The sequence below is a fragment of the Thermodesulforhabdaceae bacterium genome (genome assembly GCA_037482015.1).
In the GTDB taxonomy this organism is placed as follows: Bacteria; Desulfobacterota; Syntrophobacteria; order Syntrophobacterales; family Thermodesulforhabdaceae; genus JAOACS01.
In genome coordinates, this window is record JBBFKT010000004.1 from 1 (window position 1) to 115,343 (window position 115,343).

Below are 115,343 nucleotides of genomic sequence, written 5' to 3' on the forward strand. Positions count from 1 at the left end.
AAGGTATTTGCCATCACTGGAAGACACTTCGTGATCATCTGAACGGCCAGGTCAGAGTTACGACCACAATGGTAAATGAGAGGGGACAGGTTATTAACATTCGGCACACATCTGAGCCCGAGCCAATTCATGTGACCATATACCAGGCTCTTGGTCTTTCGCTGAAACCCCTCAAAACTGTGAGAAAAATAGAATAAAAAAATCCGTAGTGTAGAATGAAAATGACTTATCAAGTAATTACGGTAGTTTACACAAATAAATGACAAACTTGGGCTAAAAAACGACTCAGTATATGATTCACCAGATCAGATTAAAAATAGGGGCGACGCATGCGTAGCCCTTACATGCACCCGAAAGGGTAAGGGTGGAGAGCCGGGGCGAGAGGTCGGCAAAGACCGTAGTAGCTGCCTGCAGAGGCAACCACAAGAGGTCGCCTATAAACTTCTCGAACCGCCCAGTGAGGACCCACATGCCGGGTGGTGCGGGAGGGAATCGGTCAAATTACCGCCCCTATCCCAATTATGCCTATCTATACCTGTGAACCTATCGCCAGAGTAACCCTTCAAGGAAAAAATTTTCGAACACTCTCATAGTTTTTTTAGGAAGATGAAATTTCAGGAGTAACCATGGGGATCCGCTTATTTTCACAAAGCATGGTATGCCTTTCTTTTCAGGATTTTCTTAAGATTTAGTTTGCTCTTCCCCACGATAAACGGGAAGAATAATGGTAAAAGTGGTCCCAGCTTTTTCGTTATTTTCGTCTTCTGAAATGCTCTCGCAAGTAATGGATCCACCGAACTGCGTCACAATACCGTAACTTACTGAAAGCCCTAATCCTGTCCCTTCCCCCACTTTTTTTGTAGTAAAGAAAGGATCAAAAATTTTCGGCAGTATATGTTTTGGAATCCCGCAGCCAATATCAGAAACACTTATTTCAGCAAATGCTTCGCCCTTTTTCCTTGTTTTTATGGATATTTTCTTTTCCCGTCTTCCTTTCAAGGCGTGTATGGCGTTGTTTATCAAATTCAAAAGAACTTGTTGGAAACCTCTAGGATCACAGGCTACAAGAGGAAGGTCTTCGTCGAGAAAACATTCCAAAGTAATGTTATTCATCTCCAGAGTATGATCGATTACGGAAACAACCAGTTCTATGTTTTCGTTCACATCGCAGAAATCTTCCTTTTCTTCACTGAATCGAGCAAAGCTCAAAAGCCTTTCCACGATGCTTTTGCAATGAAGTCCATGGCGTTCAATGACTTTCAGGTCGTTATATTCCATACTACCGGGTTCAAATCTTTCCAGAAGAAGTTCGCAAAAACCCAACATGATTCCGAGAGGATTATTCAGTTCGTGAGCCACACCTGCAGCAAGAGTTCCCAGAGATGCAAGTTTTTCCGTGTTTATGAGTTGATCTTCTATTTCCTTCCATTCGGTCATATCCCGCCCTATAACAAGCACAAGCGGCGATCCATAATCCGCTTCCAGAGGAATATAGTTGAGATAAAACCACAGGGTTCGACCGCCAGAAATTATTTTTTCCTCTGTTCGGAAGCTTTTCCTTTCTGCAATGACTTTTTTGATGATCTTTATTTGCTCTGATGAGCTATCTTCAGGAAATATCACATCTATTGGCTTTCCCCCTAACTCGCTTTCGTCAGATACGTTAAAAAGTTGCCTCATAGATTTATTCGCTGTTTTTATAATGCCCTGAGCATCCACACTAAAAATGATATCTTCTGCGCCTTCTACGAGGGAACGATACTTGGCTTCCGACTGTTCCAGTTCAGTGGCGTAGGCTTTTATGTCCTCTGTTTTCTTTGCCACTTCAACTTCCAGAATAGAAACCCATCTAAATTCATAGATGATCACAAAAAGACTTGCTAGAAGTAGAGCTCCCAACACTATTCCCTGAAACAGAATTTGTCTTGCGTAAATGCGACTTACAATGCCTTCTATTTCGTAAACAGGTGCCACAACAGCAACAGACCAGAAAAGTGTCTTCTCTGAAGTTTCAATTTTAACGGGACTATAAGCTATAAGTTTTTCCATTGGAGCCACGATTTCCTTGTGCCAGCCCGACATGTAACTTCCGGTGCCTTTTTTCCCCTGAAGCATGTAGTTTTTCTGGATTTCATTGATCTGCACAAAGGTAATATTCGGGTTTCTGCGACTTCTTGCCTCGAAGGCGTTTTCACCTACAAAATTTTCTTCTGGATGATAGATAAACATACCCGTGTGGTCTATAACCCAGGAGTAGCCTGTTTTCCCCGATCTCACGGTAGCAACGATTTCTCTTGCCATTTCGGTGAGATTAATGCTAGCCCTGAGATAGCCAGATAATCGTCGGCTTGGATAGGGGTGATCAGTATCAGAAGCGTTTTCGTAGATTGGGGTAATCACTGTCATCCAGACGGTGGTATGTTCACCTGAGGAAACTTTTTTAGTTTCCAGAGGCAGAGCCTTTCCTCTAGCCGCGGAGTTTCGAGCAGTAGCCATATATATGGCTGCCTCATCACGATCCGTTGATGAATCTTCAAATAAAAGACCCTGCTCCCTGTTTACTGTAAAAATCCTCTTCCCATCCTTGCTTACTCTAACTATTTCCATTATCGAATCCTTCTGTAGTAGCGGTAGGGTGAGAGCCAGGAGTTGTTCGTAATATTTTCGCTCAGCATATTGAATAGCTGGAAATGTGCTAAGAAAAACAAGATCCGATAGAGCGTTATAAAAGGCTTTTTCAATCCTTTCTGCAGATGTTTCGGCAAGGATAAGCTGTTCCTCGTTGAATTGGTCCTTTACCACATTCTTAACATATCGCATGTTGACAATGCCCAGCACCGTTGCCAGACAGATCAAAACAAGGGTTGCTAGCCCTATGCCGATAAGAATCTTTCTAAGTTCTCGCCTGCCAGAAGACTGTGGCGACAGATCATTTTTTAATTTAAACCAATCTTTCCACATCATGCTTGACTTGTCCTCCCTCAAAAAGCCAAATAAAAAACCGAAACTCAAACTTTGGGGAGAATCGACCTATGAACATTGAAATTCTTGTCGTAGATGACGAACCCGACATGCTAACTCTACTGACCCGCATTTTCGCTTCAGAACCCACTTATCACGTTACAGCAACTTCCGATCCACGGGAAGCCCTGAATCTTATTTCAAAACAAACCTACCATGTTATTATCACAGACCTCAAAATGCCCAATGTTGATGGTATGCAAATCCTGGAAGCTGCGAAAGCCAAAGATGAAACCACCGCCGTGATTATTCTTACTGCCTACGGAACTATTGAATCGGCTGTTGAAGCCACTAAGAAAGGCGCTTTTGATTATGTTACCAAGCCCTTCCGTAAGGATAGAATCCTCCATGTGGTTCAGCAGGCTATTCGCTGGCATCTGATGACTCAAGAAAATCTCTGCCTTAAACAGGAGTTGCTTGAAAAGTCCGGCTATCCAAGCCTGATAGGCAATAGTCAGGCTATAGACCGTGTTCGAGATCAGATAATGAAGGTTGCCAGAACGTCGGCGACAGTGCTTATCACTGGAGAGAGTGGCACAGGAAAAGAGCTCGTAGCTAGAGCAATACATTCTCACAGCTCTCGCCATGACAAGCCATTTGTGGCTATAAACTGTAGCGCTATACCTGAATCACTTCTTGAAAGCGAAATCTTTGGATACGTTAAAGGAGCCTTTACGGGAGCCGTAAAAGACAAGAAAGGTTTGATTGAAGAAGCTCGTGGTGGAACGCTCTTCCTTGACGAAATAGGCGATCTTGCTCCTCCCCTCCAGGTCAAGCTTCTAAGGCTCCTTCAGGAAGGAGAATACAAGCCCGTAGGATCCAACACCATCAAAAAAGCCGACGTGCGTTATATCGCGGCAACTAATCGAAATCTTCAGGAAAAGATTGAAAGGGGGGAATTTCGAGAAGATCTCTTTTACCGATTGAATGTTGTCCATATTCACGTGCCGCCCCTTCGAGAAAGAAAAGAAGACATTCTTCCCCTTGCTCACCATTTCCTGCGAAAATACGCCATACTTCACGGAAAATCCGTTCAGAGATTTTCACCGGAAGCCACCAGCAGACTCATTTATCATCCCTGGCATGGAAACGTGAGAGAACTCGAAAACACAATTGAGCGTGGAGTCATCATGGCTTCAGGGGATATTTTGGGAGTTGATGACCTGTTCCCCGCTCAGGACCAGAAAAAATCATCATCGGGACTTGTAATTGCAAGTGATCCTTCCATTTTCGACATTCCTTTTAAGGAGGCCAAAGAAAGAATTTTGGACGAATTTCAGAGCCGTTACCTTCTCAGGCTTCTGGAAAAGCACGGTGGTAATGTTTCACAGACGGCTCGCGAAAGCGGGCTTAAGCGTCAGCATATTTACAGACTTTTGAAGAAAATAAAGGAAGAGCCTCCAACGTAGGCTAGTGGGAGATGACAAATGTTGAAAAGATTGGAAATCGCACTCAAACCGGGCATTCTCGATGCCGAAGGTGAAAGAATCTGTCGGAAGGTCAGGGACTATTTTAGTTGGGACATTCCCGGAGATGCTATACCGGGGACATCCCCTGTGCGAGTCATTCATGTTATCACCTTTGATGCTCGTCTCAGCGAAGATGAATACGAAGCCATAAGACGTGACATATTCACCAATCCCGTTACACAGATATCAAGCTTCGATCCACTTACAAATCCTGCTGTTATTCCCTTTGAATGGGTAATCTGGGTTGGCTTCAGACCTGGAGTGAGAGACACAGCAGGAAGTGTGGCTCTTGAAGCTATCTCTTCTTATCTTCGCCGAAATCTTCACCCGGAAGATGCGGCTTATACATCAAAGATTTATGAAATCCGTTCCGGCAATTTGTCGAGAGATCAACTCGAAGTTATCGCAAAAGAACTCTTGGCTAATGAACTCATTCAGCAGTGGCGTATATTTTCTCGCGATGAGTGGAACCCTGAAGAAGGCATCGGTTTTATTGTGCCGCGAGTGTTTTTCAAGGATAGTGAATACGGGCGAGTGCATACCCTTTCGGTAACATCCGATGAAGTGCTGGCTCGTCTTAGTCGGGAACGTAACCTTGCTCTTCATCCGCAGGATATTCCCGTCATAAGGAATTACTTCAACCGTCCGGAAATAAGAGCCGAGCGAGCCAGAGTGGGACTTTCTGACCCAACGGATGTCGAACTTGAAGCTATCTCTCAGGCTAGAAGCGATCACTGTAATCACAACACTTTTCGAGGGGTCTTCACCTATCGAGATCTGGAAACAGGCGAGACTGTGGTGGTGGATAATTTATTTAAGACCTGTATCGAAGCGCCCACTCTTGAACTACAGAAAAAGAAAGACTGGGTCATTTCGGTTCTCTGGGATAATGCCGGAGTAGCGGCTTTTGATGATAACCATCACTACGTTATAACCGGTGAAACTCACAACAGCCCGTCCAATATGGAAGCTTACGGGGGAGCTTTAACAGGCATCGTCGGTGTCTATCGCGACATTATGGGAACGGGCAAAGGAGCTCGCCTTGTTGGAGGACTTTACGGCTACTGTGTAGGTCCTAGAAACTATCCTGGGCCTCTTAAGCCTCACCTTCATCCACGCCGCCTCCTAGACGGCGTCGTTGAAGGAGTGCGAGATGGCGGAAACAAACATGGAGTGCCCACTATCTTTGGAAACCTCCTTTATCATCCATCCTATCTGGGTAAATGTCTCGTCTTTGTCGCATCCATTGGCATCATGCCGCAATCAGTTCCCAATGGTCCCTGCCATGACAAACGACCCGAGCCGGGAGATCTTATAGTGATGTGCGGAGGAAGGGTAGGGAAGGATGGTATTCACGGCGTGACGGCTTCCAGCGAAGCCTATTCAGAACACACCCCTGTGGGGCACGTGCAAATAGGCGATCCCTACACTCAGAAGAAAATGCACGACTTTCTCCTTGAAGCCCGCGACGAAGGACTTATCTCCTTCATTACGGACAACGGCGGTGGAGGATTGTCTTCGTCCGTGGGAGAGTCAGCTCGGCTTGCAGGTGGAGCCTTCGTCGAACTCGACAGGGTGCCTCTCAAGTATGAAGGACTTGACCCTTGGGAAATCTGGGTTTCTGAATCTCAGGAACGAATGACGGTTGGGATCAAGCCAGAACATCTCGATCGCTTCATGGAGCTTTCGAAAAAACACGAAGTGGAAAGCACCGTAATCGGACGCTATGAAAATACAGGAAAGCTTCACCTGACCTATAACGGTAAGACCTGCGCATATCTGGATCTGAAGTTCTTCGAAGAAGAATTTCCCAAGTGGCGCTTTGAAGCTGAATGGCTTTCTCCTGCTCGGAGAGGATTGTGCGAGCCCGTCATCAAGGAGCCGAAAAATTACGGGGAACTTCTTCACACCTTGATGGCTCGCCCTAATGTGCGGTCTCGCGAATGGATCCAGCGCCAGTATGATCACGAAGTTCAGGGAACCTCCGTGGTAAAACCTTTAGTTGGTATTCATAGAGACATTCCTTCTGATGCTGCTGTGATTCGTCCAGTTTTTTCTTCAATGAAAGGACTTGCCGTCACTCAGGCTCTTCATCCCTTCTACGGGCAGATTGATACCTATCACATGGTTGCCGTGACCATAGACGAAAGCGTTAGAAGACTTCTCTCCGTCGGTGGACGGCTCGATCGCATAGGAGGGGTTGATAACTTCTGCTGGCCCACAATTCAGTATGATCCGCAGGAAAACCCCGATGGTCACTATAAGGCGGCTCAGCTTGTGAGAGCCAACTGGGCACTTAGAGATTTCTGTCTCGCTTTTGGGATTCCGCTTCTTTCTGGAAAAGACAGCATGTATGTGGATGGTTTCCTCAAGGGAGCCTTTGGGGAACGCCATAAAGTTTCCGGTTTGCCCACCATGCAGTTCACCGCTACGACCATTGTGGACGATGTTTCAAAGTGCGTTACCCTTGATGCAAAAGTTCCGGGTGACGATGTTTATATAATCGGCGTCACTAAAAACGAGCTCGGAGGATCGGAATACTACGATCTGTTTGGCTACGTGGGACTGAATGTTCCAAAGGTTGAAGTTTCCAGCTTTGTGCCCCTTTATAGGGCTCTCGAAGAAGCCATTTCCGAAGGTCTTGTGGCGTCATGCCATGGGATTTACCGTGGAGGGCTTGCCATTCATGCTGCTCTGGTTGTAATGGCAGGCTGGCTTGGGATGGAAATTGATCTTGGAAATGTCCCGACAACCGGTATTGATCGTAACGACTACATCCTTTTTAGCGAATCGGCAGGACGCTTCATAGTTACGGTGGCGCCTGAGAATAGAGAAAAATTTGAAGCGATTTTCCGAAAGCATTGTGGAAGTTATGCCGATGAAGCGGTAAGGCGAATTGGTGTTGTGCTGGATAAACCGGTCTTCCGATGTATAGGGCTTGATGGCTCAATACTTTTCGAAGAATCGATCGCTGATATTAAGAAATCCTGGTCGGGAAAGGAGGAGACTGATCCCCCTGAACTTTATCATCCTGAACGCAGTGCAAGCGACTTGAGGAAGATGTTGTTGCCTGCTTCTGAAGGTGAAGGTGAGTTGCACAGGAATTCAGTGTCTTTTGCTCCCTTCACAGCCACTGGTGATTCAGGTAAGCCTCTGGCTATTGTGCTAACCGGTTTCGGTTTGAACTGCGACTACGAAACGGCTCATGTTTTGGAGATTGCCGGAGCCAGAGCCATCCGCCTGCATCTGAACGATCTCATCGCTAAACCTGCCTGGTTGCGAGAAGCTAAAATTTTCGTCATAGACGGCGGCTTTTCCTGGGGAGACGACCACGGAGCTGGAGTTATCATGGGATGCCGCCTCAGGTATAACCTTGGTGAAGAACTGCTTGAATTTGCCGATAGAGGTGGGTTGATACTTGGTATTTGCAACGGCTTTCAGGTGCTCGTCAACCTAGGACTGCTACCCGGCAGATGGATGAAAAATTCTAATTCTCATGAGAAGGCTTTTACTCGAGAAGTGGCTCTTCTCCCCAATGACTGCGGTCATTTTGTTGACTCCTGGGTGTGGTTGGAAGCAAATCCACTCTCTCCCTGCGTGTGGACTAAAGGATTGAACATCGTCGAATTCCCTGTTCGACACGGCGAAGGCAAGTTTTACACATCTCAGGAGGTTTTGGAGTCTCTCACTGAAAATCAACTGGTAGCTTTGAGATACGTTCGCCCTGACGGGAGTCCTGCTCAGGGAAAATATCCCTTTAATCCAAACGGCTCTATTTTTGATATTGCTGGAATTTGCGATCCCACAGGTCGCATCATGGGACTGATGCCTCATCCTGAAGCTTTCCACCATTTTACCAATCATCCAAACTGGACTCTTTATAAAGAACTTCTGTTCCGATCCGGTAGATCCTCTGGCGATATTCCTGATGTGGGGCTCGGAGTGCTCTTCTTTAGAAACGCCGTAAAGTATTGGGAGTAATCCACATGAGCAACGATAAAAAACTGAAACTTGCAGTTTTCATTTCAGGAAGTGGGACCAATCTGCAGTCTATTCTTGAAAGAAGCGCTGATGGAAGACTTCTTGCTAATGTTGAGGTGGTTATATCCGATCGAAAAGACGCTTATGGGTTAGAGCGAGCCCGTAAGTTTGGTGTTCCGGCTTATGTTGTTGACTACAGTCGATACCTTAAAGAGATTCAACCGCGGCGGGTGGCTTACGAAAAGGCGGAAGAAGAAATCCTGCGGATTCTAGGAAATTACTCAATAGACTATGTTGTTCTCGCCGGCTTTATGAGGCTTCTCACACCGCACTTTCTGGAGCGTTTCAGAAGCGAAGAAGGCGTTTTTCGGGTCATAAACATTCATCCCGCCTTGCTCCCGGCTTTTCCCGGACAGAATGGCTATGAAGACACTTTTAACTACGGCTGTCGCTGGGGAGGCATTACTGTTCACTTTGTAGATGAAGGAGAAGATACAGGACCTGTTATTGCTCAGGCTGTGTATCCGATCTTTCCTGAAGATACTGTGGAAACTGTTCGCAGGAGAGGACTTGCTATCGAATACGAAGTTTACGCTCAGGTGCTGAATTGGCTTGCTGAAGGCATGGTGAAGGTTTTGCCAAGAGAAAAGGGCAGACCCAAGATTCTCATAACAGACCCTCAATACCGAAACATCATCCAGAGATGGATAGATTTTGCCTTTTCTCTGGCTTGAGTCATAAGTCGTATTTACTTTCATCAGGGTTATCATCCGGTTGGGATTGTGATTGGCTCGAGACGATTCCCCATCTTCTGCGTTCTTCGAAGGTTTGGGGATCAAGCCAGAGGTTTCCAATTTTTATGGTATCGAGGCGGTCTGCAGAGCGAAGAGGTGTAAGAAGGGAGACTAACCTTTGTGGTGAGTCTATCAGGAGGACGATACCCAGACCAAGAGTGAATCCTCGCCTGTCTTCCAGCGCTACCAGTCTTCCCTGTTGGAAAGCAGGTGATGGAACCACAGCGAACTTTGTCCACTGGATTTCTAAGGAGGATGCGTTGGCGAAGTATCGACGAAAAGCTTCCCTTCGGTGAGCCCTGCGAGTTGCGAAATCTCTGGGCGTTATTGCCGATGCTGGGGACAGTTCTACAAGATTAGTTCTTGATGATCGCCTGAGTGGTATGAGGATGTGTTCTAGCTCTCGATCTCGACGAATGGCAAAAACAACTTTTGGTTCCAGAAGATCTATTTTGCAGAGCTTAAGTATTGTGCCTCCTTGATCCTGAGCCACCAACCCGGTTGTATCCAGAACGATGGCTGTAGCCCTGAGCTTATGAGCCTGCCTGACCAGCTTGTGCAAGCCGATGACGGTCTGGAGCATGTGCCCTCTTGGCGAAGTCGATCCAACAAAAACTCGAAAAGTTCCCAGTAAGGGTGATGGCGAATTGGTTAAAGGATTTGCTCCAACCAGGGATGATTCTGTTTCTGAAGTAAATACAGTCGGCAAACTGTTACTGCTTTCTTGACGACGGTTCTCGTAAACGGCGAGAGTCATTGTTGTTGGGGGTCCCAGGGTTGTCTGCCCCACATCCCCGTCTATGAAAGCGATTCGTTCGTGGTATGTGGAGAGGCGTGAGAAAAGGTAGCGAGCAAAGGTGGATTTTCCGGAATCGGGCGCTCCTATGATCATAAAAAGCCCGGAGAGCCCATCCAGAGATAACCGTTCCCAGGAGTCAGGAATTTCTATCTGGGTGTTCATTTCAGTTCCTTTCGAGTCTTCCTCCTGGTGTTAGCAAGAGACCGAAGAACAGAAAGGTTTTCCCTGTCTTTTTCAAGAGTTGCATCTTTAGGAGTTTCTATCAGTCCGGGAAGATTGGTAAACCTATGGTCGTTAACAATCAAACGAAAAGCTTCTATTCCCAGTGCACCTTTGCCGATATGTTCATGGCGGTCTATTCGACTTCCCAGTGGAGTTTTGGAATCGTTGAGATGGATGGCGTGGACATGACGGAGTCCGATAACTTTATCCAGTTCATGCATTGTGGCTTCGTAGGACTCAAGGGTTCTTATGTCATAGCCGGCAGCGAAAATGTGGCAGGTGTCTAAGCAGATGCCGATTCGCCCATCGTGACAGGTGTTTTCCATAAGCCATGCCAGATGTTCAAATTGATAGCCCAGGCTTGTGCCCTGACCCGCTGTAGTTTCAAGAAGTATTTTGGTTTTAAATCCTGATGTAGCTATCAGCACGTCTTTAAGAGCCTGGGCGACTCTTCTTAATCCTTCTGTTTCGCCTTTTCCCATGTGGGATCCAGGGTGGATGATCAGGCAGGGTATGCCAAGAACTTCGCAACGTTCCAGTTCGTTTAAAAACATTCGGCAGGACTTGCGCCACAGGACATCGTCCGGTGTGGCTAGATTGATTAGATAAGATGCATGACCCAGAACAGGGGAGATCCCGGTTTCTGCAGCTTTTTTCTTGAAAAGGCGTATTTCTTCTTCTGACAAAATTTTGGTTTGCCATGATCGGCTCGATTCCAGGAAGATTTGCAAAGCTTCACAGCCTGCAGAAACAGCACGATCAAAAGCTTTATGAAGTCCACCGGAGATAGATTCGTGAGCCCCTAGTTTCATTGATTTCTCCAGAAAAAGTTCTCTCCTTGTGTTCGGTAACTTTTTCCTGCCAGAGATGAAGGAATGTGACAAGGTGAAAATCTCGAAACTTTTTTACCAGGTTTCCTTCTTTACAAAGTTCCCGGTTTGCGGTTTGTTTGAGGGGTGGAAATTTTTCTTCGCGGGAGTTGTTAATGGACAAACTCAAAGTTTGTGAGATATTTGCCAGCATTCAGGGAGAATCTAGCTATGCGGGATTTCCCTGTGTTTTTGTCCGTCTTTCGGGATGTAATCTCAATTGTCGTTATTGCGACACGGTTTATGCCAGGGAAGAGGGAAGAGAGATGACCGTTCAGGAGGTGCTTGATGCAGTGGAAAGATACGGATATTGGCTGGTGGAAGTAACAGGTGGAGAGCCTTTACTTCAGGGTGGGACCCCCTTCCTGGTGGAAGAGATGCTGAGACGATGTTACCGAGTGTTAATAGAAACCAACGGAAGTCTTAATGTCGATCTTGTTAGCAAAGAAGCTGTGCGCATAGTTGATTTCAAGTGTCCATCGAGTGGTATGGCTGATTATAACGATTACGGTAACATTCTACGCCTTAAGCCAGATCATGATGAGGTTAAGTTTGTGATTGGCGATCGAGATGATTATAGATTTGCTAAAAACTTGCGGGGAAAAATCCTGGAAACCGGATGGCGAGGAGTTATAAATTTCTCGCCTGTGTTTGGAGAACTCGATCCGGCAGATCTTGCAGGCTGGATTTTGAAAGACAGGCTTGATGTTCGCCTTAATCTTCAGCTCCACAAATACATATGGAAAGATCGCGAAAGAGGTGTGTGAAATATGGCTGAGAAGAAAGCAGTAGTTTTACTTTCCGGCGGGATTGACTCATCAACCGCTCTGGCGATTGCCAGATCCGAAGGCTATGAACTTTACGCTTTAACTTTTCGTTATCATCAACGTCATGCGGTTGAAATCGAGTCAGCAAAAGCTGTTGCAAGGTATATGGGGGTTAAAGAGCATCTCATTCTTGATCTTCCTCTTAATCTTATCGGTGGATCGGCTTTAGTGGATAGATCTATTGCTGTGCCGAAGGATAGATCTGTGGATAAGATTCCCTCTGATATTCCAGTAACCTATGTGCCGGCTAGAAATACGATTTTTCTTGCCTTTGCTGTAGCCTGGGCGGAAGTTCTGGGGACGGGCGATATTTTTATTGGAGTAAATGCTTTAGATTATTCAGGTTATCCCGATTGCCGTCCTGAATACATTGGAGCCTTTGAAAGAATGGCAAACCTTGGAACTAAAGTTGGTGTCGAAGGGAAAATCACTTTTAGGATTCATACACCTCTTATAAGGCTTACAAAGGCAGAAATTATCCGCAGAGGTCTGGAACTCGGGATGGATTATCGGCTTACCGTTTCCTGTTATGATCCTGATGAGGAAGGAAGAGCCTGCGGTAAATGCGATAGTTGTCTTTTGAGGAAAAAGGGTTTTGCCGAAGCAGGGGTTGATGATCCGACAGAGTATAAATAAAAAACGGTCCGAAGAGTCTGGGCTGCTCTTCGGACCCTGGCATAAAAGTAGCGAATTTCAGCTTAAGATTAGAAATCTTCGTCCAGTGGGATGACGGCTTCCGGGCTTACTTCTTTGCCTTTAGTTTCTGCTGGCTTTATAGCCTCCTTTTTTGCAGCGGGAACGGCAGAAGGTTTGGAGATAGGGGATGCCTTCTTGATGCTCGTCAGAGCCGTTTTGACCTTGCTTTGTTGTTGACGAAGTTCTACCGAAGTTTTTGCTCCGATGACTCTAAGCAGTTGAGCTACATAGTCTCGCATTTGAGCAGCCTGAGCGTTTAGTTCTTCTGCGGCAGCGGCTGCTTCCTCTGCAGTGGCGGCATTTTTCTGGACGACTTTATCCAGTTCGGAAACGGCTCTGTTGATTTGATCAATTCCTTCTGCCTGTTCTTTTGATGCGGCTGAAACTTCGCTTATCAACTCTCCAACTTTTGCTGCTGCATTCTTGACTTCGGCAAAAGCCTGACTCGCCTTTTCAACAACCTGAACACCGCCTCGAACACGATTGGATGTTTGTTCTATAAGGTTAGCTGTGTTTTTTGCTGCTTCGGCGGCTCTCATAGCAAGAGATCGCACTTCATCGGCTACAACGGCAAATCCTGCTCCGGCTTCTCCCGCTCTTGCTGCTTCTACAGCGGCGTTAAGTGCAAGGAGGTTAGTCTGGAAGGCTATTTCATCTATAGTTTTGATGATCTTCTGAGTTTCATCGCTTGCTCTGGCGATTTCATTCATTGATTGTGAGATCTGAGTCATAGCAGTATAAGCAGTTTCTACTGCCTGAAGTGTATGTTGCATAAGAGAGGCAGACTGGTCGGCGTTGTCTGAATTCTGGCGAGTCATGGAAGCCAGTTCTTCGAGAGCCGATGATGTTTCTTCGATGGAAGCTGCCTGCTGAGATGCCCCTTCTGCAAGGCTCTGGCTGGATGCTGACACCTCTTCGGCTGCCGTAGTCACCTGATCAGCTCCTTCCATCAAACCTCTTGAGATGCGGAAAATGGGTCTGGTTAAAGATGTTGCAAAGAAGTAAATTGCTACTATGCCAACTATGAGGAAAATTACAGCCACCAACAATGTGGTATTACGAATAGCTATAGCTGTTTTCATGAATTCCGACACGCCTTGAGTTGTACCAATACTCCAGCCGTTGATACCAACAGGGGAAACAGCGGCTATTTTTTCAGAACCTTTGAAAAGGTATTTTACCAGTCCTTCTTGCCCGCTGGTCATTTTATTGCCGAGTTCTTCCAGACCCTGTGTTTGTTTTGCGTTCAGTTTCATGATGAGACTCTTGTCTGGATGAGCTATCACAGTTCCAGCTTGATCTAGCATAAAAGAATAACTAGTTTCTGATGCTTTGAACTTAGTTATAAGATTTATAAGCGAGTCTGTTTTCATCACTCCCGCTAGTACTCCAACAACCTTTCCGTCATTGTTTACTATTGGGACCCCTAGAGGTAGCACCGGTTCCTGAGTCTTTTTTGAGATTATCATGTTTTCTATGGTAGGTGTTCCCTGCATCGCTTTTTTCCAGTATTCTCTATCAGATACGTTAATGTTTTTGTAGCCACCTCCTGTGTTGTCTGCCACTATATTTCCTGAGGCGTCGGCTACGAATAATACCTCATAGGAATCGCCAAGCTTTTTGTTGAGGTCTTTAAGGAGATTAGATACCTTATCGATACTTTCTGAGTCGTTCTGAGCGGCTTTTAGTGCAATGGGGTTAAGGGAAAAGCTCTGGAATGTGTTGAGATAGCTGATCAAAAGTTCTTTAACAGCAAAAGCGGTAAGCCGAGTTGTATTCATAGCATTTGCTTCTGCTGTTTTTGTGGATTCTGATTTAGCTTTGAAATACTCAACCGAACCAAGAACTAAAAGTGGTAGAACAATAAGCAAAATTCCGCTTACTAAGAGCTTCTGCCTTAGAGACATTTGGATTTCCCTCCTTCATGGATCTATAGAAATTTATCCCCTGCAGGGGCTGCTATGGAACAAAGCCCCTTTTAACAATGATGCAGTCGGTTTTGCAAGTTTATTTTTGCCAAAAGTTTTTTATGAGAAATGACCCAAACTTTTGCTTTTATTTTTATTAACTCGCAGGACTGGATATCACTTTATTCCTTCCAGAGTTTTTAGCGGCGTATAATGCTTTATCTGCTCTATCAAAAACATCCGCAAAACTTTCGTCTGTAGCCTCAACCTGAGATACTCCTGCACTTATGGTGATAGAAATTTCCTTACCTCTAAAGACGAATTTGGTTTTTTCAATTATACGGCGTAACTTTTCAGCGGCTTCAACAGCTCCATTAAGCTGGGTTCCTGTAAAAATTACAACGAATTCTTCACCGCCGTATCTAGCTATAATATCGCCTTTTCTTAGGGATGATTTCATAATTCTAGCCACTTCTTTAAGAATCAGATCACCTGCTTTATGTCCATAAGAATCGTTTATATTTTTGAAGTGATCGAGATCGAAAATGGCGAGGGAAAAAATATGTCCGTAACGCTTAAAACGTTCCCATTCCTCGGCTATTCTAAGTTCATAACCTCTTCTATTGGTAATACCAGTAAGTGGATCTTTTAAAGCTTCTTCAGCAAGGCGTTGTTCTCTAGACTGAACGACTTTAATCTGATCGTTTATTGTGTTGAGATCCTGCTGCAGTTTCTGAATGCGCTCTTCGAGTTCCTTATTATATTCTTCTTCTTGCTTTCTTTTTTGTTCCAGAGCTTGCTTTATATAAGAGAGTTTCATTATGACCATTTTTTGGAGATCTTTAAGGTTCGATGAGATTGCTACCGACTGGCGAAGATCGTTTATCTGTCCATCGATGTGGTAGTTAAGTTTATTTGACGATTCCTGAGAAAGGTGAACATGATCGAGAGAAGCTAAAATGTTCTTTTCGATCTCTATCAAGTTTTGTCCCAATTCGGAAATAAATTTGTTCAGTTCTTTTTGTTCTTGATCAATGTGCAGTATGAGGGTTTTCAAGAATTCTGCAAATGTTGCGTTCCATGAAGTAATATCATGGAAATGGTTAATCTTGTAAAAAACGTCCCTAATAGCAGCCCATTTCTCTTGAAGCGTTTCTGGTATTAAGGGATTTATGGAATTGATAATTTCGGAAAGGACGATTTTAAGTTCTTCAATATTGTCGTGATGATCTTTCTGTAAGAACCCAAATAGTTTCTTAATACCCTTTTTTTCTTCTACCGGCTCTATTCCATGCTGTAAAACCGCTTCCTTAAAGGTGTTGAAAGCTTTTTCGAGTTGGTCAAGCGATGCTCCGTTCCGAAGTTTCTCTCTGAAGGAATCAAATTGTTTTGAAACTTTTGAAATATTTGGAAGGTGTAAAAACGGGGAGATTGTTGCAATTGTTGATTGGAAAAGTTCTACCATTTTCTGATATTCTTCCTCGAGTTCCTGGACTATTTTTATATGGCTAGATCTTGCAGACAAAACCTGGTTTTGGTCGTAAAATTCCGATGATAACGATATTAGCGAAGAGTCACTAGCCAGGATGTAAGCCACCTTTTCAGCCGTGATTGGCTCTCCCCGTGATTCCAGGTTTCTAACTATATCAACGATAACTTGAGAAAGCTTTTCCACCCATGGAAGCGGTTTTTTCATCTCTTCCTACCTTCTCTTGGTTTTAGAGAAAAATGGTTTAGTTTTTCTCGCTCCTCCCTGAGATGAATTATTGACAGGCTTCGGTTCAAACTTCTGACAGGTAATTCCCGAAGCACTGAAAACATCTTCGCAGGGGTAGTTCTTGGAGCGAATCGACCAGGCTCGACAGAAATAGGGCGTTGTGGGATTCCAGGTGATTCCCAGGTGCTTACAGGCGAGACAATGAACTTTTTTTTCCTTGATAACGGCCATGCTTTATACCTCCTTGGTGGGCCCCATTTCCCTATCCTCTGCCATCCGGGAAGCTTAGATTGGGAAGACGCCCGATGAAAATTTCAGCAAAAGGTATTCCACCTTTTCGAAATTTATTTTAAAGTTTTTTTCCCCTCCGTCGATAATAAGTTCGAGAGGAGAAGAAAAATGATCATAACTGATAATCGTGTCAAGAGCGTTCTACGGACCTACACAAAGCAACTTCAGAAAGCGAAGTTGCCTTCCGAAAACTTATTGAAGGGAGAAGGGACGGGGGCCACATCTCTTGGCACAGAGAAGGTGGTTATATCTGAAGAGGCCAGGCAAAAGCTTCTCAGAGAACAGTTTGCAAAGCAAGCTTTGAATAGGCTAGAACAAGAAAAAAGATTGAACGGAAAACAAGAGAGTGATAAGGCAGAAGATGAAAATTCACCAACCGATATGAACGGTAAATATAATGGGAATGGGAAAACACAAAACGTAAGTCAAACAAGAGGATAAAGACATGGACGTTAAAAGGGTTCAGCAGGCTCAGGTCTATTATGGGAATGTTTCTAATATTAAATCTTCTGGAGCTGAGCAAAGTGCCAGGGGAGTAACCAGAGTTGACCGAGTTCAGGATATTCAGTCGCAGAAAAAAACTGCACAGGAATCAAAAACCGACAAGGTGGAATTCTCCTCTCAGGCTCTCGCAGCTTATGAGCAGGCTCGAGCGCAAAAGGTTGAGAATTTGAAACAGAGCATTCAGGAGGGGTCATACAAGGTAAATCCCTCTGATATCGCAAACAAAATGCTGGATGAATCTTGGTAATTGCTCTTAACTTCCTGAAGAATAGGATATTTGGCGGGACCGGGCTTTTATTTTTAGAAGCCCAGGACTCCGATGGCAATACATGTGGGGTGTATTCACACCCCGTTTAATGAAAAATTCCTCCAGAATATCAAACAGCACAGGCTGATCAGGCCAGGTAAAGAGTTTTTCCCTCCTTATAAAATCTTGCCATTCCAATTCAGCTTCTGGAAATGTTCCAAATATTTCTTTTTTAGCATCGTCGCAAAAAAACATAGCGCATGATATGGGTCTTACTGTCCAGAGGCATCCACTATCACCAAGATATACGCAATGATCCGATGGTTTGATGTTTCTTAGCTTTTCCAAAATGTGTGGAAAATTCTGCTCTCCTCCAAAAAGGTAATTAATAACTTCATCGGCAAAAAATACGATAATGCTTTCATAGCTGCAGCAGGCGCTTCTTTTCGTATCGAAGCAGATCCTTTTGCAGTAAGAAGAAAAATATCTGTCTGTAAACTGCTGAAGTTCTGTGCGAAATTCCATGTATTGGCTTGCCATTTCTCTAAGAATAGATTTGTCTTTTTCAGCTAGACGCTGGCATGCTTCAAAGGTGGTGTTGATCGATTCATATTGCATCCGGTGATATAGACTCATGTCTTTCATGTGACTTTCACTCTCTGTCAGGATTGTTCTTGCATTCTTTATTTCATTTGTAAAAAATAGCCCTGGTGTTATCGGTATATGTCATAGTAATTAGCCTTCGAGGGGAGATTACCATGAGCGTTATACCTGAGAATTTTATCATTGTGTTGGTAACCGTAGGAAAAGCCGATGAAGCAGTTACAATCGCCAGAACCATCGTGGAAGAAAAATTGGCTGCCTGTGTGAATATCGTCCCAACCATACGGTCCATTTACTTCTGGAAAGGGGAAGTTTGTGACGATCAGGAAAGTCTTTTGATAATCAAAACGAGGGCGGGATTGTTCGACCGGCTTAAAGCAAAAATCGTGGAACTTCACAGCTATGAAGTTCCAGAAATTATCGCCGTAAGACTTCATGCCGGTCATGAACCATACCTTTCCTGGGTTTTAGAAAACACTACTCTCGAGATCTAATCTCTACCGATCTGGCGTGAGCTTCAAGCCCCTCCATGCGGGCAAATTGTGCTATCGCCCCGATTGATGATCGAGTGATATTTTCGGGGTAGTAAATGATGCTCGTTTTTCGTAGGAAAGTATGAACCCCAAGAGCTGACGAAAATCTAGCTGTGCCCGCTGTGGGAAGGACATGGTTGGGACCAGCAAAATAATCTCCCACAGGTTCGGGGGTAAATTGCCCGATAAAGATGGCACCTGCGCATTTAATCTGTCCGATGAATTTCCACGGGTCATCTACGTGAAGTTCAAGATGTTCTGGAGCGATACGATTTGCCAGTGTCGCAGCCATGTCAAAGCTATCAACGAGAAAGCAGGCGCTGTAATTGCCAAGTGATTGAAGAACTACTTCTTTTCGGGGAAGGGGAGTCCCAAAGTAAGCTCCATCAACCTGAGCATAAAGAGATTTTATGGTCTCTTCTGCCACTTTTTTGTCAGTTGTTATAAGAATTGCGCTCGCCATTGTATCGTGTTCCGCCTGGCTCAGGAGATCTGCGGCGATATATTCCGGGCGAGCTGAGTGATCTGCTATGATAAGGATTTCACTGGGACCTGCAAGAATATCGATCCCTACAATGCCCGAAAGAAGCTTCTTTGCGGTCGTGACGTAGATATTTCCGGGTCCCACTATTACGTCAACTTTTTGAATTGATTCTGTCCCCATGGCAAGAGCCGCAATAGCCCAGGCGCTTCCCATGCGATAGACTTTTTGGATGCCGAGTTCCTTAGCCGTGGCAAGAATTGCTTCATGAATACTGCCGTCAGATCGGGGAGGCGTAGTGATGGCAATATCTTTGACACCCGCAATGCGAGCTGGAATTGCTCCCATGAGAAGCGAAGAAATGAGAGGAGTATTACCGCCTCTGCCGCCAGGGACATAAATTCCGGTGGAAGCTACAGGAGAAACCATTTGTCCCAGAATAACACCGCCGCTACCCGTCATAAACCAGGATTTTTCAAGTTGCTTCTCATGGAAAGCGGCAATATTTTGAGCGGCTTCTCTTACGATTTGCATAAAGGCAGGATCTATTTTTTGACAGGCAACATCCATTTCTTCTTCTGAAACCGCTAGCCTGTCTGGAGTAGCTTCCGCCCAGTCGAATTGTTTTGTATAATCGACAACAGCTTTATCGCCCTCTTTTTTGACTCGGTCTATGATCTCTTCCACCTTGCGTTCCACGTCTTTTACAGATTCGTGGAAAGAACGTTGAGACAGTTTTTTCAAAAAGGCTTCTGCTTCCTGAGATGGATAGTTTATTATCGGGATCATTTAATACCTCCGTCCTGTGCAATTACGAATGCATCGGGAAATTCTGCTCGAATTTTTTCGAGCTCTGCTCTTGCCCTATGAAGATCGCCAAAGGTGCCTATTTTTACTCGATACAAGAGCTTCCCACCGAAGTAGTAAGGTTCGACTCCAGCACCTTTATATTTTGCGGCGACGGTCTTACCAAAACGCTCAGCATTTTGCTTATTCTCAAAAGCCGCAAGCTGGATATCGAACCGCCCCTGCCATGGTGACGGGACCGGTTGCGGCACCCATCGATACTGGTTTTGAGCATACTGGATGAGATTTGCAGGCTGGAGAGCTTCGATTCTTACTCGAGCGGTTCCGTGGGGAATCATGCCGATCTCTTCGGCGGCTCTACGGGAGAGATCTATTATTCGGTCTCCAACAAAGGGTCCGCGATCGTTTATACGGACAATAATCCAGCGACCGTTGTCCAGCCTTGTTACTTTGACGTAAGTGCCAAGAGGAAGTGTCTTATGAGCTGCCGTCATGCCGTGCATGTCGAAGACTTCCCCACTTGATGTTCTCTTGCCGTGGAACTGAGGTCCATACCAGCTTGCTATGCCTTCCTCCACATATCCTTCGGCTGATAGTAGAGGGAAGTAGCACTTTCCCATTACGCAATATGGTTTGGCTGATGGAGGATAGTAGGATGGTGGGATGGAGGATGTTCGCGATTTGGACGATGAGAACATGCTACATGAACTGATGAACACCATTCCTCCAATAGCAAGGGCGCAAACAGTTAGCCTGGATAGTCTTCTAATGGACATGGGTCTTTTTATGCTAGGTTGTCTTCCATCTTAGCCAGTTCTTCAAATCTGATGTCAACGCCTAACACACCCACAATTTCATCGTCTTTATTTCGAATGGGAGCAGAAACGGTGATGCAAAGAGCCCCGGTATAGCGTGAAGTATAGAAATCGGTCACGTGCACTTTACCGGTTTTCATCGGTTCTATGAACCAGGGTCGGTCGGAAAGGTCTTCGCCGACCTGAGCTTTTTCGTATTTCGCCTTGTCCTCGATATGAGTGATGTTTCTGGTTATGCGACGCCCTTCCTTATCGGTTACATAGGCATACTGAATGAAGGGGTTGAGTTCAAGAAGAGACTGCAAGACGAGTTCCTGACGAGAAGGCTCCATACTTTTGATAGCTTCGTTTTCTACCACTTCTTCGATAAGGTGTGCTGCGAGAGATCTTGCCTTCTGCTTCAGCATATCAAATTCGCTAACAAAGTATTCGGGCAGGTAACGCCTTGCCCACCGCTCCATTTCTTCATCCGATATGGAGGTATTTCGGCCCTGCTCATATTCTTCCATCACTCGCTTATAGATTTTCACAATACCGGGATGGCGTTTATCGAGTTTTCTTTCTCCTTCTAGCTGTAGCCTGGTGTTTACCCAGTAAGCGATGCCGGCAGTGCCCGATTTGTCGGTGATAATGACACTGATGGGGCGGTTGAGTATCTTGTCGGTGTCGAAGATGTTATAAATTTCGGGATTTTTGATAAGTCCGTCAGCGTGAATACCAGCACTTGTGGCATTGAAGGCTCTTCCGACGAAGGGATAGTTTGGTGGGATGCGGTATCCCAATTCCTTTTGAAAATATTCAGCAACGTCTGTTATGGCTTTTGTGTCAACACCTTCGGTTGTGCCTTTGAGGCTGATATATTCCATAAGGAGCCCCTCTATGGGAGCATTGCCCGTGCGTTCTCCGAAGCCAAGTAAAGTGCCATTTATTCCACTGCAACCATAAAGCCAAGCCGTAACGCCGTTTACCACTACCTTATGAAAATCGTTATGTCCGTGCCATTCGAGTAGATGTCCGGGAACGCCTGCTTCCTCGATGAACGCTCTTACCAACCTTGGAACACTTCGCGGGAGAGCCGCTCCGGGGTAGGGAACTCCAAGCCCAAGAGTGTCGCACAGGCGTATTTTAACGTTTATACCGCTTTCTTCTCTGAGCTTCATTAGTTCTATAGCGAAAGGAATGCAGAAACCATATATATCGGCGCGAGTAATATCTTCGAAGTGGCATCTAGGAACGATCCCCTTTTCAAGAGCGGCTCTTACAATGTCCAAATAGTCCTTCAGGGCTTCTTTTCGAGTTTTGTTGAGCTTAAGGAAGATGTGATAATCGGAAGCCGATGTCAGTATTCCTGTTTCTTTAAGTCCCATATCAACCACAAGTTGCAAGTCTTCCTTTACCGCTCGAATCCAGCCTGTGATCTCTGGATAGCGGTAACCTCGAGCAAGACATCGTTCAAGGGCTTCCTTGTCTTTCTTGGTGTATAGAAAGAATTCGCTCTGCCTTATAACTCCTTTAGGGCCAGAAAGCCTGTGGAGAAAATCAAAAATGGTGACAATCTGTTCTACCGTATAGGGAGGTCTAGCTTGTTGACCGTCGCGGAAAGTCGTATCGGTTATGAACATTTCCTCCGGCGGGTCTAATGGCAAGAGCTTATGGTCAAAGTCTATTCGGGGTACCTCGTCGTAAGGGAAAATGTCCCGCATAAGATTTGGATTTTCCACATCCACAAGTCGGTATTGCCAAAAAGAGGAGTGTTCGTGGTCAAGAAGCCGTCTTTTGGGGTTCCATCGAGCCATGTTTATACGTTGCCCTCCTTTCAAGCGATGTAAAATCGTAAAAACGTTCAAATAAGATCAAGGAAACGGGAATGTTAACAAAAGTAAAGAAAAAAGCCCTTTTGATATATACCAACAAGAAGGCGAAGATATTGTTTTGACCCGTTTCCCATTTTGGTAAGGGCGCGTTATCCAGTGCGCCCTTACGGTTTACTTAATTATAGTGTGTCGCTTCAGTTCTTTTTCGATTCCACGCTGATACAAAGCTCCAACAACTGCTGCACATCGGGTTCTGAAGGCGCTCCAGTCATAAGACAGGTGGCTTTTTGAGTCTTGGGGAAGGCTATTACATCGCGTATGGAAGAAGATTTTGTCATCATCATTAGAAGTCTATCCAGCCCGAATGCGATACCTCCGTGAGGAGGAGCACCGTATTCGAGTGCTTCCAGAAGGAAACCGAATTTTTCTCGAGCCTCTTCTTCTCCAATTCCAAGCACTTTGAAGACTCTTTCTTGCACGTCTTTTCGGTGAATTCGAATACTTCCCCCTCCAATTTCGGTTCCGTTAAGAACCAAATCGTAAGCACGGCTGTGCACTTTTTCAGGGGCTTCCTCAAGTAGATCCAGTTCTTCTTCTTTGGGGGATGTAAAGGGATGGTGGACAGCGACATATCTTTTTTCTTCAGGACTCCACTCAAGAAGCGGGAAATCTGTTACCCAGAGGAATTCATAGCGATCTTTAAGGCTTGGGTTTTCTTTGAAGAGATAATTGTGAGCAAGATGAATGCGAATGTTTCCCAGGACATTCCTAACAATAGAAGGTTGATCGGCGCCGAAGAAGATAATATCTCCTGGAGTAAGATTGAGTTCTCGAGATAGAGCATCTTTTATACCGTCAGAAAGAAACTTTGCTATAGGCGATTGCCATTCCGATGGGTGGATCTTTATCCAGGCAAGCCCTTTAGCGCCAAGACTTTGTGCAAAGGCTACCAGATCATCCAGTTCTTTTCGAGAAAGTTTTGCCCCCCCTTCGAAACGGATGCAGCCAACCATGCCTCTGGAGTTAATTGCTTGCTTGAACACATTAAATTCCGATTCCTTGACTATTTCACTTACATCGTGGATTTCCATACCAAAGCGAAGATCTGGCTTATCGGTTCCATACAAAGCCATGGCATCATCGTAAGGTATTCGTCTAAATGGTATAGGAATATCTAATCCTAGGATGTGAGAAAAGAGCGACTTAATCCAGACTTCGATAAGTTGGTAAATATCTTCTTCCCCGATGAATGAAAGCTCAAGATCCACTTGAGTAAATTCCGGTTGTCGGTCGGCTCTCAGGTCTTCATCCCGGAAGCATTTGACTATCTGCATATAGCGATCGAACCCGGCAACCATTAGGATTTGTTTGAAAAGCTGAGGCGACTGAGGCAAAGAGTAAAACTTTCCTGGATATATACGACTGGGGACAAGGTAATCCCTGGCACCTTCTGGTGTGCTTTTTGTTAGAACTGGCGTTTCTACTTCCATAAAGCCTTTGTCAGCAAAGTATCGTCTCGTAAATTGCATTGCTTCATGGCGGATCCGTAAATTTCTCATCATAGAGGGTCGGCGAAGGTCTATGTAACGATATTTGAGTCTAACATTTTCGCTTACCTGAATACGGTCTTCCAGCATGAAAGGGGGAGTTTTGGATGCATTAAGAAGTTTTAATTCATCAACGATTACCTCTACTTCTCCAGTTTCCAGCTTGGGGTTGACCATACCTTCAGGGCGAGCTCTTACTGTGCCCTTTACGGCAATGACGTATTCGTTTCTTATGCCGTGAGCTCTCTCGTGGGCAAGGGGATTATGAGCCGGGTCGAATACTAACTGGGTTATGCCTTCCCTATCTCTAAGGTCAACAAATATCAACCCACCGTGGTCTCGCCGTCTCTGAACCCAGCCCATAAGGCATACATCTTGACCAATATGTTCTTTACGGATGGCATTGCAATGGTGGGTTCTATGCCAATCGCCGAGAGTATCCAGAGGCACGAAGCGATACTGAAACTCCTCTTTAGTTTCTGTTTCTACAGACAGTGTTGATTCCTTTTTTGCGCTGCTCTCCACCTAAAAACCTCCTTCGCACAATGATTCATTTGCCCATGTTGAACATGCTAGACCTACTCTGATGAGAGCCGTTTTGTCAATAGAACTTGGAGGGTGTTCTAAAAACTCCGTAATACATTGTTCCGTAATACATTGTAGGGGCACGGCATGCCGTGCCCCTACAATCGGTGCGCTTGGCATGGGCGTGCTCCTGGAGGTGAAAGTCCTCCCGTGAGTTGATCACAGCGAGCGAAGGGAAGCGCAACTGCACGAGGGTGACCGAGTGTGGGGAGGAAGCGTGAAACGAAACTGCGAGCCGATGGACAAGAACCGGACCCCTCCCCAGCCCTTCCCGTCAACGGGGAGGGAGTGCGGAGCAGGGCGAGCGGGCCGAAGTCTGCGAAGCTCTCGTGATCAAGGCGAAGTGGCGTAAATTCGACTCAACTTCTCGAACCGCCCGGTGCGGACCCCCATGCCGGGTGGTGTGGGAGGGGATCGGTCAAACTGGCCACCCCTATCCCAATATTGCCAGGGCAATCCTGTACGGGAAAAGTTTTCGAATACCCTCATAGAACTTGCCCGCCTGTTAAAGGATGTTTGAAGAAGTTAGTCTCTTTTATTGATATGATTCACGAAATCTTTTTCATGCGGGTATTCTTGCTCAGATGAATTAGTTTCTCCCAAAACATCATCGGCAATTTCTGGATAATGCTTATTCAAGCAATCAGGGCACAAACCGTGAGAAAACATAGCTTCTGTTTTAGATGAAATATAGTTTTCCAAGTTGTGCCAGTATCCTTCATCGTCTCGAATTTTTTTGCAAAACGAACAAATTGGCAGGAGTCCCTGCAGTGTCCTTACCTCTTTGAGAGCAGATTCCAGGCTTTCTTTTTCTTTTTTGAGCTGGCGGAATAGTACAGAAAAGGGGTCCCTTATACCAGTCCGAATCAGACCCTCGAGAACCAGAGCGAAGGATAGTAGCCTAAATATATGTCCCACCATATTAGAAAGTCCATAAACACTAACATAGAAGGTGAAAGCCAGTTCAGCTATTATTGTTGTGATTATAGCAGCCATAATAAGGCGAAAGACTCTGGGATCCAGAATTTCCTGAATGTGCTTTAACCTCAGAATAGATATAGCCAGAATAGCACAAATTAAATATTCGCTAGAGATTTTGAATGTTGTTAAACCCTTTCCTTCCAAGTAACAATCTGGAAAGACCTTAAATTGAAATATTGCTAAGAATCCTGCAATCGTTAATATCAAATATAGTGTTCCCCAAAATATAGTTGATACTTTTCTATGTGCATAGGTTGGAGCGATCAAAAGCGATATACTTTCCATGTAGCGAGCCATTATCCACAATTGGGTGGGTTCGTTAGCTGTAGCGTTTGGGAATACACCCATACCTTTGTAGGCTAATGCATGCAATAGATCTATTAGTCCAATAAAAAGATAGCTGATTCCCAGAAAGAGCAAATAGTGATTGGTCATATAGTTCTGGGTGACCCATGCTGTCAAAAAAATCATTCCAGTAACCACCACAGCAAATATTTCTACTAGGGAATGAAACAGGAGATAGTTATAAAAGCTCAAAATGCACATTAAGATAATGGGCGGCATGCCGATAACTATCTGCAAAATTGGTATGTCCAAAATGCGGTGAGATAAGTTTTTGGGGAAGTTCATATGAGGGCTCCAAATTTTTGTCTTTTTTACTTAATCAATTTTTATTTAAGCCAAGATTACGAAGGTAAAGTAAACCAAAAAGTGAACGTGCGGCCTATAGTAAGATTGGAAAGCTGGAAAACTAAGGAAAAGGGTAAAGGTAGTTTTTCAGCTTTCTATCCCTTACCCCTTTGTATTATTAGTTTACTTTAATTTTCTACCTCTTCCCACTCCATGCCTTCTGGAAGTTTAACACAAGCTTTAACTTCTTCCTTATCCATGGTCCACTGATAGCCCTTTTTCTCATGAATGTTAAATATAAGAGGACTTCTCAAGTGAAAACGGATAATGTTCTTATCCCGGTCAAAGGAAATGAGAGTTAAGACAATCAAGTCTTCTCTTGCTTTCGCGCCAATTGGTTCCATGCAAGCGGTTGGAACTTCATAAGAAATACCAATAACTTCAGGAAGACAGACAACAAAGGCAAGAGATGGTTCATCTACTGCCTGTAGCCACTGAAAAGGACCCTCTCCATGTTCTAAAAGCACGTATCGTTTTACGGATTCAAAACCTGGTATGCCCCATGGAAACTCAATAATACTATCGTCTTTTACTTCAATTGAGCCGAAACGAGAAGTTTCTATTATCATCCCTATTCCCCCTCTTTTTGTTTATGTTCTGCCTTTATAAAAAGCGGGAATGCGTTTATGATATCTTTGCTGTTTACAAGGGCTGCCTGACGATTTTCATCCTTTATCCTCTGATAAAGTTCTTCTCGATACACAGGGATGGTCTTAGGGCTTTTGATTCCAATCTTTACTCTGTTTTGCGAAATCTCTGTTACGATTATTTCAATATCTTCCCCTATACGAATAGCCTCTCCCACTCTTCGGCTTAAAATCAGCATAAGAAACCTCAGTTTAGGATGAACTCTTTAATGTCCTTGAAGGCATCTCCGAATTTGGCAAGGAGTTCCTCAATCATGCGAGATGTTATGCCCAGATCATTAAAAACTTCATCCTGGTTAGGGTTGAGAAATCCATCAATACCACAGCCGATGCCGATCGAAGAAACCATTCTGTTTGCCACGTATAGAATGTTTGCAATATCACGATACTTATCGGCCGCTTTTTTGGGATTATGGTGGAATCGAATTCCAGCCGTTACAGCATCAGGAAAGTTCCATTTTTTAGCAATAAGCCCACCTAGTTGCTGGTGGTCTATTCCCAGGATTTCTCGTTCAGCGTCAAGGAATGTCTTTTTGTTTTTTTTGACTTCATTAATAATCCGATCGAATTCTTCTCTAACATAAAAATGCAGAACTGTTTTCCCAATGTCGTGGAGCAGTCCCGCTGTGTAGAGAGAAAGCAGGTTTTGACGATTAAGCCGTTCCCCGATTATTTCTGTCATCAAAGCAACACCGACGGCGTGCTCCCAGAGTTCACCCTCCCTTAGATCATATCCTTCCATAGCCCCTCTATAATATTGGGCAGCACAAGCCGCCATCACCACTTGAATGAGTTGCTTTTGTCCCAGCACGACAATAGCATCTCGAAGGGATTCGACGTTACGAAGCCTTGCATAGTATGGTGATCGGGCAATAGATAACACTTTGGCTGCAATCACCGGTTCGTATTTGATTACATCTTCAATCTTTCTAACCGGAGCCAATTCCCGAAGAAGTGGCATCAGCTTATGGACCACATCAGGAAATGGAGGAAGACGTTGAGCCTGGGCAATGATACGATCAATCCATTCCTGACCGCTCTTTTGTTCGTTCATACTTCCATCCTCGCTAAGCTACAAAATCTTTCAGTTTTCCCGAATTTTTATTGTGATATATTATCAAAATGATGTAACAAATACAATGTAAAAAGAAAAACAGGGAATTCTTGACTCTTTAAAGACCTGTTCCTTAGGTCGCGGTTGGTTATGAAGAAGCAAAGACCTTTCGGTAATCTAGAAGAATGTTATCGAATATTGGGAATTTCCCCCAGCGCTTCGCTAGATGAAGTCAAGCAAAGGTATAGAATGCTTGCAAAACTTTACCATCCAGATGTCCGCGGTTCAGGTAGTTCAGGCTCATTGTCGAAGGGGGAAGCCACTGAGCTTTTTAGAAAGGTTAACGAAGCTTACAAGGTCATAGTTAACTGGAAAACTTTTGAGGCGGCTTTCAAAAGGGCTAAAAACTCGTCAAATATATCCCGAGATCCTGAAGATAATAATAAAAATATCTATGATGAAAAATCTTTTTCTCGCAATCCCTTTCACGATGACATTTATCGAAAGAAGAAAACCGTTTCTTACCCCAGGGATTTAACTTTTAGCCTTAAATGGCGAAAAAGAATAGCCACATTGATCATTGGATCTTTTTTGGTTTTGGTACTGGCCGTTATTGTCATACCCTTTCTTGATTCTTCTCCAAAACAAAGGGTTGTAGTTTCTTCACCGAATAATATCATTACAATTTCTTCGGAGCCAAAGTTGCCCGAAAAACCTTCTTCCGGATCTTTACCGTCAAGGCGGACGATCGGCGCAGCTTATCAGAACCATCCTTCTAAATCTTTTTTTACTGTCGGATCCACCGAAGATGAAGTTCTTTCAGTCCAGGGAATGCCGGATAAAAAGTCTGGTCAAATGTGGCATTACGGACTTTCTAAAGTCATGTTTCGGGATGGCAGGGTTGTGGGATATGATAATTTCGACGGTTCCTTAAAGGTCCAGCTTGTCCCGAAGAAGGATGTTCTTTCTGTTAACCTTCCTGAATATTTCACTCTTGGATCTAACCAGGATGAAGTTCTTTTAGTGCAAGGAACACCTCATAAAGTAATTAAGGACACGTGGCATTATGGGCTTGATAGAATTTTTTTCAAAGAAGAAAATGGTGTGAAAGTGGTGAGCGGTTACGACAATTTGGCTGGATCACTCAAAGTTCGTGTTATTCCTCCCGAAGTAACCCAAGAGTCAGCATCTTTGAATCGAGGCTACTTTACAGTCGGTGATAGTCAAAGGGATGTTGTGGCGATTCAGGGAACGCCTCAGAGAGTTGAACAAAACAAGTGGTTTTACGGAGCTTTTTACGTGATATTTGATCGGGGAAAAGTAGTAAACGTGGGTCCCGTGCCTGGAGATGGGGGAGGAGTGCTGAAGTTTGTAGCAAAGCAACAGTCATTGTCGGGTCAAAGTGGGGGTGGAAATGAGCACTAGGTTGATGGAGCAACTGCTTAGGGGAAGTTTTGATTGGAAAGCTTTTGATGCTTACGATGAAAAAATTCGATGGGACATGGTGAAAAATATTCTCGACGAGTATCGTAAGCTAATAAATGAACATTCTGTTGATGAGTTTGAAAAGCGCGGCAAGCTTACCAAAAAAATTCTAAAAGACATGGCAGCTATAGGCTTGTTCGGTCTGAACATTCCGGAATCATACGGCGGCAAAGGATGTAACCTTCAGGAATATCTTGCTATTGTGGCAGAGATGGCAAAAATTGATTTATCTGTTTCTCTTGTTTCTCTTGCTCATCTTTCTATAGGCATAAAGGGTATTTTGTTGTTTGGTTCCCAGGACCAAAAAGAACGTTATCTTCCTCGAGCGGCTTCGGGGGATTTGATCTTTTCCTACGCTCTTACAGAACCAAAACACGGATCAGATGCCCGCCATATTGAAACTCATGCCGAATTGTCCCCAGATGGTAAATATTACATCCTTAACGGACAGAAAACATACATAACTAACGCTAACTACGCCGGGGCGCTCACTGTTTTTGCTCAAATGGATCCAAATCAGCCGGGTTTTATGGGCGCCTTTATTGTAGAAACCGGTTGGGAAGGGGTCCACATAGAAAAAGATATGCCCAAAATGGGGCTTAAGGCGAGTTCTACGGCTACCGTGAGCTTTAAGAACGTCAAGGTGCCCACAGAAAATCTTATCGGCAGTCCAGGAGATGGCTATAAGATAGCTTTAGCAATTCTCAGCTATGGAAGACTCGGACTTGCTGCCGCTTCCTACGGGCTTATGGATCAGTCCTGTAAAGACATGCTCAAGAGAGCCAGATCGCGGAAGCAGTTTGGCCGTCCTATAGCAGAATTTGAACTGGTGCAGGAAATGATTGTAAAAGCCGAAGTTTACAAAACTGTGACCAAAGCGATGACATTTTTTACCGCCTGTATTATGGAGATGGATCCGGGAGCTTCTGTAGCTGTTGAGACATCCCATTGTAAGCTTTTCGGGACCGCTCGAGCCTGGAATGTTCTCTATGATACTATGCAGGTTCATGGCGGAGCAGGTTATTTGAGCACGCTTCCTTTTGAAAAACGTATGCGGGACTTTCGCGTAGCTACCATCTTTGAAGGCACCACAGAAATCCATTCAATTTATCCTCCGCTCTGGATTTTGCGACAGTGGAGGAAAGAACTTTCCGTGGAACGTTTTACTAATAAAGTAAGGCAGTTAGGAGAAATATTTTTTGCTTCAGAAAAATGGATTTCCTGGGGAGAAGAAACCGAACTCCAGCGGGCTCAGAGACTATGCGAAAAAATGATTGTGGCAGTAAGAAGATTGCTTCTTTTTGGTATGGTAAGATACGGGGAGAAAATAACAGATCATGAATTTTTCTTGCGGCGTATAACTTCACTCAGTCTTTATGCTTTTGGGTTGCTGTCGCTCGGGGCTGTCCTCAGGTATAGAAAAAAACGACACATGCTAAGCGAGAGAGATCTTGCCGTATTGGAGTATTTTACCGAAGAGGCGCAGGAAGTTTACCGAAAGGCTAACTCTGTCCTGATTTCACCAATTGAGAAGTCTCATGCAAGAGTGGTTAAATCCATGAACAGTCTTGATTGGTAGTTTATAATAGCTCGTGGGATAACTTTTCCCTGATGTTTATCAATAAACTCACTCCCTGGAAGTGGATTTTTTTTCTTAAAATTAGCTTGTAGTTTCTTGACATCATCCTTGAGAGTGATAAGAAGCCGATTACGTTACAAACCATGTGGATAAATTTTTATTAAAGCAGTTTTGGAGAAAGGAGCGATTTAGGGATGGAAGGATGGGTTTTTCTCTTCCCTGGTCAGGGCTCTCAATATGTTGGCATGGGAAGAGGCTTTTATGAATCCTACTCGGAAGTGGAAAAGATCTTTGATGAGGCTAGTCGTATCTCGGGTATAAATGTCGCTCGGCTGTGTTTTGAAGGTCCTGAAGATGAACTTGTTCTAACCAAAAATGTTCAGTTAGCCATTACTGTGGTTAATGTTGCTTGTCTCAAAGTGCTTGAACTTCATGGCATACATCCAGTTGCCGCAGCGGGTCACAGTCTCGGGGAATACAGTGCTTTGTATGCTGCGGGGGTAGTAGATTTTCCTGATCTGATCAAACTTGTTTACCATAGAGGTCGTTTGATGCATGAAGCGGCTGAAAAGTTTAGAGGCGGTATGCTGGCGCTTATGTATGCTACCGAGGAGCAGATAGGTCATATCTGCCGCGTCTGTGATTTGGAGGTGGCTAATATAAATTCGCCAGAGCAGGTTATAGTGACAGGAAGTCTAGAAGGTATTCAAAAGGCGATTGAAGAAGCTCGAAAGATTGGTATCAAAAGAACTGTTCCCTTAAACGTGAGTGGTCCATGGCATAGCCGCTGGATGAAAGATGCGTCCGACAAATTTGAAATTGTGCTCAAGGGTTGTTCTTTCCACCGCATGATGTTCCCTGTTGTAATGAACACGGACGCCAAAATCCTAGAAGACGGGGAAGATATAGGCGCAAAACTAAAAACCCAGATAGTATCCCCAGTTTTGTGGAAGCAATCTATCGAACGGCTTATTGCTCTTGGCTATACTAAGTTTGTGGAAGTGGGACCGAAGCAGGTTCTTAGTGGGTTGGTCAGGAAAATTGACAAGTCAGTTCACATTGCTCATGTTGAAGATCCTCCATCCCTGGCTACTTTTCTTAAGAATCATAATAACTTAAGTTGATGATAGGGGGATTAAGCGACCATGATCAGGCGAATTTTAGTTTTTGTTACAGTTTTAGCGCTGGGGATAACGGGATTTGCTGTGGAGCCGGTTAAAAGTGCAGAGCCAGATACGCCTACGAAAATAATCTCTTCTATGGTTGACGAAGTTTTCGCTGTTTTGAATAAAGGCTGTGCTCAGGGGCGCTCTGTAAGGTCCTACCGTGAAGAACTCTACCAGGTGGCGTTGAAATACGTTGATCTGGATGAAGTTGCTCCTAGAGTGGTTGGTCCTGTGTGGCGTGACCAGACAAAAGAAGCCCAGGAAGAATTCAAAAAACTGTTTAGAGAAGTGGTTTTTTCAAGCTATGCAGATCGGCTTGAGCGGTATGCCTGTGCTCAGAAAAAAGTGATTTATGAAAATGATGAAATTCAGGGATCTATTGCTAGAGTCAGGTCTCGAGTCCAATCTCCTGATCAGGGGGAAGCACAGATAGAGTATAGGTTAAAAAAGAAACCGACTGGTTGGAAGATTTACGATGTAGTGGTTGAAGGTGTTAGCATGGTACAGAATTATCGAAGCCAATTTGCTGATATATTGAGACGGCAGAGCTTTGCTCAAATGCTAGATATGTTACGGAACAAGGTGGAAACAGGTAAAAATTAGTTTTTAGATTGTAGAAGCGGTGAGATCTATCAAAACCAATGATGATTCTAAAAAGGATCTTGAGGGACATAGAAGGCGGCTGAGAGAACGCTTCGCCACAAGCGGATTAGAAGCGTTTCAAGACCATGAGGTGCTGGAATTGCTTCTTACCTATGCTATTCCTCGAAAGGACGTAAAGTCTATAGCGAAAAAACTCCTGGTGCATTTTAAGTCTCTGTCCTCTGTCTTTGATGCTCCTAGGGAAAGCCTTCAAAGTATCGAAGGAGTCGGTCCTCAAGCCGCTATACTCATTTCTTTAATTCCTCAGCTATCGGAAAGATACGCCTTTGATCGTCAGCGCCACCGTGATACTCTCTCCTGCGCTAAAGATGTTTGGGAATATATTAAACCTCGAGTGGATAAGGCTTTTGAAAGTCTCTGGATGATTGCCCTTGATAGTCAGAATAAGGTTTTAGCCGCTGAAATGATTCAGAAAGGCACAGTTAACAGGACGGTTGTTATTCCGAGGTTGGTTGTAGAAACTGCTATAAAGCATCGGGCAACGGCTGTTATCCTTGTTCACAACCATCCCGGAGGAAGCACTGCTCCATCTCAGGCTGATAGGCATATAACATCTTTGCTTAAAAAGACCTTGGAGGTTCTTGATATACGACTTCTTGATCACCTAATAATAACCAGTTCCTCTTATTACTCCTTTGCGGAAACTGGAGATCTCTAAGGATGGAACGACTAGCAATCAGTATGGAAAATGTCTGGTTTGTTAGGAATGGTAGAGCCATCATCCATAACTTCTCCTGGCAGGTGGAAGAGGGGAGTCACTGGATTTTGTTGGGACCTAACGGATCTGGTAAAACCACCATTCTCAAGCTCATTGCTGGCTATCTGTGGCCTACGGAGGGGGTTATATCCGTTTTAGGGAGTGAGTTTGGAAAGATCGATCTAAGAGTTCTTAGACGACAGATTGGCTGGGTAGGATCTTTTCTTCAGGAACACATCGCTTCTGAACAAACACCTATGGACATCATCCTTAGTGGCGCGATGGGATCTCTTTGGCTTTATGAAAAACCATCGAAGAAATCTATAGCACTGGCCGAGTCAATGGCCGATCTTGTAGGATGTTCCCATCTGCTAAAAACACCCTATGGAGTTCTTTCTCAAGGTGAAAAGCAACGAATTCTTCTGGCTAGAGCTCTGACCGCTCAACCTCGGCTTCTCCTGCTAGATGAACCCTGCGCTGGTTTGGATATGGTTGCCAGAGAGCACTTCCTGCAGGTTCTTTCTCAACTTCCAGTTAAACTTTCGCACCCCATAACCATTGTCCTGGTTACACATCACATTGAGGAAGCAAATCAGCTCTTTTCGAAGGCCCTTCTTCTGAAAAATGGAACGGTTCTGGGGTGTGGGTCTATTTGGGATGTTTTAACAGATAGCATGCTTTCCGAACTTTATGAGGCACCGATTAAAAGTTTTTCCTTCAACGGCCGTTATTATGGATATGTAGTCTGGAACGGGATTGAACCTTTAAGAAGGCGATAATGCAAGGTGGAAAGGATGTTCGGCATGAAATGCTGGCATGCGCCTCTAGAAGGCCTTGTGGTGCTTGAACCGCAGGTGTTTGAGGATGATAGAGGATTTTTTTATGAGAGTTACAACGAAAGAACTCTCCAGAGCCTTGGCATCAACGACAGATTTGTTCAGGACAATCACTCAGGATCGAAACAATGGGTATTGAGAGGGCTTCACTACCAGATTTGCCATCCTCAGGTAAAACTTGTGCGAGTAGTTAAAGGCGAAATTTTTGATGTAGCTGTTGATATTCGGCGAAATTCTCCAACCTTTGGAAAATGGTTTGGCATAATACTTTCGGCAGAAAACAAAAAGCAGCTTTACATACCCGTAGGGTTTGCTCACGGCTTTCTCGTGCTTTCCGAATGGGCAGAGGTGCTCTATAAAACAACGGATTTTTACGCTCCTCAGTGCGATCGAGTAATCGTGTGGAATGATCCATCTATAGGTATTAATTGGCCGCTTAATGGACGAGAACCGATTCTTTCGGCGAAAGACGCTAGGGGTGCTCTTCTTGAGCATGCTGAAGTTTTTTAGAAAAGGAGATTATGCGTGAGTAAGCGAGTAATCATAACCGGAGGATTAGGTCAGCTCGGATGGGAACTTCAGCGAACTAAACCTTCTCACTGGGAGGTGTGGATTACTGACATAGATGAAATGGACATCACTCAGCCAGAATCGGTCGCTAAGGCATTTCAAGACTTCAAACCCCATCTTGTCATAAACGCTGCTGCCTATACTGCTGTAGATAAAGCTGAAGATGATGTGGAGATGGCTTTTCGAGTTAACCGTGACGGAGTAATTAACATCGCCAGGGAGGCAAGGGTAGGGCAGTGCCGTATTATTCATATATCGACTGATTTTGTCTTTGACGGATTTTCGGGAGTTCCCTATAGCCCTGATGATACTCCCAATCCTATTGGTGTTTATGCCAAAAGCAAGCTCGCCGGGGAGAATGCGCTTATGGAAGTTTACCCTGAAGGAAGCCTGATCGTTCGAACCGCATGGCTTTACTCCGCTCACGGAAATAACTTTGTTAAAACAATGCTAAGACTTTTCCAGAGTCAGCAAGTTGTGCGTGTCGTGAGTGATCAGGTAGGCACCCCTACATGGGCTTTTAATCTCGCCAGGTTTCTTTGGTTTCTGGCTGATTGTAACTTCGTTTTGCTTGATCACCGCCGTTATCATTTTACCGATGCGGGAGTTGCAAGTTGGTATGATTTTGCTGTTGCTATCGAAGAGGAGACACGTTCGTGGAGAAATCACACTGTGGAAGTTATGCCGATTTTTTCCAAAGACTATCCAACCAAGGCTACACGTCCCCATTTTAGCGTGTTAAATAAAGAAGTTGCGTGGAAACTCTGGAATGAAAAACCTCAACACTGGCGCAAGGCTCTTAGATGTATGCTGCAAGAGCTTGATAATTCTAAAGATTCTCAGGCTGTCTGACGAGGTTACATCATGTTAATCATAATCCTGGTAATAGCCTTTTTGGTTTCTTGGGGGCTTGTTTTTGTTATCACTCCTTTGGTTGAAAAACTAGCACGGAAAACCAGGCTGTTCGATTTGCCATCTGTTAGAAAGATTCATGCAGAGCCAACACCCAGGATTGGAGGCCTTGCCTTCTTCTTTGCTATTTTTATTCCTTTTGTTGTGTTTTATTTCGGCATGTGCCTTTATCTAGAGCTTCCTTTTACATATCTTCTATCCAAGCCTGATTGGTTGTGGGTATTACTGGGGGCAACTTTTATTTTTATCACAGGCTTGTTTGATGATCTAGTCGGTGTTTCCTCAGGGCTTAAGTTGCTTTGCCAGTGCGTTAGCTCTTTTGCGATAATATCTGGAGGACTTGGTATAGAGAAGGTTCTAATTCATCCCTGGGGTATCATGTCTCTTCATCCTGCTCTTTCTATAATGGTTACGGTTTTGTGGTTTTTAGTGATGATAAACGGTTTTAATTTTATCGACGGTCTTGACGGGTTGGCTGCGGGAACGGCTTTTATTTGCGGGTTATTTCTGCTTATTGTTGCATTTCAGACCGAGCATTACTACATGACCATCCCAATAATTATGCTTGCTGGGGCCACCATTGGATTTCTACATTACAACTTTAATCCTGCTCGTATTTTTATGGGAGATTCTGGAAGTTACTTTCTCGGTTACGCTCTTGCTGCTATCGCCGTCAAAGTTTCGCGAGACGAGACTATAGGTGGTGCGAACGTTATCGTTCCTGTGGCTGTAATTTTGTCTATCCCTGCTATTGACGTTCTTGTTGCCGCCTTGAGACGTGCTCTCAGGAAGAATCACATTTTCAAACCTGATTGCGAACATATACATCACTGCATGATTCAAAAGGGCTTTAGTCATAGTAAAACGGTATTTTGGCTTTATGGAGCAAACTGTCTGATGGGATTACTGGGAATTTCCTATTTTTACCTTCCACCGCCTTTTTTCTGGACGATTCTTTTTGGCACTGTAGTTTTGCTGTTTTTGTTGGCTTCCACGTTTGGTTACTTAGATTGGTTGTTGAAATCTAATTTTGTGGTTTTTCTGAAAACCAAACTTGTAAAAGCTAGGTTCCGGGTGAGTTTCTTAAGAGATCTCTGGTGGTTGGAAAATGCATCAACAATAGAAGAAATGAGGAAAAGGCTGGTTTCTATTCTCGTGCAGTTAAACTTTGACTATGCTCGTCTTACGATTTTTTCCCCCCCGATTGACGAGAAAAGCCACCAGCGTGAAGTTGTTTACCCTGTGTTAAAGTCGGGATCTAAAATCCTTCAGGTTTCTGCACCTCTTCAGCTTAATATCCCTCTTATTCGTGGCAAGACTGTGTATGGGTATCTTTTTGTGGAGAGAAATATCATGGAAACGGCTCTCCCGCAGAAATGGCTTCTTAATCTTGTGGAACGGATCGCTAGATCTGCCCTTAATTGGATTATAAGAAACCGTAGCAAAGGAAGCCGTTCGGCTTTTGCAAGCAAATCCGATGTTCATGAAAAAAATGTTCGTAGAGAGACATTCATACTGATTGCTAAACCACCTTACGCTACTTTGAATCAGCCTCATTGAAAAAGATCTATTCAGCGTTGCCTGGCAAAGTTTAACTGAACTTATTATTCAGAGGCGATGTCAAGAATCTTAGACAAAACTTCGATAGTTGGGAAATCACCGTATGGGGAAAAGGTCATTTCTTCATCGGTTATGGTCGCCTTAAATGGATATGTGAACGAAGAATTGAGAGGAAGAGAAAATCTTTTACTCAGATGGCGTAGCAAAAAGTCTTCAAGCGATTTGTGGTCTCTTATTTCCATACCCCTACCATAATTTTTAATAATTTCGGCAATATCTCTGAAATTAAAGACGTATGGCCCCCAGCATACGGGTATTCCATAAATTGCCGGTTCAAGCAGATTGTGTCCTCCTTTAGGCACAAGACTACCTCCCACAAAGGCGACATGGGCTATACCGTAAAAATTCATAAGCTCTCCAAGTGTGTCCACAAGATATACAGTGTCTTGTGTTTTTATTTTCTCTTTTGCTGAACGCCGAGCAACATTGAAGCCGTATTTGTGACTTGCATTTCCAAACCACTCAATATCTCCAGGAATATTCCTAGGAGCCAGGATCAAAACTGCCTTTGGTATGTATTCAAGGATTTTTCGGTGCGTTTTTAGGACGACTTCTTCCTCACCTCGATGAACACTTCCGGCTATCCAGACCGGGACCTGTGAATCGATACCGATTTCATTCTTGAGTTCGACTAGTTTTTCTTCAGAGATCTTTTTTTCTCGCACGGCATCCAGCTTAATGTTTCCCAGAAAGAAAAGCTTTGAAGGTGATACGAATTCTCCATAAAATTTTAGCATTTCTGGTGAAGCGACAAAAACGGCGTCAAACATCGAGAAAGTATTTCCTCCAGACTTTGCCAGCAAACGGTAGCGCTGGAAAGAAGAAGGTGACATTCGAGCGTTGACCAGAAAACACTTTGTTTGGTGAGTTCTTAGAGCAACAAGCAAGTTAGGCCATACATCTCCTTCAATGAGAATGAAAATTGATGGGCGTAATCTTTTTACGAGCTTTTTCATTATCCACGGAGCATCCAGAGGCATAGTAAGAATGTTATCCAGTTCCAGGTTGGAAGACTTAAGAATTTTGTAACCTGATACGGTCGATGCAGACATAACGATAGGCTTAGATGAGCCAATTTTATGCCGTATAGATATAAGCAGGCGTGCAAGCGGCAAGGCGGATAAAACTTCTCCTGCTGATAGGGCATGAATCCATATTCCACCTGCTTCAATAGTGGGTAACTGTTCAACATTTTCTCCCAGACGGATCTTTAACTTTTTCACTTCTGCAGAGTTTGAAAAAGACAGGTGCGAAATGATGTTAATAATCGGACGAGCCATTACCCAGATGGCGTTGTAAATTGATAATAGACTGTAGCTGAAGGGCTTTGGTTCCATTTGCCTGAAAAGCTAATGGGCTATGGCTGTGTGCGATCGTCTTAAGATAGGTTCCTGAACCTTGCCGTATTGTAACTCATAAAGCTTTCGGTATGTTCCTCCAAGCGATATGAGTTCTTCATGTTGCCCAGCTTCAACGATTCTTCCTCCGGACATTACGAATATTTTAGTGGCTCTCTGAATGGTGGAAAGCCTGTGAGCGATAATAAAAGTAGTGCGACCGGCCATAAGATTTTCGAGCGCTTTTTGAACCTCCTTTTCGGCTTCACTATCAAGTGATGACGTAGCTTCATCCATTATGAGTATTGGAGCGTTTTTTAGAATAGCTCTGGCTATACAAAGGCGCTGTTGTTCTCCTCCGGAAAGTCTTATTCCCTGTTCCCCCACAATGGTATCGAAACCGTTGGGAAGTTGCATAATAAAGTCATAGGCATAGGCTAGTTTGGCGGCTTGGACAATTTCCTCTTCCGATGCATCTTCTTTTCCGTATGCGATGTTGTTTCGTACGGTGTCATTAAAAAGAAAATTCTGTTGAGTCACTATTGCTATGTGACGCCTCAGAGAATCGATTCTTAAACTCCTTATATCATGCCCGTCAATAAGTATTGCTCCCTCCGTGACATCATAAAAGCGAGCGATGAGATTTACCAGAGTGGTTTTACCGCTTCCGCTAGGGCCAACTAGTGCCGCCACTTCTCCCGGTTCTACGCGAAAACTTACATTGCTGAGAGCAGGTGTTACGCCATCGTAGGAAAAAACCACGTTTCTAAATTCGACACATCCCTTTACGTGTTCGATTTGTTTAGATCCAGGGGCATCGCTTATAGAATTAGGCTGATCCAGAATAGAATATACTCTCTCAAGAGATGCCAATCCTCGCTGAATGAAAGTGTTCATTCTACTTAATCCCTTTACTGGTCGGTAAATCATAATAAGAGCCCCGAGAAATGAAAAGAATGCTCCTGGAGTGGCTTTGCCCGTTATAACCTGGTAGCCTCCATATCCTATAATGGAAGCTATACCAATGGAGCCGATGCATTCCATCAAGGGGGATGCCATGGAGTCTATCCATGCAAGCTTCTTCGCATAGGAAAGAAATTCTCTGTTTCTGTGATTGAATTTTTGAATTTCCTGTTTTTCTCTACAGAAGGCTTTTACTATTCTAATACCCCGGAATGTCTCATGAATAATTGATGCCAGCTGCCCCATCCCTTGTTGGCTCTTGTGGGCAAACTTCTTAAGAAATTTACCGAAAATAAAAAGCGGGTAAAAAGCTACAGGAAGAACCACCATGGCTATTAGAGCCAGTCGCCAGTTTTGGTAGAATATGACAAACGTCAATCCGATGATGGTAAAAACATCTCTCACAATTCCAGTGACAGCTCTGGATACAGCCTCCTGAATCTCCTGAACATCGTTAGTGATACGGCTTAGAAGTTCTCCTCCGGCTTTATTATCAAAGAACGAAACTGGCATAAAAACTAGATGGCTGAAAAGCTTTGTTCGGAGATCAGCGACAATGGAAAGTCCGGCAACCTGGATAAAGTATTCACTGCCCCACTGAAAAAATCCTTTGATGAAGAAAACAATTAGTATTAGAGCCGGGACCATAAGCAAACGGTTAATGTCTTTGTGGAAAAAAATATCATCCATAACGGGCTTGATTAGATAGGCTGCGAGAGCTGTAAAGGCGGAAAAGCCAATCATACAAAGAGTTGATAAAACCAGGGGTTTTCTGTATGGTTTTATAAGATTAATAATTCGTTTGAGTATGATACGGTCTTGATAAAATGTGCCGACAGACTTTTTCACTCTTGTAACTCCCTTTGCTAAAGTAGGTTGCAAATGGCTGAGGAGATTTATTCTAGCTCGATCTGATTGTTAAACAAGCTTCATAAACTTGGTCAATGGCTTTTTGAACTCCCACTGTAGGAATCCAGCCGCAGCCCTCACATGGTCTTATATGCCAGTCTTTTCCCGAATGTCTAATTTCGATCCAAAAATCTTGCACAAAATCGTCTTCTATCACAAGCGCCCGGACTAGAGCCCTCTTTTGATGTGGATCGTAAAGGAAGTCCTTAAAGTCCACCACGATTTCTCCCCGCAGTGGAATAGGATTGAACAATTCAGGAGCAAATGTTGTAACCCTGTAAGTTTTCATCGTTACCGCCTCAGGTTGATTTGGTGGAATATGGATCTCTTTTTTGAGTTCGATTTGATAAAAGACATTTTTACCGGCTCGGAGCCACTTATTTTCGTATTTGGTAGAAAAGCCAGGTCCAGTTATTTCAAATGATACTAGAAACCCAGTATCCACAGATTGTTCTTTAATCCAACAGAAGTAAGGATAATCATCCGTTACTATGCGTAGGATCCCCCCGCTGACAAGACAGCCGTTAACCTGTCGAAGGAATTTTTTAGAAAAAAGCCTGTAACGTTCGTGGCGTTCTTTGGGCCATGGACAGGGGAAAAGAGCGTAAGCCTCTGAAATGGATTCAGAAGGGAAAAGGTGATTAAAAACCCACCTCGCATCAGCCTTAATGATTTTTAGATTAGGTATTTGGTATCTATGGATAGACCTTAAAGCACGCCATACGGATTGCCATTCCCGATCTATTCCTACAAAGTTTATTTCCCGACACTCCCCGGCGCGTCTGGTAAGGTATTCACCGTTTCCAAAACCTATTTCTACCACAATGGGATTAGAGTTTCCGAAGATACTCTCCCAGGAGATCGGGTGATTTTCTCTACGCCAGTTTACTAGGGGCTTCAAGGAGAGATAGCGAGCCTTCATAGCCCGTGTAGTGGGGTTATACAAAATTAAAAAACCTTCCTGAACATAGAAGGTGAGTATTTTTGCCTCTAATTTGGTGGAGGCGGCAGGCGGATTCGAACCGCCGAATAATGGTTTTGCAGACCACTCCCTTGCCACTTGGGTATGCCGCCTTGCGAGAAACCTTTTATCTAAAATGGCCGGTATATGTCAAGAGATTTAGAGAGGGTGTTCTAAAACTTCCTTATGGGGTGGCGAAACATAGAAAAGGCAGGGAAGAAACTCAGCTTGGAAGTCCTTCCAAGCTGAGTTTTGTCATTCAAGGCATCATCGTAGGGGCAACCCCTTGTGGTTGCCCCATAAATAGGGCAGGCACAAGGCCTGCCCCTACAGACTTCATCCTCCCCCTGTGAGGTTGTTTTACATGTAGGGGCAACCGGTGGAAGGATCGGTTCCGGCCTTCTGGTGTAGTCTCCTCTGGGTTGGTGCACTTGCGGGAAGCATCTTTTGGTGTTTCCGCGGGTAGCTCTGAGTTCAGCCGCGTTTGACCGTCCAGCCGAGGGCGGCGGATTCTATAGCGGATTCTGTCAGATACGCCATGGATCATTCTTGGGTAGCGGTACGGCGTGCTCTGTTCCGACATTATGCGGGTTTTCCCTGTCAAATTCCCATTGTAGTGGATTTGTCAGAATGTATTCCCGGATACGGTTCAGGGATTCCTCGTCGCGGATGATATGTTCGTAATAGTTTCTTTGCTAGAGGCGACCTGGAAACGGCGGCCATCCACATTGTTTGACCCCGTGAGTGTACAAAACCGTGGTCCCGGATTTAAACACCCCGACCACATCCCCAACTGTAGGGGCAACCCTTGTGGTTGCCCTATTTGTGGTTGGCCTGGTATTTTGGGCAGGCACAAGGCCTACCCCTACGGGATCGCCGACGATAACGATGATACCGTGTATGTGATTTGGCATAACGACAAACGCATCCAACATAATGCCGGGAAACCTATCTGGCAACGATTCCCATTCGGCATACACCATCCGTCCCGCACCATTTAACTGCATTTCACCATCCACCACATCCCCAAACAAACAAGCCCGCTCCTGACTGACGATAGTGATGAAATATGCTCCTGGCTTGCTGTAATCGTAGCCTTTTAGACGCAAGGAGCGGCGATGGTGTTTGTTGAGATTGTAGGTCATAGGCCGTGCTCCCCAAAAACCGTTCTGCATCTCTCACGTGAATCTCGCCGCGAATGACCGGAATAGCACGCAACGAGCTTACCATGTCAACAACCATAGGCGGTCGTCAGCCACTGGAAAGTTTTGCGACGTTCCGTAACGTGACTTCCCGCCACTCAGCCGCCATAGCCCAGGTTCTCCAGTTTTTTCAATAGCGCTTCCACCACAGGCTTGAGTGCCGGGACGTCCTTCTGTACTGCCTCCCAGACGATTTCTGTATCAAGCTCGAAGTAGCCGTGAACCAGGATGTTGCGCATGCCGATGATCTTCGGTCAGGGAATATCCGGCGCTAGCTTTCTCACGTCCTCCGGTAAAGCACGGGCGGCCTCGCCGATGATCTGCAGATGTCGGAGAAACCATACCTGTAGCATTTCGTCCTGCTCAAAGGATGCACGATCCCTTTCTCGGTAACGCTCGATAGCCGCGATCGCCTGTAAGATGTCCCGAAGTCTTTCTTTGGGGTCTCTCATATCGGGACTGCCTCCTTTAGAACCTTTTCCCGAATTCGTCTTTTGAGACCACGCTCCGTCACGACATCTACTCGGCATCCTAGGAGTTCCTCTAATTCATACTGAAGCCCTCCTAGGTCAAATAGCGTTCGACCCGACTCCAGCTCCACCAAGAAGTCAATGTCACTGCAGGCGTCTGCCTCACCGCGAACCACCGAGCCGAACACCCTCACGTTGCGCGCTCCATACTTGGCGCAGAGGCGCAGGATTTCTTCTCGCTTTTCAAGCAGTTGCTCTTCAGGGGTCATACCCAAGCTCCTTGAAGTTCTTCCAAATTACTTAATTCAGACGCCGCGCCTTGGCTTGCTGCTGGCGAAGTTAAGCGACCAGGTGTTCCATATTTTGCTCGAAGTGTTCGTTATCGTCTTTCTGAACTCCAGCACCTGCGTAGCGGCCGGGCCTGAGCATACATAGGGGCAATTCTATGTGGTTGCCCTAGCCCCTATAGAGCGCCAGGCTTGGTAGGTGCAGGCGATGCATTGGATCTCTTCACTACTGTGCAGAGCGTCCGCCACGTGCCACAGTTCGGCTTCGTAGCCAACGGTGTCGCCATTGGTTTTTTCCGATTTCAGTTTCAGGCATGTGCACGCGTCTGTCGAGGAACATAGAGTAAAGCCAACCATTATTTTTGATACTATAACCAGGATAGCTTGATCAAGCCTTGATAAAAACTGTTCGAAAATGAATGAACAATCTAAATGTCGTCTCAAAATTTACTCTGAGCCTTTGTTGTAGCCCTGTTTTTACACCAGACACCGAGTAATTTGTAATATACGTATGGGGATTCCTGGTGGCTTTTTTGTGCTATCTTAACCTAAATTTGTCATTTTCTGGTGCAAAAATGACATATTGACTCCTTTCTGGCATTCTAAGTTATTGAAATCATGGACTGCTTAGAGCTAAAATGTTTACATAGTGCATTTCTAATGATTTTACGTAATGGTTGAAAAGTGGGACTTTACAGGCAAAAGGATGCGCTTATGCTGGCTTTCCTTCTTGCGTTAATTTTTATCGTGGTTATTATCGGTTGCATTGTTTCTTATAGCCTTGCAAAGACAAAAAGGTTTCTCTATCCCCTTATGGAAGCTTTGGGAATCGAAAAAAGATGGCTTTTCTTATCTTACAGGATTCCCTTCATTCGTAACGGCGAGGCCTTTATACTGGATTTGAGCCCTCAAAGGGATCCCTGGAAAAGGGTATCCTTTGATGACCTTTCAAAAGTTTTTTCAACTATTCGCTTTAAGCTGTCTATAGCCTGCAGGTATCCCTTTCATTTCTCTATAGAAAAAGGTGTAGGGAGTTCTAAAGAATATCTCTCGCTCGATGGTGGTAGAGAAGGGCTTTACTTTAAGGGAGAACACAAAGAACTTTTGCTAAGAGCCTTTTCTGAAAACAGAGCCTTAAAGCCATTAATTGAAAAGATCATCAAAAAAGAAAGTGAATACATCTTTCTTGAAAAGGGACGCATCCACGTTGCGATAGAATGCGAGATTGATAAAGACCTGGAAAGAATACGAAATCTCCCCGAGAATCTTATCCAGCTCAGGAACATTCTACTCGAATATGTGTATCCAGTAGAAATAGAAGGGTCTTCTTCATCTTCTCGAGTTCTTCTTTTTTCAATCTATGCTTTTCCGATTATCCTTTCTGTTACTCAATTAGCCGTCGCCATATATATCAACTACCTGGCCAGAAATGACTTCCCGGTCTTAAACCATTTTGTGCTTATACTTGCCACATTTGCTCTTTATGGCATACCAGTTGCTATTTATCTTGTAGTGACCCAAAGAATAGTCTTTAATTTTCCTGAAGCCAAAAGAAAACTCTTTGTGTGTTTTACGATGGCCTCTATTTGGTTTCTTACGTCTTTTCCATTAGTCATGGCCATTAACGGTTATTTTGATAAATCGAAGCCCTTCTGGATAGAAGGGCTCGTGGAGAACAAAAATGCGAAGAAACGCTCCTGGAGTATTGGTATTTCTGCAGTAGTTCAGGATGGTCGCAAGTTAGGAACTTGGCAATTTCTAGGATTTCCCGGAATTTCTCTTTCCGTAACAGAGGATGAATATACCAAGATAACCCCCAGAGTTACCCTCGCACGACTCCTGGTAAAGGAAGGAACTCTAAAAATCCCCTGGATTTACGGTTATGTTCTCTACTATGACGGAAAAAGAAAGAATCTCGCTTATGATTACCACTTCATTGGATATAAGAAATACCGTCAAGGAAATCTCAACGATGCCATCGTTTTCTATACGGAAGGCATAAATGCCACAGGGGGAGATCCTTATCTTTACTACAACAGGGGGGTAGCATACAGGAAAAAGAATATGCTCAAAGAAGCTGAAGCCGATTTCCTCAAAACAATCGAGAGGAAACCCGATATGTTTGAAGCTTACGCAAATCTTGCTTTTTTAATGTCCGGAAAAGACCAGGGACATTCCATTTTAGACCTCTGGAACCGATTTGTAGAGGCAGCACCTAATGACCCGAGGGGATACTTTGAACGAGCTGAAATCTTTAATAGGATGGGATCCAAAGATAAGGCGATGGAAGACTACAAGAGAGCTTGTAATCTTGGGCTTAAAAAAGCCTGCCGAAACTGAAAGAACAATGAAAAGTCTTCAGGATTGCTATGTAGCACTTTACTGACTTTGTGTATAAGGATGTCCCAAAATTATCCTTTATCTGGGGCTTTTTCGATCTCTTTTTGGTATAGTAGGGACACACAGCCGTGAGCTATATTTTTTTAATAAAACCCTTTGAAGATATGGTTTGGGTGTGTGTTGTTGAGTGGAAGGAGTAAAATATTGGATAAAGAAACGTCTGTTAAAAATCTGGCAAAAGCCCTTGATAGCTTCATTAGAGAAAAAGATTTTATTGAGTCCTTAGCTTGTGGAATGTTGTTGTTTTTGGAAAGTGAAACTGTCGATTTGGATAGACTGATAAGGGCGGCTGGACCTGATTATTTAGAAGTACTGCTTTTGGCTTTTGAGTGGAAACTTATTCTTCCTCTTCTTCCATCTAAAACTTGTGCCTGGGAAGACCTGGCTATTGTTGGAATTAGCGCTAAGCTTTATTCAATGCCCAAGGCAGTTTATTACATTATTAGACAATCCGCAGAAAAAGGTTTTTGGGATGTAGAAGGTGGGCTAAAGGTTATGTTTAAAACGCTGGATGTGCCGGCTTCTCCCGATAAAATGACAACATTGGTTCAGGAACTTTTTAATCGGGAAAGATTTATGAGTGTCAGCGCTAGGGATATAGATTTGGCTTGCCGAGCGGTGGGATTACCTGGTCTTGCCGATCCCGTTATTGCTATTTTCAAAGGTTTTGGAATTATAAGTCCGAAGCTTAGCCATGTAGGAAAGTCAGTGCTTGGGTTGGGGCCTTTGTATGATTTAAACCCAAGCTTGGGGTGTAAACTAATCGAAGTAACCAATTTCAAAGAGAAGAAGATTCGCTCCAGCCCCATTTTCCGATAAGATCTACAAATCTTACTCCTCCAAGGAAGGATTTTTTAACACCCTCTGGTACTCGTTCCGCAAGCACAAGTTCCTGTGACAGTCTATCACCAACGGGGATTATGAGCCTTCCCCCCATAGCTAATTGATCTATAAGAGGTTGAGGTATAGAAGGGGCTGATGCCGATACCAGAATACCATCGAAGGGCGCTTCTTCAGGCCAGCCCAGAGTTCCATCTCCAACGCGATATGTGATATTTTTATAACCCAGAGTTTCTAATCTCTTTTGAGCTTTTTCTGCAAGCAAGGGAATTCGTTCAATAGTAAAAACCTTATCAGCAAGTTCAGCAAGGATAGCTGTCTGGTATCCAGATCCTGTGCCTATTTCCAGCACTTTCTCCTTTCCTTTGAGTCTGAGAGATTCGGTCATGAGTGCCACAATATAGGGTTGAGAGATGGTTTGCTTTTCTTCTATTGGAAGAGGATGATCTTCATAGGCTTGAGATTTTAGATGTTCGGGGACGAAAATATGTCGGGGCACTTTGAGCATTGCCGCAATAACTCGAGGATCCTTTATCCCGCGCCGCATAATCTGAATATCTATCATTCTTTCCCTGGCTTTTTCAAACTCATCTACTGGCATCAGTGATCCCCTTTGGTATTTTTCTTTCAGTGGATACGAAAACGATATTTTCAAAATGCCTTTATGGTGTAGCCTTTTAACCAGTTCTACCGATTCTCCAGCAAAAACATTATGCTACTTAACTTTAATCCATAAAATCTGAGCAGTGCTCTGGCCTATGTTCTTCCATTGAGATGGAATGTCCGAAGAGAGAATTATAGTATCGCCTCTAGAAACGGTCTTTACCATGCCTCGCACCACCATCTGCAGCCTGCCTCTAAGCACATAGCCGAGCTCTTCCCCCTTGTGGATAAAAAAGTGAGCGTTTAGAGTTTTTCCCGGTGGTATTTCTATTAGATAGGGTTCTGCTTTGGAATTAACATCCAGAGGCAAAAGACTATGCACTTCCAGAGCGTCCTCCGGGAATTCACTCAAGTGGATCTTTATCTTGGATGATTCAGGAAAGACCACTACACCCTGTTCTACAAGGCTTTTGCCGAAGAAGTATCCAACATCAACTCCGAGAATTTCCGCTATTTTCATAAGAGCAGGAATTGAAGGATAGATACGGTTACTTTCAAGCTGGGAAATTGTGCTTGGTGTAACTCCAATCATCTGGGCAAGGTCTTTCTGGCTGATGCCTCGTTTCTTCCTGAGTTCGCTAAGACGGGTTCCAAGTTCAATTCTTCTAAAGTCCGCTGAACCTTCTCCTAACCGCACCAACCCATCATGTATGATAAAGTAAGTTGGTTTATTTAGGAGCTCGGGGGATCGATCTTCAGCTTTTAGAACAGTCAGCATCATACGGTCTCGATTAAACCCCAGTTCTATGGCCACCTGAGTAATGTGATTAAGTCTGGCTTTAAGTTTTGTTGAATGAGCAGCTTTGTCAACAATCCAGTAAGCAATGGTGTTTAGCTCATAGAGTCTCGGGCAGGCATGCCCGTAGAATTTCAGAACTTCTTCCTCTCCTCCCCATATATCCTGCATGCCTGTAAGGGTTTCAAAAACAAATCGTGTGTCTACAACGGTGTTTTTGTGAAGCGAAGTAATAACATCAAAAAGGTCTTCAGTAACTTTCGGATTTTCAACTCTAATGATACGGCATGGTAGGTTTATTGTGTCAGCATAGAAACTCTCGAAAACCTGGGCTTTTTCCCCTTTACCGTTGGTAAAGCAATCAACGATGACCAAATTTTCGCTTTCCACATAATGGCCAAGCCTGGCAATAAGGTTTTTGGGGGATCGATCAAAACTAACATAGACAACAGGCTTATTTTGTTCCAGAGATGCCTGTATGAAGTTTTCCACAAAGACTCCACTAAGTATTCCCGCTTCGTCATACCATATGACGTTATCGCCTATGTAAAGTCCTCCTAGAAGCCGATCGAGATCGCCTACTCCTGAGGATACCTTCTGCCTCTGCATTTCAAAGCTCCAGTGGCAATGGGATTTTTTAGTTCTTTGTCCATCCTGAACCATGAATCAACCGGTTCAGGATGGACCTGGATTTTCCTAGAAGTTAAACACCTTGTCTAGCTCTTCATCCGGAACTTGAAATACAGTGTTGTGAGGGGGTAGAGGTTCGGTTCTGAAGAATTTGGGAAGTCTGTCATGTTGAGGTCCAAAACCTGCTCTTCTGTTAAAGTCGAGCTCCCATCGGAGCACTTGTTTCCCGTATTCTACGAAGTCGTCCTTTGTCCATTTCCAGCCGCAGAATGAGTTGATCATGTCGATTGCTGCATCGAAAGCCTCAGGTTTATCTAAAATAGCGAAAGCTACGAATAGGCATAATCCAAGTGAGTCGATCGTTGCAGTAGCTATTTGAAGGTTTCGCGACAGTTCTACCTGTCCTTCTGGTTTTAGAGGATCAACGAATCCTCCCGATTTAAGTATATTAGCGGTTATGGCGTATCCGGCTGTATGGTCTGCTCCCATTGGGCTAGTAGCGTAAGTTACTCCGATTCCTTGAGCCGCTCTCGGATCGTAAGCTGGAAAAGCCTGTCCCTTTACCACCGGAACTCGATCAACACCGAAGACTTTCGCCGTAACCGCCGCTCCATTTCCGAGGATTCTTCCGAGGTGGGTTCCCTTGCCGATTTCATGAACCAGGTTTATGGCTCCCTGAGCATCTCCAAAGGGTATCAGTCCGGCTTCCATGGCTATTCCTAACGTTGCGCCTGTTTCTATAGTATCAAGTCCGTAATTATCTTCTAGGAAATCCATCATAGCGATGGCATCAAGATCATCGATTCCACAATGTCCTCCATGAGCCCAGACAGTTTCATACTCCGGCTGTTTGGTAAGATAACGACCGTCTTTGTCATGGTAAATGCCGGAGCATCTTATTACGCAACCTCGATGGCATCCGTGAGTTGGGTTTCCTCCCCGTTCTTTTTCTCTTTTTGCCAGTTCTTCACCGCTTATCTTTGCGGCTCCCTTGAAGCGTCCTTCACGGAAGTTGTAGGTTGGATAAGCTCCTGCTTCGTCGATGATGGTCGTAAGAACATTAGTCCCATAAGCTGGAAGTCCTTTGCCCGTAACGGGATGGGCTCTTAGGGCTTCCACCCAGCGGCGGTTTGCATCCTTAAAACCTTCTGGATCTGCCGGTTCGCGCATTTTCATACCTGTGTCATCAAGTATGATGACTTTAACTCCCTTTGATCCCATTACGGCTCCAACGCCACCTCTACCGCAGTGGCGGGTAGGTCTTAGTTCGGGGTCTGTGCAGGCTATGGATGCAGCGCTGAGTTTCATCTCGCCAGCAGTGCCAATAGATATGCAGGCAATCTTATCTCCGTATTGAGCTTTGACCTTTTCGATGAGGTCGTAATTAGGCAATCCACGCAGGTCATCGGCAGGTTCAACCTTAATGCCGTCTTTATTTATGAATATTTTGTAAAGTTTATCCTGTTGAGGTTTTCCTTCGAGGACTATAGCAGCATAACCAAGCCGAGCCAAAACTTGAGCGGGTTGTCCTCCAGCGTTGGATTCTTTTATAGTGCCGGTAAGAGGGCTTTTACATCCAACCGATATCCTCCCCGTCATGGATCCTGCTGTTCCACTAAGAAGCCCTGGAGCAATAACAAGTTTGTTGTCGGCGCTCAGAGGATGGCAATCCGGGGGAACTTCCTTGCTGACGATGGCCGATGTGAGGGCTCTTCCTCCAAGTCCAGCATATTCTCCAAGGTCGGTGATTTTAATCTCAGGACCATCTTTGCCGCTCATGTTGACTCTTAATAACTTCATAACACCTTCCTCCATATAAATCTTGGTTTTTCCAGATGTGATGGAAGGTTAACCCATTCCATCGCGCCCACTTACTTCTAATTTTAATATTAGCCCAGTTTTCTGAATAAATGAAAGAAGAAAGAATCTTGACACTTAACGGCATGATAAGATGGTAATCCAGGTTAGAATTAGCGACTTAGATGACTTATTCGGTTCCGATCTTTACTGACACATTGGGATCAAAGGCTCTAACTTTCTCCACGAAAGCAAGATCCCATTGTGCTCTCTTGAAAGTTTTGTAGTTATAAGCCACGATTAGAGCCCAACCCGTTGCCACGATACGATCCTGACGATGGCTGTATATGGCGTAATCTTGCTCTATTTCGGAATCTCTAATCACCGAAGTTCTGCATCCCACATCAATAGTGTCAGGAAAGCGAAGAGGCTTTAAGTATCGACAGCTTGTCTCGGCAAGAATCGGACCAACTCCGGTTTCTTCCATGAATTTCATGAACTGGACAGCCTCAAAGTAAGCAATGCGAGCCGATTCAAGATATCTGAAATAGATTACGTTGTTTACATGCTGGAAAGCGTCCATGTGCCCCCACAGGACTGGAAGAGTTATTTTGAAGGGAAAATCGTTCATTGATACATTGCGCGATTCGCTCCCCATTGTTTATTCCCCCAGATAGGCTTTTTTTACTCGCTCATCTTCCAGCAGGTCTATTCCTCTGCCTTCGAGTGCTATGGTGCCTGTTTCCATAACGTAAGCATAATTGGCTATTGCCAGAGCTGCCATAGCATTTTGTTCCACAAGAAGAATTGTTGTGCCTTGATTGTTTATTTCCTGAATGGTTCTGAACACTTCATCCACAACCAGAGGAGCCAGTCCTAGAGATGGCTCATCAAGCAAAAGCAGTTTGGGTTTTCCCATTAGAGCTCGACCAAGTGATAGCATTTGTTGTTCTCCGCCGCTTAAAGTGCCAGCAAACTGTTTTTTTCGCTCAGCAAGTCTCGGGAAAAGCGAAAAAACCCACTCTAGCCTTTCTCTAAATTCGTTTTTGGTGCGGTAGTATGCTCCCAATTCAAGGTTTTCCAAAACAGTAAGATTAGCGAAGATTTTTCTTCCTTCAGGACTTACACCGATTCCAAGGCGTATAATTTCGTGAGTTGGCATTTTGTGGATAGGTTTATCTTTGAAAATAATAGACCCGCTTTTGGGTTTTACAAGTCCAACGATGGCTCGAATCGTTGTGCTCTTTCCTGCTCCGTTTGCACCAATAATGGCAACAATCTGCCCCTCTTCAACTCTTAAACTGATGCCCTTTACGGCATGGATTCCACCGTAATAGACATGCAGATTATCAATGACGAGCATGTTTCTTCTCTCCAAGATAAGCTTTTATCACTTCAGGATGATGCTGAATCTCCTCCGGTTTTCCTTCTGCAATGGTGTGCCCGTAAACAAGCACCACAATACGTTCACACAGTCCCATTACGAATTTCATGTCGTGTTCAATTATGAGAAGAGTCAACCCAAGGTTGTCTCTGATGTTTCTCACGAATTTTGCAAGATCTAAAGTTTCCTGAGGATTCATACCAGCTGCGGGTTCATCGAGGAGAAGCAATTTAGGATTTGTGGCGATAGCTCGAGCAATTTCGAGTTTTCTTTGTTGACCATAGGGAAGGGAAGAAGCCGGTTCTTTTGCCAGATGATCCAGTCCAACCATTCTTAAAACATTCATGGCTTCTTCTCGAAAGAGATTTTCCTCCTTGCTGTATTTTCTCGCCCCTACAATAGCATGCCAGAAGGATGATTTGAGTCGATGATGGTAAGAGACCATGACATTATCGAGAACTGACAGGTTTCCGAAGAGTCGGATATTCTGAAAGGTGCGGGCAATGCCGAGGCGAGTAATTTCGTAGGGCATAAGATTTGTGATGTTTCGGTCCTGCCATATAATCTTACCGCTTGTAGGGATCAAGTTACCCGTGATCATATTAAAAACTGTTGTCTTCCCGGCTCCGTTAGGACCAATTAATCCAACGATTTCTAGCGGATCGATTTTTAGATTAAAATTATGAACTGCTACTAACCCACCAAATTGCATTGTCAAATTTTGAGCCTGGAAAAATATTTGAGTCATTTTAGGTTCGCTGGCTCCTGATTTTCGAAAATACCCAATCCCAGCTAAATTCTCGCTGGCCCATGATGCCTCTTCTGGCGAAGATGATAACAACCATAAGGATGATACTGAATATTACCATTCGCATACCCGGGATGCCAGGGATGTAGATTGGACCTATGTGCATGGGACTTTCAACAATGCGGAGAGCCTCACTTCCCCAAGCGAACAGGGTGGCTCCGATAACTGCCCCTGTAGTGCTTCCAAGCCCCCCAACGACAATGATCATAAGCAGGTTAAAGGTAAGGAAAAAGGTAAAAAGAGTTGGAGATATGGTGGTAATAAGATGAGCCAGCAGGCCTCCTGCAACTCCCGAAAAGAAAGCACTAATAAGAAACGCCAGCAATAGGTGTCTAAAGGGGTCTATCCCCATCGCCTTGGCCGCTACTTCATCCTCTCGGATGGCTTTCATCGCTCTGCCCCAGCTACTGTTTATAAGTCTCTGAACGACGATTATGGTAAGAATTGCTATTCCCCAGGACCACCACAGGTTTGTGTAGGGCTTCAATCCTTTCAGCCCTAAGGGGCCATTGGTGATGTTTTGAAGGGCGTTGCAGAGCACTCGCACTACTTCGCCAAACCCAAGTGTTACAATAGCAAGGTAGTCTCCTCTTACTCTAAAAACCGGGTAGCTTATTAGAAAGGCAAAAATTGTTGCTACAATTCCAGCTAATACAAGGCTTGCTCCAAAAGGAATCTGGATTAAGTTCAACGGCCAAATGAGAGGTTCAATGATAAAGCTTATTTTCTTTTCTGCTGGGCTCATCGTTAGAAGTGCTGATGTGTAAGCTCCTATCGTGATAAAAGCGTTTGGACCTAAATTTAGAACTCCACATACACCGTTTATCAAATTATAACTCACGGCAAGAGTGATAAACACGGCGATGTTGTTTAGTATTCTTATTTGGTAGTCGGTTCCGTATCGATCGAAAAGCCAGATGATCAAAAAGAGCAGGGCTATTGTCAAAACGTTAAGGATTAAATTTCTCTGTTTTTGAGCCATTCTTTTCCTACGTTTTTATGTTTTGTCCACAATAGGTTCGCCCATAATGCCTGTAGGACGGAAAATTAACAAGAGAATCAGCACAAGAAAAGCGAAAGCGTCTCGATATTGGGCAAACCCAGGAAATATAGCCACTATAAGAACCTCACCGATTCCAAGCACGAAGCCGCCTATAACTGCCCCCGTAATGCTTCCGATTCCACCAAGCACGGCCGCAATAAAAGCCTTTATTCCTGGAATAATGCCCATGAAAGGGTTGACCTGGGGATATTTCATAGCCCACATGATGCCCCCCACTGCGGCAAGAGATGATCCAATCAGGAAAGTGATGGCTATGATGCGATCTAAATTTATTCCCATGAGGCGAGTGGTTTCAAAATCACGGGATGCCGCTCTCATAGCTTTTCCGACCTTTGTGTTGTAGATGATATAAAGAAGTCCAAGGAGTAATAAGATGGTGGTAATCGGTGTGTAAATGGTCAAAACTTGTATTTTAATGTCGTAAATATCTATGACTTTGTCGAAAAGTGGTGGTCTTGGGAAAGGTTTTGGCACGCCACCAATAACTACAAGAGCAAGGTTTTCCAGAAGAAAACTTGCCCCAATGGCGGAAATTAAAAGGGATATGCGAGGGGCATCGCGAAGAGGTTTGTAAGCTACCTTGTCAAGAAGTATACCCACAAGTCCGGTCACCATGACCGCCAGTGGAAAGCTGAGATACCACGGAAGAGCAAATAGAGCAATGCCGTAAATGACCGCATAGGTGGCAACCATTAAGAGGTCTCCATGAGCAAAGTTGATGAGCCTCAGGATGCCGTAGACCATTGTGTATCCAATGGCGACAAGTCCGTAGAGACTTCCTAAAGTGATGCCGTTAATCAATTGCTGCAAGAAAATCTGAATATTCACGATCTACAAACCTCACAAAAAGGGCAAAAACCCAAAAAAGGTTTTTGCCCTCAAAATATCTAATAGCTTTTTACCATAAAATAGCTTCTACGGATTTACCGTGGTTACATAAACAAATTTTCCATTTTCAACCTTGTTTATGACCACGCTTTTGATCGGATTGCCATCTTGACCCATGGTGATTGTTCCCGAAACACCCTGGAAATCTTTAAGCGAACTCAGGGCGTCCCTAATCTTAGTTCCATCTGTTGAACCCGCCTTTTCGATAGCGGCAACTATCATGAAATAAGCGTCGGCACCAAGAGCTTCAAAGGCGCTCAACTCTTTTTTGTATTTTTCCTCGAAAGCCTTGACAAAATCCTTTGCAAGTTGGGTATTGGCAGCTTGTTTATGGAAATGAGCAGTAAAATACATATTTTCCACAGCTTTCCCGCCGATTTTTATCAATTCATCAGCCTGAGCACCGTCTCCTGTTAGGATCGGAACATTTATCCCCAAGTCTCGTGCCTGCTTAGCAAGAAGAGCATCTTCTGTGTAATAGTTAGGTGCGTAGATGATGTCTGGCTGAGCCGCCTTGATGGCGCTTAATTGAGCAGAAAAATCCTGATCGCCTGTCTGGATATAGGTTGTGGATACCACCTGACCGCCGAGCTTTACAAATTCTTTAACAAAGAAATTTGCGAGCCCCACACAGTAATCCTGAGCCACATCAATTACTACAGCGGCTTTTGTGGCTTTGAGTTCGTTTCTAGCAAATCGAGCGGCAACTTCACCCTGGAATGGATCAATGAAGCAGGCTCTGAAAGCGAACTTTTTACCTTGAGTTACAAGAGGATTGGTGGCGGTAGGACTTACTGAAGGAATTTTTGCCGCCTCAGAAATGGGATTTCCAGCCATTGTGTTGCCACTTATCGCTTCACCGATAATTGCTACAACTTTTTCCTTGTCAACAAGTCTGGTCACAGCATTTGCTGCTTCAATTTTGTCGCTTTTGGTGTCCACTAGAACAAGCTCAATCTTTTTACCAAGCACTGTCGGTTTCATTTGATTCGCTACCTGAATGCCGCTCCATTCCATCTGTCCATAGGATGCGACCGAACCAGTCATAGGAAGATATGCCCCTATTTTGATGGTCTCTTCAGCATGAGCGGCAAAATTTCCGGTTAAACCAGCTACTAAAAGCACAGCCACAACCAAGGCAATCTTTTTTGTAAACATATCGATCCTCCTTTTTGCGACAAGTCTCTTTAAAGCGTTTTTAATGTGGCACAGTCTACCAAAACTAGTTAAACTAAAAAGGATTGTCTATCTGGATTCTTTGCTAAGCTATAAGAAAAAATTGCTGCTGGTCAAGATAATTATAATTAAAATCTCTTTTTAATAAATTAAAGAATTGGGAGGCAAAGCTATGGGACTTTTTGATTGGTTGCTAGGGAAGGGCAAGGAAAAAGATATTAAGCCCTTTTTCGATCCAACGAAAGTTCGCCTTGAAGATCTTCGCCCTGGATGGCTTGTGGATTTTGATATGAAAACCTGGGAGGTAATTGCACGCCATAGATATGATATGGGTGATGGCTTTGAAATGCTCGAATGGGAACTGAGATCCGGTAACGATATAAAATATCTTTGTCGAGAAGAAGACGATGGAATCTATTGGACTCTGATGAAAAAAGTTCCGCTTGGTGCTATTGATCCCGGGCTTAAGAAGCATATTCTCCAGTATGAAGATCCGCCTCAAAAACTACAATACGAAGGGAATGTTTATGAAATGGTAAGTTATGGTGGAGCCAAATTTTTCAAAAACGGCATGCATCCAGCCATCCCCTTTATTTATTGGGAATACGAAAGTTCTGATGGAACAAAGGTCATAACCGTGGAACAATGGGGAGATACAGAATTTGAAGCTTCCGCTGGAGAATATGTGGAGGAATATCAATTTAGCAATATTCTTCCAAGATAACCTACCTTTAAGTAAGGATGAAGTTATGATTTCAAAAATCTTTCATCTGAAACTGAAATTAATATGTTGTTTGTCTTTTGCCGTAGTTATTCTTGTAAGTTGCGGTGGATCTTCGCCAGACCCGCTGGAAAAACTTAAACGTCAATTAGATCCTTACCCGGAATATTCCGTTATTCTTGTAGATATGCGAGAAGATGGATTTTTGTTCACTAACTACTATCATCTATACCGGATTATATACCTTGATCGAGAGCTAAAGGAAGGAGAGCCAATACTACGTGAGAAAGTAACCCCCTGGTATCCGGTTAGTAAGGCTCTTTACGAAAAGTATCGTCCATGTCTTGGAATGACCATACTTGCTAAAGAAAAAGACGGAACCATCAACGATACACCTCAGCCCCCAGCTTACCAGTTTGTTGGCGATACTCGATTTGGCCAGTGGAAGACCGATGAAAAAGGAAACCAGATCTGGGAATGGATCGGGAAATACTATGTCATTTCGACTATCATGGATATTTTAGGACGGGGACACACAATTCGCTACGATGATTGGCGTGATTACAGGACAAGTGTTGGAAGAAAAAAGCCCTATTTCGGTCCTCGTGATGAAACGGGATCACCCACTTTCGGCACCGGTGGTAAATGGACTGAGAAAAAATATCCCACCTTTTTTGAACGTCAACAAGCGCGGATGTCGGCAAAAAAAGCCGGTTTCGAACAGAGAGTTTCTCAAAGTATGGGTAAAACAAAAGTTTCCACTTTTACAACCAGAACAACAAGTGGAAGCTTTGGAGGCCGTATCGGCGGCAAATGAAGTTAGTCTTCCAAGGGTTATTTTCTTTGCTAAAGTGAATCAGGTTCGGGTTTAAGTTTTGGAAATTATTTGCTCATCAGAATGAGAAAGGAGAGAGTGACACAACATGGAAAGCATGATCGGCGCTATTGCTAAATGGGTTGGCGTTGTTTTTGGGTTTTTTGTCGGATCGATAGTTTTACTAAGCGTTGGCAGATGGGTGTTTAATTTGATGTATCCTAGGTGCAACGTTCGTGATGAGCTTGTGGAAAAAGATAATCCCGCTATGGCTATAGTGCTTGGGGGTTACGTGATTGGAATGGCTCTCGCCATAGGTGGATCTTTGGTTGGACCGACTCTGACGATAAGGCTCGCCTTTTACGATCTTTTGATCTATGGGCCTCTTGCCATTTTGTTCATGTTCTGCTCACATTTCATTTCCGATAAAATCATTTTGCGTTCCTTTGATGCAACTAAGGAAATTATCGAAGATCGTAACTGTGGAACCGGTATTATTGTTGCCGCTAACCACGTTGCCATGGGACTTGTGGTTTATGGAGCTGTTGCCGGTGAAGGAACCATACTGTCTGCTGTGGTCTTCTGGCTACTTGGGCAAATCGCTTTGATTGTTGCTACATGGTTCTACAACCGCATTCTTCCTTTCGATGTTCATGAGCAAGTTGAGAAGGATAATGTTGCGGCAGGAGTGGCTTTCGCAGGCGTTTTGGTTGCTACAGGGAACATTGTGAGGTTCGCCATTCAGGGTAATTTTGTGTCCTGGGAAAGAGATCTTCTGTTCTTTGTAGTGGTAATGGGAATTGGTGCCGTTCTTCTTCCTTTATCCAGACTTCTTGTTGAAAAAATTATGCTTAGTGGACGCCGTCTCATGGATGAAATTGTAAGGCAGGATGTCCCCAATATTGGCGCCGCCACTATTGAAGCATCTATATATGTGGCGATCTCGTTTCTTATAGGTTGGAGCCTTTCTATATGATTATTCGCCTGATTGGCGAAAAGTTCTCTGGGATATTTTCTCATAATGCCAGAGTTGTTTCCGCCTCGAAAATCATCAAACTTGCGGTGTTTGTAACTGGGTTTTCCGGGATTCTTATAGAATACATAATTTCTACAATAGCCTCCTACCTCCTTGGAGATACACTCTTTCAATGGGCTTTGATAATCAGCCTTTTTCTTTTTGCTATGGGTATTGGTAGCCGTATTACAGGTTACATCAAGAGTGATGAAGCAATTTGTTTTGTGGTTGTGGAATCCCTTCTTTCTTTGGTGATCGTTGTATCTCTTACAGGAGCTTACGCTTCTATGGCTTACCCTGTTGCTGTTCGATTCGTTCTTTATGGCTCGACTCTTTTAGTGGGAATACTCATTGGTATGGAAATTCCCCTTCTTATAAGACTTAACAGCCGGTTTGCGGATCTGGCTCTGAATCTTAGCCGCCTTCTTGAAAAGGATTACATTGGAGCTCTTGTGGGAGGTATTTTCTTTGCCTTTATCGGTTTGTCTCGCTTTGGTCCGCTTACTTTGGGTATCCTGGTGGCTCTTCTTAACTGGCTTGTTGCTCTTATATTCTGGTTATATTTCGGTCACCAAATCGCTAAAGGAAGAGCTGTAGCTGTAATAATATGTTTTGTTGGAGTTCTGACCTGTGCTGCTCTTCCTTTTGGGAATGCTGTAGCTTCCTGGGGTGAAGATAGAAAATACCGAGATGAAATTATCTACTCAGAACAGACTCCTTACCAAAAGATCGTGATTACGAGATGGCGACAATTTTTCTGGCTGTATCTGGATGGACATCTACAGTTTTCGAGCTACGACGAATATAGATACCATGAAAGTCTTGTTCATCCTGCCATGCTTGCGTCGGCATCTCGCGAGAATGTTTTGATTCTTGGCGGTGGCGACGGTCTTGCGGCTAGAGAAGTGTTAAAATACCGGGACGTTAAAAACGTAACACTGGTGGACATTGATCCAGCAATTACAAATCTTGCAAGGACTCACCCTCTTCTTGTGGATCTTAACGATATGTCCCTTAAGGACCCGCGTGTCAGAGTGATAAACGATGATGCTGGCGCTTTCTTGGACCGGTCACCACAAATTTGGGATGTAATAATTATAGATTTACCAGATCCAAGAACGCCAACCCTGGAAAGGCTTTATTCTGTTGAATTTTACCGGAATTGTAAACGACACCTTTCCAGAGGCGGAGTAATGGTGACTCAGGCTACAAGCCCTGTATTTAGTCCCTACGCTTTCTGGTGCATCGTTAAAACTATGGAAGAAGCTGGATTTTACGCTGTCCCTATGCACGCCTATGTTCCCACCTTTGGGGACTGGGGTTGGGTAATTGGATCGGATTTTCCAGAGGAAATACTTCGATCTAGAATCGAGTCTCATTGGGATTATGTGACTTTTTCTGTAAAATTTTTAAGTCTGGAAGTTCTTAAAACATTGTTTATATTTAGTCCAGCGGATAAAATTGATTTTCAAAAAGTCGAAAAGAATTCGTTTCTAAAACCGGTTTTGTATCAATACTACCGGCAAGGGCTGTGGGGATTAGAATAAATGTTGAATGGTTTTAACAACAGGCAAAATAGGAGGTAGCGGTAATGAGCGAACATTTTCAAAAAGTTAAGTCCTATCTTCTTGATCTAGACGTTGAGATTGTTCACGAAGATCCAGGAGAAGAACTCTTCGTGGTTAAAAACGAGGAAAGAGGCATTACAAACCTTGTTGTAGATTGTGAAGACCCTATCCTAATCATTGAGCAGCTTATAATGCCGGTTCCCGAGAAAAATCGAGAAAGGTTTTTCGAAAGACTTCTTCAGATGAACCGAAGTCTTGTTCACGGCGCTTTCGTATTGGATGAGGAATCCAAGCACGTAATTTTTAGAGACACTCTTCAGCTTAAAAATCTCGACTTTAACGAACTGGAAGCTTCCATCCTGGCACTTGAAATGGCTCTTTTGGACTACGGCGATGAATTGCTTGAATTTGCTAAGTCTTAAAAATTTGTAACGGTCAAAGATTCTGATTGGTCTGTTTTGAACGTATAAGAAATTATTTTCCCTTTAACGAAAAACTCCATAAAGAGGAGGTTTAGAAACATGGCAGGAATTTTACAGAGACTTTTTAAGATCGGGCAGGCAGAAGCTCACGCCGTAGTGGATAAACTTGAAGATCCGATAAAACTTACGGAGCAGGGGATCCGCGATTTGAAAAAGGATTTAACAGCGGCTATGGAAAGCCTTGCTGAGGTTAAGGCACTGGCGATTAGGTTGAGACGCCAGATGGAGGATTTTCAGAGAGCGGCTCAGGATTATGAAAGGAAAGCTTTGCTTCTTCTTGAAAAGGCGAAGCGAGGTGAAATGGATATGCAGGAAGCGGAAAGACTGGCACTGGAAGCTCTAACGAGAAAACAGGAAAACGAGGAGCGAGCAAAACAGCTTCAGGCTGATTGTCAGGCTCAGGAAGCAATGGCTGCACAACTTCAGACTAAAGTGGAACAACTCAAAAAACAGATAGCCTCATACGAAAATGAACTTATCACGCTGAAAGCTAGAGCAAAAACGGCGGAATCTATGAAAAAGATCAACAAGCAGCTTGCTCGAGTTGATTCATCGAGCACAATTGCCATGCTTGAACGAATGAAGCAGAAGGTCAAGGAAGAAGAATCCCTTGCGGAAGCTTATGGTGCTGTGGCTTCTGAAACATCAACGGTTGATGAAAAGATAGAGCGAGCACTTGCTTCACCACCTCCGGCTGTAAGTGATGCTCTCGCCGAATTGAAAAGAAAAGCTGGGCTTTTGTAAGTTTGCTACTATATCGCAATGATGTAAGCATGGCATCTGGAAATATAAAGATGCCATGCTTTATATCGTAAGCTTTTCACGCAACGATTATCGAAGTCCCTCTTTCCAGGGGATGAATCTCTTAATTGACAGATGTTCAAAAAAACGGGCTATTTTAAGGCTGGTGGGTTATAAAAGATCAAAAGGGGATAGCCGACAAAGAAAATCCCAAGTTTTTGCATAGGAGAATAGAGTTATTTATGGAATCTAGCACCGCTTTCAAATCAGGTTATGCATCCATTATTGGAGCTCCTAATGTTGGTAAATCAACACTTCTGAATGCCATTATTGGAGAGAAAATATCCATAACCTCACCTAAACCTCAAACAACCAGGAATCGTATTGCTGGAATCTACAACGATGAACGCTGTCAAATCGTTTTTGTGGATACGCCTGGCATACACGAAAGTAAGGATCTTTTTAACGAAATCCTCGTTTCTACCGCTTTAGCAGCCGTAAATGATGTTGATGTGCTGTGTTTTATAGTTGAACCCGTTAATCCACCAGGAAGACTTGATCAATACATTCTAGATAATGTTGTGAGACGCACTACCACACCGGTTATCCTCGTGATCAATAAGATTGATACTGTGTCAAACAAGAAAGTCATCTTACCCCTTATCGATTTTTATTCTAAACATTATGATTTCAACGCTATTATCCCTATGTCGGCTCTTTTGGCTGACGGGGTGCGAGAGCTTGTTGATGCCATCGTAGAAATACTCCCGGAGGGTCCTCGCTACTTCCCCGAAGACCAAATTACGGATCTTACAGAACGTTTCATTGTTGCCGAACTCATAAGAGAGCAGATCTTCCACCTCACGCGCGATGAAGTTCCATACTCAGTTCATGTCTCTATAGATCGTTTCCAGGACAATCCGGAAAAAGATATGACCACGATAGAAGCAACCATTCATGTTGAAAAGGACTCCCAGAAAGGGATCATCATAGGGAAAGGTGGAAGAATGCTCAAAGAAATAGGAAGACTTTCTCGAATAAACATAGAACAGTTCCTTGGTAGAAAGGTTTACTTACAGCTTTATGTGAGAGTCCAGGAGAAATGGCGTAGAAACAGGCGAGTTCTTGCCGAATGGGGATTTCGTTTATAAGATGATTACCCACCCGGTCATTCTTTGAGTCTTATCATGATTCGTTTTTACGCCACTAATATGATTGCTCAAACCCTGGGTAGATCATTTTCTATTGTGGCCCAGGTTCTCGTTTTTGTGTTGATAGCCAGGCGATTTGGAGCTGAAGCTCTTGGTCAATATGCTTACTTTCTTACTTTCGTAAACGTCTGCGCCACCTTTGCGGATTTCGGCTCAACCGTTACGATGGCTAAAGATCTTCCGCGATTTGAAGGTGAAAAACGGGAACTTTATCTGGGGAATGTGATCATAATTCGCGGCGTTCTTGCTTTTCTTGTCATGATTTTCGCCTTGGCAGTTGTGCCTTTTTTGGGGCGAGATCTGCTATACATTCTTATAATAGGCGTAATAACGATACCGTTTGCTGCATCTCGATTTTTCGATCCGGTCTTCCAGATATTAGAAAAACCCTGGTATGCCAGCATATCAACGGGTTTGTATGGGATAAGTTTTGTACTTTTTTCAATTCCGCTTATTTTATTTGACAGTCCTTTATGGACGCTTTGTGTTGCTTACCTGGTTGCTCAAATATTTTACCTTGTGCTTGCCTGGTTACTTACTAGAAGTCTTATTAAACCGCGTTTTGTGTTCAATAGGGATCTTTGTATTACACACCTTAAGATAGCAATTCCTATCGGAATTTCTTTTATATTTACGGCTATTAACAGTCGTGCTGATACATTTTTGCTGGAGTGGATGCGAGGAGTTCGAGATGTGGGCATGTATAACGCTGTTTATAAGGTAGTGGACACGGCTGCTTTGTTTGCCGTTCTTACGACTAACCCCCTTATACCCATATTGTCTCAGAAGAAACAGCAAGGAATGGATCACTTTACAAAAACGTTATTTCTTGTAGCTGGGCTGTTTGTGGGATTTCTTATTCCGATCGCTCTTGCTACCCCGTTATTTTCTGAATGGTTTGTTGCTTTGGTTTATGGGGAATCTTTTCGCGAAGCTGCTCAGGCTCTGAATGTGCTTTCCTGGGTTTGTATGCTGATTTTTGTTGGTCTCCTTGCAAGTACCGCCTGTCTTGTAATGGATGTGGTTCATTTTGAATGGTGGAATGCTGCTGTCGCTGCCGCTTTGAATATTACTATCAATCTTTTTCTTATACCGGTTTACGGCTACCTGGGTTCTGCCTGGGCAACTCTTGCATCTGAAATCTGGATCGTCAGCGTAACAATCTTTTTCATGATTAGAGCCATAGGCAAAGTCAAAATTAGACTATTATGAATTTCAGACTCATTTATCCAGGGAGTGAACAAGAAGTCCATGGATGATTTCAGTCCCGAAGCGCCTGGAAGAGATAATCGAAATAAATGCCAGGGATGTTTCCTTTGTCAGTCTCTACTGCACCTGTGATAGCCTTATTGAGCGTAAAGAATTCATTTTTTGAAGAAATCCTGTAGTTTCTGAAGCAAAGCATGGTGTGTCAAAAGAAAAGCGCAAAAATCGACCTTTTTGCCAAATGGAACAAGTTTTTCTAGGAAATGTTTCCGAGCCTGCCACACTAAAGACCGTCTTGGACGGAATGCTCCTTCATTGTCCCCGGCAAATGTCTATCATGGGAAAAAGAGCCACAGTGTTTTTCGATGCTGGTATAGCTACGAAAGATAATATGAAGATGGTGAAAACGAGGGGGGTTGAACTATGTCTGTATGCTCACCCATCTAGAAGCTTCCCTTCAAAGCCTTAAAGATGGGTTCTCTTTTCGTTCAGTCTATCACCGACTCTCTCGAAGAATTCAAGATCATGTATTTTTGACAGTTATAGCCTATCATCTGGTATATGTTATTCAAAGGGCATTACACAAAAAAGGTATTTGCCATCACTGGAACACTCTCCGGAATTATCTCAATGGTAAGGTTCAAGTTACGACCACGATGATCAATGACAAAGAGCAGGTCATTCGCATTCGGCACACTTCCGAGTCTGAGCCCATTCATGTAAACATATACCAGACTCTTGGGCTTTCACTGAAACCACTCAAAACTGTGAGAAAAATCGAATGAGCTAAAATCCGTGGTATCGAATGAAAATCACTTATCAAGTAATCGCGGTAACTTACGCAGAAAAATGACAAACTTGAGTTAAGATCATCCGCAACGCTAAATCTCGTTATAAGACTTCCAGTGTAATACCCAATACCTTTCGTTTCCGGATGCTCTTCAGGATAAATTCTCCTTTCTTACTGGGGATTAGGGATTAGGAATCTAATTTCTAGTTCCTGGTCCCCAATCCCCAATTCCCAATTCCCGACACCCGTTCACTACCTCCTGACCTCTTTCTCAATAAAGTCAAAAATATAGGGCTTTCCTCCTTTCTTCTTGAGGGTTAGCAATATTCACCAGGAGGAAAGCCTCCTCTTACTCCCTAATGTTAACCAGACACAATTGATAAAACACCACCAGGCTTTGCTTATTGCTTAACTTCAAATACCAGCGTTGCGTTAAGATACATAATATCAGCATTAGGATCATTTTCTATCGGTACTTTTGTTTTCGCACTGACAAGATTTAATCCTGTTTTTTCTACAGCGACATTTACAAAACCATTTGTATCTGTTTTTGCTTTTTCATCGTGTGACCAATTTATAGTAATAGAAACATCTGAAACAGGTCTTCCATTATAAACAACTTTTATGGGCAAAGTATCCCCTATTTTCAAATTAAGAGGATTTTTTAGCGGGATTACTTCCATTTCTGTTCCAAGAGGTCTCTTAAATGTATCAGACCATTTTTCAATATATTTAGAAAATTTAAAAGATCTTCCTGATTCAATAACGTTTAAAGATTCTTTTAGCGCATCAACCTTACCTATATTCTTCCATCCATCTGTAGTTTTTACCCAATATTTATTGTCAAAAGTAACAGTAACAGCATAAGCCTGTTTCTTGGGAACAAAGAAAAATCCGTTCTCATTTACATTGGTTTTAACAGGAATAACTTTCCCATTAACTCCAAAGGCTTTTACCTCGATCACTCTTGATGGATCATATTCTTCAGGTTTTCCATCGTGTCCATGTATTACCCAAAAATTTCCATTCTTTTTTTCAATCCAAAAATCGTGCGTTTGAGCTACCTTAGGAGCAAGGATCAAGGCAAAGCTAACCAAGAATAAAACAAAACCTTTTCTTAACATAACATACCTCCTTTCTTAAAACTCATATTTTAATCCAACAGTAAAATTCCACAAGGGTTGTGGATTTAACATTATTTCGTTTCCATTTAGCCAGGTAACTTCGGATGAATATTTTCTGGGTGTATAAGTTGCGGATAAAAAATAACCGAGTTTTTTCATTTTGTAATTAAGATTTAAAGTGTATTTATCAAATACAGGCCCTTTAACAGGTGATGTTGATTTGCCTATATAATAATATTTACCTGATGTGTAGTAGTAACCTAAGTCTCCATAAAATTTTTCATCTTCACTGAATGACTTAATAAATTCAAAACCAAGTTTAATTATATCTTCTGGAACATCAATAACTTTATCTTGCCCTGGATTTATCGGGTTTTTTACTTCTGCATTTACCCATGAATAACTTGAATAAACCGCAAACTCTGGAAGGATATAAAATTTAAGATCTATCTCTACCCCTTTTCTGCTTGAATCTCCAATGTTTACAGGTTCATTATTAATAATTGCTACTTCTCTCTTAAGATCCGTTTGATAATAATCTACAGAAAATTTAAGCCTGTCAAAAAGAAAGCTGCTAAAGCCTGTGTCCCATGAAGATATATATGCAGGTTCAAGATCAAAGTTTTTCCTTTGCGACGAACTTGAAGGAGATAACTCATTTATGTAAGGTGCTCTTGCGCCCTTAGACCAGTTTGCAAAAATATCAAAATTTCTAAAAGGCGAGATAACTATTCCTACTTTGGGACTCAATACATATGAATCTCCTTCACCAGAATTATCAGGAACAACATGGTTTGTTATGTCATATGCAAACCCATCATACCTGATTCCACCTACAAATTTCAAAAATTCCACAGGTTTTATTTGTCCCTGAACAAACATAGAATATTGTGTGTATCTTGCATCCCAGTATTGAGCACATTCCCCAGATTTGGTTCTTTTTTGGGTAGGGTATCTCTGATAATAGCCATCATCATATCTAAACTCAAATCCTGGGGTAAGCATTATTTCTTTAGCAACAAAGAAATTATAGTATGTCTTAATTCCCGCGGTATCTGTGTTAAATATTCTCGCCTGCTGTGCAATTGGAGACGTGCTGTATATTGGAAAAGCGACATATCTATTTAGTTCAACATCGCTGTAGTATGTTGTAATATACAATCCTTCTTCTTTACTGTCAGGAGTATAATTAACAACAAAGAAGACTGCTTCGCTGTCTCCTCCATCATCAGGCGTAAGAGTAGATTTTCTACTAACAATATCTTTTTCTAGCTCAGTTTTTGATATGTATCCCGGAGCATCCCAATCAGCCTTATAGTAATTAAATCTCAATGCAATACTACTATCACCAATAGGATAAGAAACCTTTGTAAAAAAATTGTATCTTTCATAATCAGAGTTGTCCCTAAATCCATCCGTTCTGTGATACTCTCCCAAAACTAAAGGAGTAAATTTTAGTTTATCATAACTGAAAGTAGGTAAAACTCTAAAACTACCGTAACTACCCCCCGAAGTCACAACACTTGAAGGGGATGTTGTCGGTGTAGTTATATTAATACAACCACCAACAGAGTTATCACCGCATAATACTGAAAATGGTCCCTTTATAACATCTATTCTCTCAATCATTTCAGGCATAAGCCAGGAAATAAGATGATCACCAAAATAGATAGGATAATTCTGCGGCACTCCATCAATATAGGTTGCTATATATCTTTTTCCACCACCACCTCCTCCTAACCCTCTCATAGTTAGAGCAGAGCCAATATCCCCCTGTCCATAACTCTCCACGTATAGACCTGGTATTTTTCTGAAAATTTCTTCATGTTTCGAAGTAACAATGTTACTTAATTCATCCTTTGTTACAACATTTACATTGGCGGGAATAGATTCATTGGCAATAGAAATTGATGACTTCTCTTTTATAATTTTCTTTTCTTTAACAATAATCTCTTCAAGTTGTATATCATCTGTCTTTTGTGGTTCTGGTTCTGCATAGATAGGGCAAATTGGGAATAGTAAGAAAAACATTAAAACTAGAATCATTTCCACGCTCCTTTTCTGAGAAATATATAAACTTTATATTAAGACTGATTTGATATAAAAAAAGGCCGTGCAAGGCTAACACCTCACACGGCCTTCTTGACCTTATTTACCTTTCTTAGGCATTTACCTTTCTTAGGTAGCGAACTTTTAACTCAAAAAAAAGATATTGTCAAGTCCAGTTAAAAGGGTGTTCGAAAACTTCTCCTATGGGCTGGTAAAGTAACATAAACCGCAGAAAACGCAAGGATGGAACTTAACTTAGAAGACCTTTCCAGATATAGGTAGCTAGGAAAAGACTCAATAAGTGATCTACCAGATAATTGCAGGGGCGACGCATACGTCGCCCTTACAATTCTATGCCTGTGAGCCTATTGCCAGGACAACCCTGCATGGAAAGAATTTTCGAACATTCTCGTTATATTTTGTCTTTACATAATAAAATAGCTGTTTAAGAAACAGCCAACAGCCAGTAGCCGATAGGATTCCGACTATTTGGCTACTGACTGTTACCAGAGCATTGGCTTGCAAAGCACGACATACCCATCGGAAATCCACCGCCGTTTGTCTATCACTTTTCGCGCTTAGACAACTCCCTGGGCTTTTAATGATGCAATATCAGAGCTACCCATACCCAGTTCCTGCGCGAGGATTTCTTCTGTGTGTTCTCCAAGTTCCGGTGCATGAGTTCTTACAGCTGCCTGAACTTTCTCGCAGCGAAGAACAGTCCCTAGCTGGCGGTATGCTCCGTAATGTTCGTGAACCATTTTAACCACAAGCCCGCGAGCTATAAATTCTTCGTCATTTATAACTTCATCCAGGTTCCTTACCGGCTCGCAACAGCAATCCACTTGACTGAAGAATTCTATCCATTCTACTTGGGTGCGTTCCAGAAAAATATCCGTGATAGCTTTTATAAGATCTTTTTGATGTGAACCAGGTTCAAAATAAGCCGGCGTGACCCACTCCGGATGTCCCACAGCCTGGCAGAAAGCCTTCCAGAACTGAGGTTCCAGAGCTCCAAGACTCATGTAGCGTCCATCCCTGGTTGGATAAATGTTGTAACAGGCCAACCCGTGGTTCAACATGTCGTCCCCGGGCCTGGGTATTTTGCCGTCGGCTAGGAATTTCCCCCACCGTAGAGCATGGAAAAGCAACAGTCCATCGGTCATTGAAACATCGACGAAATCTCCTTCGCCAGTTTTTTCCCGGTGATATAAGGCGGTCAAAATGCCGAAGGCTGCAAGTAGAGCTCCACCTCCGATATCTCCAATCTGAACTCCCGGAAGCACCGGCTCGCCGTTCTTCCCCGAATAAGAAAGCACACCACTTATAGCTAGGTAATTTATATCGTGTCCTGCTCGATGCGCTCTTAATCCTTCCCGCCCATAGCCCGTAATGGAACAGTAAACAAGCCGTGGATTCTCTTTTCGAAGTGTTTCATATCCCACACCAAGCCGATCCATCACTCCAGGCCTGAAACTTTCCAGCACCACATCGGCATTTCTTACGAGTTTAAGAAAAATATCTCGCCCTCTGGGATCTTTCAGATTAAGTGTAAGAGAGCGTTTATTACGATTGAGAACAACATGAAAACCGCTGGACTTTCCTAAAAATGGAGGCCACTGGCGAATATAGTCCCCACCTTTGGGATCTTCTATTTTGATAACATCCGCCCCAAAATCGGCAAAAAGCATTGAACAAAGCGGACCGGGGAGAAGTCTTGATAAATCAAGTATTCTAAGCCCATGAAAGGGCAAATTCGATTCTTTCATGGTTGCGTCCCCTTTCTACGAAGACAATCCAAGCCTTTTTGCCACAATAAGCCGCATTATTTCGTTTGTTCCTGCAAAGATGGGAATTACTCGCACATCTCGATAAAATCTCGCTATGGGATATTCTTCCATATAACCGTAGCCTCCATGAAGCTGCACACATTGATAGGCTATTCGATTAGCCATTTCCGAAAGCCAGGTTTTACCCATGGAGACATCCACAACCACATCCTGTCCTTTCATATGACGCATAATGAGTTTTTCTAAAAAGGCTCGCCCCACGGCGATTTCTGTAGCCATATCCACAAGTTTGAAAGCATTGTGCTGGAATGTGCCTATAGGACGGCCGAAGGCTGTGCGTTCCCTGGCGTAGGTAAGAGTCATATCAAACATGGCTTCCGCCATAGCTTGAGCCATGATGCAGGCAAGAAGCCTTTCCTGCTGAAGATGTTCCATCATGTAGTAAAAACCTTTGTTTTCTTCCCCTAGAAGATTTTCTGCTGGCACTCTGCAGTCTTCGAAGATAAGTTCTGCGGTATCCTGCCCGTGTAAACCCATTTTTTTCAAACGCCGTCCTCTCGAAAATCCTTCAGCGTCTCGCTCTACAACTATAAGACTTATGCCCCTGGCTCCTGAGTCTTTCGAACCCGTGCGACACGCTACAACCATCAGATCGGCATGAATACCGTTTGAAATAAAGGTCTTCTGACCGTTAATAACCCACCAATCTCCATGCCTTTCGGCTCTGGTTGTGATAGAAGCAAGGTCTGACCCGGCGTTTGGTTCCGTCATGGCAATGGCAAGCACATATTCCCCTGATGCACACTTTGGAAGCCACCGTTTCTTCTGCTCTTCTGTCCCAAGATGATAAATGTATGGCGCTACTATGTCGCTATGTAGTGGTGCCATGAGACTTATGGCTCCAGCTCTGGCAAGTTCTTCTGTGATAATTACGGAATAGAGAAAATCAGCTCCGCTTCCTCCATATTCTTCCGGGAGCCAGGGGCAGAGAAAACCATGTTCACCAAGTTTATTCCATATTTCACGGTCAACCATGCCCTGTTCTTCCCATCTGGGAACATGAGGCACAACTTCGTGCTCTAAGAAACGACGAAAAGATTCGCGAAAGATCACATGTTCTTCCTTATACATGAGAAAACACCTCCGCGTGAGAATACAGTGAAGAATAAAGCTGTTATTCTGGAACTCTGCGGTAATCGTCGAAGAGATCACCGCAGAGTCCCATCATGTTGCGTCTTTATCTACTTTTTCATGTAAAAGTCTTTGTATAGATCTCTGGCTACTCGCTTTGCAAATTTACCCACGCTGGTCTTGGGGATTTCATTAACGAAGAGCACTTCATCGGGAAGTTGCCATTTGGCAAACTTGGGGCGTATAAAGTCCAGGATGTCTTCCTTTGAGACTTTTCCTTCGTAGTCTTTACGAAGTATAACCAGCGCCAGAGGACGTTCTTCCCACTTGGGATGAGGAATGCCTATGACTGTTGCTTCCAGCACGGCGGGGTGAGCCATAATAGCATTTTCTAGATCCACCGATGATATCCATTCTCCACCGCTTTTTATAAGATCTTTGAAACGGTCGGTGATCTTAAGGTAGCCGTATTCGTCTATGGTCCCAGCATCGCCACTTCGCCAGTAACCATCTTCCGTGAAGGCTTCCTGAGAGCGTGGATCGTTATAGTAAGATCCTGTGATCCAGGGACCTCGAATGATAACTTCCCCAACGCTTTTTCCATCGTGAGGAAGTGGATTGCCGTCAGGTCCCAGAATGTCCACATCAAGACCCATAACGGGGAGTCCCTGTTTTTTCTTGAGTTCCCATTTTGCGTCTTCATCCAGGAATTTCAGAGACGGTTTAAGATAATTGATTGTTACAAGTGGGGTTGTCTCTGTAGCACCGTAAGCATGTATTACCTGCGCTTTTCCTAAATCCCAGTAGCCTTTCATCATAGCAAGCGGCGGCTCAGTTGCTCCAGATATCATCCTGAGTCCTGCCAGATCGGGCTTGGGATCCATAGCCCTTATACATTCCAGCATGGGCATGAAAACTGCCGGTGCTCCGCATGTGGCAGAAACTTTCTCCTGAAGGATCAAATCTACTATTGGCTTCATATTGTCAACGGCATAACGACCCGGAAATACAAGTTTTGCGCCCACCATTGGAGCTGCAAAAAAGACGCCCCAACCCTGAGCATGAAACATAGGAACAAGTTGAAGCACTACGTCATCATGAGTGAGTCTCATGGCGTGAGCAATTGCCCATGTGTGAAGGTAAAGGGCTCGGTGAGACTGGTAAACCCCCTTCGGTTTGCCCGTTGTTCCCGATGTGTAGCAGGCAACAGCCGCCGACCTTTCATCCACCATGGGCCAGTCGTAAATGGGAGGTTGAGCCTGTAAAAGGGTTTCATAGTCCTGAGCATAAGAGGGGAGGGGCTTTGATGAATCGTCTCGCAGAATGATCACAGCTTTTATGCCGGGTAGATTGGGAAGAGATGGTTCAATAAGCGGGAGCATGGTTTCGCTAACAACCAGAAAACTTGCTTCGCTGTGTTGTAATACGTAAGTTCTTTCTTCATGAGATATTCTCGGGTTGACCTCAAGAAGCACAGCGCCTATGCCGGATACGGCAAAATACAGCTCACAAAACCTGTGAGTGTTCCATTCCATAACGCCGACTCTATCCCCCGGTTTTACTCCAAGGGCTTCCAAGGCGTTAGCAAGCTGCTGAACCCGGCGGTAGGTATAAGCATAGTTTGATCGATAAAGAGATCCATCCAGGTTTCTCGAGACAACCTCCTGTTCTGGATAGACCTTTGCAGCAAATTTAAGGAAATTTATAAGGTTTAGCTGATAATCATCTTGCGACGTTGACGGGAAGCCTTTAATAATCTTCCATTTTGAATTCATAATTTCCCTCCCCTGTCTTCTTCTGCTCTGTCCTATTTTTCCTCTATCTCTGCTCTTACTCCCGACAGAGCATCACCCCTTTCTGTGGTAACCTGCAGGTGGTATATCCCCGGTTCCATTTTCCAGCCAGAGATCGTTAAGCTGTCTCCAGGGTAAACGACACTTGAAAATCTGCAACCAAAGGATTTCAGCCGTTCAACTTTTCCTTCACAGACCTGGTCGATGAGAGTGCGAACGGCGAAGCCAAAGGTGCAAAGTCCATGAAGAATTGGCTGAGGAAGCCCCGCAGCTTTTGCAAAATCAGGATCTATGTGAAGGGGGTTATAATCGCCGGAAAGTCTATAAAGAGCCGCCTGATTTTCCGATATTTTTTCGGTTACATTAAAGTCCGGTGGTCTGTCTTTGGGGTAATCATAAACCGGTTTCTTGGGTCCAGGATCTCCTCCCCAACCACCTAATCCTCGGCAGAAAAGAGTCATGCTCGTTTCAAAGAGCTTCTTACCGGCTTCGTCTTTTGACGTGCTTTCAAGTTCCACCAATGCGGCTTTTGCTTTGTCATAAATACCAACAATTTTCACTTCCGTAAATATTTTTCCCTGAGATGGAATAGGTTCGAAAAGCCTTATAAATTCCTCCCCGTGAAGGACAGTTTTAAGGTCTATGTTTAGTTTTTCCAGGATTGGGAAAAGGGGTCCGTAGGTTGTGATGGTGGCAAAGGATGGGCAGACTTTTAGACCTCCTTTGGCTCGCTCGTAAACGTAATGAAGATCCGTTGCTCTGGCTCCTATGCCCAGATTGTAAAGAATCACATCCCGCCAGGTGTAAGACATTTCATATGGTCCAAAGCTTTTTCCCACAAGATCAAGGTTTATCATGGGGTTATCCTCCTTTTTGTGCTACCCACAGTGCTGGAATGCACCGTGGGAAATAGCCACGATGGTAGTTTTACCAGCCTCCTGTTACTTTAATGACCTGCCCGGATACGTAGTCAGAAAGAGGCGATGCAAGGAAGAGAATTACTCGAGCGGCTTCATCCGGAGTGCCGGGACGTCCCAGAGGGATCATCAGTCTGAAGACATCAAGATGTTCTTTTGGGACACCGATAGGAATCTTTTTGCCGTTTTTTTCCAGCACAGTATCTTCCTTTTTGGGTTGAGTAAGCCTTGTTTCTATCCAGCCAAAAGCTACAGCGTTTACGTTAACGTTGAGTTGTCCCCATTCTTTGGCTAGAGTTTTCGTAAAGCCGATAATACCTGCTTTAGCCGTTGAGTAGTTTGCCTGTCCGGCGTTTCCATCGGTGCCGGCAATTGAAGTTACGTTAACGATTTTTCTCATAACAACTCGCCCTTCGGCTTTCTCCTTTTTGGCGTTTTCTCTGATGTAGGGTGCGGCAGCTCGAATGATTCTGAAAGGAGCCGTGCAATGAACCTTCAGCATGGCTTCCCATTGCTCATCTGCCATCTTGTGAACCACGCCGTCCCATGTATAACCGGCATTGTTGACTATGACATGAATGTCAGGTCCGAAAGCTTCGACCGAAGTTTTCACAAACCTTTCGGCAAAATCATCAGCCGTTACATCTCCCGTTATTCCTACAACTTCCCCGCCCTGATTTTTAATCTGGGTCATGACCTCTTCCAGCGGTTCTCGATCCAGATCGCTCAAAACCAGCCTGGCTCCTTCAGAAGCAAACAATAGAGCTGTTGCTCTTCCTATACCTCTTCCCGCTCCCGTGATTAAACAGATTCTTCCATCAAGCATCTTTTCCATTTTTTCTCTCCTCCTTTTAGGGCTAGTTCATTTCGAGTCTTTTTCGGATGTCTTTACGAAGTTCTTTCTTAAGGACTTTGCCTACGGGATTTCTCGGGATCGCTTCCACGATTTCAAGCCGTTCAGGTAGCTTATAGGTAGCGACTCCCTGTTCCTTCATGTATGCGATGACGTCATCTAGCGTGACAGTTTTTTCCGGTTTGGGAACAACATAAACGCATACTCGCTCACCCAGGTTTTCATCAGGCATTCCCACAGCTGCCACATCCTGAATGGCGGGATAAGCAAGTAAGATATTTTCTATTTCTTGAGCGCTGATATTGTAGCCGCCTCGTATGATGATATCTTTGGCACGATCGAAAAACTTCAAGTATCGATCCCCAGCGATTGAGAAAAGATCTCCTGTGAGGAAGTATCCTTCTTCATCGAAAGCCGTTTCATTAAGGTCTGGTCTTTTGAAGTAACCAGGAATGACGTTAGGACCTCGATATAAGAGCTCTCCCACGGCGCCATCTTCGTTGAGTTCGGAACCATCTGGAGCCACTACTTTGATTTGTATGAATTTAGCCATTGGAGTGGACCATTCTACCCCTGGAACCCCATACCTGGGGAAGTGATCCACTCTGACCTTCATATCCGGCACATCCGCCACACTGGATACAATCGCTGTTCCTTCGTTTTGTCCCCATATGTTGCCAATATCTATGTTCCAGCGCTTTTTAAATTCCTCCATTGCCCAAAGGGAAGGTGGTGCGGATCCTACCGTGATAGTTCTTATAGAACTCAGGTCAAAGGTGTGAGATGCAGGATGTTTTAAAATCAGATTAACGACAGCAGGCACTAGCAGAGTATAATTAATGCGCTCTTCGACCATCTGCTTCAGAAGTATCTGTGGGTCAAAAGGATGGTGTAGTATGACGGTTCCCCCGTAGCGTAACCATGGAATGAAGACCGTGCCAACCGATGCCATATTTACAAGAGGGCCCGCTGTGAGCATGATGTCGCTCGGTTTTACAACAGCTCCCGCTACGCCAGCCTGACATCGCCAATTATTGTGACTGAGCGGACATCCTTTGGGTTGAGCCTCGGTTCCAGATGTCCAGCATATGGTGAAAATATCGTTTGGATCGGTGTGAATATTATCAAGATCAGGATCAGGCGATTCTTGCATCATGAGTCGTATGTCTTCATAGGTAAAGATCTTCTTCAGGCCAGGAACCTGCTGGCTGACTTCCTCTGCCATAGATTTAAAGGGAAAGCCGTGGAATTCTTTAACTGTAATCATTGCTTTTGCTTCAGTTAGTTGAGCCACATAGCTTACTTCTCTAGACCGCCATTGCATTGGCATAGGAGATATGATTCCACCGGCACGAGCAATTGCCAGATAGAGCATCCCTAACTCCCAGCAATTAGGGAGTTGAACCATAACGATGTCGTCTTTGCCTATTCCTTCAGCCTTTAGACTGGTGGCTACAGAATCGACGGCTTTAGCAAAATCTTTGTAGCTGATTCTTTCAGGTAGTGATCCCACAAGGGCTTCTTTGTTAGGTGGATCTACAAATGCAGTAGCTTCCGGCATCTTCAAAACGTGTTCTCTGAAATCGTCCAAAAGCGTTCTGCGAGTTTCCCAACAACCCTTTTGGGTGTATTCTTTTATTTTGTCGGGCGTTGCTAAGATCATGGCGCCCTCCTTGGAAGGTAAGGAAGGTTAGTTATAGTTAGGCTATTTTATGTGCCAAATATAGCCATACTGCACACACTGAAGGCTGGTATTCCGCCCAGGTTGTGAGTAAGTCCAAGTTTGGGATTTGGGATCTGACGGGGACCAGCTTTTCCCTGTAGTTGCTTATAAACTTCGTAAATCATTCTTAGACCTGACGCTCCGATGGGATGGCCAAAGCATTTAAGCCCGCCGTCAGACTGACAGGGAATCTTGCCGGTAAGTTCGAAAAGCCCGTCGTTTATATCGTGAATAGCTCGTCCTCTTTCGGAAATTTGCAGATCTTCGTAAGTTACCAGCTCAGTAATTGAAAAGCAGTCGTGCACTTCGAGAATGCTTATTTGTTCTCTCGGCTTCTGTATTCCTGCTTCTTTGTAGGCTCTGATGGCGGCTTCCGTTGTGGTTTTAAGGTATGTGCCGTCCCAGCGATTCGTGTAAAGTTCCTCTCCCGATGTTGCGGCTACCTGAAGAGCCTTAACAAAAATCGGATCTTTACGGATGGAACGAGCAATTTCCGGTGTGGTTACGATAGCTGCCGCCGCTCCATCGCTTACACCGCAGCAATCAAACAATCCGAGAGGCCAGGCAATAATGGGTGCCTTAAGGACTTGCTCCTCAGTTATCTCCTTTCTCAAGTGAGCCTTAGGGTTCAAAGCCCCGGCTCGATGGCTCTTGCATGATATTTTTGCTAGAGCTCGCTTTCCTTCCTCCGGGTTGATACCGTATTTGGCAAAATAACGGGTAGCCATGAGAGCAAAACCGCCGGGAGCGGTAAAGTTTGGCAGGATGAACCGATTGAGAGTGCCCATAACCGCCCCAAAATCGGGAAGCCCGCCGTATCCTGTGTCCTTGAGTTTTTCCACACCCAGAGCCAGCGCGATCTTGACTGCTCCGGAAGCAACAGCGTAACAGGCACCCCTGAAAGCCTCTGTTCCCGTTGCACAAAAGTTTTCTACTCGGGTTACAGGAATGTTCTGAAGCTTTAACGTCTGGGCCAGTGGAATGGCGCTTTTTCCAACATTTACTTCATCGAAGCAGATTCCAAGCCATGCGGCTTCAATTTCCTTTTTTTCTATCCCGGCGTCTTCGAGTGCCTCCTGAAAGGCTTCAACCATTAGATCTTCGGCTCCAGCATCCCATCTTTCTCCGAATCTCGTGCATCCCATGCCTATGATGGCAACTTTATCTTTTATTCCCGAAGCCATGTTTAGCCTCCTTTTTTCTGGAAAATTGTTAGCGCTTTACTATAGGCACCGCTTTCCAAAAGTAGGTGTGAACACCGCGGTGACGGTCGTGGTATTTACGACGGAAAGAAAGTTCTACTTCCATCCCAACCTGAAGTTCGCCAAGATTACAGTCGGTAAAATCAAGCATCATCCTTCCGCCTTCTTCAAAGTCGATGATGCCGTAGATTTGAGGGGGATCGTAGGAAAAGGCGAGATTGTCTCCCGTATAACTGAATATATGAGCCTTTTTCCGGGAAAAGCTGTATGGTTCCATTTTATTCACCGCCTGACATTCGCTTACAACACAGATACGCTGCGGAGGAAACTGCGGTGTGCCACATTGAATGCATCGAGAGCCCACTAGACCAAGAAGAGCCTTACGGTTACGCCAGACTACAGACAGCGGACTTTCAGCCTGAAATTCTCCTCTAAGCCCTGTCTCTACTTCCAGGACTTCCCTGAAGGCGAGAAATTTTTGATAGGCTATGGGGGCTTTCCGGTTTAGCATTTCTTCAAAGGATTTCGCTGACTTTACTGAGCCTATGAGTTCTGTTGCCTCGAAATGAAGTAAATCCACACCGCTTCCGTAACCTATAAGCAGAATCTGGTCTCCAGGTTGGCACTGTTCAAGAGCCTGGCTAAGCAGAATTAGAGGGTGAGCAGAACCCGTATCCCCCACATTAAGAAAAAGTGGATTAAAGATTTGTTCATCAGAAAAACCAGCCATTTTCCCGATAAGTGAGTGTTCTCTAGGATAGGGGCATGGGTAAATTATAAATCGAAATTTATCTGGAGATAGGGACTTCTGAGCAAGATAAGTTTTGACGGCGTGAGGGATGAACTTCGTAAAACCCTCATCTCGCATCCATCGTTCTTCCCATACTCTTGGAAACGACCTGGATGGTTCTCTAAGAGGTGATGGAAAATCGGCAGAGAAGGAGAGACTTCCTCTAAAAGCGGCAATAACTCGATCTTTTCCCACCAAAACTGCTGCTCCCCCGTCACCCTGTAGGAATTCATCCGAACTCCCAGGCTTGGTCTTTCTGACTTCGCTGGCTGTTACGATGCCCCAGGAGACATCTCCTGCTTGAAGACGTTCGAGAGCAGAAAGGAGAGCCGTTGTTCCGGATCTGGTGCTTCCTGAAAAATCCGCCGTGGATACAAAATCGGCGCATTCCAGAGCTTCGGCGATGATGGCTGAGTTAAGCCTTTCTGAATATGGAAAGCTTGTTGATGCGGCGTGAAGTAAACCCTTTGATTTATGAACTGGCGAAGGATCGATTATGGCATTTCTTGAAGCCGCTACAGCCAGAGTGATGGCATCCTCATCGTAGTTTGCTACCGTGCGTTCTCCGGAAGCTAGCCCCAAGGTTGTGGCATTGATCCACGATATTGCTTTTGCCATTTCTTTTCGATCTAAGCGGTATCTTGGTAGATAAGCCCCGAAACCTGTGATTCCAACCATGACTCTGACCTCCCGTGGGTCAAGGGTTTAAGTTTGCTTTTAACTGACCGACCGTTAAGTTTAAGCCTACAAAACTATTATAAGCCTGTCAATATGAAACTTTTGACCGTTCCGGTTTATTTTCCAACCCCTGACAATATCTTCGTTTGAAACTTGCCCTTAGCTAAAACTCTTTACGCTGTTTCGAAGCTATTGTAACTTAACAAATACATGGTTATGCAGGCAGGGTAGAAAAATTGGAAAGGGAGGGCAAAGCCGTATGAAAATGAAAAAAATCGGGATCTTAATTATTGTGGTTGTGATGCTCCTTGGTGGTTGTGCTACTCAACCAGGTTATCCACCTCCAAGTAGAGCTCAGCAGGGAGCTTTGACTGGTGCTGGTATTGGTGCCGCTACCGGAGCAATTCTGGGTGCGGCTATCGGTGGAAGCGGTAAAGCTGCTCTGCTCGGCGCTGCCGGTGGAGCCGTTGCCGGTGGAATTGCTGGTGGGATGATCGGAAGCTACATGGATAGACAGGAACAGGAACTTCGTCAGGCTTTTGCAAACGTAGAAGGGGCAAGTATTCAGCGGGAACAGAATATTCTTGCGGTTACTCTCAAATCTGATGTGCTGTTCGACACCAATTCTTATGTTCTGAAACCTGGGGCATACGATGAGATTGATAGAGTAGCAAGAGTGCTGGTTACTTATCCTCAAACTCGCGTCCGAGTGGAAGGGCATACAGATTCTAGAGGTTCTGAACAATACAATCAGATGCTTTCTGAACGGCGTGCCATGTCTGTTCGGGACGCTCTTGTGCAAAGGGGAGTTGACCCGAGACGCATTGAAGTGGTCGGCTATGGAGCAACCCGACCTGTTGCAACAAATGCCACCGAGTCTGGTCGCCAGATGAACCGCCGCGTGACTGTTGTTATTATTCCCGAACAGGGATAGATCGTGACCATATGTAAAGGGCAATAGAAAGAGCAACAGAGCCGTTGAGAGATTCTACTGCATTGGTTATTGGAATCCTCACGGCTCTAGTTTTCCATCGATCTGGAAGTCCTGGTCCTTCAATACCGGGAAGAATTCCAAAGGTTTTTGGAAATCTTACATCTTCGATCTGTTTTATGCCCGAAGCATCAAGCGGGATAATAGGAAGTGAATCCGGCAGTTCTTCAATAGATGGTCCAGAATGAACCCTAATTCGAAAAACCGCTCCTGCGGATGCTCGAACTGCTTTAGGATGAAATGGGTGAGCCCCCTCTTTGAGAATGATCACATTATGAACGCCAAAGGCGGCTGCTGATCGAATGGCTGAACCGATGTTTTCAGGATCCTGAAAGGGAAGTAGAATCCAGCATCCTTTATACGGAAATCCTTCGGTCGGATTCCATTTGGGAATTAGGGGAATGTTGCATAGAGCGAAGGGATAGCCGGTATTGAACATATCGAGTTCGGCAAAGAGAGGTTTTGTGAGAACATACCAATGTCGAATTGATTCGAGAAAGGCATCATAAGGTGATGCTAAAAAACTGGCGGGGGCGATGATGGCTTTTACTAGGTCTGGTTTTGTAGAGAGAATTTCTTTTAGGATTTTTTTTCCGAATACAAGGGTTTCACCCGCTTTTTTGACTCCTCGCCCGGAAAGAAGGCTTAGCAGATGGCGAAATGTTTCGTTCCTGGTGGATTGAATGGTAGTGATTTGGATCGAAGAAAGTTCTTTTTTCATCCTTCCTGGCCTATTTTTTACGAAGACAACCACTTGCTCGCTCTCTATAAACCTTCAGGACTTTTAACTCAAGAAGATAGTTCTGAAGAACTCAGTCTTTATAGTCTGGCTAAGTTGTGGATCAAGGAGACTTACGCAAAGCCTGGTAATGTTTTTCTTGGTTTGGTTCAAAGACTTGATCGTGCTGCCGCAGGAATTATAGTTTTTGCCAAAACATCGAAGGCTGCTTCCCGTCTTGCAAAGCAGTTTCGGGATCATGTGGTAGAGAAGGTATATCTTGCTGTGGTAGAAGGACTTGTGGAAAAGGATACGGATACGCTGATTCATTACGTAGAACCCGGCAGAACCAAAACCTTGATTACCCAATTTCCAGGTCGTGAAGCCAAATTGACCTACAAAGTGCTTGCCCGTTCTTATCGGCTTAAAAGAACTCTTCTTGAAGTAAATCTTTATACCGGAAGGAAGCATCAAATAAGAGTTCAGCTAAGTTCCATTGGTCACCCTTTGCTTGGGGATTATCTGTATGGATCATCGTTTAAGTTCCCAAAAGGGGCTTTGGCTTTACTAGCTTATCGTATAACCTTTTTACACCCAACACAGAAAATCCCGATAACTCTTACTTCTCCCGTGCCGACATCTTGGCCATGGGAGGGAAATCTTTCTAAATCCAAAAGTCTATTCTGGTTGTGGGATGAAATCAAAGACCATTTAGATTTACCTGCCGGTATGTGACTATAATATTCACTACGATCCCGTAAAGACGATCTGCTACAGACCGCCTTTACGGATTTTTATCGTGATTTAACTAAATCGTTCTACCGGCGTCGAATCCGCCATGTATAGCATCAAAGGCTTTGCCGATTTTCGATGCATCGCCCACAATGTGGTAGGGTATGTTCAGTTCCTGAAGAACTGTTTCAATTTCCCGATTTGGTCTAGCACCTGTTGCCACTACTACCGTGTCAGCTTTTATTAACCTTTTACCTTCCGATGTTTCGACTACAACACCTTCGGAAGTGATTTCCAATACCTTCGATGAAGTTAACACATTTACACCGTGTATCTGCAAATCCTGCATAAAACACCATCTGGTCGATAGACCAATGTCTTTTCCTATTTCTGGGAGCATTTCAATTATAGTGATCTTTTTAGTGCCCTGTGTTGCCATTTGGAGAATCAGTTCAGAATCCTTTGCTTGATGAGTGAGAAGGAATTTAAGGGATTCGGCATCTATGGTTCCTTTTTCAGCGAGATACAGGGCGGTTTCGATCCCGACCGCGCCACCTCCGATTATCACTACATTTTTTCCCGTCCACACCTTTCCCATCAAGACATCCCAGGCATGAACTACATGATCGCTTTTTATGCCGGGAATGGGAAGTTCGGTAGGTTCGGCACCGGTTGCCAGTATAACAACGTCCGGTTTCTCTCGCTCCAGAAGTTCTCGGGTAACTGGGGTATTAAGCATTACGGGAATACGGCGTGCAGATACCTGTTTGACGAGATCTGAAGCAAGTTGCAGAAATTCTTCCCGTCCTGGAGGCGCTCCAGCAAGAAGAAGCTGTCCACCAAGACGATTGCCTTTTTCATAAAGCGTTACATTGTGACCTCTATCGTGAGCAGTGATAGCTGCGCTCATGCCTGCTGCTCCACCGCCTACAATCATTACTTTCTTGGATTGTGGAGCTTTTTCAACTACTTTCTCTCGTTCGTGGCCAGCTCGAGGATTACAAAGACATTCTACAGACTTCATTTTGAACAGGTTATCGAAACAACCCTGAGCGCAGGCAACACAGTGGACGATTTCATGTTCTCTTCCAGAGCGAGCTTTTTCGGGCAGGAAAGGATCTGCTATAAGAGCTCGCCCCATTGCGACCATGTCGCAAAAATGGTTACCTATGAGTTCCCGGGCTGTATAAGGATCGTTTATACGATGACCAGCGATAACCGGCACAGAGAACAATTCCTTGAAGTATCTAGCAAGATAAGCATAGGCTCCTCTTGGCACTTCAGCAATAATTTGTGGAACTCTAGCCTCATGCCATCCTACATTTACATTTATAGCATTAGCACCGACTTCTATAAGGCGTTTTACGTATTCTGTGAGTTCCTCTCGAGTTATTCCCCCCGGCATAAGATCATTTCCATTGACACGAACAAGTATTGGAAAATCATCTCCCACAGCTTTCCGAACGGCTTGAATGACTTCGATACCAAACCGCATACGATTTTCTGGCGATCCACCATATTCGTCCGTGCGCTGATTTGTAAGGGGTGACAGAAATTCACTGATAAGGTAACCGGTTCCGCTCAAGATTTCTACAGCATCAAAGCCGGCTTTTTTTACTCGCCTTGCAGCATCGGCAAATCTGGTGATGGTGGTCTTGATCTCTTCAAGGGTCATTTCTCTTGGGGTTTCTTTGGTCAATCGCGAAGGAATTGGCGATGGAGCTACGGGTTGTTTTCCTCCAAGGAAAACGGAGAGATTGTATCTTCCAGCATGGTTAAGCTGAACTGCTGCACGTGCTCCGTGACGTTTTATGGTGGAAGCAAGATTCTTGAGTCCAGGAATGAATTCATCCTTATGGGCTCCAATGTGGCCTGGAGGTCCGGAATACTCATCTACCGTAGCGAAACCGACTGTAATTAACCCAGCCCCTCCCCGAGCTCTTTCTTCGTAAAAATCTACGATCTGATCGGTCACAAAGAAGTTTTTTGCCATGTTTAAATGCATAGCAGGCATAAGAATACGGTTTTTTACTTCAAGATTGTGGATGAAAATTGGTTCAAAAAGCGGATCTTTCATTTCCCCCTCCCTTATTCGCCTTTATAGTTCTTCCAGAGCAATGCTGGACTATTTTAACCAAGGTCAAGGCAAGATTCAAAGTGAAAACCCCTTATAAACGGTTAAAAAGCATTATAAATTCGGCAACGGCAAGGGTTATGAGCGTAACCGGTATGCCTAGCTTTGCGTGATCCTTCCATGATATTGATATGCCTGACTTTGTGGCTTGATCCACAACGATAATGTTTGCAATGCTTCCTCCAATTAAAAGGTTACCCGCAAAGGTGCTGGCTATAGCCAGAAGATAACCGGTTTCTGGATGTTTTACCCAGGGAAGTAGAAGCATTACGGCTGGCACGTTGGACACTATGTTGCTAAGAATCACAGAAATTCCGAAAATCATGTCGGGATGATGTAGATTTATTCCAAATTTTCCGAGTTCTATTATTGTGCTTTGTGGGAGTCTGGTTTTGTAGAGAGCGTGGTTTATCACGAAAAGGCTTATAAAAAGGACCAAGAGTTGCCAGTCAACAAGGCTTAGAATCTCACGAGAACGGAAACGTCTGCTTGTTAGCAAAATTCCCGCAGCAGTAATGGCGCATAGTTCCCGGGGCCACCATTCACCTAGAAAAATAATCATAAGTAAAGTGGCTACCGTAAGCCCTTTAATGGTTTCCCATCGATCAAAGGGATTAAAATGCGAGTCGTCAATGGTTACAGATGGATCTTCTGGAAGAAGCCATTTTCCTTTCCATCGGCTTGCTATGATTGCCCATCCTGCGATGAGGGATATAGTTACCACAGGGAAAGCTCTGGCTATGTATTTAGAAAAGGAAAGATGTAAGGTTTGAGCAATTAGTATATTTTGAGGATTTCCTATAAGAGTTAGTGCTGATCCTATGTTTGCTGCACAGGCAAGACCAAGCAAATAGGGTAGGGGATTGATGCCTCTCCTGCGACATATACCTATAATCACGGGAGTTGTTGCAAGGCAAATCACGTCGTTAGTGAAAATAGCCGAAAGAAATCCCATAGTGACCATCATGCAAAGTAGCAGAAAGGATGGAGATAGACGCAATCTTGCGAAAGCAATTGTGATTTTGGTGTAGAATCCGCCAAGGCGTAGTTGAACTGATACAACCATAAGCCCGAATAGCAGGACAAGAGTCGGAATATCAAGGGCTTTGAGAGCTTCATTTTCGGAAAGGGCTCTGCTACCCATAAGAAGAATAGCACATAGTAAAGCTATGCCTGTTCTGTCCAGTTTCAGTCTGGGGAATCTACCAAGGATCATCCCTATATAGCATAGAGAAAAAGCCGTAATTGTGACGGCTTCCTTTGCGTGGTTGTTAATTTCCTTTCCAATGTGAGAAAGAACGATCCACATTTAGGATCTGTGCTACCTCCTTTAGATTTATGAGCTTTTTCTATTATAGAAGGTCGCCCAATCTAAATCTTTTGAATCTACAATGCAAGACGTGATAAAAAGATTAGCGAAGCATAAAAATTTTCGTAGATTTTTGCGAGAGGTATTTGCCATGGCTCGAGAAGGTGAAGTGGTTCTTGTCTATGTAGAAAATCAACCGGCTTTTTTTGCCCGCATTGAATCCATTACGCCGGATGTTAAACCCGGCTGGTTTCAGGTAAGAATGCTTGTTCTACAGCTTCCCATGATTGTCGTTACCTGGATTTTGAGAGAAGCTTACATCAACGGCGACGAATTCACCATGGGAGGGCGTCCTATAAGGATTACGCCGGTTGTGGCACCGCCTGCCGAATTGTGGGATGAAGAAGATGAAAAGGAGGAAAGAGAAATCGAAGAAGTAGAAACTGAGAAGGATGAGATTATGGAGTCAGAAAATACGGGCGATAAGGGAGAAAAGGGTAAAACAAGAAAAGTTATTTCTCTTGCCGATAGAAAAAAGAAAAAAACAACGTAGGTTGCCACAATTTGATCCTTTTTATGTCATTTGGTTTTTCTAATTTTTGAGCAGTTTATTTGATTTTTGATGGTTTCCCAATGATCAGGGGAAAAGATGTCTTCTATCTTTTGTTGCTAAAACGTTTGATCATATTACGATTAGGTCAAATATCTCATGAAGACAGATGTATTTGCGCTATTTTCCAAAGGATTATTGACGTCGATCAGAGAATCTAGAGAAGTAGCACCTATTGCTCTATCTCAGTTTGGATTGGCTTTTTGCTTCAATGTCGTCATGTCTTTCATGCCTTTCTACATTATTCATGTTAGCCCCTACAGTTACTCCCAAACCATTGTCTGGATTGGACTTATCATGGGGCTCAACTCCTTTCTAGCCGCCATTGCCGCCCCCTTTTGGGGAAGCCTTACGTCTAAAATTAAGCCAAAGTTGCTTTTTCAGATGGCTTTTTGCTGTAATGCAATTGTCTTCATTTTGATAGGTTTTGCCACCAACCTTCCAACAATACTGGCCCTACGCCTTATGCAGGGAATTCTTGGAGGAGCATCAACTATCGGGCTGTTCATGATATCCAGAATCTCGCCCAGGGAACGCCTTTTACAAAACTTGGGATTGTATCAAATTTCTATTACATCTGGACAATTGTTGGGACCTCCAGTGGGAGCCTATCTAGCAGCTCACCTGGGTTATAAAAGTCCCTTTGTTTTCTCCTTTTTGCTTATAATGGTGTCTGTTATTCTGTGTCAAATTACAGTTCCAGACCTGAAAATAGATGGGTTTTCCCATGTTGATTCTGCCAAAAATAAGTCAGGAACTTACAAAGTTGTTATATGGGGATGGGGACTTATTCTGATTGCAACCGTTCATCTGACCTTTTTGCCAAGTATCCTTCCTTACATACTTAAAAGCTTTGGAATTTCAGGCCAGAAAGCCATCAAAATAGCCGGTTTTATAATGATGAGCTACACCGCGGCGGCTATTATTGGAAATTATACAATCAGCAATCTCATGGCTGGAAAAAAGCTGAGTTTAAGTATTGGATTTGTTTCCTTAGCTGCTGCCTTGTTCCAGATACTTCTTATATTTGCTAAGGGGCCTCTAAGCTTTACCATAATTCGGGTTTTTCAAACAGGTGTGGTTGCAGCTACTATGCCCCTTGTAATGACTCGATTTGCTATAGCCTTAGGCGGAACCGGAATCGGCTTTCTCAATTCCGCTAGATTTGCGGGAAACGCCTTAGGGCCTCTTATTGCTACCTCCGTTCTTGCTCATTCGAACCTTCTTGTTCTTTATGTTTTGATTTCCGCTTTGACTATTTTCATTTTTCTGGGTTTTTTCATAGCAGATCGTTTTAAGTCATCCTAGTCTATTGTTCTTTTGAAAATAGTTTTTTACCTGTTTTTGAGCCAAAGGAATAGGGCCTGTATCTGGGATGTTTTATCTTGATTGTGCGCACAACAATTTCATTGCATTAAGACGCCAGAGCAGGATTATAAAATCGAAAATTCTCTGCTGTTTCACCGAGATGGTAGCCATATACGGTGTGTTTTTGATTGAAAAGCATGTTTGTGCCTCCCTACGGAATCTGTTTAGAGCAGCCTGCGGGTAGAGATAGGTGAGCCATCTTTTTCTGAAATTCCCATGCAAAACTTTAGCTCGTGTTTCCAAAAAAGATCCACACCTGGATTTTCTAGCTAATAGGAACTCCTTTTTCTATTTTCAGCATTGACTTATGGGAACGTAAAGTTCCTGACTTTAAAAAAATGAAACAGAGAGTTTTTCCGATAGTCTTATTTTTCAAGGTTTTAAGAAAGGGATGGTTACCTGGCATGATCTGTGCTTTAACATAATGGCGACGGTAGCGGTAAGGTTGATCGTTAGATCAATCACCGCACCGATAGAGATAAAACTCATAAATGGAGGATGAAACTTTATGAAGAAACAAGCTTTGATGGGTCTTGTCACAGCAGTTGCGGTAGGTCTCACTTTTTCACTTGCTCAGGCTGCCGATGAAGCTAAAAAACCAGCTCCAGCTCCAGCCGCTCAAACTCAAGCTGCTCCTGAGAAGAAAGAGGCCGCTGGTGAGCAGATGACAGTTAAAGGCAAAGTCGAAGCTGCTGGCGATCAGTTCGTGATCAAGACCGAGGACAAGAAAGAATTCAAGCTGGACGGAAAAGATCTCAAGAATTACGCAGGGAAGGATGTTGAAGTTAAGGGTCAGCTTGATAAGGCGACCAATACAATCAAAGTAATGGAAATTAAAGAAGCTAAGCCTGCAAAGTAGTAAGATAGTGTAGCTAATAATTAAAATGGGGGCACGTGAAAGGTGCCTCCGTAAAACAAAAGGGGCTGTGAACCAGCCCCTTTTGAATTTTAAAGCCTAAGAAGAAGGTCTTTAACGACCGTATTTACCGCTTATAGTTGCAGAATCCAGCACCTTGCCTTCAATAGCTCTTTTGAAATCTGTGAGAGAAGCTTCCAGTGGCAGATCAAGTTGTTCTACCTTGAGCGCGTAAATGGTAATTACATAAGTATGTTCTCCTGTTCCAGGAGGTGGTTGAGGTCCTCCGTAACCCATGTCCCCCCAAGAATTCTTAAGTTCTTTAGCCCCAGGTGGCATGGCTCTTTTGGATGCTCCTTCTGGAAGAGTGTTTACATTTGCCGGAATATTTATTACTAGCCAGTGAACCCAGCTTTTGGCTACCGGATGAATATCAACAATGGACAATGCGAAAGATTTGGTTTCAAGAGGAGCATTTTTCCATACTAGCGGTATAGAAATGTTTTTTCCTCCGGCAGGGGGCATTACATACTGGATTGGAATCTTGCCGCCGTCTTCAAAAGCGGGACTCGACAATTCCATGGCCTTCGCTGTTGATGCTCCATAAAGGACAAGCATCAGACCGGCCCCTGCCAAACTTAATAAAGCTAAGAGTCTCTTTCGCCGTTTCATAGCTTTTTTCCTCCATGGCCCTGCCAATGTTTAGATTATTCTACTGTTACACTTTTTGCCAAATTCCTAGGCTGATCCACATCTGTTCCTTTTTCCAGGGCAACGTAATAAGCCAGGAGTTGTAAAGGTATAACAAACAGAAATGGGCTTAGAAGCTCATGGGTTGAAGGAACAAAAAAGCTGGCGTGACCAAGCTCGCTGATTTCTCTCCTTAATGTTTCTTCCGCGATAATGTAAACTTTCCCGCCTCTAGCTTTTACTTCCTCTATGTTGCTCTTCATTTTTTCGAAAAACACTCCCCTCTGGACTAGACACACAACAGGGACTCTTTCGTCAATGAGAGCTATGGGACCATGTTTCATTTCACCTGCAGGATAACCTTCGGCATGAATATAGGAGATTTCCTTAAGCTTCAAAGCCCCTTCAAGAGCAATGGGAAATAGAATGTTTCGTCCGAGATATAAAACGGTTTGAGCTGTTGCTATGGAGCGTGCCCATGCTTCAATTTCTGAAGCTTGCCTTAGCACTTGAGATACCTTAGATGGAATTTCTAACAAGGCTGTAGCAATTTCCTTGTTTGCCGAAATTCCATGTCGGATTTTAACTCCGAGCATTGCCATCATAACCAGCGCAGCCAGCTGTGCTGTGAAAGCCTTTGTTGAAGCGACTCCGATTTCGGGACCGGCGTGAGTATAAATAACCGCATCGGTCATCCGGGAAAGGCTACTTCCTAAAACATTTACAATGGAGCAGGATGGAACTCCCGCTTCAATCGCGATTTTTACAGCTCCTTTGGTATCCGCTGTCTCCCCGGATTGGCTTATGGCAACCAGAAGCGTATGGCGATTGAGCAAAGTTGGACGGTAACGAAATTCTGAAGCGATATCAGCTTCACAGGGCACCTTTAGGATGGTTTCAAAAAGATACTTACCGATAAGACTAGCGTGATAAGATGTCCCGCAAGCAACCAAAACGATTCTTTCGACATCTTTAAGAATCTTTTCGAGATTAGATGCATGGGGCAGAAAAACTCCCCCTGTTTCAACGTGAAGGTAGGGTTTAATTGTATCTGATATTGCTCTGGGTTGTTCAAAGATCTCTTTTTGCATAAAGTGCTTGTAGCCACTTTTTTCCGCAAGGGCGGGAGACCAACTGATGATCTCGACGGAACGGTCTATTTTAGATCCATCCGATTTGTAGATGGTTACAGTATCGGCTTTGATTTCACCAATGTCTCCATCCTCAAGAAATATAACTTTCCGAGTGAAGGGGAGCAGAGCGGGAATATCGGATGCTATGTAATTTCCATCTTCTCCAATTCCAATAACTAAAGGGCTTTCGTGTTTAGCTATGAAAATTCGATCCGGGAGATGTTCACACATAATTGCCAAAGCGTAAGCTCCTTTAATGCAACTTATTGTTTTTAGAAAAGCTTTCCATTCATTTAATCCCTGTTGCCAGAATAAATCCATCAACTTGACGATAATTTCTGTATCAGTTTCGGAGGTGAATTCATGTCCGGCTTCTTGTAGGGTTTTCTTTAATTCGTGGTAATTTTCTATAATTCCATTGTGGACAACAACAAAAGGACCTGAACGGTGGGGATGGGCGTTATTTTCGTTTGGAATTCCGTGAGTAGCCCATCGAGTATGTCCGATACCTATAGTGGCATCTACACAAAGGTTCTGTAACTTTTTTTCCAAGTCACATATTTTGCCTGCCGATCTTACGCGAATTATGTTAAGGCTTTTTGGTTCAAAGCATGCTATGCCTGCACTGTCATATCCTCTATACTCAAGACGTTTTAGCCCTTCTATAAGAATGGGAACGACTAACCGGTTACCCACGTAACCTATAATGCCGCACATAACGAAATCCTTTCCTGCTTTGGAAATTTGATTGAAATTAAAGGCTCGATCTACAGATGTTTTAATAGCTCGAAGCTATTAAAAAATCTAACCCAAAATTGCTATTAGGCAATGAAATGATTTGCGTGGGGATACAAATCGGGGATGACGGGGGCACATTGTAAAAAAACACCCTCCCTGCTTTATTAAGGGGAGGGTGTTTTAGGTGTAGAAATATCTCTGAACTACCTGGGTCTTCCTATTCCTCGTTCTGCCACTTTCAGTCGTGCCAAAGCACGCTGAAGGGCTGCCTGAGCTCTCGCGAACTCCAACTTATCTCTTGCTTCTCTTAAGCGCCGCTCCGCTCGCTCTTTTGCTGCTCGAGCTCTTATTACATCAATATCGGTTGCCTCTTCGGCGGCCGAAGCTAAAATCGTTACCCGATCAGGAAGGACCTCCGCATACCCTCCCATGATCGCAACGTAACGTTCAACTCCATCTTTTTTGAATCTCAATTCCCCGATTTTTAGTTTGGTCAGGAAGGGAACGTGGCGAACCAGGGCACCAAACTCTCCTAGCTCTCCCGGCGCCACCACAATGTCCACTTCTTCACTGACCACCTTTCTTTCGGGTGTGACTATTTCCAACAGAAGTTTGTCAGCCATATTATCCCCGCTTCATCTGTTTCTTTCATTTATGCTGCTGCCAGCTGACGAGCCTTTTCAACGGCCTCTTCAATGGTTCCCACCATGTAGAAGGCCTGTTCTGGGAGATCGTCGTATTTGCCTTCGCAAATTTCCTTGAATCCGCGGATGGTATCTTCCAGTTTCACGTAGCGACCTGGTGTTCCCGTAAAGGCTTCAGCCACATGGAATGGTTGCGACAGGAAGCGCTGAATCTTTCTTGCTCTGGCAACGATAATTTTATCTTCTTCAGAGAGTTCGTCCATACCGAGAATGGCGATGATGTCCTGGAGATCTTTATATTTCTGAAGGATCTGCTGGACTCGACGAGCTGTGTAGTAATGTTCTTCGCCAAGTACGTTAGGATCGAGGATTCGGGATGTAGAATCAAGGGGGTCAACCGCTGGATAAATTCCGAGCTCTGCAATCTGGCGTGAAAGAACGACTGTTCCATCGAGGTGGGCAAATGTTGTTGCTGGAGCGGGGTCTGTTAAGTCGTCTGCTGGTACGTAAACGCACTGAACCGATGTAATAGATCCTTTAGTGGTGGATGTGATTCGCTCTTGAAGTTCTCCAAGGTCTGTTCCAAGAGTAGGCTGATAACCAACTGCAGAGGGCATACGACCGAGGAGCGCCGACACTTCTGCTCCTGCCTGAGTAAACCTGAAGATGTTGTCAATGAAAAGGAGCACGTCCTGACCTTCTACGTCTCGGAAGTATTCGGCCACGGTTAGAGCGGACAGAGCAACCCTAGCACGAGCTCCAGGCGGTTCCGTCATCTGTCCATAAACAAGACCAGCCCTTGGAAGAACCCCCGATGCCTTCATTTCTAAGTAAAGGTCGTTACCTTCTCGAGTTCTTTCGCCCACACCGGCAAACACTGAAATACCGCCATGTTGCATGGCTATGTTGTGGATCATTTCCATCATGACAACGGTTTTTCCGACGCCGGCGCCTCCAAACATCCCCATTTTACCGCCTCTGGGGAATGGAACAAGAAGGTCAATAACCTTAACACCGGTTTCCAGAACGCTAATGCTCACATCCTGCTCGGTAAATGTTGGAGCTGGACGGTGAATGGGCATGTAATGCTTGGCATTGACGGCACCCATCCCATCTACGGGACGCCCTACGACATTGATAACACGCCCTAGGACTTCTTTACCCACTGGCATCATGATTGGTTTTCCAGTATCTTTTGCGGGCATCCCACGGACAAGACCGTCTGTAAGATCCATTGCAATGGTTCTAACGATGTTGTTTCCAAGATGTTGAGCAACTTCCAGGACCAAATTATCTTCTTCGTCACTGATACCTGGATTGCTCACAAGAAGAGCCGTTAGAAGCGGGGGGAGCTTCCCCTCTTCAAATTCAACGTCAACGACGTTACCTATAACCTGAACAATTCTTCCTATATTCATCTGCTCAATGCCTCCTTACATGAGTCAAGGCATTTTTTATGCCTTTACTTTTCTATTTTTTCCTCAGAGCTTCTGCACCGCCGACGATGTCCATCAGTTCCTTAGTAATTGATGCTTGTCGAGTCTTGTTGTAAACCAGCGTCAGGCTTTTCACCATATCTTTACAGTTGTTTGTAGCATTATCCATTGCCGTCATTCTTGCTGCGTGTTCACTCACAGCAGTTTGGTAGAAACATTCGAGAATCTGGACATAGACGTAGTTTGGAAGTATGTCAGTTAAGATCTCATCATGAGACGGTTCAAAGAGATATTCAGGCATTCCTTCTGTTACGGCTGCTGGTTCTGGTTCTACAGGAAGTAGCTTTACGAGAGTCGGAACCTGACGGAGCATCGTTACAAAGCGAGAGTAGATTATATATACTTCATCCGCTTCCCCATTCTGAAACAGCTCTATTAGTTCATTTCCCAGCCGGAAAGCGTCATCATAGTTCGGCTTATTCAGAAGCCCTGTTAAAGCTTTTCTAAGAGGATATTTTCGCTTTCTAAAATATTCATTCCCCTTACGTCCTGCAGCAATAAGGCTTACCTGTTTTCCTTCAGCTACCCTTTCGTTGAGGAAGCGCTCTGCCAGCATTATAAGATTATTGTTAAAGCTGCCGCACAGACCTCTATCGGCTGTCAGAAGCACCAGCTCAACTTTCTTTACCTCAGCTCTGGGGGTGATCAACTCGAAACTGGAGCTTTTGTCCACCCTTGCCACAAGCCTTCCAATTACTTCGCGGAACTTGTTGGCATAAGGGTGGAAACGCTCCATATTCATCTGAGCGCCCCTGAGCTTTGCCGCAGCCACCATGTTCATGGCACGGGTAATTTGAGCCGTTTTCTTGACGGCATCAATCTTTCTTCGGATATCCCTTAATGTGGCCATAGGCTCACTCTCTTCCTTCCGCTTGAAGTTTTCTTAAGTCCTTAAGCCGCCTGGAAAATTTGGGCGAATTCCTCAAGGGCTTTTTTAATCTTTTCATCGAGATCCGGCGTAAGTTCCTTCTTTTCCTTGATTTCTCTAAGGATTTCCGGATGTTTGGTTTCCATAAACTCGTGCATCTGCTTTTCGTATTCTGTGACTTTTTCTACAGGAATCGGATCTAAGAACCCACGAGTGCCCGCATAAAGTGACACAATCTGCTTTTCAGCTGGCATTGGCTGATACTGAGGCTGTTTGAGCAGTTCCACGAGTCGCATACCGCGGTTAATCTGAGCAAGAGTGGCTTTATCGAGGTCACTTCCAAACTTTGCAAAAGCTTCAAGTTCTCGATACTGAGCAAGGTCCAGACGAAGTCTTCCCGCTACCTGTTTCATTGCTTTTATCTGAGCGGCACCACCGACTCGAGAAACCGAAAGACCTACGTTAATTGCTGGACGAACACCAGCAAAGAATAGACCGGCTTCCAGGTATATCTGTCCGTCTGTAATGGAGATTACGTTAGTGGGGATGTATGCTGACACGTCACCAGCTTGAGTTTCGATGATTGGGAGTGCGGTTAGAGAGCCACCGCCAAGCTCATCATTAAGTTTTGCAGCTCGCTCAAGAAGTCGGGAATGGCAGTAGAAAATGTCGCCCGGGTAAGCTTCGCGAGCAGGTGGTCGGCGCAACAGAAGCGATACCTGACGGTAAGCCGCTGCCTGCTTGGAAAGGTCGTCATAAATGATCAGAGCATGTTCGCCCTTATCTCTGAAATACTCTCCCATAGCACATCCGGCATAGGGAGCAATGTATTGAAGTGGCGCCGGATCGCTAGCACATGCCGCGACAACCGTTGTGTATTCTATTGCACCGTAACGGCGAAGTGTTTCAACAACCTGAGCAACCGTAGATTTTTTCTGGCCTACAGCGACATAAATACACTTAATGCCGCTATCTTTTTGGTTGATGATTGCGTCAACCGCTATTGCCGTTTTACCAAGCTGGCGGTCACCAATGATAAGCTCACGCTGGCCGCGGCCGATTGGGGTCATCGCATCGATCGCTTTAAGACCCGTATACATTGGCTCATTAACGGGTCTGCGGGCAATAACACCAGGAGCAAGCACTTCGATACGTCTGAATTCTTTTGCTTCAATGGGACCTTTGCCATCTAAGGGATTACCAACGGGATCAACCACTCGGCCAAGAACCGATTCGCCAACAGGAACCTGGGCAATTCGACCTGTTCTCTTGACGATTTGCCCTTCCTTGATGTGAATGTCTTCTCCAAGGATTGCGACACCCACGTTGTCTTCTTCAAGGTTAAGGGCGAGTCCATAGATTGGACCGTGATCGGTCGGGAACTCAAGCAATTCCATGGCCATGCATTTTTCTACGCCGTAAACACGGGCGATACCGTCACCGACGGAAAGAACGCGGCCAGTTTCGCTGAGCTCTACCGACTTTTCATAATCTTTAATCTGTTCTTTAATAATTTGGCTGATTTCTGCGGCTCTGATCTGCATTAACTCAACTCACCTCTCTTCAATGTTTCTTTAATATTCATCAACTGCGTCCTCACACTACCATCCAATACCAAATCGCCAACTTTAGCTATCACCCCACCAATCAGGTTGGGATCTTTTTTAAATTCGACAATCACGGTCTTTCCGACCTTTTCTTTTAGAGAAGTAGCGATTTTCTCTATTACTTTTTCATCAAGATCTGTTGCCGCGATAACTTCAGCTCTTACGATGCCGTTGTATTCATCGTAAAGCTTTTCGTAAACTCGAACGATGTCACGGAAATAGTCTATCCTTCTCTTTTCTACAAGTAATTCCAGGAACCTAGAAAGAAGAGGGGAAAGTTCAGTTTGATCTTTTACGCTTCTAAGAACCTGCTTTTTTACCTCCTCAGGGTATAAAGGACTTTTTAACACCTGTTCAAATTCTGGCACCTCATCTAGGAGGCGCTCCAGAGCCTTCAACTCATCCATGCACCCTTCAAGCCTTCCCTCATCTCGGGCTAACTCAAAGAGTGCCTTTGCGTATCTTCTGGCAACAACTTGACTTTTCACTTCGCCTCCACCACCTTTACTAGGAATTCTTCAATTAATCTTTCCTGATCCCCCATGTCCATTCTTTGCCTTAATATATCTTCAGCCGCCTTTACGGTTAGCTCGGCGACTTCTTCTCTAAGCTCATCTTTTGCTGCCTTCACTTCTTGCTGGATTGCTAGGCGAGCTTGCTGCTTAATGTAGTTCGCCTGGCGCTCGGCAGCTTCCAGTATCTTGGCTTTTTCCCTTTCAGCCTGGGCAATGTATTCTTGGAGAATTTTTTCGGCTTCCTTGTCCAGCATGGCAAGCTTAGCTTTGTATTCTGCACACTTACGCTCTGCTTCGTCTCTTTTTTGCTCCATGTCACGAAGAAGCTGCTCTATGTTTTCTCGCCTTGTTTTGAAATATGTTACGATTGGTTTCTTGAGAAGCTTATAAAGCACTGCAAAGAGAATAGCTGTATTTACAAGTCTTAACAAGAAATCAGTCCAATTAAGGCCGTGATGTCCTTCTGCTCCTTCAGAAGCCCAAGCAAACCCTGCACTGACTGTAATAACAATGGCCACCCCTAACAAATTAAGAATATTTGCTATTTTCTTCTCTCTCATGGGATTCACCTCGATTTTTCTATAAACTTCGCCCTAATATCTTGCTGGCAACCTCAAGCGAAAACATCTGAATTTGTTCTCTCAGTTCTTTTAGAGCCGTTTCTTTTTCTTTCTGAATCTCAGCTCTAACTCGAGCAAGCTCTTCTGATGCCTCCTGATAAGCCTTCTGGAGCATCTCCTTTTCTTGCTTTCTAGCTTGCTCTTTCTGTTCTTCCACTTTCAAACGGCCTGTAATCCTGGAGTTTTTAATGGTTTCCTCAAACTCCTTTACTGCATCCTCTGCTTCCTTGTTCGCCTGGTCTATAGCTTCCTTTTGATCTAGTATGAGTTTATTCCTTCTAGCAACCATCTGGCGAACAGGTCTGTAAAGCAAGATGTTCATAATAAACAGAAAAATCAGGAAACTTAACATCTGCACCCATAGGGTTACGTCAATAGCAATCATGGCAAACCCCTCTTTCTGTAAATATTGAGATAAAAATCACAATACTCTAAATACTACTCACCTTTTCTGGAACTGACATAGAACAAATTGCTAAAAGCCTGCTCTTACTATGAATCTCAGGATCGCTCAAACCTCTACCACAAGAAAAAAAACATTGCAAGCGAAAAGTGTAACAAGATGCCTGATCTCTTATGAGCTTTCTACTTCCTGAAACCAAAGCGTCTCATCGATACATTTTGAATCAGTCCAATAGATATTAAGCACCGTAAAAGAGCAGATCCTCCATAGCTTATAAAAGGAAGAGGGACACCAACCACCGGAAAGAAACCAAGAACCATGCCTATATTTATAATGGTCTCCCAGGCAATGTTAGCGCTTAAACCAATTACGAGAAGACTTCCAAAGCGATCTTTAGCAAGAAAGGATATCTGAAAACAGAAATATATGAGCAAACCGAAGAGAAAGAGAAGAACACTTCCCCCAGCAAATCCCCATTCCTCTGTCCATACAGCAAAAGCAAAATCTGTATGGCGTTCGGGCAAAAATCGCAGTTTACTTTGAGTTCCCTGAAGATATCCTTTTCCCCACAACATACCAGAACCAATGGCAATTCTAGCTTGTCTAATGTGGTAACCCCTCTTTTGGGGATCTCGATCTGGATCAATTGCTGTCCTGATACGATCTCGCTGGTATTCCTTTAAGCCATAGTGCCACAAGGGATAAGAAATAAGGACCCCAACAACGATCATTGCTAATATAATCCGCCACCGAATACCTAGACAAAAAAGAGTCGTGCATGACGTTATAAGTAGAATCATGGCCGTGCCAAGGTCGGGTTCTAGGAATATCAGCAAAAAGGGGGGAAGGATTATTAAAATAAAAACCCCAATCTGCCATAAAGAAGGATATAGTTTAACTCGATCCGATGCACCCCAAGCAGCCACTGCAATAATGAGAAAAATTTTTTCAAATTCTGACGGCTGAACTTGTATCGGTCCAATTTTCAACCATCGAACTGCTCCATGACTTTCTTCACCTGCAACCAACACGAGAGCTAACAGAAAAATTCCCACCATATAAAGAACAGGTGCAATTGTCTGGAGTCGGCGATAATCAAAAAATGTGGCTCCGATCATAGCTACAAAACCGAGAATCATCCACACCAGTTGTTTTAGGAAAATAGGACTACACCAGCTTGTTATATTATTGCTTTGGGAAATTTTAATTGTATAAGTTGAGCTGTATAAATTTACGAAACCACAAGTGATTAAAAATAAAACCGTAAGAAAAAGCGGCCAATGAAAATGGGTCAGAAGCCTTCTGTCTATCATTGAGCACTCTTATCTCTGGACGTTAAAAAGTATTCTTCAATTACGGATGCCACAATAGGAGCAGCCGCTGAACCACCATGTCCCCCATGTTCAACAATAGCAACAACCACAATTTCAGGATCTGATGTGGGAGCGTATCCGGCAAACCATGCATGGTCTCGAAATTGTTTGGGTATTTTTGACTCGTTTTCTACACGTTCGGCAAACTTAATAACCTGAGCTGTTCCGGTTTTACCAGCTATAGGTAAAGATTCTTTCCAAATTCTGTGAGCGGTTCCTCTTTGGTCCTTTACCACTCCTTCAAGCCCCATTTTGACTAGCTTAAAATAATCGGATTTAATAGGAATTTTTTTACTTTCTCCCGAAACACCTTTACTTTTTCCTTCTCCTTCAATTTTTTCTACTAGGAATGGTTTTTTAAGCACTCCATCACTTGCTATAGCCGCATAGGCTACAGCAAGCTGAATGGGTGTAACGGACAGATAACCCTGACCGATTGATACTGAAATTGTTTCTCCTTTATGCCATGGTTGTCGTAGAAATCTAAGTTTCCATTCGGGATCTGGAACGATGCCTGACTTTTCTACTGGAAGATCTATCCCTGTAGGGCTTCCCAAATTGAACATTTTAAAATATATGCTAAGTTTGGTTATACCTAATCTATTTCCCAGATTGTAGAAATAAACGTCGCAAGATTCAGTAATGGCTCTATATAAATCTACTCCTCCATGTCCTCCCTTTTTCCAGCATCGGTAGTCTCGATTACCGAAACGGAAAAAACCGGGACAGTTGACACTGTCTGACTTTCCTATGAGTCCTTCCTGTAATCCTGCAAGAGCGATAAACGGTTTTATGGTCGATCCTGGTGGATAGGCTGATTGAATGGCTCTGTTTAAAAGAGGGTGACGTGGATCGGAGTTAAGCATCTTCCAATCCTCTGGCTTTATCCCTTTTACAAAGAGATTTTCATCGAAAGATGGGCTACTAACCATGGCAATTACTGCACCTGTTTTCACATCTACTGCGACTACTACTCCTTCAACATTTTTCATAATTTCTTCAGCTTTATATTGGACCTGGGCATCAATAGTAAGCCAAATGTCGTGTCCAGGGATTGGATCTTTCTCATCCAGCACTCTCAGCTTTCTCCCCAGGGCGTCCACTTCAACCTCTCGAACTCCTCTTGTTCCTCTGAGGACTTTTTCGTAAACCTTTTCTATACCTGTTTTTCCAATGTCATCACCACTGCTGTAGTCTGAATATTCAGGTTTTGCCAATTCATCTTCAGTAATTTCACCCAAGTATCCCAATATATGGGAAGCCATACTGGGAAAACGATAATTTCTTACAGGTTCTATTTCTACATATATACCAGGCAGCCGATAATTGTTAGCTTCTATTTTTGCAAGGCAATCCCAGCTTATGTCATTCATGATACGAATAGGTTTAAAAAGAGGTGTTCGACGGTTTTTTTCAATCGCCGCTATTAGATTTTCTTCCGGAATATTGCACAAAAAGGAAACTTTCTGAATCACATCTTGAACGTTTACTTTTTCCCTGACAAGATAAACGTGGTATGCAGGTCTATTATCTACCAGAACTGACCCCCTACGATCGTATATGGTGCCTCGAGGGGCAGATACCGACTCTGTCCGCGTTCTATTATTTTCTGCTTGGTTAAAGAAAATTTCGCCTTTTATTATCTGCAAGTAATACAGCCTGAACCCATAGAGAGTAAGAAGGCCCAAAAAGAACCCCATCAATATGAATACATTTACTTTTACGTATTTGTCTCCGTTTTTCACTGTAAGATGATATTTCAACTTCATTACTGTAAGCCCCATTGATGGAAGATTACCTTCACTCAGACCCTCCAGTAAGCCAGGATGAAATGGGTATCAGAAGCAGAATGGCAACGGCTACTGTTAGCCCAAAGCGGGGGATAAGAACTGACAATGTGAATTCTGCTAAGTTGTAGAAATATTCGTAGGAATTTACCACGTAAACAATGATGAATAATTCCTGAAGAGCAGCACATAGGGCTGTTAAAACGATTTGATAAGGTAGAGATTTCATTTCCATTTCATCTGCTGTTAGATGAACGAGAGCTACAGCACATACGTAGGTTGCAATATGAAATCCCCACAAACGACCGGATAAAGCATCTAGGAGATACCCTATTGCGACGGCGAAAAACATATGATGTATGGGTTTAAAAATGGGAGCTACGCCTACTATCAGATAAAGAAATAGATCTACTCTGGCGTATAAAGGTAAAGCTAAGTATGCCATAAGCCACTGGCAGAATAGCAGTATTATTATAATGGCCATCAGACGTGGTAGGATGTATCGATATTCAATACGGGACTTTCTCGGCATCATTTTTTGTTGTCCAGTTCCTGTTTGGGGAATTCCGAAGGGATAAGAACAAGCACCTCTTCAATGTGAGCTAGTCTGGCAACAGGGGTAACTTCTACCTGCTGAAAGATTTTTAGAGGGTCTTTGTAATTTACTTTGACGATTCCCACTTTAAGTCCTTCCGGGAAAATACCGTCTTTTCCTGATGTCACCAGCAGGTCGCCAGGTTTTATATCTACGTCGTTTCGGACATATTTAAGAGCACAACTCTGGAAATCCTTTCCCACAACGATGCCTCGAACTCTGTTGCGTTGCACATATACATCTAATGCACTCGCTGGATCTGTTATAAGCATGACCCGAGAAAAACTTTTGCTTACATTAACGACTCGCCCGACCACTCCTTCATCATTAACTACGGGTGTATTTTCCACAACGCCGCTCTTGCTACCTCGGTTTATGATCACCGACTGAAAGAAACCGCTTAAATCATTTACCACCACCAGCGCCGGTATAGATTTCCACTCTATAGTAGTGCGAAATTCGAGAAGTCTCTTCAATCTCTGGTTTTCGATGTAGGCTTCTTTATATGCGAGAAGCTCATTTTCTAGGCGGATGATCTCTTTTCGCAACGCCTCGTTTTCTTCTTCAACGTGCACAAGCCAGACATATTTGGATATCAGTTCCTGAATGTTGTGGAAAACCTCCGTCCATGCAGAAAAAAGGGGCATGGTTAGGTTTAGCAGGGTTTGCTGGATAGAATCCATTGTGTGGCGTTTGTAGTTAAGGGAAAATATATATAAAGTTATAATTAAAATAAACAAAACGAACAAAAAGCCCCTAATCTGTCTAAGAAAATTCCACATAAAGGTTCGTCCCGCAAAGTATAGCTAAAGAACTATTCACATCAGCACATCCCTCAGCAAATCAATATCTTCAAGAGCCTTTCCTGATCCAAGCACGACCGTGGAGACTGGATCTTCTGTAAGTGTTACCGGAAGTCCTGTTTCCATGCGAAGAACGTAATCTAGATTTCGAAGTTGTGAGCCTCCACCGGTTAAAACGATACCTCGATCAACGATGTCGGCAGCTAACTCAGGTGGCATCTGTTCCAAAGCAAGTTTTACTGTTTCAACAATAGTGTCTATTTGTTCTTGAATAGCTTCCCTGACCTCATCAGACGTAATTTGTATGGTCTTTGGGATGCCATCCACTAAATCTCTTCCCTTCACATCCGCAACTTTTGGATCGCTGTCGTCCGGGTAGGCGTTTCCAAGTTCAATTTTGATCTGCTCCGCTGTTCGTTCTCCAATCAGAAGATTGTATTTACGTTTGATGTATTGGAGAATTGCCATGTCCATTTTATCTCCACCTGTTCTCACCGACTTGCTGTAAACAATACCAGCAAGAGAAATAACAGCTACGTCGGTTGTGCCTCCACCAATATCAACAACCATATTGCAAACAGGTTCGGTTATTGGTAGACCAGCGCCAATTGCGGCAGCCATTGGTTGTTCAATAAGATAAACCTCTCTAGCTCCGGCAGACTCTGCAGATTCCCTAACAGCTCTTCTTTCGACCTGAGTAATTCCAGAAGGAACACCTACGATTACTCTAGGTCTTACGAAGGCTCTACGATTATGAACTTTATGTATGAAATATCTCAGCATGGCTTCGGTAACTTCGAAGTCGGCAATAACCCCATCCTTCATAGGTCTAATGGCCACAATGTTGCCGGGGGTCTTACCAAGCATCATTTTGGCTTCCGTTCCAACTGCGACAACTTTTCCCACACCTTGGGCATTTCTGCGAATTGCTACCACAGAAGGCTCATTTAGAACTACCCCTTTTCCTCGGACATAGACAAGAGTAGTTGCCGTTCCCAAATCAATAGCCAAATCGTTCGAAAACCACCCTAGAAGTCGATTTAGTATCATAAACATTTTACTCCTTTGCGTGCTTATTTTTTCCTTCCACCTGTCGTATTCAACCGTAACTCCATACTTTCTCCAGGAGCGTCAGCCGCTATTGTAGAGAATGGAAGGATTATCTTACAAGTATTTTTATTGGCTTAATGCGTAAATTCTCATAAACCTTTGGTATCTAGCTTTTCTTCCTATCTGAGGGTATTCAAAAAGCCATTCTTTTTTCTTTTTTCCCTCTGCCGTGCAAACGGTTGCATCTCAATAAATCTTGGAAGTGGTTTTAGACTTATTAGGATGTAAAGCTTTGCTTTTATCAACTCTTAAGGTGTTTATGAAGAAACAACTACAATCCATGGTGCCTGGGGCGGGACTCGAACCCGCACGGAGACTAGCTCCAAAGGATTTTAAATCCTTTGTGTCTGCCTGTTCCACCACCCAGGCTCTGGACTTTTTTCAAAATACTAGTCAATTTTGCTTCAAAACTCAAGCCTTAATCAAGGATATACAAAAAATTTTATGTAGAAATGGGGTTGTGAGCCTTTTGGAAACACGTATTTTCTTGGCGAACCACAAAAATGGCAAAAATTTGTGCGGGATATACATGGAGTTTTTGAACGCCATAGATCGAGACTGAGAGTTTTTCGGTGAATTTTTATATCTTGATAGTATACTCTAAACAGAAGCTGTGGTGGTTATATTCATGCATTGTTCCCAAGGCATGATAAGTTTATGGTTTGATAAAGTTCGAAGATTATGAGCATCCACGGATGGTTGTTTATGCTTTTTCGTTTTGTTCTTTCTTGAAAGCTAGTTATGTGGAAGTAGATACTAGCTGGCCATCTCTAAAGCTCTTCTTCTAGCTCTTTGTAAAATCGCTAGAAATGTTAGTTTGAAAAGTGTAAATCTGCTAGCGATCAATATAAGTTCATTTACACAAAGCAACTTGCCTTACATAGTCTCATATTTTTGATTATATTAAATAGCTGCTTTGTAGTCCTGATTTTGTTCCTCACTATTTGAATTTGAAAAATCTGGGCAGCGATGAAGGCATCTGATAAAGCATTATGACGGAAACTGCATTTTATTCCATAGCTATGAGCAATAGTGTCTAAGTCAAGTTTTAATGAGTGATTTTTCGAGCACTTTAGGTAAGCTAGAGCCGTTTCCAATTCAGCGATATCAATATATTTTCTACGAAAATCCTTTGATAGTTTTTTAAAATATCTTTGTAAGAATAGATAGTCGAATTGTATAGAATGTCCTACAAGAATTCCGTCTAGTATGTTTAAAAGGGCAGGAGCTATCTCTTCAAAAGAAGGGGCATTAGACAAGTCTTTTAGCAGTATTCCATGGTACTTTACCGTATCATATTTATAAATTTCTGGTTTAATCAAGGTAAAAAAAGCTTTTTTCATCAGGATCTTCATGTCCTTAATAGGTATAGCTGCAATTGATATTATATGGTCTCTTTCAATATCTAAGCCGGTAGTTTCCAAATCAAGGGCAATGAAGGTTGATGTATTTATGTCCATTAGAGACCTCTCTCTATATTATAGCGAGATTTTAACATTTTCTGGAATGAAGCAGTGATTTTTAGAGATTCCTTGAGAATTATTATGTCTAGTGTATCAAGTTCCTTTGCGCTTATGTTGTTGTCTGCTGGTTTGCCATATTTTATTGCCTTTGATTGATGTCTTAAACGCAAAGTCTGCATGAAATCAAATGCTTCTTTGAGATCTTCCGACATTTGGATTCCTATGGCTTTAATATCTCTTAAGGCTTGAATTCTTTCTATGGTATTAGTTATTTCTAATATCTTATTATCTAATGAAAGAACTCTGATACCATTGACAATAGGATATATAGCATACTTTTTTAGATCTATACCTTGTTTTAGTCCTTTTATACCCCATATGCCGATAGGCGGATTTAATACAGTTGCGTCGTAGGCTAATAGTCGTATGGACTGATTGGTCGAGGATTTATATATGTGGTCTAGCAATTCCTTTAATGGTTCTGGGTCACCGTAGATAGGACGCATATCAAGAAAAACTGTTAGGTACCTTAAATGATCAGATGTTGGCTCTTCAAACCAACGTCTAAATAATTCCTTCCAACCTTCAAGCGAAAGGTGCCAGTTCTTATTAGAAGCCATATAATTGGCCGAGCATTTTGGTATGTCGATCTTTTCTAATGCATCGTTAATGCGTGACGCAAGTTCCAAAAAAGTATTAGATGATAAAAGGATTATGGCGTTATCTTGATCTGTAGTAATAACCTGCTCTTTTCTACCAGAACTACCCATATGTATCCATACAAAATCTTGATCATAAACCTCTGAACTTAGTAACCTTATGACCTGATTTGTAATTGTGTCATATACAGAAGTAATCATTCTTGATAGCCTATGGAAACTCAAGCCTTTAATGCTCATATCAGCAATAGCAATTTTAAGTAGTCTAAAAATATTTCCTATAGTTTCAATATTTGTAGCTTTAATAATCTTTCGATAGAGAGTTAAAATTGAGAAAAAAGGAACCAGATGAGTGAAAATATCTTTACTCGTAATAACCCCTACAACTCTCTCTTCGTTATCGACAATAATTAGATGATCAATTCCATGATTAAGCATCTTGGTATAGGCTTCTATAATAGGGGTTTGTTTATCGACATATATAGGTGGAGAACTCATAAGTTTGCTGATTCTAACGTTCTGGAGTCCTTCAAGTAGCGCTCGTCTAAGATCTTTATTTGTTATAATACCAACTGCTTTCGTGTTGTCTAATACAACAATGGAACCCACTTTTTCTCTTTCCATTAATTGTACAGCTTCTGTAATTGTATTTGTAATATTACAAGTTACAGGAGATCTAGAAATAATAGTTCCCACTTCAGCCATCCCAAAATCTTCTGGTAAAGGCTTTTCGTCTTGAGCCATTTGACAAAAAAGACTAAATCGCCTTTCTGCTAAGGATTTGAAAAAGGAAGCAAAATTTGGATTTTGTTCATAGACTTTTACAAAAGTGGAAGCTTCAAAAGCATAGCAAATTGTTTCTTGAAGTGTTTTAGCTTCGTAGAGAGATGGTGTGGAATTAACCACCGACCAGAGGCCAAAAATTTCTCCTTTAGATACAATATCTACTATTTCTGTATTGCCATAAAGTCCGACCAGACCTGAATAAACCATGTAAACTGCTGGGCTAAAATCTCCTTGATGATATATTGAAATATTTTCAGGAAACATGACTACTTCCATTGAATTGACTAGCCTGTCTAGATGAGCTTCACTTAGGAAGGAAAATGGTTTTATCTTTTTCAAAAATTCTTTCGGGGGAGTCATATCTTATGCTCCGGTAACGTTAATTAAAGAAGAAGCTAGGCGATATCACATATTCATTTAATGAAGATTTCTCTAAAATCTTGCGGGATTGTTTTCATTTCTTCTGGTATTTCCTCAATGACGTTTTCCAAAGTGATTATTTCTTTTTTGATTAATTTTGATATTTCTTTTTTTTCCTGTTTGTCCTGATATATGTATTTTGCATATAGCTCAGATAGAATTTTTACTGGATAACCTTCAAGTTGATTGAGGCTTTCTCTTAAAGGTTCCAGAGATTCATTCCAATATTCAAGTACTGAAGAAAGATTGCCCAGTCTTGCCGTGTCTATACCAAGTTGTTCTGCTAGAATTTTTTCGGATTCAAGTTTTTCAGAAAGACCGGGCACCTGATTAGATAAATATAGCAATTGATTTATTTCCGTTATGCTAGAAGATTGCTTTTTTTGGTCATATGTTTCCAAAAGGAGCACCACCTTAAATTGTTGGCATTGGTAATTCCCTATTTGATGTATGCCAGGAAGCTTAGAGATAGTTATTACCGGTTTTTTTACTTCAAAACGCTCTGAAGATGGTCTTGACATTAAATCAGTTGCAGGAACAATAGAACCTTGTAGCCAAGAGAGATTTTTAATATTTTCTAAAGGATATACTAAGATTTTGTTAATATCCCAAGATATTTCTCTTACTTCTCTTTTGTCAAGCAAGAAGATTGTAGTATGTCTATCCTGTTTTTCTTTTCCATAAAAACGACGCATCCACTCGCCAGTATAAGTTTTTTGTACATCAAATATTATATACTTGTTATCGTAAGCTGCTTTTGTTGTACCAGTTTCTTGTCCAGTTAAAAAGTGAATCCTTTCGAAGTTATGAACATATAATACGTCGGCATTCACTGTTTTAGGGATTAGAATCAGCAATATCATTAAATACTTAACTGCTATATTCATACTTCATAGACCCCACAATCTTCTATGGATTATGCCTCCAAGAAACATGGTACATATAGGGACTCCAATTCCGAAAAGACATCCCAAGAACAGACTACGACCGGGATCAAAACCATACGGCTTTGTAAAATAGAGAATAAAATTAAAGCCAACTCCCAGATAAAAATAGAGAAGATACCATTTTCTCCAATTTCGTTCCCAGTGCTTTTGACGTCTCAACTTTTTTTCATCCATATAGCTCCTCCAATTTTGACTTTAAAGGTTGGGGGATCACCCCCAACCGATTACAATAAAACTATTCCTCCGGACGTAAATCGTAGGAATATTTTTTAATGACCTCTTCTCTGTTAGGTTTAGTAATTAAACTCAAAATTATAAAGAAAACAAATCCCACAAAGACCCAATAAAATTGATGGGGTGTCACTATACCTCCTTTTTCTCCAAGGAAAAACCAATGGGGGCTTCCCAGTTTTGAGTTTGCATACATCCAAGAGAAGGTTGATAATACCGTCATTACCAGAATATTGATTATCGCAGCGGTTGTGTTTGCTCTATGCCACCAGATGCCAAGTATAAGTGGTGGTCCTACAGAGCAAAGAATAACTATAAAAGCCGCTCCTGATATATCCAGTACTAGAGCTGGGGGATTAAAAGCAACTATTGTACATATGATTGTAACAATTGTTGTCATCAACCTGGTTACTTGGACTGGCTTTTCTTCTGGCCATTTGCTACCAAAGACCTTACCTATCAGGTCTCTTCCCATCAGAACGTTAAGCACCATAACCCATCCGGCCGCGGTAGACATAGCTATAGCCAATCCACCGGCACAAATCACAGCCAACAGGAATGGGCTCTTTAGGCTTTCCATTGCAGCTATCATTGAATAATCTGTAACTGCTGCGCCGCCAACGCCATATACTTGCTTCATATGTTTGAGAACATCCATGGCGCTTTTGATACCCTCGATTTGCATGAAAGGATGAAGAGTCTCAATGAGTGTTCGAGCAGCTGTTCCTATTATGACTAGGCCTACGTACATTGATCCTCCGAAAAATACAGCCCAAAAGATACTACGCCGTGCCGATTTAATATCTTGAGCTGTAAAAAATCGCACGACTGTATAAGGCATGGCTGCAAAACCAAAATGCCAAGTATAGTAGAACCCTACTATACCAGTCCACATACCCATCAAAGCATGGCTTGGCTTTGCGTGAGCGTATGGTGTATTAAAGAAATTAGGTGATGTAGCAAGTACCGCCTCCGTCATTGCATTGATACCACCGAAATGAGCTATGGTATAGATAGCACCAATAACTGCTGCTAGCGACATCGCAATTCCCTGAAAAGCTGCAGACCATGTGGTTGCTACCATACCACCCCAATAAACGTATATGAAAACGACAAGAGCACCAATTACCACAGATACATTGAAATTGACTTTTAAGATTGCTAGCATGAATAGAGCAGTTCCCACTATTGACAATGTAACATAGGCAAAACCTGCAATTATGGTAGGAATACCTGCTACCAATCGAAGCCATTTGCTATCATAACGATCAGCATAATAATCGGTAAATGAGGTAGGAGCATACTTTCGTAATGGAGCGGCCGTAAGTAATGTTGCTATCGGCATGCCACCGATTATTCCCACGAGAGCCCACCAGAATGGATAGCCTAGTAAGAATATGAATGCTGGAAGCCCAAGAAAACTTGCAGGACTTAAGTAAGTTGATGCAAGCGCTGCTCCATTAATAAAGGATCCAACTTTACGACCAGCTACGTAATAATCAGATGCATTTAACGCCGCTTTCCTGGAATACCAGCCTATAGCTATCATAACGGCAAAATACAAAACTGCCCCTAAAATTACCACCGGATTGGCTCCCATTTTTACCTCCTCAGTTTATCATCTTTTATTTGGTTTGCTTACGTTCTTCACGCTTTTCTTCAGCTTTGTAAAATAGTACAGCTACCAACATGTTCAAAATCCAGAGACCAATTAACCAGTTGTAAATATAACAAAAAGGTATTCCTAAAAATTTCATTAAAGGAAATCCCGGAATTGATGTTTCAAGAATAAAAAAAAGAAAAAACCAACCATAAAGTATCAGCATCCCTAACCAAAATACTTTCGGTAATCTCTTAAACATGGGCCAACCCTCCATCTTAACTGCGGTTTAGATTTAACTTTCCCTTAAATTAATACAGTATGATTAAACTACTAGCTCCATGACTGAAGACTATCACCCCCTTTATTCAAATGGATTAAATGGGGCATTTCTAAAATCTGTTTATCTCAGGGTTTCGATAATACGTAGTTTCCAGCCCGAACTAGCATTGTGTTAGCCCACTAATTGGTTTTTTTGAAAGATCAGGTTGGATTATCTGTTTGACTAAAACCGCCTCAGAAAACCAACTACAATAAAAAGATTCTTTGTGTCAGGGAAAAAAACAAAGTTTGATATTGAAGAACTTGCTTGTTAAGTGACTGAAAACTGTAAATTCTAGCCCAAGTTTGTCACTCTTTAGGTCAAAAGCGACATTTTGTTCCTTCTGGAAATTCTAAGTCATTGAAAATATTAAGCTCAAAGTAAGAGTGTCGATGTAGTGTTATGTTGAGCATATTTAGTCTAAGAGCGTTCTAAAATTTCCCTTATGGAGTGGCGAAACATAGAAAAAGCAGGAACGAAATTCGGTTTGGAAGACTTTCCCAAACTCAGGTAGCTAAAAACGACCTCAATATATGATTCACCACATAACTGTAGGGGCAACGCATGCGTCGCCCCTACAATTCTATTACGGAATTTTTTAGATTACGGAGTTTTTTAGAACACCCTCTATTTAGTCTTGGCAAGACCATTCTCGTGAAGTATCATTATTTTTACTATGTTTGTTCGAAAAGCTAGAAAAATAAACTGAACTACAAAAACTAAATATATCTATCACCAGCTGGTTGAGGCCCACCGGACTCCCAATGGTTCCAGACAAATAATCTTGCTCAATGTGGGACGCCTTGATCTGGATTCTCAGTAGTACAAGATCCTGGCTAAACGTATTGAGGGGATTCTCGAAGGAAAAGGCTGTCGTGTCCTTGAAGTTTTAACAGAAATCGAAAACCTTGTTCGTCACTTTGCTTCGATACTTCGAAAGTAAAGACCTGATATAAAGAGAGTGGAATCTCGAAAGTCTAAGGAGTTCTTGGGAAAAATTGGATCTTGATATGGTGTCTGTTCAGGATGTGCGCATTATGGGGACAGAAGCGTTGATAGCATACATAGGCTTTTGAGCCTATTGGTATGGGAAAGATTATTCAGGATGCGGGGCCAGGAGAGAAAGACATTGCCCGAGCAAAGGTGTTGATCTCCGGTAAGCTCATACATGGAGTAAACAATAGATTCATAAATGGTTTCAGTCCCGAAGTGCCCTGGAAGAGATAATCAGGATAGATGCCAGGGGCGTTTCCCTTAACAGCCTATTCCGCGCCTACGATGGCCTTATTGATCGTAAAAAATTCATTGAAAGAGCTTTAACCCAAGGGGAGCTTACACTTTTGGGTATTGGCCCGATTTTGTCATTGTTTTGCGTAATTTACTGCGATTACTCTTGATAAGTCATTTTGATTCGATACTACGGATTTTGGCTTATTAGGTTTTTCTCACAGTTTTGAGTGATCTTCGCGAAAGTCCAAAAGTCTGGCAAATGAGTTGACTCAGACTCGGATGTGTGTCGAATGTGAATGACCTTAGACCATTGTGGTCATAATCCTGGCTTGACCGCTCAGATGACTCAAAGTGTATTCCAGTGATTATAAATGCCTTTTCGTGTAATGCCCTTTGAATAACAAACAACACTGGAAAAAACTTACTCCATTTGGCAAGACCATTTTCATCTATAACCAAAGCCAGTATTACTAAAGGCCGATCCCTGCGCTTTTCTTTCGATGCACTATGCTTTGTTTCAAAAGCTACAGGGTTTCCTTCAAAATATGTGTATGTGTTGGTAAGATCAAATAACATGATCTTTCCTCCACCCCAAGTTTGTCACTTTTTATTGTGGAAATAGCCCACGTTCACTAGAAGAGATAGAAAAACAGATCGATGCCAGGCTCTTAGGTTCTTGCTTCGACCACTTACGTGAAAATGACAAACTTGGGTTAGAACCTAACCGCTTAAATGCCCAATTTTAAAACACTCTTTGAAGAGCGTGATTAAGATTTTTTTTCTGATTGCAGATTTGATTCTACTTGTGATAAGCATAGGCGGCTCAAGGGTCTGGTTTAAAAATACAAATACGCACACTCCCGAAATCCTTGGGTGTCCACGTATGAGTGGATGCAAAATGGGGGAGTGGAGGCAAAACCAAAGGAGGGAAGTCTGATGGCAGTTGTAACAATGAAAGAGCTTTTAGAAGCCGGGGTTCATTTTGGTCACCAAACAAGGCGTTGGAATCCCAAAATGAAGCCCTACATCTTTGGGTCAAGAAATGGAATTTACATTATTGATCTCCAGAAAACCGTAAAGCTTTTTCAGGAAGCTCACCAGTTTGTGGTTCAAGCAACTAGTTCTGGAGAAACGGTTCTTTTTGTTGGCACCAAGCCTCAAGCGGCTGACATTATTCGCGAAGAAGCTCAAAGATGTGGCATGTATTACGTAAACCATAGATGGCTTGGTGGCATGTTGACCAATTTCAAAACTATTCGACTCCGTATCGAACGCCTTAAAGAGCTTGAGGCTATGTTTGAAGATGGTTCGGTTTCTCGTTTTCCTAAAAAGGAAGTTCTCAGACTGGCTAGAGAACGAGATAAGCTTCAGAAGAACCTAAACGGGATCAAAGAAATGTCCCACCTTCCTGGCGTCCTGTTTGTGGTTGATACCCAGAAGGAAAGAATCGCTGTAGCCGAAGCTAATCGTCTTGGAATTCCTGTTGTGGCAATTGTTGATACCAATTGTGATCCTGATCCCATTGATTACCCTGTTCCTGGAAACGATGATGCTATAAGGGCTGTCAGGTTGATTACGTCGCGTATCGCCGATGCTTGTATTGAGGGGCGTCAGAAATATGAGGAATCTCTCCAGGCTGAAACCGATAAAATAGCTATGACAGAAGAGCTTACTGTTGGGACAGGTCGTGGAGAAGAAAAAGGACCTGTTGTGGAAATTATCAATCCTGTTTCTTCCAGAAGTGAAGATGTAAACCAGGATGACAGTGAATACGACAACGATCTATATGAGGATTAAAAAGGAGGGATAGCTTTGGCAACAATTACTTCGGAACAGGTCAAGGAATTAAGAGCTAGAACAAACGCCGGCATGATGGATTGTAAAAAGGCTTTGGAAGAAACCGGCGGTGATATGGAAAAAGCTATTGATCTTCTCAGGAAAAAAGGACTTGCCACCTCTATGAAGCGAGCTGGTAAAGTTGCAAAAGAGGGCGTGGTTCAGGCTTACATTCATGGAGGGGGCAGGATTGGAGTCCTTGTTGAGATTAATTGCGAGACTGATTTTGCCGCTAGAAGTGATGCCTTCCAAGAATTTGCGAAGAACATTGCTATGCAAATTGCTGCAACCAACCCGTTGGGAATTACCCCTGAAGACATTCCTCAGGAAATTATTGATCGAGAAAAGGCTATTTACGAATCTCAAGCAAAAGAAACGGGTAAGCCTCCTCAAGTTATAGAAAAGATTGTGGAAGGGAAAATGAAAAAGTTTTTTGAAGAATCTGCCCTCTTAGAGCAGGATTTCATTAGAGATACTGATAAAAAGGTTAAAGATTACCTTAATGAATTGGTTGCTCAGATAGGAGAAAAGGTTGTCATAAGAAGATTTGTTCGCTTCCAGTTGGGAGAAGATTTGTAAAGAGCGTTAGGCTAGCAAATTTGTGGAGGGAATGTCCTTTTAAGGGCGTTTTCCTCCATTGTATTGTCTTAGGGTGTTATGGAAAGGATCGAAGTGGAAAGAGTTCCTATATACAAGAGAGTGCTTATAAAGCTTAGTGGTGAAGCCCTCATGGGTGATAGGAACTACGGCATAGACCCCAACACCATTGATCGAATTGCACAAGAGATTGTCCAGGTTCATAAGCTGGGGGTCCAGATTGCTCTTGTCATTGGTGGAGGAAATATCTTCCGTGGAGTTTCCGGTGCTGCTCAAGGTATGGATCGTGCCACAGCAGATTATATAGGTATGCTTGCTACAGTAATGAATGCTCTTGCCTTTCAGCAAGCAATAGAAAAATATGATGTTCCGACTCGAGTTCAGTCCGCTATTACTATGAGAGAAGTTGCCGAACCATACATAAGGCGTCGAGCCATTAGACATCTAGAGAAGGGACGTATTGTTATCTTTGCAGCCGGAACCGGTCTTCCCTTTTTTACAACAGACACTTCGGCAGCCCTAAGGGCTATTGAAGTTGGAGCAGAAGCCTTGTTAAAGGGCACTAAAGTTGACGGAGTTTACGATTCCGACCCCATCTTGAATTCTGATGCTAAAAGATTTACTAAACTTTCTTACGACGAAGTGCTTACTAGAAATTTGAAGGTTATGGACGGGACGGCAATTTCCCTTGCAAGAGATCGAGCTTTGAAAATTATTGTGTTCAATGTGAGAATTCCTGGTAATATTGAAAGGGTCATAGTGGGAGAAGATGTGGGAACTGTAGTAGAAGGAGGATAGATCTATGCTCAATGAAATATTCGATGATGCGAAAGAACGAATGGATAAGACCTTAAAGACCCTTGAACAGGAATATAAGCGGCTTCGGACAGGGCGAGCTTCACCTTCGCTTCTGGAAGGGATTAAAGTTGAATATTATGGAACACCAACTCCTCTTAATCAGCTTGCCACGATTACCGTTCCGGAACCCAGAACAATAATGGTTCAGCCCTGGGATCAAAGTGTTATTAGTGATGTAGAAAGAGCGATTCTTAAGTCTGATTTGGGATTGAATCCATCGAATGATGGAAAAATCATCCGAGTTCATATACCCCCTCTTACTCAAGAACGACGTCAGGAGCTTGTAAAACACATCAAAAAAATGGCAGAAGAAGCTAAGGTGGCTGTGAGAAACATACGGCGAGATGCCAACGAAATGCTTAAGGATCTAAAAAAGGAAAAGCAGATTTCAGAAGATGAGCAGTTTAAAGGTCAGGATCAAATTCAAAAACTTACGGACGATTACATAAAAAAAATAGATCAGCTTTTTGAGAAAAAAGAAAAAGAAATTATGGAATTTTGAGGGAGATTAGGATCGGTGGACCTTACTAATATGCCTCGTCATGTAGCCATCATTATGGATGGCAATGGACGATGGGCTAAGAAGCGTTTGAAAAACAGAGTTTATGGACATGAGGCGGGAATAGAATCGGTTCGTCAGTCCATATCCTGTTGCTTGAAATGGGGTATTCCTTATCTTACTCTCTATGCCTTTTCAAAGGAGAATTGGGCGCGCCCTCAATCCGAAATTAATGCTTTATGGCAACTTCTTATATCTTTTATCCATAAGGATTTGCCAAGCCTTGTAGAAAATGGAGTGCGTGTTGTTCACTGGGGCGACAAGGATGGATTGCCGACAGATGTTTGTGATGCGATCGCGATGGCAGAGCGAGAAACATCGGCTGGAACAAAACTTCAGGTTCACGTGGCATTGAATTACGGCGGAAGACACGAGATTGTTAGAGCTGCCCGGTTAATAGCCGAAGATGTTTGTCAGGGAAGACTCAAACCTGAGGATTTGACGCTAGATGTATTTGCTTCCTTTCTTTTTTCGAAAGACGTTCCCGATCCCGATCTGGTTATAAGGACAAGTGGAGAACACCGTATTAGCAATTTCTTACTTTGGCAGATCGCCTATTCAGAAATATATGTTACCGATGTTTACTGGCCTGATTTCAGAGAAGAAGAATTTATAAAGGCCATAGAAAGTTACCAACAACGTGAGCGCCGTTTTGGTAAAACCAGTGAACAGGTTCAGCTTGAGCGGTGCGCATCAGTATTGTGAAGCACATGAATTCCGATGTAAAAACCAGATGGATTACTGCTCTCGTCATAGCCTTTCCGGTTGTTCTTTTGCTTTCCGTTGGAACTCGCTGGATGTGGTGCATAGCTATTGTGATTGCGACTTTTCTTTCTGCAAAGGAGTTTTCCCAGCTTTTCAGAGAACATTTAAATAATAAAAGTAGTGAAGCAGTTTTACTGCTCCTGGCATCTTCATTTCCCGTTGCGGCTTTTTTCTTCAAAACCGAAGGTCTTCACCTGGTTCTTTTTCTTGCCTTCCTAGGATTGATGGCTCACTGTTTATTTCTACACCCTTCTGATCGCTTACTTCCGGTTCGTCATGCCTTCACTCTTCTTGGAGCTATCTACTCTGGTTATTTCTTGAGCTATGTTCTTTTGTTTACTCGCCCTGATAATTCGCTTGAGCGAGGTCTCCTTTTTTCTACGATTATTACAGTTGTGGCTAGTGATGCGGGGGCTTTCTTTTGCGGTAGAAAGTGGGGAAGGCATTTGCTATGTCCTGGAGTAAGCCCTAAAAAAACTGTGGAAGGGCTTATAGGAGGAACTATAGTAGGTATTTTTCTTGGAACTTTATCTGCTATAGTCATTGCCGGGCAGAACTCACCTATTAAGGCACTTTTCTTCGCTCTAACTGTGACTATAGTTGCTCCTTTTGGAGATCTTATTGAATCGATGTTCAAGCGGTATTGGGGCGTTAAAGATTCGGGGAGCTTACTACCGGGTCATGGCGGCGTTCTTGATAGGCTCGACAGCTATATTATGGCTTTTCCAGCCGCGTATTTTTACAGGTGGTTAATATGGTAACATCTGATAACGAATATCCCGCAGTAAAAAATATTGTCATTTTGGGATCAACAGGATCAATAGGGCGTAACACTTTAGATGTGGTGCGCCAATTCCCAAACCGTTTCAAAGTGATTGGTTTAGCTGCTGGTGAAAATCTCTCTCTCCTTCTAAAGCAAATACAGGAGTTTAATCCATCGGTAGTTTGCGTAAAGTCTTTTCATGAAGCCAGCAAACTGAGAGATATGCTTGCAGATTTTCCCGATGATCGACATCCTGAGATTCTGTGGAGCGATAATGGCTATTGCGATATTGCATCTCTCCCCGAAGCTCATATAGTTGTCTCAGCTATTGTTGGAGCGGCTGGGCTTCTACCCACGATGTATGCTATTCGTGCTGGCAAGGATATTGCTTTAGCAAACAAGGAAACTTTGGTAATCGCCGGATCTCTGGTGACGTCGGAAGTAGATCGAACTGGTGTAAGGCTTCTTCCTGTGGATAGTGAGCATAACGCTATATTTCAGGCTATGGAAGGGCACAAAAGACTTCATGTTAGGAGAGTTCTTCTTACTGCATCGGGAGGACCTTTTCTACATTTTAGCCGCGAAGAACTGGAACATGTAACGCCTCAACAGGCTTTGAAACATCCCAAATGGTCGATGGGTAAAAAAATCACTGTCGATTCGGCA

At 43.4% G+C, this 115,343-nt stretch carries 106 protein-coding genes, 2 tRNA genes and 1 pseudogene (1 of these 109 running past the window's edge); 42 read left to right on the forward strand and 67 right to left on the reverse strand.

Annotation, left to right across the window (positions count from 1 at the left end):
- Nucleotides 1-197: hypothetical protein (locus WHS38_06460; protein MEJ5300614.1), on the forward strand; the 197-nt coding region annotated here is incomplete at its 5' end.
- 484 nt (nucleotides 198-681) lie between these two features.
- Here WHS38_06460 and WHS38_06465 read toward each other — a convergent pair.
- Nucleotides 682-2,964 carry an ATP-binding protein gene (locus tag WHS38_06465; protein MEJ5300615.1) on the reverse strand — a complete coding sequence of 761 codons (2,283 nt, stop codon included), beginning with the start codon at nucleotides 2,962-2,964 and terminating at the stop codon, nucleotides 682-684.
- Nucleotides 2,965-3,032: 68 nt separating this feature from the next.
- On the opposite strand from WHS38_06465, the gene WHS38_06470 reads away from it, so the two are divergent.
- Genes WHS38_06470 through purN form a run of 3 tightly spaced genes read left to right on the forward strand, consistent with a single transcriptional unit; the run spans nucleotide 3,033 to nucleotide 9,205 of the window.
- Nucleotides 3,033-4,430 (forward strand): sigma-54 dependent transcriptional regulator, encoded by a 1,398-nt coding sequence (locus tag WHS38_06470; protein ID MEJ5300616.1) that lies wholly within the window; start codon nucleotides 3,033-3,035, stop codon nucleotides 4,428-4,430.
- 18 nt (nucleotides 4,431-4,448) lie between these two features.
- Complete coding sequence (locus WHS38_06475) at nucleotides 4,449-8,471, forward strand: phosphoribosylformylglycinamidine synthase subunit PurQ (GenBank protein MEJ5300617.1); 4,023 nt, start codon at nucleotides 4,449-4,451, stop codon at nucleotides 8,469-8,471.
- A gap of 5 nt (nucleotides 8,472-8,476) precedes the next feature.
- Nucleotides 8,477-9,205 (forward strand): phosphoribosylglycinamide formyltransferase, encoded by a 729-nt coding sequence (gene purN / locus WHS38_06480; protein MEJ5300618.1) that lies wholly within the window; start codon nucleotides 8,477-8,479, stop codon nucleotides 9,203-9,205.
- Nucleotide 9,206: 1 nt separating this feature from the next.
- Here purN and WHS38_06485 read toward each other — a convergent pair whose 3' ends face one another.
- Both WHS38_06485 and WHS38_06490 read right to left on the reverse strand, forming a co-directional pair.
- Nucleotides 9,207-10,226 carry a Clp1/GlmU family protein gene (locus WHS38_06485; protein MEJ5300619.1) on the reverse strand — a complete coding sequence of 340 codons (1,020 nt, stop codon included), beginning with the start codon at nucleotides 10,224-10,226 and terminating at the stop codon, nucleotides 9,207-9,209.
- Complete coding sequence (locus WHS38_06490) at nucleotides 10,223-11,098, reverse strand: deoxyribonuclease IV (protein ID MEJ5300620.1); 876 nt, start codon at nucleotides 11,096-11,098, stop codon at nucleotides 10,223-10,225. Before WHS38_06490 ends, WHS38_06485 begins: the two co-directional genes overlap by 4 nt.
- A 173-nt stretch (nucleotides 11,099-11,271) precedes the next feature.
- Between WHS38_06490 and WHS38_06495 the strand changes: the two genes are divergently transcribed.
- Nucleotides 11,272-11,922, forward strand: coding sequence for a radical SAM protein (locus WHS38_06495; protein MEJ5300621.1), 651 nt, complete (start codon nucleotides 11,272-11,274; stop codon nucleotides 11,920-11,922).
- Between the two features lie 3 nt (nucleotides 11,923-11,925).
- Nucleotides 11,926-12,618, forward strand: coding sequence for a 7-cyano-7-deazaguanine synthase QueC (queC, locus tag WHS38_06500; protein MEJ5300622.1), 693 nt, complete (start codon nucleotides 11,926-11,928; stop codon nucleotides 12,616-12,618).
- Nucleotides 12,619-12,686: 68 nt separating this feature from the next.
- Here the strand turns inward: queC and WHS38_06505 are convergent, their stop codons facing one another.
- From WHS38_06505 to WHS38_06515, 3 genes are all read right to left on the reverse strand, one after another.
- Nucleotides 12,687-14,585, reverse strand: a complete 1,899-nt coding sequence (locus WHS38_06505) for a methyl-accepting chemotaxis protein (protein MEJ5300623.1) — start codon at nucleotides 14,583-14,585, stop codon at nucleotides 12,687-12,689.
- 157 nt (nucleotides 14,586-14,742) lie between these two features.
- Nucleotides 14,743-16,281 (reverse strand): GGDEF domain-containing protein, encoded by a 1,539-nt coding sequence (locus WHS38_06510; protein ID MEJ5300624.1) that lies wholly within the window; start codon nucleotides 16,279-16,281, stop codon nucleotides 14,743-14,745.
- A gap of 6 nt (nucleotides 16,282-16,287) precedes the next feature.
- Entirely contained in the window at nucleotides 16,288-16,533 is a 246-nt protein-coding gene (locus WHS38_06515; GenBank protein ID MEJ5300625.1) for a hypothetical protein, read from the reverse strand.
- Nucleotides 16,534-16,701: 168 nt separating this feature from the next.
- Here WHS38_06515 and WHS38_06520 point away from each other — a divergent pair, with 168 nt between their 5' ends.
- Both WHS38_06520 and flgM read left to right on the forward strand, forming a co-directional pair.
- Nucleotides 16,702-17,034: a DVU0524 family FlgM-associated protein gene (locus WHS38_06520; protein ID MEJ5300626.1), complete on the forward strand. Its 333-nt coding sequence runs from the start codon at nucleotides 16,702-16,704 to the stop codon at nucleotides 17,032-17,034.
- 4 nt (nucleotides 17,035-17,038) lie between these two features.
- Nucleotides 17,039-17,344, forward strand: a complete 306-nt coding sequence (gene flgM / locus WHS38_06525; GenBank protein ID MEJ5300627.1) for a flagellar biosynthesis anti-sigma factor FlgM — start codon at nucleotides 17,039-17,041, stop codon at nucleotides 17,342-17,344.
- 6 nt (nucleotides 17,345-17,350) lie between these two features.
- Here the strand turns inward: flgM and WHS38_06530 are convergent, their stop codons facing one another.
- Nucleotides 17,351-17,989: a hypothetical protein gene (locus WHS38_06530; protein MEJ5300628.1), complete on the reverse strand. Its 639-nt coding sequence runs from the start codon at nucleotides 17,987-17,989 to the stop codon at nucleotides 17,351-17,353.
- A gap of 113 nt (nucleotides 17,990-18,102) precedes the next feature.
- Here WHS38_06530 and cutA point away from each other — a divergent pair, with 113 nt between their 5' ends.
- Nucleotides 18,103-18,441, forward strand: coding sequence for a divalent-cation tolerance protein CutA (cutA, locus tag WHS38_06535; GenBank protein ID MEJ5300629.1), 339 nt, complete (start codon nucleotides 18,103-18,105; stop codon nucleotides 18,439-18,441).
- Here the strand turns inward: cutA and hisD are convergent.
- From hisD to WHS38_06580, 9 genes are all read right to left on the reverse strand, one after another.
- On the reverse strand, nucleotides 18,425-19,750 hold the full coding sequence (gene hisD / locus WHS38_06540; protein ID MEJ5300630.1) for a histidinol dehydrogenase: 1,326 nt from the start codon (nucleotides 19,748-19,750) through the stop codon (nucleotides 18,425-18,427). The two genes, cutA and hisD, sit on opposite strands and share 17 nt — an antisense overlap.
- On the reverse strand, nucleotides 19,747-20,490 hold the full coding sequence (locus tag WHS38_06545) for a septal ring lytic transglycosylase RlpA family protein (GenBank protein ID MEJ5300631.1): 744 nt from the start codon (nucleotides 20,488-20,490) through the stop codon (nucleotides 19,747-19,749). The genes hisD and WHS38_06545 overlap by 4 nt, the downstream gene beginning before the upstream one ends.
- 62 nt (nucleotides 20,491-20,552) lie before the next feature.
- Complete coding sequence (locus WHS38_06550) at nucleotides 20,553-22,379, reverse strand: cache domain-containing protein (protein MEJ5300632.1); 1,827 nt, start codon at nucleotides 22,377-22,379, stop codon at nucleotides 20,553-20,555.
- 212 nt (nucleotides 22,380-22,591) lie between these two features.
- Nucleotides 22,592-24,469, reverse strand: coding sequence for an aspartate--tRNA ligase (gene aspS, locus WHS38_06555; GenBank protein ID MEJ5300633.1), 1,878 nt, complete (start codon nucleotides 24,467-24,469; stop codon nucleotides 22,592-22,594).
- On the reverse strand, nucleotides 24,470-24,649 hold the full coding sequence (locus WHS38_06560; protein ID MEJ5300634.1) for a hypothetical protein: 180 nt from the start codon (nucleotides 24,647-24,649) through the stop codon (nucleotides 24,470-24,472).
- A gap of 405 nt (nucleotides 24,650-25,054) precedes the next feature.
- Nucleotides 25,055-26,140: an MASE3 domain-containing protein gene (locus WHS38_06565; protein ID MEJ5300635.1), complete on the reverse strand. Its 1,086-nt coding sequence runs from the start codon at nucleotides 26,138-26,140 to the stop codon at nucleotides 25,055-25,057.
- A gap of 188 nt (nucleotides 26,141-26,328) precedes the next feature.
- Nucleotides 26,329-26,769 (reverse strand): flagellar assembly protein FliW, encoded by a 441-nt coding sequence (gene fliW, locus WHS38_06570; GenBank protein ID MEJ5300636.1) that lies wholly within the window; start codon nucleotides 26,767-26,769, stop codon nucleotides 26,329-26,331.
- 2 nt (nucleotides 26,770-26,771) lie between these two features.
- Complete coding sequence (csrA, locus tag WHS38_06575) at nucleotides 26,772-27,026, reverse strand: carbon storage regulator CsrA (protein MEJ5300637.1); 255 nt, start codon at nucleotides 27,024-27,026, stop codon at nucleotides 26,772-26,774.
- An 8-nt stretch (nucleotides 27,027-27,034) separates the two neighbouring features.
- Nucleotides 27,035-27,901 (reverse strand): HDOD domain-containing protein, encoded by an 867-nt coding sequence (locus WHS38_06580; protein MEJ5300638.1) that lies wholly within the window; start codon nucleotides 27,899-27,901, stop codon nucleotides 27,035-27,037.
- A 150-nt stretch (nucleotides 27,902-28,051) separates the two neighbouring features.
- Between WHS38_06580 and WHS38_06585 the strand changes: the two genes are divergently transcribed.
- The 9 genes from WHS38_06585 to WHS38_06625 all read left to right on the forward strand — a co-directional run bounded on the left by WHS38_06585 (nucleotide 28,052) and on the right by WHS38_06625 (nucleotide 37,369).
- A complete protein-coding gene (locus WHS38_06585; GenBank protein ID MEJ5300639.1) occupies nucleotides 28,052-29,326 on the forward strand; it encodes a J domain-containing protein in 1,275 nt (424 codons plus the stop codon).
- Nucleotides 29,316-30,965, forward strand: a complete 1,650-nt coding sequence (locus WHS38_06590) for an acyl-CoA dehydrogenase family protein (protein ID MEJ5300640.1) — start codon at nucleotides 29,316-29,318, stop codon at nucleotides 30,963-30,965. Before WHS38_06585 ends, WHS38_06590 begins: the two co-directional genes overlap by 11 nt.
- A gap of 194 nt (nucleotides 30,966-31,159) precedes the next feature.
- Nucleotides 31,160-32,089, forward strand: a complete 930-nt coding sequence (fabD, locus tag WHS38_06595; GenBank protein MEJ5300641.1) for an ACP S-malonyltransferase — start codon at nucleotides 31,160-31,162, stop codon at nucleotides 32,087-32,089.
- 21 nt (nucleotides 32,090-32,110) lie between these two features.
- Complete coding sequence (locus tag WHS38_06600) at nucleotides 32,111-32,734, forward strand: ABC transporter substrate-binding protein (GenBank protein MEJ5300642.1); 624 nt, start codon at nucleotides 32,111-32,113, stop codon at nucleotides 32,732-32,734.
- 19 nt (nucleotides 32,735-32,753) lie between these two features.
- Nucleotides 32,754-33,452, forward strand: coding sequence for a DNA repair protein RadC (gene radC, locus WHS38_06605; GenBank protein ID MEJ5300643.1), 699 nt, complete (start codon nucleotides 32,754-32,756; stop codon nucleotides 33,450-33,452).
- 2 nt (nucleotides 33,453-33,454) lie between these two features.
- Nucleotides 33,455-34,270 carry an ATP-binding cassette domain-containing protein gene (locus tag WHS38_06610; protein MEJ5300644.1) on the forward strand — a complete coding sequence of 272 codons (816 nt, stop codon included), beginning with the start codon at nucleotides 33,455-33,457 and terminating at the stop codon, nucleotides 34,268-34,270.
- A gap of 24 nt (nucleotides 34,271-34,294) precedes the next feature.
- Nucleotides 34,295-34,837, forward strand: a complete 543-nt coding sequence (gene rfbC / locus WHS38_06615) for a dTDP-4-dehydrorhamnose 3,5-epimerase (protein MEJ5300645.1) — start codon at nucleotides 34,295-34,297, stop codon at nucleotides 34,835-34,837.
- Between the two features lie 15 nt (nucleotides 34,838-34,852).
- Entirely contained in the window at nucleotides 34,853-35,749 is an 897-nt protein-coding gene (gene rfbD, locus WHS38_06620; protein ID MEJ5300646.1) for a dTDP-4-dehydrorhamnose reductase, read from the forward strand.
- 12 nt (nucleotides 35,750-35,761) lie between these two features.
- Nucleotides 35,762-37,369, forward strand: a complete 1,608-nt coding sequence (locus WHS38_06625; GenBank protein ID MEJ5300647.1) for an MraY family glycosyltransferase — start codon at nucleotides 35,762-35,764, stop codon at nucleotides 37,367-37,369.
- 44 nt (nucleotides 37,370-37,413) lie between these two features.
- Here the strand turns inward: WHS38_06625 and WHS38_06630 are convergent, their stop codons facing one another.
- The 7 genes and pseudogenes from WHS38_06630 to WHS38_06660 form a co-directional block, all read right to left on the reverse strand.
- Nucleotides 37,414-38,766: a glycosyltransferase N-terminal domain-containing protein gene (locus WHS38_06630; protein ID MEJ5300648.1), complete on the reverse strand. Its 1,353-nt coding sequence runs from the start codon at nucleotides 38,764-38,766 to the stop codon at nucleotides 37,414-37,416.
- A gap of 12 nt (nucleotides 38,767-38,778) precedes the next feature.
- Nucleotides 38,779-40,578, reverse strand: coding sequence for a lipid A export permease/ATP-binding protein MsbA (gene msbA / locus WHS38_06635; GenBank protein ID MEJ5300649.1), 1,800 nt, complete (start codon nucleotides 40,576-40,578; stop codon nucleotides 38,779-38,781).
- A 52-nt stretch (nucleotides 40,579-40,630) separates the two neighbouring features.
- Nucleotides 40,631-41,539, reverse strand: coding sequence for a tRNA (guanosine(46)-N7)-methyltransferase TrmB (trmB, locus tag WHS38_06640; protein MEJ5300650.1), 909 nt, complete (start codon nucleotides 41,537-41,539; stop codon nucleotides 40,631-40,633).
- Between the two features lie 98 nt (nucleotides 41,540-41,637).
- Nucleotides 41,638-41,712: transfer RNA gene (locus WHS38_06645), tRNA-Cys, on the reverse strand.
- A gap of 582 nt (nucleotides 41,713-42,294) precedes the next feature.
- Complete coding sequence (locus tag WHS38_06650; GenBank protein ID MEJ5300651.1) at nucleotides 42,295-42,744, reverse strand: hypothetical protein; 450 nt, start codon at nucleotides 42,742-42,744, stop codon at nucleotides 42,295-42,297.
- Nucleotides 42,745-42,899: 155 nt separating this feature from the next.
- Nucleotides 42,900-43,331 (reverse strand): annotated as a pseudogene (locus tag WHS38_06655) (DUF86 domain-containing protein).
- On the reverse strand, nucleotides 43,250-43,540 hold the full coding sequence (locus WHS38_06660; GenBank protein MEJ5300652.1) for a nucleotidyltransferase family protein: 291 nt from the start codon (nucleotides 43,538-43,540) through the stop codon (nucleotides 43,250-43,252). The pseudogene WHS38_06655 and the gene WHS38_06660 overlap by 82 nt, the downstream one beginning before the upstream one ends.
- Nucleotides 43,541-44,272: 732 nt before the next feature.
- On the opposite strand from WHS38_06660, the gene WHS38_06665 reads away from it, so the two are divergent.
- Complete coding sequence (locus tag WHS38_06665) at nucleotides 44,273-45,898, forward strand: hypothetical protein (protein ID MEJ5300653.1); 1,626 nt, start codon at nucleotides 44,273-44,275, stop codon at nucleotides 45,896-45,898.
- A 204-nt stretch (nucleotides 45,899-46,102) separates the two neighbouring features.
- Nucleotides 46,103-46,777 (forward strand): hypothetical protein, encoded by a 675-nt coding sequence (locus WHS38_06670; GenBank protein ID MEJ5300654.1) that lies wholly within the window; start codon nucleotides 46,103-46,105, stop codon nucleotides 46,775-46,777.
- Here the strand turns inward: WHS38_06670 and WHS38_06675 are convergent.
- The 9 genes from WHS38_06675 to WHS38_06715 all read right to left on the reverse strand — a co-directional run bounded on the left by WHS38_06675 (nucleotide 46,737) and on the right by WHS38_06715 (nucleotide 55,925).
- A complete protein-coding gene (locus WHS38_06675) occupies nucleotides 46,737-47,399 on the reverse strand; it encodes a protein-L-isoaspartate(D-aspartate) O-methyltransferase (protein ID MEJ5300655.1) in 663 nt (220 codons plus the stop codon). The genes WHS38_06670 and WHS38_06675 overlap by 41 nt on opposite strands.
- A 114-nt stretch (nucleotides 47,400-47,513) precedes the next feature.
- Nucleotides 47,514-48,806 (reverse strand): helix-turn-helix domain-containing protein, encoded by a 1,293-nt coding sequence (locus WHS38_06680; GenBank protein ID MEJ5300656.1) that lies wholly within the window; start codon nucleotides 48,804-48,806, stop codon nucleotides 47,514-47,516.
- Between the two features lie 87 nt (nucleotides 48,807-48,893).
- Nucleotides 48,894-50,627, reverse strand: coding sequence for an aldehyde ferredoxin oxidoreductase C-terminal domain-containing protein (locus tag WHS38_06685; protein ID MEJ5300657.1), 1,734 nt, complete (start codon nucleotides 50,625-50,627; stop codon nucleotides 48,894-48,896).
- A 187-nt stretch (nucleotides 50,628-50,814) separates the two neighbouring features.
- Nucleotides 50,815-51,282 carry a thioesterase family protein gene (locus WHS38_06690; GenBank protein ID MEJ5300658.1) on the reverse strand — a complete coding sequence of 156 codons (468 nt, stop codon included), beginning with the start codon at nucleotides 51,280-51,282 and terminating at the stop codon, nucleotides 50,815-50,817.
- A 3-nt stretch (nucleotides 51,283-51,285) separates the two neighbouring features.
- Nucleotides 51,286-51,987 (reverse strand): ABC transporter ATP-binding protein, encoded by a 702-nt coding sequence (locus WHS38_06695; protein MEJ5300659.1) that lies wholly within the window; start codon nucleotides 51,985-51,987, stop codon nucleotides 51,286-51,288.
- A complete protein-coding gene (locus tag WHS38_06700) occupies nucleotides 51,974-52,756 on the reverse strand; it encodes an ABC transporter ATP-binding protein (protein ID MEJ5300660.1) in 783 nt (260 codons plus the stop codon). The genes WHS38_06695 and WHS38_06700 overlap by 14 nt, the downstream gene beginning before the upstream one ends.
- 1 nt (nucleotide 52,757) lies before the next feature.
- A complete protein-coding gene (locus tag WHS38_06705; GenBank protein ID MEJ5300661.1) occupies nucleotides 52,758-53,798 on the reverse strand; it encodes a branched-chain amino acid ABC transporter permease in 1,041 nt (346 codons plus the stop codon).
- A gap of 15 nt (nucleotides 53,799-53,813) precedes the next feature.
- Nucleotides 53,814-54,707: a branched-chain amino acid ABC transporter permease gene (locus tag WHS38_06710; protein MEJ5300662.1), complete on the reverse strand. Its 894-nt coding sequence runs from the start codon at nucleotides 54,705-54,707 to the stop codon at nucleotides 53,814-53,816.
- Nucleotides 54,708-54,794: 87 nt separating this feature from the next.
- The gene (locus tag WHS38_06715; GenBank protein MEJ5300663.1) at nucleotides 54,795-55,925 is read right to left on the reverse strand and encodes an ABC transporter substrate-binding protein; all 1,131 of its coding nucleotides are present in this window, start codon (nucleotides 55,923-55,925) and stop codon (nucleotides 54,795-54,797) included.
- Between the two features lie 190 nt (nucleotides 55,926-56,115).
- Here WHS38_06715 and WHS38_06720 point away from each other — a divergent pair, with 190 nt between their 5' ends.
- The 9 genes from WHS38_06720 (at nucleotide 56,116) to WHS38_06760 (ending at nucleotide 64,486) form a co-directional block, all read left to right on the forward strand.
- Nucleotides 56,116-56,667, forward strand: coding sequence for a DUF4178 domain-containing protein (locus WHS38_06720; protein ID MEJ5300664.1), 552 nt, complete (start codon nucleotides 56,116-56,118; stop codon nucleotides 56,665-56,667).
- Nucleotides 56,668-56,692: 25 nt separating this feature from the next.
- Nucleotides 56,693-57,481 (forward strand): hypothetical protein, encoded by a 789-nt coding sequence (locus WHS38_06725; protein MEJ5300665.1) that lies wholly within the window; start codon nucleotides 56,693-56,695, stop codon nucleotides 57,479-57,481.
- Nucleotides 57,482-57,587: 106 nt separating this feature from the next.
- Entirely contained in the window at nucleotides 57,588-58,454 is an 867-nt protein-coding gene (locus WHS38_06730) for a DUF350 domain-containing protein (GenBank protein ID MEJ5300666.1), read from the forward strand.
- A complete protein-coding gene (locus tag WHS38_06735; protein MEJ5300667.1) occupies nucleotides 58,451-60,040 on the forward strand; it encodes a polyamine aminopropyltransferase in 1,590 nt (529 codons plus the stop codon). Before WHS38_06730 ends, WHS38_06735 begins: the two co-directional genes overlap by 4 nt.
- 44 nt (nucleotides 60,041-60,084) lie before the next feature.
- Nucleotides 60,085-60,483, forward strand: a complete 399-nt coding sequence (locus WHS38_06740) for a YbjN domain-containing protein (protein MEJ5300668.1) — start codon at nucleotides 60,085-60,087, stop codon at nucleotides 60,481-60,483.
- A 99-nt stretch (nucleotides 60,484-60,582) separates the two neighbouring features.
- Complete coding sequence (locus WHS38_06745; GenBank protein MEJ5300669.1) at nucleotides 60,583-61,287, forward strand: PspA/IM30 family protein; 705 nt, start codon at nucleotides 60,583-60,585, stop codon at nucleotides 61,285-61,287.
- A 239-nt stretch (nucleotides 61,288-61,526) separates the two neighbouring features.
- Complete coding sequence (gene era, locus WHS38_06750) at nucleotides 61,527-62,435, forward strand: GTPase Era (GenBank protein MEJ5300670.1); 909 nt, start codon at nucleotides 61,527-61,529, stop codon at nucleotides 62,433-62,435.
- A gap of 36 nt (nucleotides 62,436-62,471) precedes the next feature.
- Nucleotides 62,472-63,707: a flippase gene (locus WHS38_06755; GenBank protein MEJ5300671.1), complete on the forward strand. Its 1,236-nt coding sequence runs from the start codon at nucleotides 62,472-62,474 to the stop codon at nucleotides 63,705-63,707.
- A gap of 425 nt (nucleotides 63,708-64,132) precedes the next feature.
- Nucleotides 64,133-64,486 (forward strand): hypothetical protein, encoded by a 354-nt coding sequence (locus WHS38_06760; protein ID MEJ5300672.1) that lies wholly within the window; start codon nucleotides 64,133-64,135, stop codon nucleotides 64,484-64,486.
- 406 nt (nucleotides 64,487-64,892) lie between these two features.
- Here the strand turns inward: WHS38_06760 and WHS38_06765 are convergent, their stop codons facing one another.
- From WHS38_06765 to WHS38_06810, 10 genes are all read right to left on the reverse strand, one after another.
- On the reverse strand, nucleotides 64,893-65,615 hold the full coding sequence (locus WHS38_06765) for a DUF4198 domain-containing protein (GenBank protein MEJ5300673.1): 723 nt from the start codon (nucleotides 65,613-65,615) through the stop codon (nucleotides 64,893-64,895).
- A 15-nt stretch (nucleotides 65,616-65,630) separates the two neighbouring features.
- Nucleotides 65,631-67,661: a TonB-dependent receptor gene (locus tag WHS38_06770; GenBank protein ID MEJ5300674.1), complete on the reverse strand. Its 2,031-nt coding sequence runs from the start codon at nucleotides 67,659-67,661 to the stop codon at nucleotides 65,631-65,633.
- A gap of 581 nt (nucleotides 67,662-68,242) precedes the next feature.
- The gene (locus tag WHS38_06775) at nucleotides 68,243-69,433 is read right to left on the reverse strand and encodes a CaiB/BaiF CoA-transferase family protein (protein ID MEJ5300675.1); all 1,191 of its coding nucleotides are present in this window, start codon (nucleotides 69,431-69,433) and stop codon (nucleotides 68,243-68,245) included.
- Nucleotides 69,434-69,448: 15 nt separating this feature from the next.
- Nucleotides 69,449-70,585 (reverse strand): acyl-CoA dehydrogenase family protein, encoded by a 1,137-nt coding sequence (locus tag WHS38_06780; protein ID MEJ5300676.1) that lies wholly within the window; start codon nucleotides 70,583-70,585, stop codon nucleotides 69,449-69,451.
- Nucleotides 70,586-70,695: 110 nt separating this feature from the next.
- Nucleotides 70,696-72,360, reverse strand: coding sequence for a long-chain fatty acid--CoA ligase (locus WHS38_06785; GenBank protein ID MEJ5300677.1), 1,665 nt, complete (start codon nucleotides 72,358-72,360; stop codon nucleotides 70,696-70,698).
- Nucleotides 72,361-72,392: 32 nt separating this feature from the next.
- Nucleotides 72,393-73,235: a MaoC/PaaZ C-terminal domain-containing protein gene (locus tag WHS38_06790; GenBank protein MEJ5300678.1), complete on the reverse strand. Its 843-nt coding sequence runs from the start codon at nucleotides 73,233-73,235 to the stop codon at nucleotides 72,393-72,395.
- A gap of 70 nt (nucleotides 73,236-73,305) precedes the next feature.
- The gene (locus tag WHS38_06795; GenBank protein MEJ5300679.1) at nucleotides 73,306-74,130 is read right to left on the reverse strand and encodes an SDR family NAD(P)-dependent oxidoreductase; all 825 of its coding nucleotides are present in this window, start codon (nucleotides 74,128-74,130) and stop codon (nucleotides 73,306-73,308) included.
- Nucleotides 74,131-74,152: 22 nt separating this feature from the next.
- Complete coding sequence (locus WHS38_06800; GenBank protein ID MEJ5300680.1) at nucleotides 74,153-75,811, reverse strand: class I adenylate-forming enzyme family protein; 1,659 nt, start codon at nucleotides 75,809-75,811, stop codon at nucleotides 74,153-74,155.
- Between the two features lie 47 nt (nucleotides 75,812-75,858).
- Complete coding sequence (locus WHS38_06805; protein ID MEJ5300681.1) at nucleotides 75,859-77,055, reverse strand: acetyl-CoA acetyltransferase; 1,197 nt, start codon at nucleotides 77,053-77,055, stop codon at nucleotides 75,859-75,861.
- 28 nt (nucleotides 77,056-77,083) lie between these two features.
- Nucleotides 77,084-78,541 carry an OB-fold domain-containing protein gene (locus WHS38_06810; GenBank protein ID MEJ5300682.1) on the reverse strand — a complete coding sequence of 486 codons (1,458 nt, stop codon included), beginning with the start codon at nucleotides 78,539-78,541 and terminating at the stop codon, nucleotides 77,084-77,086.
- 259 nt (nucleotides 78,542-78,800) lie between these two features.
- Here WHS38_06810 and WHS38_06815 point away from each other — a divergent pair, with 259 nt between their 5' ends.
- Complete coding sequence (locus WHS38_06815; protein ID MEJ5300683.1) at nucleotides 78,801-79,475, forward strand: OmpA family protein; 675 nt, start codon at nucleotides 78,801-78,803, stop codon at nucleotides 79,473-79,475.
- On the opposite strand, the gene WHS38_06820 is transcribed toward WHS38_06815, so the two are convergent.
- Entirely contained in the window at nucleotides 79,456-80,253 is a 798-nt protein-coding gene (locus WHS38_06820) for an RNA methyltransferase (GenBank protein ID MEJ5300684.1), read from the reverse strand. The genes WHS38_06815 and WHS38_06820 overlap by 20 nt on opposite strands.
- On the opposite strand from WHS38_06820, the gene WHS38_06825 reads away from it, so the two are divergent.
- On the forward strand, nucleotides 80,227-80,985 hold the full coding sequence (locus tag WHS38_06825; protein MEJ5300685.1) for an RNA pseudouridine synthase: 759 nt from the start codon (nucleotides 80,227-80,229) through the stop codon (nucleotides 80,983-80,985). The two genes, WHS38_06820 and WHS38_06825, sit on opposite strands and share 27 nt — an antisense overlap.
- A 73-nt stretch (nucleotides 80,986-81,058) precedes the next feature.
- On the opposite strand, the gene WHS38_06830 is transcribed toward WHS38_06825, so the two are convergent.
- Nucleotides 81,059-83,059, reverse strand: a complete 2,001-nt coding sequence (locus WHS38_06830) for an FAD-dependent oxidoreductase (GenBank protein ID MEJ5300686.1) — start codon at nucleotides 83,057-83,059, stop codon at nucleotides 81,059-81,061.
- Nucleotides 83,060-83,150: 91 nt separating this feature from the next.
- Nucleotides 83,151-84,425, reverse strand: a complete 1,275-nt coding sequence (locus tag WHS38_06835) for an anion transporter (GenBank protein MEJ5300687.1) — start codon at nucleotides 84,423-84,425, stop codon at nucleotides 83,151-83,153.
- Nucleotides 84,426-84,576: 151 nt separating this feature from the next.
- On the opposite strand from WHS38_06835, the gene WHS38_06840 reads away from it, so the two are divergent.
- The 3 genes from WHS38_06840 (at nucleotide 84,577) to WHS38_06850 (ending at nucleotide 87,262) form a co-directional block, all read left to right on the forward strand.
- Nucleotides 84,577-84,978, forward strand: coding sequence for a hypothetical protein (locus WHS38_06840; GenBank protein ID MEJ5300688.1), 402 nt, complete (start codon nucleotides 84,577-84,579; stop codon nucleotides 84,976-84,978).
- Between the two features lie 156 nt (nucleotides 84,979-85,134).
- Nucleotides 85,135-86,343 carry an MFS transporter gene (locus WHS38_06845; GenBank protein ID MEJ5300689.1) on the forward strand — a complete coding sequence of 403 codons (1,209 nt, stop codon included), beginning with the start codon at nucleotides 85,135-85,137 and terminating at the stop codon, nucleotides 86,341-86,343.
- A 568-nt stretch (nucleotides 86,344-86,911) separates the two neighbouring features.
- Nucleotides 86,912-87,262 carry a DUF5818 domain-containing protein gene (locus WHS38_06850; GenBank protein MEJ5300690.1) on the forward strand — a complete coding sequence of 117 codons (351 nt, stop codon included), beginning with the start codon at nucleotides 86,912-86,914 and terminating at the stop codon, nucleotides 87,260-87,262.
- Nucleotides 87,263-87,373: 111 nt separating this feature from the next.
- Here the strand turns inward: WHS38_06850 and WHS38_06855 are convergent, their stop codons facing one another.
- From WHS38_06855 to WHS38_06955, 21 genes are all read right to left on the reverse strand, one after another.
- Nucleotides 87,374-87,931 (reverse strand): YbhB/YbcL family Raf kinase inhibitor-like protein, encoded by a 558-nt coding sequence (locus tag WHS38_06855; protein MEJ5300691.1) that lies wholly within the window; start codon nucleotides 87,929-87,931, stop codon nucleotides 87,374-87,376.
- 35 nt (nucleotides 87,932-87,966) lie between these two features.
- A complete protein-coding gene (gene glmS / locus WHS38_06860; protein ID MEJ5300692.1) occupies nucleotides 87,967-89,799 on the reverse strand; it encodes a glutamine--fructose-6-phosphate transaminase (isomerizing) in 1,833 nt (610 codons plus the stop codon).
- A gap of 224 nt (nucleotides 89,800-90,023) precedes the next feature.
- The gene (locus WHS38_06865; GenBank protein ID MEJ5300693.1) at nucleotides 90,024-90,443 is read right to left on the reverse strand and encodes a F0F1 ATP synthase subunit epsilon; all 420 of its coding nucleotides are present in this window, start codon (nucleotides 90,441-90,443) and stop codon (nucleotides 90,024-90,026) included.
- 29 nt (nucleotides 90,444-90,472) lie between these two features.
- Nucleotides 90,473-91,882: a F0F1 ATP synthase subunit beta gene (gene atpD / locus WHS38_06870; protein MEJ5300694.1), complete on the reverse strand. Its 1,410-nt coding sequence runs from the start codon at nucleotides 91,880-91,882 to the stop codon at nucleotides 90,473-90,475.
- Nucleotides 91,883-91,934: 52 nt separating this feature from the next.
- A complete protein-coding gene (atpG, locus tag WHS38_06875; GenBank protein ID MEJ5300695.1) occupies nucleotides 91,935-92,810 on the reverse strand; it encodes an ATP synthase F1 subunit gamma in 876 nt (291 codons plus the stop codon).
- Between the two features lie 41 nt (nucleotides 92,811-92,851).
- On the reverse strand, nucleotides 92,852-94,372 hold the full coding sequence (gene atpA, locus WHS38_06880; GenBank protein MEJ5300696.1) for a F0F1 ATP synthase subunit alpha: 1,521 nt from the start codon (nucleotides 94,370-94,372) through the stop codon (nucleotides 92,852-92,854).
- Complete coding sequence (gene atpH / locus WHS38_06885; GenBank protein ID MEJ5300697.1) at nucleotides 94,372-94,923, reverse strand: ATP synthase F1 subunit delta; 552 nt, start codon at nucleotides 94,921-94,923, stop codon at nucleotides 94,372-94,374. Before atpH ends, atpA begins: the two co-directional genes overlap by 1 nt.
- Nucleotides 94,920-95,510 (reverse strand): F0F1 ATP synthase subunit B, encoded by a 591-nt coding sequence (gene atpF, locus WHS38_06890; GenBank protein ID MEJ5300698.1) that lies wholly within the window; start codon nucleotides 95,508-95,510, stop codon nucleotides 94,920-94,922. The genes atpH and atpF overlap by 4 nt, the downstream gene beginning before the upstream one ends.
- Nucleotides 95,511-95,529: 19 nt before the next feature.
- The gene (locus WHS38_06895; protein MEJ5300699.1) at nucleotides 95,530-95,955 is read right to left on the reverse strand and encodes an ATP synthase F0 subunit B; all 426 of its coding nucleotides are present in this window, start codon (nucleotides 95,953-95,955) and stop codon (nucleotides 95,530-95,532) included.
- Between the two features lie 200 nt (nucleotides 95,956-96,155).
- Entirely contained in the window at nucleotides 96,156-97,286 is a 1,131-nt protein-coding gene (gene rodA / locus WHS38_06900; protein MEJ5300700.1) for a rod shape-determining protein RodA, read from the reverse strand.
- Complete coding sequence (gene mrdA, locus WHS38_06905) at nucleotides 97,283-99,115, reverse strand: penicillin-binding protein 2 (GenBank protein MEJ5300701.1); 1,833 nt, start codon at nucleotides 99,113-99,115, stop codon at nucleotides 97,283-97,285. The genes rodA and mrdA overlap by 4 nt, the downstream gene beginning before the upstream one ends.
- A gap of 31 nt (nucleotides 99,116-99,146) precedes the next feature.
- The gene (locus WHS38_06910; GenBank protein ID MEJ5300702.1) at nucleotides 99,147-99,668 is read right to left on the reverse strand and encodes a hypothetical protein; all 522 of its coding nucleotides are present in this window, start codon (nucleotides 99,666-99,668) and stop codon (nucleotides 99,147-99,149) included.
- Entirely contained in the window at nucleotides 99,665-100,510 is an 846-nt protein-coding gene (gene mreC, locus WHS38_06915) for a rod shape-determining protein MreC (protein ID MEJ5300703.1), read from the reverse strand. The genes WHS38_06910 and mreC overlap by 4 nt, the downstream gene beginning before the upstream one ends.
- 36 nt (nucleotides 100,511-100,546) lie before the next feature.
- Complete coding sequence (locus WHS38_06920) at nucleotides 100,547-101,587, reverse strand: rod shape-determining protein (protein ID MEJ5300704.1); 1,041 nt, start codon at nucleotides 101,585-101,587, stop codon at nucleotides 100,547-100,549.
- A 335-nt stretch (nucleotides 101,588-101,922) separates the two neighbouring features.
- Nucleotides 101,923-102,010 (reverse strand) — tRNA-Leu (locus WHS38_06925).
- Between the two features lie 488 nt (nucleotides 102,011-102,498).
- Entirely contained in the window at nucleotides 102,499-103,101 is a 603-nt protein-coding gene (locus tag WHS38_06930) for a 3'-5' exonuclease (protein ID MEJ5300705.1), read from the reverse strand.
- Nucleotides 103,101-104,909: a DUF294 nucleotidyltransferase-like domain-containing protein gene (locus WHS38_06935; protein ID MEJ5300706.1), complete on the reverse strand. Its 1,809-nt coding sequence runs from the start codon at nucleotides 104,907-104,909 to the stop codon at nucleotides 103,101-103,103. The genes WHS38_06930 and WHS38_06935 overlap by 1 nt, the downstream gene beginning before the upstream one ends.
- 53 nt (nucleotides 104,910-104,962) lie before the next feature.
- Nucleotides 104,963-105,856, reverse strand: coding sequence for a hypothetical protein (locus tag WHS38_06940; GenBank protein MEJ5300707.1), 894 nt, complete (start codon nucleotides 105,854-105,856; stop codon nucleotides 104,963-104,965).
- Nucleotides 105,857-105,859: 3 nt separating this feature from the next.
- Nucleotides 105,860-106,090, reverse strand: a complete 231-nt coding sequence (locus WHS38_06945) for a hypothetical protein (GenBank protein MEJ5300708.1) — start codon at nucleotides 106,088-106,090, stop codon at nucleotides 105,860-105,862.
- A 61-nt stretch (nucleotides 106,091-106,151) separates the two neighbouring features.
- On the reverse strand, nucleotides 106,152-107,747 hold the full coding sequence (locus WHS38_06950; GenBank protein MEJ5300709.1) for a hypothetical protein: 1,596 nt from the start codon (nucleotides 107,745-107,747) through the stop codon (nucleotides 106,152-106,154).
- 25 nt (nucleotides 107,748-107,772) lie between these two features.
- On the reverse strand, nucleotides 107,773-108,009 hold the full coding sequence (locus WHS38_06955) for a hypothetical protein (protein MEJ5300710.1): 237 nt from the start codon (nucleotides 108,007-108,009) through the stop codon (nucleotides 107,773-107,775).
- Nucleotides 108,010-109,155: 1,146 nt separating this feature from the next.
- On the opposite strand from WHS38_06955, the gene WHS38_06960 reads away from it, so the two are divergent.
- Entirely contained in the window at nucleotides 109,156-109,296 is a 141-nt protein-coding gene (locus WHS38_06960; protein MEJ5300711.1) for a hypothetical protein, read from the forward strand.
- A gap of 207 nt (nucleotides 109,297-109,503) precedes the next feature.
- Here the strand turns inward: WHS38_06960 and WHS38_06965 are convergent, their stop codons facing one another.
- Nucleotides 109,504-109,875 carry a hypothetical protein gene (locus WHS38_06965; protein MEJ5300712.1) on the reverse strand — a complete coding sequence of 124 codons (372 nt, stop codon included), beginning with the start codon at nucleotides 109,873-109,875 and terminating at the stop codon, nucleotides 109,504-109,506.
- A 360-nt stretch (nucleotides 109,876-110,235) separates the two neighbouring features.
- Here WHS38_06965 and rpsB point away from each other — a divergent pair, with 360 nt between their 5' ends.
- The 7 genes from rpsB to WHS38_07000 form a co-directional block, all read left to right on the forward strand.
- Nucleotides 110,236-111,096, forward strand: coding sequence for a 30S ribosomal protein S2 (gene rpsB / locus WHS38_06970; protein ID MEJ5300713.1), 861 nt, complete (start codon nucleotides 110,236-110,238; stop codon nucleotides 111,094-111,096).
- Nucleotides 111,097-111,111: 15 nt separating this feature from the next.
- On the forward strand, nucleotides 111,112-111,714 hold the full coding sequence (tsf, locus tag WHS38_06975) for a translation elongation factor Ts (protein ID MEJ5300714.1): 603 nt from the start codon (nucleotides 111,112-111,114) through the stop codon (nucleotides 111,712-111,714).
- Nucleotides 111,715-111,792: 78 nt separating this feature from the next.
- Nucleotides 111,793-112,530: a UMP kinase gene (gene pyrH, locus WHS38_06980; protein MEJ5300715.1), complete on the forward strand. Its 738-nt coding sequence runs from the start codon at nucleotides 111,793-111,795 to the stop codon at nucleotides 112,528-112,530.
- Nucleotides 112,531-112,534: 4 nt separating this feature from the next.
- Nucleotides 112,535-113,092, forward strand: a complete 558-nt coding sequence (frr, locus tag WHS38_06985) for a ribosome recycling factor (GenBank protein MEJ5300716.1) — start codon at nucleotides 112,535-112,537, stop codon at nucleotides 113,090-113,092.
- 15 nt (nucleotides 113,093-113,107) lie between these two features.
- The gene (locus tag WHS38_06990; protein ID MEJ5300717.1) at nucleotides 113,108-113,854 is read left to right on the forward strand and encodes an isoprenyl transferase; all 747 of its coding nucleotides are present in this window, start codon (nucleotides 113,108-113,110) and stop codon (nucleotides 113,852-113,854) included.
- 5 nt (nucleotides 113,855-113,859) lie between these two features.
- Nucleotides 113,860-114,675: a CDP-archaeol synthase gene (locus WHS38_06995; GenBank protein MEJ5300718.1), complete on the forward strand. Its 816-nt coding sequence runs from the start codon at nucleotides 113,860-113,862 to the stop codon at nucleotides 114,673-114,675.
- Nucleotides 114,669-115,343, forward strand: the 5' portion of a protein-coding gene (locus WHS38_07000; protein ID MEJ5300719.1) for a 1-deoxy-D-xylulose-5-phosphate reductoisomerase. Its footprint extends 537 nt past the window's final position; the window shows 675 of its 1,212 coding nt (coding positions 1-675); the start codon lies at nucleotides 114,669-114,671; its stop codon lies beyond the right edge, outside the window. Before WHS38_06995 ends, WHS38_07000 begins: the two co-directional genes overlap by 7 nt.

Bases quoted from the DNA above. Each gene is read 5' to 3' on its own strand.
- WHS38_06785 (MEJ5300677.1), bottom strand. From the start codon at position 72,360: ATGAATTCAAAATGGAAGATTATTAAAGGCTTCCCGTCAACGTCGCAA.
- purN (MEJ5300618.1), top strand. From the start codon at position 8,477: ATGAGCAACGATAAAAAACTGAAACTTGCAGTTTTCATTTCAGGAAGT.
- WHS38_06950 (MEJ5300709.1), bottom strand. From the start codon at position 107,747: ATGGGAGCCAATCCGGTGGTAATTTTAGGGGCAGTTTTGTATTTTGCC.
- hisD (MEJ5300630.1), bottom strand. From the start codon at position 19,750: ATGATCCCGATAATAAACTATCCATCTCAGGAAGCAGAAGCCTTTTTG.
- WHS38_06835 (MEJ5300687.1), bottom strand. From the start codon at position 84,425: ATGTGGATCGTTCTTTCTCACATTGGAAAGGAAATTAACAACCACGCA.
- WHS38_06765 (MEJ5300673.1), bottom strand. From the start codon at position 65,615: ATGTTAAGAAAAGGTTTTGTTTTATTCTTGGTTAGCTTTGCCTTGATC.
- WHS38_06815 (MEJ5300683.1), top strand. From the start codon at position 78,801: ATGAAAATGAAAAAAATCGGGATCTTAATTATTGTGGTTGTGATGCTC.
- WHS38_06545 (MEJ5300631.1), bottom strand. From the start codon at position 20,490: ATGGTGTTCATCAGTTCATGTAGCATGTTCTCATCGTCCAAATCGCGA.
- mrdA (MEJ5300701.1), bottom strand. From the start codon at position 99,115: ATGAAGTTGAAATATCATCTTACAGTGAAAAACGGAGACAAATACGTA.
- WHS38_06780 (MEJ5300676.1), bottom strand. From the start codon at position 70,585: ATGTATAAGGAAGAACATGTGATCTTTCGCGAATCTTTTCGTCGTTTC.
- era (MEJ5300670.1), top strand. From the start codon at position 61,527: ATGGAATCTAGCACCGCTTTCAAATCAGGTTATGCATCCATTATTGGA.
- WHS38_06945 (MEJ5300708.1), bottom strand. From the start codon at position 106,090: ATGGATGAAAAAAAGTTGAGACGTCAAAAGCACTGGGAACGAAATTGG.
- WHS38_06565 (MEJ5300635.1), bottom strand. From the start codon at position 26,140: ATGAACTTCCCCAAAAACTTATCTCACCGCATTTTGGACATACCAATT.
- WHS38_06965 (MEJ5300712.1), bottom strand. From the start codon at position 109,875: ATGTTATTTGATCTTACCAACACATACACATATTTTGAAGGAAACCCT.
- WHS38_06995 (MEJ5300718.1), top strand. From the start codon at position 113,860: ATGAATTCCGATGTAAAAACCAGATGGATTACTGCTCTCGTCATAGCC.
- WHS38_06745 (MEJ5300669.1), top strand. From the start codon at position 60,583: ATGGCAGGAATTTTACAGAGACTTTTTAAGATCGGGCAGGCAGAAGCT.
- cutA (MEJ5300629.1), top strand. From the start codon at position 18,103: ATGAGCGTTATACCTGAGAATTTTATCATTGTGTTGGTAACCGTAGGA.
- WHS38_06650 (MEJ5300651.1), bottom strand. From the start codon at position 42,744: ATGACCTACAATCTCAACAAACACCATCGCCGCTCCTTGCGTCTAAAA.
- WHS38_06865 (MEJ5300693.1), bottom strand. From the start codon at position 90,443: ATGGCTGACAAACTTCTGTTGGAAATAGTCACACCCGAAAGAAAGGTG.
- WHS38_06690 (MEJ5300658.1), bottom strand. From the start codon at position 51,282: ATGGGGAGCGAATCGCGCAATGTATCAATGAACGATTTTCCCTTCAAA.
- WHS38_06895 (MEJ5300699.1), bottom strand. From the start codon at position 95,955: ATGATTGCTATTGACGTAACCCTATGGGTGCAGATGTTAAGTTTCCTG.
- WHS38_06590 (MEJ5300640.1), top strand. From the start codon at position 29,316: ATGAGCACTAGGTTGATGGAGCAACTGCTTAGGGGAAGTTTTGATTGG.
- WHS38_06735 (MEJ5300667.1), top strand. From the start codon at position 58,451: ATGATTATTCGCCTGATTGGCGAAAAGTTCTCTGGGATATTTTCTCAT.
- WHS38_06935 (MEJ5300706.1), bottom strand. From the start codon at position 104,909: ATGACTCCCCCGAAAGAATTTTTGAAAAAGATAAAACCATTTTCCTTC.
- WHS38_06920 (MEJ5300704.1), bottom strand. From the start codon at position 101,587: ATGTTTATGATACTAAATCGACTTCTAGGGTGGTTTTCGAACGATTTG.
- fliW (MEJ5300636.1), bottom strand. From the start codon at position 26,769: ATGATAATAGAAACTTCTCGTTTCGGCTCAATTGAAGTAAAAGACGAT.
- WHS38_06830 (MEJ5300686.1), bottom strand. From the start codon at position 83,059: ATGAAAGATCCGCTTTTTGAACCAATTTTCATCCACAATCTTGAAGTA.
- WHS38_06850 (MEJ5300690.1), top strand. From the start codon at position 86,912: ATGAAGAAACAAGCTTTGATGGGTCTTGTCACAGCAGTTGCGGTAGGT.
- WHS38_06755 (MEJ5300671.1), top strand. From the start codon at position 62,472: ATGATTCGTTTTTACGCCACTAATATGATTGCTCAAACCCTGGGTAGA.
- fabD (MEJ5300641.1), top strand. From the start codon at position 31,160: ATGGAAGGATGGGTTTTTCTCTTCCCTGGTCAGGGCTCTCAATATGTT.
- WHS38_06790 (MEJ5300678.1), bottom strand. From the start codon at position 73,235: ATGATAAACCTTGATCTTGTGGGAAAAAGCTTTGGACCATATGAAATG.
- flgM (MEJ5300627.1), top strand. From the start codon at position 17,039: ATGGACGTTAAAAGGGTTCAGCAGGCTCAGGTCTATTATGGGAATGTT.
- WHS38_06675 (MEJ5300655.1), bottom strand. From the start codon at position 47,399: ATGCCAGTAGATGAGTTTGAAAAAGCCAGGGAAAGAATGATAGATATT.
- WHS38_06840 (MEJ5300688.1), top strand. From the start codon at position 84,577: ATGGCTCGAGAAGGTGAAGTGGTTCTTGTCTATGTAGAAAATCAACCG.
- csrA (MEJ5300637.1), bottom strand. From the start codon at position 27,026: ATGCTGATTTTAAGCCGAAGAGTGGGAGAGGCTATTCGTATAGGGGAA.
- WHS38_06930 (MEJ5300705.1), bottom strand. From the start codon at position 103,101: ATGGACATAAATACATCAACCTTCATTGCCCTTGATTTGGAAACTACC.
- WHS38_06485 (MEJ5300619.1), bottom strand. From the start codon at position 10,226: ATGAACACCCAGATAGAAATTCCTGACTCCTGGGAACGGTTATCTCTG.
- mreC (MEJ5300703.1), bottom strand. From the start codon at position 100,510: ATGTGGAATTTTCTTAGACAGATTAGGGGCTTTTTGTTCGTTTTGTTT.
- WHS38_06660 (MEJ5300652.1), bottom strand. From the start codon at position 43,540: ATGACCCCTGAAGAGCAACTGCTTGAAAAGCGAGAAGAAATCCTGCGC.
- WHS38_06940 (MEJ5300707.1), bottom strand. From the start codon at position 105,856: ATGAATATAGCAGTTAAGTATTTAATGATATTGCTGATTCTAATCCCT.
- WHS38_06530 (MEJ5300628.1), bottom strand. From the start codon at position 17,989: ATGAAAGACATGAGTCTATATCACCGGATGCAATATGAATCGATCAAC.
- WHS38_06505 (MEJ5300623.1), bottom strand. From the start codon at position 14,585: ATGTCTCTAAGGCAGAAGCTCTTAGTAAGCGGAATTTTGCTTATTGTT.
- WHS38_06775 (MEJ5300675.1), bottom strand. From the start codon at position 69,433: ATGAAAGAATCGAATTTGCCCTTTCATGGGCTTAGAATACTTGATTTA.
- WHS38_06515 (MEJ5300625.1), bottom strand. From the start codon at position 16,533: ATGGCCGTTATCAAGGAAAAAAAAGTTCATTGTCTCGCCTGTAAGCAC.
- atpD (MEJ5300694.1), bottom strand. From the start codon at position 91,882: ATGAATATAGGAAGAATTGTTCAGGTTATAGGTAACGTCGTTGACGTT.
- queC (MEJ5300622.1), top strand. From the start codon at position 11,926: ATGGCTGAGAAGAAAGCAGTAGTTTTACTTTCCGGCGGGATTGACTCA.
- WHS38_06600 (MEJ5300642.1), top strand. From the start codon at position 32,111: ATGATCAGGCGAATTTTAGTTTTTGTTACAGTTTTAGCGCTGGGGATA.
- WHS38_06820 (MEJ5300684.1), bottom strand. From the start codon at position 80,253: ATGAAAAAAGAACTTTCTTCGATCCAAATCACTACCATTCAATCCACC.
- WHS38_06520 (MEJ5300626.1), top strand. From the start codon at position 16,702: ATGATCATAACTGATAATCGTGTCAAGAGCGTTCTACGGACCTACACA.
- WHS38_06680 (MEJ5300656.1), bottom strand. From the start codon at position 48,806: ATGCAGAGGCAGAAGGTATCCTCAGGAGTAGGCGATCTCGATCGGCTT.
- WHS38_06800 (MEJ5300680.1), bottom strand. From the start codon at position 75,811: ATGATCTTAGCAACGCCCGACAAAATAAAAGAATACACCCAAAAGGGT.
- WHS38_06695 (MEJ5300659.1), bottom strand. From the start codon at position 51,987: ATGCTCGTCATTGATAATCTGCATGTCTATTACGGTGGAATCCATGCC.
- rodA (MEJ5300700.1), bottom strand. From the start codon at position 97,286: ATGATAGACAGAAGGCTTCTGACCCATTTTCATTGGCCGCTTTTTCTT.
- WHS38_06700 (MEJ5300660.1), bottom strand. From the start codon at position 52,756: ATGACTCAAATATTTTTCCAGGCTCAAAATTTGACAATGCAATTTGGT.
- WHS38_06740 (MEJ5300668.1), top strand. From the start codon at position 60,085: ATGAGCGAACATTTTCAAAAAGTTAAGTCCTATCTTCTTGATCTAGAC.
- WHS38_06510 (MEJ5300624.1), bottom strand. From the start codon at position 16,281: ATGAAAAAACCGCTTCCATGGGTGGAAAAGCTTTCTCAAGTTATCGTT.
- WHS38_06845 (MEJ5300689.1), top strand. From the start codon at position 85,135: ATGAAGACAGATGTATTTGCGCTATTTTCCAAAGGATTATTGACGTCG.
- rpsB (MEJ5300713.1), top strand. From the start codon at position 110,236: ATGGCAGTTGTAACAATGAAAGAGCTTTTAGAAGCCGGGGTTCATTTT.
- WHS38_06495 (MEJ5300621.1), top strand. From the start codon at position 11,272: ATGGACAAACTCAAAGTTTGTGAGATATTTGCCAGCATTCAGGGAGAA.
- WHS38_06770 (MEJ5300674.1), bottom strand. From the start codon at position 67,661: ATGATTCTAGTTTTAATGTTTTTCTTACTATTCCCAATTTGCCCTATC.
- WHS38_06855 (MEJ5300691.1), bottom strand. From the start codon at position 87,931: ATGAAACGGCGAAAGAGACTCTTAGCTTTATTAAGTTTGGCAGGGGCC.
- WHS38_06810 (MEJ5300682.1), bottom strand. From the start codon at position 78,541: ATGGTTGGAATCACAGGTTTCGGGGCTTATCTACCAAGATACCGCTTA.
- WHS38_06805 (MEJ5300681.1), bottom strand. From the start codon at position 77,055: ATGGCTTCGGGAATAAAAGATAAAGTTGCCATCATAGGCATGGGATGC.
- rfbC (MEJ5300645.1), top strand. From the start codon at position 34,295: ATGAAATGCTGGCATGCGCCTCTAGAAGGCCTTGTGGTGCTTGAACCG.
- WHS38_06610 (MEJ5300644.1), top strand. From the start codon at position 33,455: ATGGAACGACTAGCAATCAGTATGGAAAATGTCTGGTTTGTTAGGAAT.
- WHS38_06465 (MEJ5300615.1), bottom strand. From the start codon at position 2,964: ATGATGTGGAAAGATTGGTTTAAATTAAAAAATGATCTGTCGCCACAG.
- WHS38_06795 (MEJ5300679.1), bottom strand. From the start codon at position 74,130: ATGGAAAAGATGCTTGATGGAAGAATCTGTTTAATCACGGGAGCGGGA.
- WHS38_06960 (MEJ5300711.1), top strand. From the start codon at position 109,156: ATGGGAAAGATTATTCAGGATGCGGGGCCAGGAGAGAAAGACATTGCC.
- pyrH (MEJ5300715.1), top strand. From the start codon at position 111,793: ATGGAAAGGATCGAAGTGGAAAGAGTTCCTATATACAAGAGAGTGCTT.
- WHS38_06490 (MEJ5300620.1), bottom strand. From the start codon at position 11,098: ATGAAACTAGGGGCTCACGAATCTATCTCCGGTGGACTTCATAAAGCT.
- WHS38_06475 (MEJ5300617.1), top strand. From the start codon at position 4,449: ATGTTGAAAAGATTGGAAATCGCACTCAAACCGGGCATTCTCGATGCC.
- WHS38_06955 (MEJ5300710.1), bottom strand. From the start codon at position 108,009: ATGTTTAAGAGATTACCGAAAGTATTTTGGTTAGGGATGCTGATACTT.
- WHS38_06550 (MEJ5300632.1), bottom strand. From the start codon at position 22,379: ATGGCTCGATGGAACCCCAAAAGACGGCTTCTTGACCACGAACACTCC.
- WHS38_06665 (MEJ5300653.1), top strand. From the start codon at position 44,273: ATGCTGGCTTTCCTTCTTGCGTTAATTTTTATCGTGGTTATTATCGGT.
- WHS38_06625 (MEJ5300647.1), top strand. From the start codon at position 35,762: ATGTTAATCATAATCCTGGTAATAGCCTTTTTGGTTTCTTGGGGGCTT.
- WHS38_06470 (MEJ5300616.1), top strand. From the start codon at position 3,033: ATGAACATTGAAATTCTTGTCGTAGATGACGAACCCGACATGCTAACT.
- WHS38_06560 (MEJ5300634.1), bottom strand. From the start codon at position 24,649: ATGCCAAGCGCACCGATTGTAGGGGCACGGCATGCCGTGCCCCTACAA.
- frr (MEJ5300716.1), top strand. From the start codon at position 112,535: ATGCTCAATGAAATATTCGATGATGCGAAAGAACGAATGGATAAGACC.
- WHS38_06910 (MEJ5300702.1), bottom strand. From the start codon at position 99,668: ATGATGCCGAGAAAGTCCCGTATTGAATATCGATACATCCTACCACGT.
- WHS38_06760 (MEJ5300672.1), top strand. From the start codon at position 64,133: ATGCTCACCCATCTAGAAGCTTCCCTTCAAAGCCTTAAAGATGGGTTC.
- WHS38_06705 (MEJ5300661.1), bottom strand. From the start codon at position 53,798: ATGGCTCAAAAACAGAGAAATTTAATCCTTAACGTTTTGACAATAGCC.
- atpF (MEJ5300698.1), bottom strand. From the start codon at position 95,510: ATGAGAGAGAAGAAAATAGCAAATATTCTTAATTTGTTAGGGGTGGCC.
- WHS38_06630 (MEJ5300648.1), bottom strand. From the start codon at position 38,766: ATGGAACCAAAGCCCTTCAGCTACAGTCTATTATCAATTTACAACGCC.
- atpG (MEJ5300695.1), bottom strand. From the start codon at position 92,810: ATGGCCACATTAAGGGATATCCGAAGAAAGATTGATGCCGTCAAGAAA.
- atpA (MEJ5300696.1), bottom strand. From the start codon at position 94,372: ATGCAGATCAGAGCCGCAGAAATCAGCCAAATTATTAAAGAACAGATT.
- glmS (MEJ5300692.1), bottom strand. From the start codon at position 89,799: ATGTGCGGCATTATAGGTTACGTGGGTAACCGGTTAGTCGTTCCCATT.
- WHS38_06715 (MEJ5300663.1), bottom strand. From the start codon at position 55,925: ATGTTTACAAAAAAGATTGCCTTGGTTGTGGCTGTGCTTTTAGTAGCT.
- WHS38_06685 (MEJ5300657.1), bottom strand. From the start codon at position 50,627: ATGAAGTTATTAAGAGTCAACATGAGCGGCAAAGATGGTCCTGAGATT.
- WHS38_06725 (MEJ5300665.1), top strand. From the start codon at position 56,693: ATGATTTCAAAAATCTTTCATCTGAAACTGAAATTAATATGTTGTTTG.
- WHS38_06580 (MEJ5300638.1), bottom strand. From the start codon at position 27,901: ATGAACGAACAAAAGAGCGGTCAGGAATGGATTGATCGTATCATTGCC.
- WHS38_06720 (MEJ5300664.1), top strand. From the start codon at position 56,116: ATGGGACTTTTTGATTGGTTGCTAGGGAAGGGCAAGGAAAAAGATATT.
- WHS38_06585 (MEJ5300639.1), top strand. From the start codon at position 28,052: ATGAAGAAGCAAAGACCTTTCGGTAATCTAGAAGAATGTTATCGAATA.
- WHS38_06730 (MEJ5300666.1), top strand. From the start codon at position 57,588: ATGGAAAGCATGATCGGCGCTATTGCTAAATGGGTTGGCGTTGTTTTT.